Annotated in this window: 108 protein-coding genes and 1 riboswitch (1 of these 109 only partly in view); of the genes, 38 read left to right on the forward strand and 70 right to left on the reverse strand. The window is 68.2% G+C overall.

Annotated features, from left to right (window positions below; all coding sequences use genetic code 11):
- Window positions 1-1,179: 1,179 nt before the first annotated feature.
- The 4 genes from ABD116_RS12335 to ABD116_RS12350 all read right to left on the reverse strand — a co-directional run bounded on the left by ABD116_RS12335 (window position 1,180) and on the right by ABD116_RS12350 (window position 5,947).
- Window positions 1,180-1,941 (reverse strand): helix-turn-helix domain-containing protein, encoded by a 762-nt coding sequence (locus tag ABD116_RS12335; RefSeq protein WP_343968222.1) that lies wholly within the window; start codon window positions 1,939-1,941, stop codon window positions 1,180-1,182.
- A gap of 95 nt (window positions 1,942-2,036) precedes the next feature.
- Window positions 2,037-2,609 (reverse strand): hypothetical protein, encoded by a 573-nt coding sequence (locus ABD116_RS12340; RefSeq protein WP_343968224.1) that lies wholly within the window; start codon window positions 2,607-2,609, stop codon window positions 2,037-2,039.
- A 3-nt stretch (window positions 2,610-2,612) separates the two neighbouring features.
- Complete coding sequence (locus tag ABD116_RS12345; protein WP_343968225.1) at window positions 2,613-5,261, reverse strand: FtsK/SpoIIIE family DNA translocase; 2,649 nt, start codon at window positions 5,259-5,261, stop codon at window positions 2,613-2,615.
- Window positions 5,262-5,371: 110 nt separating this feature from the next.
- On the reverse strand, window positions 5,372-5,947 hold the full coding sequence (locus tag ABD116_RS12350; protein ID WP_343968226.1) for a DinB family protein: 576 nt from the start codon (window positions 5,945-5,947) through the stop codon (window positions 5,372-5,374).
- 163 nt (window positions 5,948-6,110) lie between these two features.
- A riboswitch (SAM riboswitch) is annotated at window positions 6,111-6,225 on the forward strand.
- Window positions 6,226-6,241: 16 nt separating this feature from the next.
- Here ABD116_RS12350 and ABD116_RS12355 point away from each other — a divergent pair.
- Window positions 6,242-7,606: an aminotransferase class V-fold PLP-dependent enzyme gene (locus ABD116_RS12355; RefSeq protein ID WP_343968228.1), complete on the forward strand. Its 1,365-nt coding sequence runs from the start codon at window positions 6,242-6,244 to the stop codon at window positions 7,604-7,606.
- Window positions 7,607-7,709: 103 nt separating this feature from the next.
- On the opposite strand, the gene ABD116_RS12360 is transcribed toward ABD116_RS12355, so the two are convergent.
- From ABD116_RS12360 to ABD116_RS12375, 4 genes are all read right to left on the reverse strand, one after another.
- A complete protein-coding gene (locus tag ABD116_RS12360; RefSeq protein WP_343968230.1) occupies window positions 7,710-7,874 on the reverse strand; it encodes a response regulator transcription factor in 165 nt (54 codons plus the stop codon).
- A gap of 17 nt (window positions 7,875-7,891) precedes the next feature.
- A complete protein-coding gene (locus tag ABD116_RS12365) occupies window positions 7,892-8,041 on the reverse strand; it encodes a hypothetical protein (RefSeq protein WP_343968232.1) in 150 nt (49 codons plus the stop codon).
- A 9-nt stretch (window positions 8,042-8,050) separates the two neighbouring features.
- Window positions 8,051-10,105, reverse strand: a complete 2,055-nt coding sequence (locus ABD116_RS12370; protein ID WP_343968234.1) for a prolyl oligopeptidase family serine peptidase — start codon at window positions 10,103-10,105, stop codon at window positions 8,051-8,053.
- 98 nt (window positions 10,106-10,203) lie between these two features.
- Window positions 10,204-11,727, reverse strand: a complete 1,524-nt coding sequence (locus tag ABD116_RS12375; RefSeq protein WP_343968237.1) for an alkaline phosphatase D family protein — start codon at window positions 11,725-11,727, stop codon at window positions 10,204-10,206.
- A gap of 132 nt (window positions 11,728-11,859) precedes the next feature.
- Between ABD116_RS12375 and ABD116_RS12380 the strand changes: the two genes are divergently transcribed.
- Together ABD116_RS12380 and ABD116_RS12385 are read left to right on the forward strand one after the other, a co-directional pair.
- Window positions 11,860-12,468, forward strand: coding sequence for an ANTAR domain-containing protein (locus ABD116_RS12380; protein ID WP_343968240.1), 609 nt, complete (start codon window positions 11,860-11,862; stop codon window positions 12,466-12,468).
- Window positions 12,469-12,614: 146 nt separating this feature from the next.
- Window positions 12,615-13,697: a fatty acid desaturase family protein gene (locus ABD116_RS12385; RefSeq protein ID WP_343968242.1), complete on the forward strand. Its 1,083-nt coding sequence runs from the start codon at window positions 12,615-12,617 to the stop codon at window positions 13,695-13,697.
- Here the strand turns inward: ABD116_RS12385 and ABD116_RS12390 are convergent.
- On the reverse strand, window positions 13,678-14,268 hold the full coding sequence (locus ABD116_RS12390; protein ID WP_343968245.1) for a TetR/AcrR family transcriptional regulator: 591 nt from the start codon (window positions 14,266-14,268) through the stop codon (window positions 13,678-13,680). The genes ABD116_RS12385 and ABD116_RS12390 overlap by 20 nt on opposite strands.
- Window positions 14,269-14,348: 80 nt before the next feature.
- Here ABD116_RS12390 and ABD116_RS12395 point away from each other — a divergent pair, with 80 nt between their 5' ends.
- Window positions 14,349-15,095 (forward strand): alpha/beta hydrolase family protein, encoded by a 747-nt coding sequence (locus ABD116_RS12395; RefSeq protein ID WP_343968247.1) that lies wholly within the window; start codon window positions 14,349-14,351, stop codon window positions 15,093-15,095.
- Between the two features lie 13 nt (window positions 15,096-15,108).
- Entirely contained in the window at window positions 15,109-15,981 is an 873-nt protein-coding gene (locus ABD116_RS12400) for a DMT family transporter (RefSeq protein ID WP_343968249.1), read from the forward strand.
- Here ABD116_RS12400 and ABD116_RS12405 read toward each other — a convergent pair.
- Genes ABD116_RS12405 through dapA form a run of 3 tightly spaced genes read right to left on the reverse strand, consistent with a single transcriptional unit; the run spans window position 15,923 to window position 19,580 of the window.
- A complete protein-coding gene (locus ABD116_RS12405) occupies window positions 15,923-16,954 on the reverse strand; it encodes a LacI family DNA-binding transcriptional regulator (protein ID WP_343968251.1) in 1,032 nt (343 codons plus the stop codon). The two genes, ABD116_RS12400 and ABD116_RS12405, sit on opposite strands and share 59 nt — an antisense overlap.
- A 20-nt stretch (window positions 16,955-16,974) precedes the next feature.
- Window positions 16,975-18,669 carry a ribonuclease J gene (locus ABD116_RS12410; RefSeq protein WP_343968254.1) on the reverse strand — a complete coding sequence of 565 codons (1,695 nt, stop codon included), beginning with the start codon at window positions 18,667-18,669 and terminating at the stop codon, window positions 16,975-16,977.
- Window positions 18,666-19,580, reverse strand: a complete 915-nt coding sequence (gene dapA / locus ABD116_RS12415) for a 4-hydroxy-tetrahydrodipicolinate synthase (RefSeq protein WP_343968256.1) — start codon at window positions 19,578-19,580, stop codon at window positions 18,666-18,668. Before dapA ends, ABD116_RS12410 begins: the two co-directional genes overlap by 4 nt.
- A gap of 302 nt (window positions 19,581-19,882) precedes the next feature.
- On the opposite strand from dapA, the gene ABD116_RS12420 reads away from it, so the two are divergent.
- Window positions 19,883-21,085: a hypothetical protein gene (locus ABD116_RS12420; protein ID WP_343968259.1), complete on the forward strand. Its 1,203-nt coding sequence runs from the start codon at window positions 19,883-19,885 to the stop codon at window positions 21,083-21,085.
- A 42-nt stretch (window positions 21,086-21,127) separates the two neighbouring features.
- On the opposite strand, the gene ABD116_RS12425 is transcribed toward ABD116_RS12420, so the two are convergent.
- Window positions 21,128-21,922 carry a metal-dependent hydrolase gene (locus ABD116_RS12425; protein ID WP_343968261.1) on the reverse strand — a complete coding sequence of 265 codons (795 nt, stop codon included), beginning with the start codon at window positions 21,920-21,922 and terminating at the stop codon, window positions 21,128-21,130.
- A gap of 212 nt (window positions 21,923-22,134) precedes the next feature.
- Here ABD116_RS12425 and ABD116_RS12430 point away from each other — a divergent pair, with 212 nt between their 5' ends.
- Window positions 22,135-23,286 (forward strand): hypothetical protein, encoded by a 1,152-nt coding sequence (locus ABD116_RS12430; RefSeq protein WP_343968263.1) that lies wholly within the window; start codon window positions 22,135-22,137, stop codon window positions 23,284-23,286.
- Window positions 23,287-23,326: 40 nt separating this feature from the next.
- On the opposite strand, the gene ABD116_RS12435 is transcribed toward ABD116_RS12430, so the two are convergent.
- The 6 genes from ABD116_RS12435 to paaA form a co-directional block, all read right to left on the reverse strand.
- A complete protein-coding gene (locus tag ABD116_RS12435; protein ID WP_343968265.1) occupies window positions 23,327-24,904 on the reverse strand; it encodes an alpha/beta hydrolase in 1,578 nt (525 codons plus the stop codon).
- 88 nt (window positions 24,905-24,992) lie between these two features.
- Window positions 24,993-26,066, reverse strand: coding sequence for a 1,2-phenylacetyl-CoA epoxidase subunit PaaE (gene paaE, locus ABD116_RS12440; protein ID WP_343968267.1), 1,074 nt, complete (start codon window positions 26,064-26,066; stop codon window positions 24,993-24,995).
- Between the two features lie 35 nt (window positions 26,067-26,101).
- Entirely contained in the window at window positions 26,102-26,581 is a 480-nt protein-coding gene (gene paaD / locus ABD116_RS12445; protein WP_343968270.1) for a 1,2-phenylacetyl-CoA epoxidase subunit PaaD, read from the reverse strand.
- Entirely contained in the window at window positions 26,575-27,315 is a 741-nt protein-coding gene (gene paaC, locus ABD116_RS12450) for a 1,2-phenylacetyl-CoA epoxidase subunit PaaC (protein WP_343968272.1), read from the reverse strand. The genes paaD and paaC overlap by 7 nt, the downstream gene beginning before the upstream one ends.
- Window positions 27,312-27,590: a 1,2-phenylacetyl-CoA epoxidase subunit PaaB gene (gene paaB / locus ABD116_RS12455; protein WP_343968274.1), complete on the reverse strand. Its 279-nt coding sequence runs from the start codon at window positions 27,588-27,590 to the stop codon at window positions 27,312-27,314. The genes paaC and paaB overlap by 4 nt, the downstream gene beginning before the upstream one ends.
- Entirely contained in the window at window positions 27,587-28,513 is a 927-nt protein-coding gene (paaA, locus tag ABD116_RS12460; RefSeq protein ID WP_343968276.1) for a 1,2-phenylacetyl-CoA epoxidase subunit PaaA, read from the reverse strand. The genes paaB and paaA overlap by 4 nt, the downstream gene beginning before the upstream one ends.
- 188 nt (window positions 28,514-28,701) lie before the next feature.
- On the opposite strand from paaA, the gene ABD116_RS12465 reads away from it, so the two are divergent.
- The 3 genes from ABD116_RS12465 to ABD116_RS12475 all read left to right on the forward strand — a co-directional run bounded on the left by ABD116_RS12465 (window position 28,702) and on the right by ABD116_RS12475 (window position 33,196).
- Entirely contained in the window at window positions 28,702-29,916 is a 1,215-nt protein-coding gene (locus ABD116_RS12465; RefSeq protein ID WP_343968278.1) for a DUF418 domain-containing protein, read from the forward strand.
- A 98-nt stretch (window positions 29,917-30,014) separates the two neighbouring features.
- The gene (locus ABD116_RS12470) at window positions 30,015-30,629 is read left to right on the forward strand and encodes a GNAT family N-acetyltransferase (RefSeq protein ID WP_343968280.1); all 615 of its coding nucleotides are present in this window, start codon (window positions 30,015-30,017) and stop codon (window positions 30,627-30,629) included.
- Between the two features lie 632 nt (window positions 30,630-31,261).
- On the forward strand, window positions 31,262-33,196 hold the full coding sequence (locus ABD116_RS12475; protein ID WP_343968283.1) for a DUF222 domain-containing protein: 1,935 nt from the start codon (window positions 31,262-31,264) through the stop codon (window positions 33,194-33,196).
- A 597-nt stretch (window positions 33,197-33,793) separates the two neighbouring features.
- On the opposite strand, the gene ABD116_RS12480 is transcribed toward ABD116_RS12475, so the two are convergent.
- Window positions 33,794-34,783 carry a GlxA family transcriptional regulator gene (locus tag ABD116_RS12480; protein ID WP_343968286.1) on the reverse strand — a complete coding sequence of 330 codons (990 nt, stop codon included), beginning with the start codon at window positions 34,781-34,783 and terminating at the stop codon, window positions 33,794-33,796.
- A 52-nt stretch (window positions 34,784-34,835) separates the two neighbouring features.
- Here ABD116_RS12480 and ABD116_RS12485 point away from each other — a divergent pair, with 52 nt between their 5' ends.
- A complete protein-coding gene (locus ABD116_RS12485) occupies window positions 34,836-35,222 on the forward strand; it encodes a cupin domain-containing protein (protein WP_343968288.1) in 387 nt (128 codons plus the stop codon).
- A 293-nt stretch (window positions 35,223-35,515) separates the two neighbouring features.
- On the opposite strand, the gene ABD116_RS12490 is transcribed toward ABD116_RS12485, so the two are convergent.
- Entirely contained in the window at window positions 35,516-36,211 is a 696-nt protein-coding gene (locus ABD116_RS12490) for a DsbA family oxidoreductase (protein WP_343968290.1), read from the reverse strand.
- A gap of 87 nt (window positions 36,212-36,298) precedes the next feature.
- Here ABD116_RS12490 and ABD116_RS12495 point away from each other — a divergent pair, with 87 nt between their 5' ends.
- The gene (locus ABD116_RS12495) at window positions 36,299-37,081 is read left to right on the forward strand and encodes an alpha/beta fold hydrolase (RefSeq protein ID WP_343968291.1); all 783 of its coding nucleotides are present in this window, start codon (window positions 36,299-36,301) and stop codon (window positions 37,079-37,081) included.
- Between the two features lie 17 nt (window positions 37,082-37,098).
- Here the strand turns inward: ABD116_RS12495 and ABD116_RS12500 are convergent, their stop codons facing one another.
- From ABD116_RS12500 to ABD116_RS12525, 6 genes are all read right to left on the reverse strand, one after another.
- Entirely contained in the window at window positions 37,099-37,530 is a 432-nt protein-coding gene (locus ABD116_RS12500; RefSeq protein WP_343968293.1) for a DUF5655 domain-containing protein, read from the reverse strand.
- Window positions 37,530-37,967, reverse strand: coding sequence for a VOC family protein (locus ABD116_RS12505; RefSeq protein ID WP_343968295.1), 438 nt, complete (start codon window positions 37,965-37,967; stop codon window positions 37,530-37,532). The genes ABD116_RS12500 and ABD116_RS12505 overlap by 1 nt, the downstream gene beginning before the upstream one ends.
- A gap of 91 nt (window positions 37,968-38,058) precedes the next feature.
- The gene (locus tag ABD116_RS12510; protein WP_343968297.1) at window positions 38,059-38,613 is read right to left on the reverse strand and encodes a DinB family protein; all 555 of its coding nucleotides are present in this window, start codon (window positions 38,611-38,613) and stop codon (window positions 38,059-38,061) included.
- A gap of 32 nt (window positions 38,614-38,645) precedes the next feature.
- Complete coding sequence (locus tag ABD116_RS12515) at window positions 38,646-40,520, reverse strand: ABC transporter ATP-binding protein (RefSeq protein ID WP_343968299.1); 1,875 nt, start codon at window positions 40,518-40,520, stop codon at window positions 38,646-38,648.
- Window positions 40,513-42,312 carry an ABC transporter ATP-binding protein gene (locus ABD116_RS12520; protein ID WP_343968301.1) on the reverse strand — a complete coding sequence of 600 codons (1,800 nt, stop codon included), beginning with the start codon at window positions 42,310-42,312 and terminating at the stop codon, window positions 40,513-40,515. Before ABD116_RS12520 ends, ABD116_RS12515 begins: the two co-directional genes overlap by 8 nt.
- Window positions 42,313-42,322: 10 nt before the next feature.
- Window positions 42,323-43,852, reverse strand: coding sequence for an MFS transporter (locus ABD116_RS12525; RefSeq protein ID WP_343968304.1), 1,530 nt, complete (start codon window positions 43,850-43,852; stop codon window positions 42,323-42,325).
- Window positions 43,853-43,943: 91 nt separating this feature from the next.
- On the opposite strand from ABD116_RS12525, the gene ABD116_RS12530 reads away from it, so the two are divergent.
- Window positions 43,944-44,594, forward strand: a complete 651-nt coding sequence (locus ABD116_RS12530; protein WP_343968305.1) for a TetR/AcrR family transcriptional regulator — start codon at window positions 43,944-43,946, stop codon at window positions 44,592-44,594.
- A gap of 118 nt (window positions 44,595-44,712) precedes the next feature.
- Window positions 44,713-46,434 (forward strand): alpha/beta fold hydrolase, encoded by a 1,722-nt coding sequence (locus ABD116_RS12535; RefSeq protein ID WP_343968306.1) that lies wholly within the window; start codon window positions 44,713-44,715, stop codon window positions 46,432-46,434.
- 401 nt (window positions 46,435-46,835) lie between these two features.
- Here ABD116_RS12535 and ABD116_RS12540 read toward each other — a convergent pair whose 3' ends face one another.
- From ABD116_RS12540 to ABD116_RS12570, 7 genes are all read right to left on the reverse strand, one after another.
- A complete protein-coding gene (locus tag ABD116_RS12540) occupies window positions 46,836-48,449 on the reverse strand; it encodes a hypothetical protein (RefSeq protein ID WP_343968307.1) in 1,614 nt (537 codons plus the stop codon).
- A gap of 123 nt (window positions 48,450-48,572) precedes the next feature.
- Window positions 48,573-51,122: an ATP-binding protein gene (locus tag ABD116_RS12545; protein WP_343968308.1), complete on the reverse strand. Its 2,550-nt coding sequence runs from the start codon at window positions 51,120-51,122 to the stop codon at window positions 48,573-48,575.
- Window positions 51,123-51,206: 84 nt separating this feature from the next.
- Window positions 51,207-51,647 carry a hypothetical protein gene (locus tag ABD116_RS12550; protein ID WP_343968309.1) on the reverse strand — a complete coding sequence of 147 codons (441 nt, stop codon included), beginning with the start codon at window positions 51,645-51,647 and terminating at the stop codon, window positions 51,207-51,209.
- A gap of 1 nt (window position 51,648) precedes the next feature.
- On the reverse strand, window positions 51,649-52,395 hold the full coding sequence (gene dapB, locus ABD116_RS12555) for a 4-hydroxy-tetrahydrodipicolinate reductase (RefSeq protein WP_343968311.1): 747 nt from the start codon (window positions 52,393-52,395) through the stop codon (window positions 51,649-51,651).
- Window positions 52,396-52,460: 65 nt separating this feature from the next.
- Window positions 52,461-54,290 carry a hypothetical protein gene (locus tag ABD116_RS12560; protein WP_343968313.1) on the reverse strand — a complete coding sequence of 610 codons (1,830 nt, stop codon included), beginning with the start codon at window positions 54,288-54,290 and terminating at the stop codon, window positions 52,461-52,463.
- A gap of 175 nt (window positions 54,291-54,465) precedes the next feature.
- Window positions 54,466-54,756 (reverse strand): hypothetical protein, encoded by a 291-nt coding sequence (locus tag ABD116_RS12565; RefSeq protein ID WP_343968315.1) that lies wholly within the window; start codon window positions 54,754-54,756, stop codon window positions 54,466-54,468.
- A gap of 95 nt (window positions 54,757-54,851) precedes the next feature.
- Window positions 54,852-55,424: a TetR/AcrR family transcriptional regulator gene (locus ABD116_RS12570; RefSeq protein WP_343968318.1), complete on the reverse strand. Its 573-nt coding sequence runs from the start codon at window positions 55,422-55,424 to the stop codon at window positions 54,852-54,854.
- A 56-nt stretch (window positions 55,425-55,480) separates the two neighbouring features.
- On the opposite strand from ABD116_RS12570, the gene ABD116_RS12575 reads away from it, so the two are divergent.
- The 3 genes from ABD116_RS12575 to ABD116_RS12585 all read left to right on the forward strand — a co-directional run bounded on the left by ABD116_RS12575 (window position 55,481) and on the right by ABD116_RS12585 (window position 57,644).
- Window positions 55,481-56,119, forward strand: coding sequence for an NAD(P)-dependent oxidoreductase (locus ABD116_RS12575; RefSeq protein ID WP_343968320.1), 639 nt, complete (start codon window positions 55,481-55,483; stop codon window positions 56,117-56,119).
- Window positions 56,116-57,069 (forward strand): SDR family NAD(P)-dependent oxidoreductase, encoded by a 954-nt coding sequence (locus tag ABD116_RS12580; protein WP_343968321.1) that lies wholly within the window; start codon window positions 56,116-56,118, stop codon window positions 57,067-57,069. Before ABD116_RS12575 ends, ABD116_RS12580 begins: the two co-directional genes overlap by 4 nt.
- Before the next feature lie 248 nt (window positions 57,070-57,317).
- A complete protein-coding gene (locus ABD116_RS12585; RefSeq protein ID WP_343968324.1) occupies window positions 57,318-57,644 on the forward strand; it encodes a hypothetical protein in 327 nt (108 codons plus the stop codon).
- 70 nt (window positions 57,645-57,714) lie between these two features.
- Here the strand turns inward: ABD116_RS12585 and ABD116_RS12590 are convergent, their stop codons facing one another.
- The 10 genes from ABD116_RS12590 to ABD116_RS12635 all read right to left on the reverse strand — a co-directional run bounded on the left by ABD116_RS12590 (window position 57,715) and on the right by ABD116_RS12635 (window position 70,537).
- The gene (locus tag ABD116_RS12590) at window positions 57,715-58,719 is read right to left on the reverse strand and encodes an ABC transporter ATP-binding protein (protein WP_343968326.1); all 1,005 of its coding nucleotides are present in this window, start codon (window positions 58,717-58,719) and stop codon (window positions 57,715-57,717) included.
- Window positions 58,719-59,732, reverse strand: coding sequence for an ABC transporter ATP-binding protein (locus ABD116_RS12595; RefSeq protein ID WP_343968327.1), 1,014 nt, complete (start codon window positions 59,730-59,732; stop codon window positions 58,719-58,721). The genes ABD116_RS12590 and ABD116_RS12595 overlap by 1 nt, the downstream gene beginning before the upstream one ends.
- Before the next feature lie 67 nt (window positions 59,733-59,799).
- A complete protein-coding gene (locus ABD116_RS12600) occupies window positions 59,800-60,693 on the reverse strand; it encodes an ABC transporter permease (protein ID WP_343968328.1) in 894 nt (297 codons plus the stop codon).
- The gene (locus tag ABD116_RS12605; RefSeq protein ID WP_343968329.1) at window positions 60,686-61,612 is read right to left on the reverse strand and encodes an ABC transporter permease; all 927 of its coding nucleotides are present in this window, start codon (window positions 61,610-61,612) and stop codon (window positions 60,686-60,688) included. Before ABD116_RS12605 ends, ABD116_RS12600 begins: the two co-directional genes overlap by 8 nt.
- The gene (locus tag ABD116_RS12610) at window positions 61,609-63,189 is read right to left on the reverse strand and encodes an ABC transporter substrate-binding protein (protein WP_343968330.1); all 1,581 of its coding nucleotides are present in this window, start codon (window positions 63,187-63,189) and stop codon (window positions 61,609-61,611) included. The genes ABD116_RS12605 and ABD116_RS12610 overlap by 4 nt, the downstream gene beginning before the upstream one ends.
- A 230-nt stretch (window positions 63,190-63,419) precedes the next feature.
- The gene (locus ABD116_RS12615) at window positions 63,420-65,147 is read right to left on the reverse strand and encodes an ATP-binding cassette domain-containing protein (RefSeq protein ID WP_343968331.1); all 1,728 of its coding nucleotides are present in this window, start codon (window positions 65,145-65,147) and stop codon (window positions 63,420-63,422) included.
- A 159-nt stretch (window positions 65,148-65,306) separates the two neighbouring features.
- On the reverse strand, window positions 65,307-66,617 hold the full coding sequence (locus ABD116_RS12620; protein ID WP_343968333.1) for a M16 family metallopeptidase: 1,311 nt from the start codon (window positions 66,615-66,617) through the stop codon (window positions 65,307-65,309).
- On the reverse strand, window positions 66,614-68,857 hold the full coding sequence (locus tag ABD116_RS12625) for a polyribonucleotide nucleotidyltransferase (protein WP_343968334.1): 2,244 nt from the start codon (window positions 68,855-68,857) through the stop codon (window positions 66,614-66,616). The genes ABD116_RS12620 and ABD116_RS12625 overlap by 4 nt, the downstream gene beginning before the upstream one ends.
- Before the next feature lie 295 nt (window positions 68,858-69,152).
- A complete protein-coding gene (gene rpsO / locus ABD116_RS12630) occupies window positions 69,153-69,425 on the reverse strand; it encodes a 30S ribosomal protein S15 (RefSeq protein ID WP_164604166.1) in 273 nt (90 codons plus the stop codon).
- Window positions 69,426-69,577: 152 nt separating this feature from the next.
- Window positions 69,578-70,537, reverse strand: a complete 960-nt coding sequence (locus ABD116_RS12635) for a bifunctional riboflavin kinase/FAD synthetase (RefSeq protein ID WP_343968336.1) — start codon at window positions 70,535-70,537, stop codon at window positions 69,578-69,580.
- Between the two features lie 121 nt (window positions 70,538-70,658).
- Here ABD116_RS12635 and ABD116_RS12640 point away from each other — a divergent pair, with 121 nt between their 5' ends.
- Together ABD116_RS12640 and ABD116_RS12645 are read left to right on the forward strand one after the other, a co-directional pair.
- On the forward strand, window positions 70,659-71,690 hold the full coding sequence (locus tag ABD116_RS12640; protein ID WP_343968337.1) for an SGNH/GDSL hydrolase family protein: 1,032 nt from the start codon (window positions 70,659-70,661) through the stop codon (window positions 71,688-71,690).
- A gap of 157 nt (window positions 71,691-71,847) precedes the next feature.
- Window positions 71,848-72,561, forward strand: a complete 714-nt coding sequence (locus ABD116_RS12645) for a Type 1 glutamine amidotransferase-like domain-containing protein (protein ID WP_343968339.1) — start codon at window positions 71,848-71,850, stop codon at window positions 72,559-72,561.
- Here the strand turns inward: ABD116_RS12645 and ABD116_RS12650 are convergent.
- From ABD116_RS12650 to ABD116_RS12675, 6 genes are all read right to left on the reverse strand, one after another.
- Entirely contained in the window at window positions 72,558-73,541 is a 984-nt protein-coding gene (locus ABD116_RS12650; RefSeq protein ID WP_343968341.1) for a phosphotransferase enzyme family protein, read from the reverse strand. The genes ABD116_RS12645 and ABD116_RS12650 overlap by 4 nt on opposite strands.
- Window positions 73,542-73,679: 138 nt before the next feature.
- Window positions 73,680-74,600 (reverse strand): NAD-dependent epimerase/dehydratase family protein, encoded by a 921-nt coding sequence (locus tag ABD116_RS12655; protein ID WP_343968344.1) that lies wholly within the window; start codon window positions 74,598-74,600, stop codon window positions 73,680-73,682.
- The gene (locus tag ABD116_RS12660; protein ID WP_343968346.1) at window positions 74,597-75,190 is read right to left on the reverse strand and encodes a dihydrofolate reductase family protein; all 594 of its coding nucleotides are present in this window, start codon (window positions 75,188-75,190) and stop codon (window positions 74,597-74,599) included. The genes ABD116_RS12655 and ABD116_RS12660 overlap by 4 nt, the downstream gene beginning before the upstream one ends.
- Window positions 75,187-76,473, reverse strand: a complete 1,287-nt coding sequence (locus ABD116_RS12665) for an FAD-binding oxidoreductase (RefSeq protein ID WP_343968347.1) — start codon at window positions 76,471-76,473, stop codon at window positions 75,187-75,189. Before ABD116_RS12665 ends, ABD116_RS12660 begins: the two co-directional genes overlap by 4 nt.
- A gap of 153 nt (window positions 76,474-76,626) precedes the next feature.
- Window positions 76,627-77,472: a helix-turn-helix domain-containing protein gene (locus tag ABD116_RS12670; protein WP_343968348.1), complete on the reverse strand. Its 846-nt coding sequence runs from the start codon at window positions 77,470-77,472 to the stop codon at window positions 76,627-76,629.
- A gap of 107 nt (window positions 77,473-77,579) precedes the next feature.
- Window positions 77,580-78,464 carry an NAD-dependent protein deacetylase gene (locus ABD116_RS12675; RefSeq protein WP_343968350.1) on the reverse strand — a complete coding sequence of 295 codons (885 nt, stop codon included), beginning with the start codon at window positions 78,462-78,464 and terminating at the stop codon, window positions 77,580-77,582.
- Between the two features lie 226 nt (window positions 78,465-78,690).
- On the opposite strand from ABD116_RS12675, the gene ABD116_RS12680 reads away from it, so the two are divergent.
- Window positions 78,691-79,896: an MFS transporter gene (locus tag ABD116_RS12680; protein ID WP_343968352.1), complete on the forward strand. Its 1,206-nt coding sequence runs from the start codon at window positions 78,691-78,693 to the stop codon at window positions 79,894-79,896.
- A gap of 13 nt (window positions 79,897-79,909) precedes the next feature.
- On the opposite strand, the gene ABD116_RS12685 is transcribed toward ABD116_RS12680, so the two are convergent.
- Window positions 79,910-80,860: an NADP-dependent oxidoreductase gene (locus tag ABD116_RS12685; protein ID WP_343968354.1), complete on the reverse strand. Its 951-nt coding sequence runs from the start codon at window positions 80,858-80,860 to the stop codon at window positions 79,910-79,912.
- 71 nt (window positions 80,861-80,931) lie between these two features.
- Here ABD116_RS12685 and ABD116_RS12690 point away from each other — a divergent pair, with 71 nt between their 5' ends.
- The 7 genes from ABD116_RS12690 to ABD116_RS12720 all read left to right on the forward strand — a co-directional run bounded on the left by ABD116_RS12690 (window position 80,932) and on the right by ABD116_RS12720 (window position 88,173).
- Window positions 80,932-81,930, forward strand: coding sequence for a GlxA family transcriptional regulator (locus ABD116_RS12690; protein WP_343968356.1), 999 nt, complete (start codon window positions 80,932-80,934; stop codon window positions 81,928-81,930).
- On the forward strand, window positions 81,927-82,739 hold the full coding sequence (locus tag ABD116_RS12695) for an alpha/beta fold hydrolase (protein ID WP_343968358.1): 813 nt from the start codon (window positions 81,927-81,929) through the stop codon (window positions 82,737-82,739). Before ABD116_RS12690 ends, ABD116_RS12695 begins: the two co-directional genes overlap by 4 nt.
- Window positions 82,736-83,926, forward strand: coding sequence for a PP2C family protein-serine/threonine phosphatase (locus ABD116_RS12700; protein ID WP_343968360.1), 1,191 nt, complete (start codon window positions 82,736-82,738; stop codon window positions 83,924-83,926). Before ABD116_RS12695 ends, ABD116_RS12700 begins: the two co-directional genes overlap by 4 nt.
- Before the next feature lie 69 nt (window positions 83,927-83,995).
- The gene (locus ABD116_RS12705) at window positions 83,996-84,718 is read left to right on the forward strand and encodes a GAF and ANTAR domain-containing protein (RefSeq protein WP_343968361.1); all 723 of its coding nucleotides are present in this window, start codon (window positions 83,996-83,998) and stop codon (window positions 84,716-84,718) included.
- Window positions 84,715-85,047 (forward strand): STAS domain-containing protein, encoded by a 333-nt coding sequence (locus tag ABD116_RS12710; RefSeq protein ID WP_343968363.1) that lies wholly within the window; start codon window positions 84,715-84,717, stop codon window positions 85,045-85,047. The genes ABD116_RS12705 and ABD116_RS12710 overlap by 4 nt, the downstream gene beginning before the upstream one ends.
- Window positions 85,048-85,093: 46 nt before the next feature.
- Window positions 85,094-87,019 (forward strand): potassium transporter Kup, encoded by a 1,926-nt coding sequence (locus ABD116_RS12715; RefSeq protein ID WP_343968365.1) that lies wholly within the window; start codon window positions 85,094-85,096, stop codon window positions 87,017-87,019.
- Between the two features lie 122 nt (window positions 87,020-87,141).
- Complete coding sequence (locus tag ABD116_RS12720; protein ID WP_343968367.1) at window positions 87,142-88,173, forward strand: hypothetical protein; 1,032 nt, start codon at window positions 87,142-87,144, stop codon at window positions 88,171-88,173.
- Window positions 88,174-88,441: 268 nt separating this feature from the next.
- Here the strand turns inward: ABD116_RS12720 and ABD116_RS12725 are convergent, their stop codons facing one another.
- Complete coding sequence (locus tag ABD116_RS12725; protein WP_343968368.1) at window positions 88,442-89,083, reverse strand: response regulator; 642 nt, start codon at window positions 89,081-89,083, stop codon at window positions 88,442-88,444.
- Between the two features lie 9 nt (window positions 89,084-89,092).
- Complete coding sequence (locus tag ABD116_RS12730) at window positions 89,093-90,250, reverse strand: sensor histidine kinase (protein ID WP_343968370.1); 1,158 nt, start codon at window positions 90,248-90,250, stop codon at window positions 89,093-89,095.
- A 166-nt stretch (window positions 90,251-90,416) separates the two neighbouring features.
- Here ABD116_RS12730 and ABD116_RS12735 point away from each other — a divergent pair, with 166 nt between their 5' ends.
- Both ABD116_RS12735 and ABD116_RS12740 read left to right on the forward strand, forming a co-directional pair.
- Complete coding sequence (locus tag ABD116_RS12735; RefSeq protein ID WP_343968372.1) at window positions 90,417-90,668, forward strand: hypothetical protein; 252 nt, start codon at window positions 90,417-90,419, stop codon at window positions 90,666-90,668.
- Window positions 90,669-90,712: 44 nt separating this feature from the next.
- A complete protein-coding gene (locus tag ABD116_RS12740) occupies window positions 90,713-92,125 on the forward strand; it encodes a serine hydrolase domain-containing protein (RefSeq protein ID WP_343968373.1) in 1,413 nt (470 codons plus the stop codon).
- Here ABD116_RS12740 and ABD116_RS12745 read toward each other — a convergent pair.
- A complete protein-coding gene (locus ABD116_RS12745; RefSeq protein WP_343968374.1) occupies window positions 92,122-93,099 on the reverse strand; it encodes a threonine ammonia-lyase in 978 nt (325 codons plus the stop codon). The genes ABD116_RS12740 and ABD116_RS12745 overlap by 4 nt on opposite strands.
- A gap of 49 nt (window positions 93,100-93,148) precedes the next feature.
- Here ABD116_RS12745 and ABD116_RS12750 point away from each other — a divergent pair, with 49 nt between their 5' ends.
- Complete coding sequence (locus ABD116_RS12750) at window positions 93,149-93,703, forward strand: hypothetical protein (protein WP_343968376.1); 555 nt, start codon at window positions 93,149-93,151, stop codon at window positions 93,701-93,703.
- Between the two features lie 287 nt (window positions 93,704-93,990).
- Here the strand turns inward: ABD116_RS12750 and ABD116_RS41785 are convergent, their stop codons facing one another.
- From ABD116_RS41785 to ABD116_RS12760, 3 genes are read right to left on the reverse strand one after another with little or no spacing between them, the layout of a single operon-like run.
- Complete coding sequence (locus ABD116_RS41785; protein WP_425552088.1) at window positions 93,991-94,236, reverse strand: hypothetical protein; 246 nt, start codon at window positions 94,234-94,236, stop codon at window positions 93,991-93,993.
- Window positions 94,164-94,538 (reverse strand): cytochrome P450 family protein, encoded by a 375-nt coding sequence (locus ABD116_RS12755; protein WP_343968378.1) that lies wholly within the window; start codon window positions 94,536-94,538, stop codon window positions 94,164-94,166. The genes ABD116_RS41785 and ABD116_RS12755 overlap by 73 nt, the downstream gene beginning before the upstream one ends.
- On the reverse strand, window positions 94,490-95,275 hold the full coding sequence (locus ABD116_RS12760; RefSeq protein WP_343968381.1) for a cytochrome P450 family protein: 786 nt from the start codon (window positions 95,273-95,275) through the stop codon (window positions 94,490-94,492). Before ABD116_RS12760 ends, ABD116_RS12755 begins: the two co-directional genes overlap by 49 nt.
- A 182-nt stretch (window positions 95,276-95,457) precedes the next feature.
- On the opposite strand from ABD116_RS12760, the gene ABD116_RS12765 reads away from it, so the two are divergent.
- Window positions 95,458-95,853 (forward strand): hypothetical protein, encoded by a 396-nt coding sequence (locus ABD116_RS12765; protein ID WP_343968383.1) that lies wholly within the window; start codon window positions 95,458-95,460, stop codon window positions 95,851-95,853.
- Window positions 95,854-95,989: 136 nt separating this feature from the next.
- Here the strand turns inward: ABD116_RS12765 and truB are convergent, their stop codons facing one another.
- From truB to rimP, 6 genes are all read right to left on the reverse strand, one after another.
- Window positions 95,990-96,883, reverse strand: a complete 894-nt coding sequence (gene truB / locus ABD116_RS12770) for a tRNA pseudouridine(55) synthase TruB (RefSeq protein WP_343968808.1) — start codon at window positions 96,881-96,883, stop codon at window positions 95,990-95,992.
- A gap of 70 nt (window positions 96,884-96,953) precedes the next feature.
- Window positions 96,954-97,391 (reverse strand): 30S ribosome-binding factor RbfA, encoded by a 438-nt coding sequence (gene rbfA / locus ABD116_RS12775; RefSeq protein WP_343968385.1) that lies wholly within the window; start codon window positions 97,389-97,391, stop codon window positions 96,954-96,956.
- 96 nt (window positions 97,392-97,487) lie between these two features.
- Window positions 97,488-100,727: a translation initiation factor IF-2 gene (gene infB, locus ABD116_RS12780; RefSeq protein ID WP_343968387.1), complete on the reverse strand. Its 3,240-nt coding sequence runs from the start codon at window positions 100,725-100,727 to the stop codon at window positions 97,488-97,490.
- Between the two features lie 182 nt (window positions 100,728-100,909).
- On the reverse strand, window positions 100,910-101,188 hold the full coding sequence (locus tag ABD116_RS12785; protein ID WP_343968810.1) for a YlxR family protein: 279 nt from the start codon (window positions 101,186-101,188) through the stop codon (window positions 100,910-100,912).
- Between the two features lie 42 nt (window positions 101,189-101,230).
- Window positions 101,231-102,223 carry a transcription termination factor NusA gene (gene nusA / locus ABD116_RS12790; RefSeq protein ID WP_343968389.1) on the reverse strand — a complete coding sequence of 331 codons (993 nt, stop codon included), beginning with the start codon at window positions 102,221-102,223 and terminating at the stop codon, window positions 101,231-101,233.
- Entirely contained in the window at window positions 102,223-102,744 is a 522-nt protein-coding gene (rimP, locus tag ABD116_RS12795; RefSeq protein ID WP_343968391.1) for a ribosome maturation factor RimP, read from the reverse strand. The genes nusA and rimP overlap by 1 nt, the downstream gene beginning before the upstream one ends.
- Window positions 102,745-102,890: 146 nt before the next feature.
- Here rimP and ABD116_RS12800 point away from each other — a divergent pair, with 146 nt between their 5' ends.
- From ABD116_RS12800 to ABD116_RS12815, 4 genes are read left to right on the forward strand one after another with little or no spacing between them, the layout of a single operon-like run.
- Window positions 102,891-103,478 carry a cell division protein FtsK gene (locus tag ABD116_RS12800; protein WP_343968393.1) on the forward strand — a complete coding sequence of 196 codons (588 nt, stop codon included), beginning with the start codon at window positions 102,891-102,893 and terminating at the stop codon, window positions 103,476-103,478.
- Window positions 103,475-103,885 carry a ferritin-like domain-containing protein gene (locus ABD116_RS12805; protein ID WP_343968397.1) on the forward strand — a complete coding sequence of 137 codons (411 nt, stop codon included), beginning with the start codon at window positions 103,475-103,477 and terminating at the stop codon, window positions 103,883-103,885. The genes ABD116_RS12800 and ABD116_RS12805 overlap by 4 nt, the downstream gene beginning before the upstream one ends.
- 58 nt (window positions 103,886-103,943) lie before the next feature.
- Entirely contained in the window at window positions 103,944-104,609 is a 666-nt protein-coding gene (locus ABD116_RS12810) for a lysoplasmalogenase (protein ID WP_343968399.1), read from the forward strand.
- On the forward strand, window positions 104,560-104,943 hold the full coding sequence (locus ABD116_RS12815) for a YchJ family protein (protein WP_343968401.1): 384 nt from the start codon (window positions 104,560-104,562) through the stop codon (window positions 104,941-104,943). The genes ABD116_RS12810 and ABD116_RS12815 overlap by 50 nt, the downstream gene beginning before the upstream one ends.
- 60 nt (window positions 104,944-105,003) lie before the next feature.
- On the opposite strand, the gene ABD116_RS12820 is transcribed toward ABD116_RS12815, so the two are convergent.
- From ABD116_RS12820 to hisD, 6 genes are all read right to left on the reverse strand, one after another.
- The gene (locus ABD116_RS12820) at window positions 105,004-106,401 is read right to left on the reverse strand and encodes an alkaline phosphatase PhoX (protein WP_343968403.1); all 1,398 of its coding nucleotides are present in this window, start codon (window positions 106,399-106,401) and stop codon (window positions 105,004-105,006) included.
- An 80-nt stretch (window positions 106,402-106,481) separates the two neighbouring features.
- Window positions 106,482-107,042 (reverse strand): YciI family protein, encoded by a 561-nt coding sequence (locus ABD116_RS12825; RefSeq protein WP_343968405.1) that lies wholly within the window; start codon window positions 107,040-107,042, stop codon window positions 106,482-106,484.
- Window positions 107,042-107,686 (reverse strand): imidazole glycerol phosphate synthase subunit HisH, encoded by a 645-nt coding sequence (gene hisH / locus ABD116_RS12830; RefSeq protein WP_343968407.1) that lies wholly within the window; start codon window positions 107,684-107,686, stop codon window positions 107,042-107,044. The genes ABD116_RS12825 and hisH overlap by 1 nt, the downstream gene beginning before the upstream one ends.
- A gap of 10 nt (window positions 107,687-107,696) precedes the next feature.
- Window positions 107,697-108,296, reverse strand: a complete 600-nt coding sequence (hisB, locus tag ABD116_RS12835) for an imidazoleglycerol-phosphate dehydratase HisB (protein WP_343968411.1) — start codon at window positions 108,294-108,296, stop codon at window positions 107,697-107,699.
- A 76-nt stretch (window positions 108,297-108,372) separates the two neighbouring features.
- The gene (locus ABD116_RS12840) at window positions 108,373-109,491 is read right to left on the reverse strand and encodes a histidinol-phosphate transaminase (RefSeq protein WP_343968413.1); all 1,119 of its coding nucleotides are present in this window, start codon (window positions 109,489-109,491) and stop codon (window positions 108,373-108,375) included.
- Window positions 109,491-110,804 (reverse strand): histidinol dehydrogenase, encoded by a 1,314-nt coding sequence (gene hisD / locus ABD116_RS12845; RefSeq protein WP_343968415.1) that lies wholly within the window; start codon window positions 110,802-110,804, stop codon window positions 109,491-109,493. The genes ABD116_RS12840 and hisD overlap by 1 nt, the downstream gene beginning before the upstream one ends.
- Window positions 110,805-110,996: 192 nt before the next feature.
- On the opposite strand from hisD, the gene ABD116_RS12850 reads away from it, so the two are divergent.
- Window positions 110,997-111,665 carry an LON peptidase substrate-binding domain-containing protein gene (locus tag ABD116_RS12850; protein ID WP_343968417.1) on the forward strand — a complete coding sequence of 223 codons (669 nt, stop codon included), beginning with the start codon at window positions 110,997-110,999 and terminating at the stop codon, window positions 111,663-111,665.
- A 13-nt stretch (window positions 111,666-111,678) separates the two neighbouring features.
- On the opposite strand, the gene ABD116_RS12855 is transcribed toward ABD116_RS12850, so the two are convergent.
- Window positions 111,679-112,572 carry a LysR family transcriptional regulator gene (locus ABD116_RS12855; protein ID WP_343968418.1) on the reverse strand — a complete coding sequence of 298 codons (894 nt, stop codon included), beginning with the start codon at window positions 112,570-112,572 and terminating at the stop codon, window positions 111,679-111,681.
- 147 nt (window positions 112,573-112,719) lie between these two features.
- Between ABD116_RS12855 and ABD116_RS12860 the strand changes: the two genes are divergently transcribed.
- Together ABD116_RS12860 and ABD116_RS12865 are read left to right on the forward strand one after the other, a co-directional pair.
- Window positions 112,720-113,343, forward strand: a complete 624-nt coding sequence (locus ABD116_RS12860; RefSeq protein WP_343968420.1) for an NADPH-dependent F420 reductase — start codon at window positions 112,720-112,722, stop codon at window positions 113,341-113,343.
- Between the two features lie 52 nt (window positions 113,344-113,395).
- Window positions 113,396-113,940 carry the 5' portion of an SDR family oxidoreductase gene (locus tag ABD116_RS12865; protein ID WP_343968422.1) on the forward strand. The gene runs 391 nt beyond the window's last position, so only the first 545 of its 936 coding nucleotides appear in the window; the start codon lies at window positions 113,396-113,398; the stop codon falls past the right edge of the window.

The raw sequence follows: 113,940 nt of genomic DNA on the forward strand, positions 1-113,940 counted from the left end.
GGAGCCGGACGCTGCGGTCAGACGCTGCACCCAGGCGCTGCGATCGGACGCTGCAGCCCGGCGCTGCGGTCAGGCGCTGCAGCCCGGCGCCACGGCCGGGCGCTGGAGTCCGGCGCCACGATCGGCCGCTGGAGCCGGCCGCACGATCAGGTGTTGGAGCCGGGCGCGGCGGTCGGGCGTTGGAGGCGGGCGCTGCGGTCGGGGGCTGCGGTCCGGGGGCGGGATCGGGGTTGGGCCTCGCGCGCTGGGGTTCGAGTTGGAGGCTGTGGCTGGCGTTCTGGGGCATGGCGTCCGCTAGGTGCAGGTTGAGCTGTCGGCCGGCGAATGTGTGCGGGGGCGAGGTTGGGGAGGAGTTTGGTGGGAGGTGGGGAGGCGAATCTGCCGATTTGGGGGCAGGATCCTCCCCAGTCCTGGGGGGACGGAGGGCTCGCCGGGGCGGGGGCTTGGGTCGACTTCGCGGGCGAACGTACTGACTCGACGCTAGTCGGCTCCGGGTGGTGCGCGCAGAGTTTGCGGGCGCGAGGAGTGACAGGAACTGACGTGTGGTCCCGGGTGCCCCGTCACCGCGAGTAGTTCGCCCTCGCGAATAGTTCGGCATCGCGAGTAGTTCGGCCTCGCGAGTGGTGAGCGCTCGGAGGTGGCCGGCTCGTCGAGGGTGGGGTCCTAGGGGTAGCCGGGGCTGCGGGTGCCGGGCCTTTACGGTTCGACCACGAGGTGGCCGGGACTCGCAGGTGGTTGGTCCTCGCGCTTGGTCGGGCTGCGGGTGCGGGGCCTTTGGGGACTAGTCCGAGACCCTTGGGGCTGGTTCCTCGGCAGAAGGCGTGGGCGGGCATGTTCACCACTCTCTGCCGGGTCTGGATTCGCCGCATCGCAGGCAGACGTGCGGGGCCTGGCCTCGCCGGCCGTTGGTCCTCGGTGGTGGGCGGGCCTCGCCGGCCGTTGGTCCTCGGTGGTGGGCGGGCCTCGCCGGCCGTTGGTCCTCGGTGGTGGGCGGGCCTCGCCGGACGTTGGTCGTCGGTGGTGGGCGGGGCTTGCAGGTGGTTGGTCCCGGCGGGTGGGCGGGTGCCTGGGACCTTGGGGGTTGGTCCTCGCGGGTCCGGCGGGGCTCCGGGGGTGCGTGGGACCTTGGGGGGTGGTCCTCGTGGGTGGGTGGGCTTGCGGGGGCGGGGAGTTTGGGGGTTAGTCCTCGGGGGTGGCTATTTTGCCGGTGGGGAGGATTGTGAAGCGTTTGGCGGGTGGGGTGACCTTGGTGTTGTTGATGTAGACGGTGATGTTGCCGCCGCTTTCGAGGGTTACCCGGATTTCGCCTGCGTAGTTGATGGTCTGGGTGGAGCCGGGGCCGAGGACGCCTTGGAAGAGCTTGAGGCCTTTGGAGTTGCGGATGGTTACGTAGGAGCCGTCGCCGCGGGCGGTGAGGGAGAGCTTGGTGCGGAGGGGGGCGGCGGGCTTCTTGGGCGTTGCCGGGATGGTCGGCTTCGCGGAGGGCTTGGTGGTGGGTTTCGGGGCGGGGGTGGTGACCGCAGCCGTCGGCGTGGTTTTGGAGGCGTTGGCTTCCACGTCGCTGGGGAGGGTGAACAGGCGCATGATGCCCCAGCCCATCAGGCCGACCAGGATCGCGCCCAGGACCAGGCCCCAGCGCGGGCGCGCGGAGTGCAGGGTCGGGCGTTTGTCGCTGGCGCGTTCCTCGCGACGGACGCGGTCCGGCTGCGGGGCCGGGTGCGACTCGTCGAACTTCGCCAGCAGCGCTTCCGGATCGGCCTTCACCACCCGGGCGATCGCCCGGATATGACCGCGGGCGTAGAAATTACCGCCACAGCGGGAGAAGTCGTCGGCCTCCATGGCGGCGAGCAGCCCGGATCTGATCCGGGTCGACGTACTCAGCTGCTCGATCGTCATGTCGGCCCGTTCGCGGGCCGCCGTGAGCTCGCTGCCGATGCTCACGCCCCACCACCTCTCTCCACCGTCTACGAAGTTGGCTGCCAGTGCGCCGACGTCACAACAGTCAACGCCCTGGGCTCGACGGGGTCACGCGAAGCTCAGACTTGTTCCCTGACCGGACATCTCGTGTCAGCCAGCATGTGCAGAGCCTGTACCACTTCCCCGTTGGACGGCTTGGCCGTCAACCCGAACGGTACCGCGAGTGAGGTGCCGGTCAGCCGCCGGTTGGCATCGGTGACCTTGCGAGTCGCGGCCGGCATCTCGCTGAGCACCGGTCCGGGGTCGAGCAGGTGGACCGCGATCCGGCCGTCGTCGAGCAGGTGCCGCCGCTTCAGCACGGTGACCTCCTCGATCTCCTCCCACCGGGTGCCGATCCATTCGTTGCGGATCCGCAGCCGGATACCGACCTCGTCGGCGACCAGCATCGCGCCGACGGTCAGCGCCCGGGCGCAGATCACCGCGAGCACGGCGAAGGCGGCCGCGGCGATCCAGCGCAGTACGCCGGTAGGGCTGGTCGACCCCGAGGTCGCGAAACCGATCGCGACCAGCCCGGCACCCACGGCCAGCGCGCCGTGCACCTTCTGGGAGGCCTTGACGGTGAACTCGTGGGTGGCTTGGTCGATGTCGACAGCGTGCTGCTCAGACCGGGGCATCGCGGTATGGGCGGTCACGGGTCACTCTCCTCGCAATGTGGCGACGAAGTCCTCTAGGTCGTCCGGCTTCACCAGTACGTCGCGGGCCTTCGAACCCTCGCTCGGCCCGACCACACCCCGGCTCTCCAGGATGTCCATCAGCCGGCCCGCCTTGGCGAAACCGACCCGGAGCTTACGTTGCAGCATCGACGTCGAGCCGAACTGGGTGGACACGATCAGCTCGGCCGCCTGGACCACCAGGTCGAGGTCGTCGCCGATCTCGTCGTCGAGGTCCTTGCTCGGCCCGGTCGGCGCGATCAGATCCTCGCGGTACGTCGGCTGCAGCTGCTCCTTGCAGTGCTCGACGACCGCCCGGATCTCGTTCTCGGTGACCCAGGCGCCCTGGATCCGCATCGGCTTGCTGGCGCCCATCGGCAGGAACAGGCCGTCACCCTGGCCGACCAGCTTCTCCGCGCCGGGCTGGTCCAGGATGACCCGGCTGTCGGCCAGCGACGAGGTCGCGAAGGCCAGCCGGGACGGCACGTTCGCCTTGATCAGACCGGTCACCACGTCGACCGACGGACGCTGCGTGGCCAGCACCAGGTGGATACCGGCGGCCCGGGCCAGCTGGGTGATCCGGACGATCGAGTCCTCGACGTCGCGTGGCGCGACCATCATCAGGTCGGCCAGCTCGTCGACGATCACCAGCAGGTACGGGTACGGCGTGAGGGTGCGCTCGCTACCCGGCGGCGGCTTGATCTTGCCGCCGCGGACCGCCTTGTTGAAGTCGTCGACGTGCCGGAACCCGAAGGCCGCCAGGTCGTCGTAGCGCATGTCCATCTCGCGGACGACCCACTGCAGCGCCTCAGCCGCCTTCTTCGCGCTGGTGATGATCGGCGTGATCAGGTGCGGGATGCCCTCGTAGTTGTTCAGCTCGACCCGCTTGGGGTCGACCAGCACCATCCGGACCTCGTCCGGTGTCGACCGCATCAGCACCGAGGTGATCAGCGAGTTGACGAACGACGACTTACCCGAGCCGGTCGCACCCGCGACCAGCAGGTGCGGCATCTTCGCCATGTTGGCGACGACGAAGCCGCCCTCGACGTCCTTGCCGAGCCCGGCCACCATCGGGTGGTGGTCGTTGCGCGCGGTCGCGGACCGGATCACGTCGCCGAGGCTGACGATCTCCTTGTCCACGTTCGGGATCTCGATGCCGATCGCGGACTTGCCCGGGATCGGCGACAGGATCCGCACGTCGGCCGAGGCCACGGCGTAGGCGATGTTCTTCGACAGCGCGGTGACCTTCTCGACCTTGACCGCCGAACCGAGCTCGACCTCGTACCGGGTGACTGTCGGGCCACGGGTGTAGCCGGTCACCTGGGCGTCGATGCCGAACTGGTCGAACACCTCGGTGAGCTTGCCGACCACCGCGTCCGACGCCTTCGTGCGGGCCTTGTGGACCGAGCCGGGCTTGAGGATCTGGCCGTCGGGCAGCGTGTAGGTGATGTCGCCGGAGAGGCTGAGCTGCTCGACCCGCTGCGGCAACGGCGTGTGCGGCGGCGGCTCCGGAGCAGGCTCGGGCTCGGAGTCCTTCTTCGAACCGGCCTTCATCGCACCCGCGACGGCACCGTAGATCGGCGGCGCACCGGCCGCGGCGGCAGCAGCGCCGTCAGCGTCGACGTCGTACGGCTCCTCGTCCGGATCGATCGGCGCCTTCTTGCGGCCGCGCTTGTTGATCTCGCGGCCTTCGAGCACCGGCGAGTCGTACGGCTTGATGGTCGGCTCGCCGTCCTCGTCCAGGGCGGCCTTCGCGCGCCGCTCCTTGCGAGTCAGCCGGACGGTGTCGTCAGCAGCCGCGGTCACCGAGGGCGCGTCGGCAGGAAGCTCAGTACGTCCGAGCAGTACGTCGAACGCGGCACGGACCCGCAACGGGATCGCGTAAATCGGCGTCCCGGTCACCACCAAGGCACCGAAGATCGAAAGCAGCACGAGCAGCGGCGCTGCGACGTACTGGGTGAGCAGATCGGACAGGAGCGAGGAGACGACGTACCCGATCGCTCCCCCGGCATCCTGCAGCCGGCCATCCGATGGGTTGCCGGGACGCGGCAGACCGTTGGCAATGTGGACCAGGCCCAGTACTCCGAGGGAGACCGCGGTCCAACCGATCACCTGACGTCCGGCCGGGCCATTGCGGTCCGGGTGACGCATGGTGCGCAAGGCGATGAACAGGAGCATCAGCGGCACGGCCCAGCCGAGCATGCCGACGCTGCCGCCCACTGCGACCCGGAGGCCCTTGCCGACCGCGCCGGGCATGTCCCACCAGATCGCGGCGGCGACTACGAACGCCAGGCCGATCAGGGTGAGGCCGGCGCCGTCGCGGCGGTGGGCCGGGTCGAGGTCGCGGGCGCCGTGGCCGATACCGCGGACCATGCTGCCGAGTAGGTGGGCGATCCCGATCCAGACCTTGACCAGCCCTCTGGCGAGGGCGAGCATGGCGGCCGCGAACGGACCCGCGTTGCTCGTTTTGGGCACAGCCGTGCGCGCAGCGGTGGAGCCACTGCGCTTCGTGCTCTGCCCACGCTTCTGGGCGCCTGACGGACGGGAGCGGCCACCAGCTGCCGAGCGGCCCGATGCGGGGCTGCTGGCTGCCGACTTCCGCGCCCGCGCCGGGGAAGACGTGCGGGTCGCCATGTCTAGCAGGCTACCCCGACTACCACTCGAGTCACACGTGTCACACGCCGATCACACCGCCCCATCCGTAGCGTCACAGCCCCACGCGGCCGGGCGTGTCCGCAGGGGCCTCAGGCGCCGGTCACGCCGTCCAGATGTTCGCGAAGGAAGTCGGCGTGGCCGCAGTGGCGGGCATATTCGCCGATCAGGTGGATGTAGATCATCCGGAGCGAGGAGACCTCGTCACGGAAGGTGAACTGCTGGTCGAGCGAGTAGCCCTCGGCGGCCTTGTCGGACAGCGCCCACTCGTCGATCAGGGCTTCGTACTCCGCTTGGGCGCGACTCGCGTCGATCAACTCGAAGTCGGCGTCCTTGCCGAGCGCCGGGTCGAAAACCGGGGTGGCCGGGGCCAGCCGGGAACCGGGGTCGGCGGGAGCGGTCGAGGCCGCGCCAGCGACGGCTGGGCCGGCTGAGGCGAAGTGGATGCGGAACCAGATGCGTTCGACCTTGGTGGCGTGCCGGATCAGGCCGAGCAGGGAGAGGTTCGACGGCGGCAGCGGCCGGGCGGCCAACTGGTCGGCGGTCAGGCCGGCGCATTTGTGGAGCAGCGTGGTGCGGTGGAAGTTCAGGTAGCCGGCGAGCAACTCCCGCTCGGGCGCGACGAGCGAGCCCTCGGGCCGCTCGACCTCAGGTGCGATCCAGGTCATCCGCGCATCCTCCCCCAGCGGCCCCCTGGCGAGCCATTGCATTAAGCAACAACCCCGGACAGCCCATCCGCTCACGCCTGGCGTCTCACGATACGTGCGAGTATCCCAATAAATGAGATGACTGCTGGCGCGAAGCACGGATCGTTGGTTACCGTCTTCGGCAGGTCATGAGTGTCAGCGTCAAGCCCCGGCTCGCTGGCCGGCAACCCTCCACCGCGGTGGGGTGCCCCGGGTGAGGACCCGGCCGTTCGGATACCCCGATTCGGCAAGTGCGGACCACCCGGGAGCAGAACCATGTCGATCCTCTCCATCCTTGAGCCTGCCAACACCGCCGTGACCACCCGGCCGGCCCTGGCCAAGCTCACCACCGGCAACATCCCCGCCACCGTCGCGAGCGACCTGCTGGTCCCGCTGGCCGACGGCCGCGTGACCGACTACGCGAACTTCGACCACGGGGCGAGCGCGCCGTGTCTGGAGTCGGTGCGAGCGGCGGTCGAGGCCGCGCTCCCGTCGTACGCGTCGGTGCACCGCGGCAACGGCTACGCCTCGCGGATCACCACCCAGTGGTACGAGCGGGCCCGCGCCGAGGTGCACGGCTTCGTCGGCGCCCGCGACGACGACCAGGTGATCTTCACCCGGCAGACCACCGACGCGCTCAACCTGCTGGCCCGGGCCGTACCGGCCGACGCGACCGTGATCGTGTTCGAGTCGGAGCACCACGCGGCCCTCCTCCCCTGGCCCGCCGAGCGCACCACCAGGCTCGCAGCGCCGACGAGCCACGCAGCGGCAGTCACCGCCGTCGCCGACGCTCTGCGCGAAGCACCCGAGGGTCCCCGCCTGGTCGTCATCACCGGCGCTTCGAACGTCACCGGCGAGATCTTCCCGATCGCCGAGATCGCCGCCGTCGCCAAGGCCCACGGCGCCCGCGTCTGCCTCGACGCCGCGCAGCTCGCTCCGCACCGCGTGGTCGACATCCAGGAGCTGGACGTCGACTGGGTCGCACTCTCCGGCCACAAGCTCTACGCCCCGTACGGCGCCGGCGCACTGATCGGCCGGGCCGACTGGCTCAACGCGGCCGACCCGTACCTCCTCGGCGGTGGCGCGACCGCTGCAGTGACCAGCGACGCGACCGTCTGGAACCAGGGCCCGGCCCGGCACGAAGGCGGCTCCCCCAACGTGATCGGCGCGATCGCGCTGGCCGCCGCATGCGCCGCCATCACCGAGCACCGCGAGGCGATCGAGCAGCACGAGCGCAGCCTGCTCGCCCGGCTCCGCACCGGCCTTGCCCAGATCGCCGGCGTGAACACGTACGACATCTTCGGCGCCGACGCCGACCGGGTAGGCACGGTCTGCTTCACCATCGACGGGGTCAGCTCGACGCTGGTGTCCGCGGCGCTCTCGGCGGAGTACGGGATCGGCGTACGGGACGGCAAGTTCTGCGCGCACCCGCTGGTCGGCCATCTGCTCGCCAACTCGCCCGAGGCCACCGCAGTCCGCGCAAGCCTCGGACTGGGCACCACGCGCGAGCACGTCGACCGCCTTGTCAGCGCGGTGCGCAGCCTGGCCACCAACGGCCTGACCACCGAGTACGACGAGACGCCGCACGGCTGTCAGCCCCACAACGACCCCCGCGACCTCGTCGCCCCCAAGATCTGGTGAACCCACCACCTCACCGACAAGCCTGAGCCCACGCCACCGCTCGGTGCAGGGCTGAGACCCAAGGCCTGGTGAGACACGGACCCCACAGGTGAGCGGCAAACGCCTAACGGTCCGGTTGGTTCGTGAGCCAGACAGCGATCTGGCTGCGTGACCTGAAGCCGAGCTTGTCCAGGATGTGCACGACCTGCGATTCCGCGGTCCGTCTGCTGATCACGAGTCGGAGCGCGATTTCCTTGTTCGTCAGCCCCTGGGCCACCAGCTCGGCCACCTGATACTCCCGATCGCTCAGCGATCCGGTCCCGTGGACGCGGGCCGCAGTACCGGTACTGCGGCCTCGCGCCCGACCGTGAGCTCCATCGCCTCGCCGAAGCCGGTACAGGCAGCCGCGCCACGCTCGAATGCGGCCCGGTACCGTTCGTTGCCCAAGGCATCCATCGGATCGCGCTACTGCGGCTGGAGTCCCGTGTGGTGCGCAGCGAAGGCCAGCAGGTCGGCCCACTCGGAGGCGACCATCGCTGCCGGTTTGCCGAAGCCGTGGCCGGTGTTTACCTCGATCCGGGTCAGTACCGGCTTGTCCCCCGCCTGCGCGTGCTGCAGCGTCGCCATGAACTTGTGGCTGTGCAGCGGCACCACCCGGTCGTCATGGTCGCCAGTGACGACCAGGGTCGCCGGGTACGACGTACCGTCGCGCAGGTTGTGCAGTGGCGAGTAGGCGAGCAGGTCTTCGAACTGTGTTGGGTCGTCGGGCAGTCCGAAGTCGGAGGCCCAGGCGGCGCCCACAGTGAAGAGGTGGAAGCGCAGCATGTCCAGCACGCCGACGCCAGGCAGCGCTACCGCGAACAGGTCCGGCCGCTGGGTCATGACTGCTCCGACGAGCAGTCCGCCGTTGCTGCGGCCGTGGATGGCCAGTTGGGCGGGTGTGGTGACCTTGGTCTTGGTCAGGTCCTCCCCGACCGCGATGAAGTCGTCGAAGACGTTCTGCTTGTTCCGAAGCCGCCCCTCGTCGTGCCAGGAGCTCCCGTACTCCCCGCCGCCGCGCAGGTTGGTGATCACCAGCACCCCACCCGCCGCAAGCCAGGCCGGCCAACCCGGCCGGTAGTCGGCCATGATCGGGATGCTGAAGCCGCCGTAGCCGTACATCAGCGTCGGCCGCGGCTCGTCGAACCCCAGGTCCGCCCTGCTGATCAGGAAATACGGCACCTGCCGCCCGGGCTCGACCCGGCGGCTCACGGTGATGTCCGGCGACAGGAAGCCGACTCCCGCGGGGACAAGCTCAGGCAGGGCCCGGAACTCGCCGGTCGCCATCGAGACCACATAGGCGACCGTCGGATCCGTGGTCGATGAGAGCCCGATGAAGAGCTCGTCGTACTTCGTCGACGCGTTCAACCCCACGAAGCCCCCGCCGGGCACCGGCACGACCTGGCCGTCGGCGCCCCCCAAGGAGTGCAACGTGAGCACCGGCTGAGCGTCCACCAAAGACACGACGGCAAGTCCCGACGATGCGCCGCTGACGGTCAGCAAGGCGTTGTCGCCCTCGGGGATGAGGTCCGTGAAGTTGCCGGCCAGGTCCGAGGTCACCACCCGGCCCCGAGATGCGTCCCGGTCGGTCTGCAGCACCAGCTGGTCACCGGACATCCGCACGAAGATGTTCTCGTCGCGGAACTCGTCGATCACCTTGATCGGTTCGCCCAGCACGCTGCCGTCCACCGGGTAGACCCAGATCCGGGATGCCGGATCGGTGCCCTCGGCAAGGGTCACCACGAGGTAGCGGTCGTCGTCGGAGACCTCGGGCTGGATGAAGAGCTGCGGGTTGTCGGGGAAGCTCAACACCAACTGGTCATCGTCCTGCGCAGTACCGACCTTGTGCAGCTTCAGCTGGCCACCCTCAAGCGCCTGCGTCTCGGTACCCTCGCTACGGCCACTGGCCGGGTAGTGCAGGTAGAGGTACGCCGACGAGTCCGGCAGCCAGGTGGCCTGGGAGAACTTGGCACGGGTCACCACGTCGTCCACATCGGCGCCAGTGGCGATCTCCCGGAGCCGGAAGGTGGTCCAGTCGCTACCGCTCTCGTTGACCCCGTACGCGAAGTACCGGCCGTCTGGACTGATCGTGAAGCTGGCCAGTGAGTCAGTGCCGTCCGCGGACAGCTTGTTGGGGTCGAGGATGACCCGGCCGCCCTCTAGCAGCGCATCCAGCGAGTCAGCGACGTACAGGACGTCCTGCGCCTGGGAGCCGTCGTTGCGGCCGACGAAGTACCAGCCGGACTTCCGCACCGGTACTCCGGCCCGCGGCCGCGCCAGGATCGCGGTCATCGTCTCCTGGAACCAGGCACGCTCGGGGTAGCTCGACAGCTCGGCCTCGGTGGCGGCGTTCTGGCGGGAGACCCAGTCCTTGGTCTCGGCGGAGTCGGGGTCCTCCAGCCAGCGGTACGGGTCGGCGATCTCGCGGCCGTGCAGGGTGTCGACGACACTCTCGTCACGGCGACTCTCTGGGTAGCTCATGCGAGCCAACTTACTGCGCGTCCCGCTCACCAGGCCTTCAGCGGGCGGCATCCCGCGCTGGGCATCCGGTCTGGTGAGCGGGCCGCTCCCCAGAGTTGTCAGTGGTGGGCTGCCGGCAGGTCCTTGCTCCACAGCACCTTGCCGTACAGATCCCGCAGCGAAGCGGTGAAGACCTCCGACCGCGGGTCGATCGACACGTGCCCGAAGAACTGGTTGCCACCCGACGGCGGCTGGTTCGGGAAGTCGGCCGCCTTCACGAACTCCAGCCGGGGGCCGAAGGTCGGGTCGAGCGCGTTCGGCCCGAACGTACCGGCGTTCACCGGACCGGCGACCAGCTCCCAGAACGGGTCGAAGTCGGTGAAGGCGGCCCGGGACGGGTCGTAGTGGTGCGCCGCGCAGTAGTGCACGTCCGCGGTCAGCCAGACCGTGTTCCGGACCTTCCGGCGCTTGAACTGCGACAGCACCCAGGCGATCTCGTGCTCGCGGCCACCGGGCGCACCGGCCAGTCCGTTCGCGACGGCCTCGATCTCGGTACCGTCCGGCACCAGCAGACCCAGCGGCATGTCGCTGGCGATCACCTTCCAGGTCGCCTTGGAAGCAGCGGCCTCGCGAACCAGCCATGCTGCCTGCTCGGCACCCAGCATCGCGACCGGACCGGCGACACCCGGTGCCGGGTTGGCGCCACGATAGGTCCGCATGTCGAGGCAGAAGACATCGAGCAACGGGCCATAGCTCACCTTGCGGTAGATGCGGTTGCGGCCGGCGGTGTGCACCATCGGCAGGTACTCCAGGAACGCCTGCCGGGCTCGGGACGCCAGCACGTCGACCCGCTTCTCGGTGTAGCGGTCGTCGGTCAGGATCTCGCCCGGGTACCAGTTGTTCAGCGTCTCGTGGTCGTCCCACTGGCTGACGATCGGCACGTCGGCGTACAGGTCGCGGACGTTGTGGTCGAGCAGGTTGTACTTGTACCGGCCGCGGTACTCCGCCAGCGTCTCGGCGACCTTGCTGACCTCCTCGGTCACCACGTTCTTCCAGGTGGTGCCGTCCGGGATCGCCACCGAGGCCGCGATCGGGCCGTCGGCGTAGATGTTGTCGCCGGAGTGCAGGAAGAAGTCGGGGCGGGTCTGGTGCATCGCCTTGTACGCGATCATGCCGCCGATGTCGGGGTTGATGCCGTAGCCCTGACCCGCGGTGTCGCCGGTCCAGACGAAGCTCACGGGGCGGTTGCGCCCCGGCGTACTGAAGGAGCCCTCGAGGGTCTCGCCGCGGCGGCCGTAGGCGTCCTCGAAGCCGATCCGGTAGTCGTAGCGCTGACCGGGACGCAGACCACGCAGCGGCAGCTGAGCCGTGTAGTCCTGGTCGGCCGAGGTGATCGGGCCGCGCAACGTCACGGCCCGGTCGAACCGGCCGTGGTTGGTCAGGTCGACGGTCAGCCGGGCGCGGCGATCGGTGCGCGACCAGACGACGGCGGAGTTCGAGGTGACGTCGCCCGACATGATTCCGGACGGCAGAGCAGGACGGTCCCGGCGTACTACGGAAGCGGCGGCGGTCACGCTCGGTACGGCGGCGGTCGCACCCGCGACGGCAGTGGCGGCCAGCAGCTGGCGGCGGCTCAAGTTCATGAGCCGAAGGTGCTCCTCCACAGTGACGTCCGGGTGACTGCGGAACGAACTAACCGACAACTCGCCCGGGGAATCGCGGGGGGCTTGCGCGGGCATCGATGATTGAGTCTCACAGGGTCGAAGGGAATTCCGGTGCAGTCCAGGGAACAACGCCTCACTGAGGTGTTCATCAAGCTCGCCGACACGCTCGGCGAGGACTTCGAGCTTGCTGCCTTCCTGGGCATGTTGGCCGAGGCAACAGTCGAGCTGCTCGAGGTGGACGCGGTCGGTCTGGACCTGACCGACGACGACCACGTACTCCGGGTCTTCGCCACCGCCGACTCCCCCGCCCAGCTGGTGGAGCAGGATCACCCGAGCTACCCGACGACCGAGATGCTCCCGCTTTGCCTGCGAGGCAAGGCGATCGGCTCGATGAACCTCTTCCGGACCGGCCCCGTCCCCTTCAGCGAGCAGGAGCTGGGGCTGGGGCAAGCGCTGTCCGACATGGCCACGATCGGCCTGCTGCACGAGCGCGAGCACCGCGGCCGGCAAGAGCTGTGCGGCCAGCTGCAACAGGCGTTGGACAGCCGGATCCTGATCGAGCAGGCCAAGGGAATGCTGGCCGAGCGGGCCGGTCTGAGCCTGCCGGACGCCTTCGCGGCGATGCGTTCGTACGCCCGTGGGAAAGGCTGTGGACTGAAGGCCGTGGCCAGGGGTGTGCTGGACGGCACACTCCGCACCGCGAGCCTGATGACTCCCTGAGCCTGACCTCGCCACGCCCCTACCGAGCGGTCGGTTGCGTGTGGTCGCCCAGCGTGGTTCCGTTGGGTGCTACAGCCACTCTTCTCGTGGCGCTGCCCTGGACCCGGTGGCGCATCGACTGATGCACTCCGGATGGGGCGTTCTCCTTGTCACAACTGCTCGCCGAAGACCCGCACCCCCAAAGACCGCAGCAGAAGTACGCGAGTCTTTACAGCGACCTCCTGCACACGGTCCGGGACCTCGGCCTGTTGCGACGCCGCTACACCTACTACTGGACCCGCATCGGCCTGGTACTGGCCGCGCTCGGCGGCGTCATCACCGGGTTCATCCTGCTCGGTGACTCCTGGTTCCAGCTGCTGATGGCCGGTGCCCTCGCGCTGATCCTGGTCCAGGTCGCGTTCCTCAGCCACGACAGCGCGCACCGGCAGATCTTCGACTCGGCCGCCTGGAACGACTGGACCGCCCGTCTGCTGGCCGGTGGCCTGGCCGGGATGAGCATCACCTGGTGGAAGAACAAGCACAGCAAGCACCACAACGCGCCGAACCAGCTCGGCAAGGACCCCGACATCGCGATCGGCGTCGTCGCCTTCACACCCGACCATGCGGCCCAGCGCAAGCGCGGCTTCATGAAGTGGTACCAGGATCGCCAGGGCTGGCTCTTCTTCCCGCTGCTGACGCTGGAAGGCCTGAGCCTGCACGTGTCGAGCCTGCAGCACCTGTTCCGGCGCGGCGCCACCAAGGTCGAGCGGATCGAGGCTGCGGTCGTCGTCTCCCGGCTCGGCCTGTACGTGACCGCGCTGTACGTCCTGCTGCCGATCGGCAAGGCCAGCGCGTTCCTCGGCCTGCAACTGGCCGTCTTCGGCGTCTGCCTCGGCGGCTCGTTCGCACCGAACCACAAGGGCATGCCGCTCGTGCCGGCCACGATGAAGATCGACTTCCTCCGTCGCCAGGTGCTGATGTCGCGCAACATCCGCGGCGGCGTCCTCACCGACTTCGCGATGGGCGGGCTCAACTACCAGATCGAGCACCACCTGTTCCCGAGCATGCCGAGGCCCACGCTGCGCCGGGTCCAGCCGATCGTCCGCGAGTACTGCGAACTGCACGGCGTGAAGTACACCGAGGTCGCGTTCCTCGAGTCGTACAAGATCGTCGTCGACTACCTCAACAACGTCGGCATCCGCGCCCGCGACCCGTTCCAGTGTCCGCTGGTCAGTCAGTACCGGAAGTAGCCAGCAAGGGCAGGGCAGCGGCCAGCGCGTCATCGGCCGCCGCCCGGCCCAGCGCGAGATGGTCGGCCATCACAGTCGCGCCCTGGAGCAGCATGAGCAACTGGCGCCCGACCCGGTCCGGGTCGGGCACTCCTGCCGCGGCGGCGATCTCGGTGAGCAGCGCCTGATAACCGTCGAGGTGCTGGACCGCCATGCTGTGGGCCGGCTCGAAATGCCGCTGGGTGGCCGCGTTCAAGAGTGCGCAACCCCGGTACTGCGGCTGGTCGAACCACTCCCCCAGTACTGCGAACACCGCGGTCAACTGGGCGACCGGGTCGTCCCCACCCGTGGCCGCTGCCCGCCGCAGCCAGGCGTTGTTGCGATCGCTGCGTGCCTGCAGGACGGCGGCGATCAGCCCGTCCTTCGAGCCGAAGTGCCGGTACAGAGTCTCCTTCGACGCTCCCACCGATGAGCACAGCTCGGCGATCCCGACGCCGTCCAGCCCGCGCTCGTAGAACACGACGGTGGCGGCCTCGAGCATCGCCGCCCGGGTCCGGTCGGGGTCGAGCGAGGTTCCTTTGGCGACGGGCATGAGACAGATGGTACCGATCGGGCCCATCTCTTGTTAGCGTTGCGATGGTACCGACCGGTTCGATCACAACCAGGAGTCGCATGACCTACGCCGGCACGATCGCCTATCCGATCTCCAGCGGCGGGCACGAGCTGCCCGGAGTACTTCATCTGCCGCCGGGTGACGGGCCCCATCCGGCAGTGTTGCTGCTGCACGGATTTCCGGGGTGGGAGCGAAACTTCGATCTCGCCCACGCGCTGCAGCGGGCCGGGTACGCAACGCTCGTCTTTCATTACCGCGGATCGTGGGGCTCGGCGGGGACCTGGGCCTGGAGCAACGTTCTCGAGGACGCGGCGGCCGCGGCCGGGCAGTTGCGGGCGGATCCGCGGATCGATGCCGAGAGGTTCGCGGTGGTCGGGCACAGCATGGGTGGGTTCGCGGCGCTGCAGACCGTCGCGGCCGATCCCACGATCCCAACGGTCGGCTCGATCGCCGGCTTCGACTTCGGAGCCGCTGGTACCGCGCCCGATCCCGACCAGTACGTCGAACCGTTCGACAGCGACCTCCTCCCGCTCCAAGGCACCAGCGGCCGGGCGCTCGTGGACGAGATGGTTGCCCACGGCCCGGAATGGCGCCTCGCGGACCTCGCACCGAAGCTGGCTGAACGCCGGGTGCTCCTGATCGGGGCGACCCGAGACACCGCCGCGCCACCCGAGCAGCATCACCAGCCGCTCGTGGAGGCCTACACGAACGCCGAGCATCACCTGTTCCCCACCGACCACGCACTGTCGGACCACCGCGAGGAGCTTGCGGAGGTGGTGGTTACCTTCCTGAACCAGAGGCTATGACAGTGTGAGGCGCATGTGGTGGGGATTGCTGTGCGCCCTGGCTGCCGCTCTTGCCTACGGGCTGGCGTCGGTCATGCAGGCGATGGCGGCGCAGTCCACGCCCGGCGGTGGTGAGGGAGTCGATCCACGGCTGTTGTTCCGGGTGGTCTCGCAGTGGCGGTTCATGGTCGGGATCGCTCTGGACTTGTGCGGGTTCGGCGTTCAGCTCGCCGCACTGCAAGTACTTCCGCTCTTCGTGGTTCAGGCGGCATTGGCGGCCAGCCTCGCCGTGACCGCAGTGGCGGCGAGGTTCCTCGGGATCAGGCTGGGGCGGCGTGAGTGGGCTGCGGTCGGCGCGGTGTGCGTCGGGCTCGGCCTGCTCGGGTTGTCGGCGGAGAGCGAAGGCGCCAGCTCGGTCAGCAGCGGGTTCCGGTGGGGGCTGGTCGTCGCGACAGCGGTCCTGGTCGTCATCGGACTCTCGGCGGGACTGGCACCGAAGAGGTTGCGGGCGCCGTTGCTGGGCCTGGTCGCCGGCCTGAGCTTCGGCGTGGTGGCGATCTCAGGGCGGATCATCGACAGCTTCAAGCCGATCGACCTGCTCACTGAGCCCGCCGTCTATACAGCGATCGTCGCCGGCGCCTCAGCGATGCTGTTCTTCGCTTCGGCGCTGCAACGCGGCAGCATCACCACCGCGACGGCCATGCTCGTCGTCGGCGAGACGGTGTTTCCGGCCGCCGTCGGCATCCTGGCGCTGGGCGACCGGACCCGCCACGGGTTCGTAGTACCGGCAGCGGCCGGGTTCGCTCTCGCGATCGCGGCCGCCCTGGCTCTTGCCCGGTACGGCGAGCTCAGCTCGACGGAGGAATCTCCCCCGAGCCACGAATCGTCAGCTTCACCGGCACCCTGACCGTCCGGCCCGGGCGGTGCGGCTCGGGCAGCCGCTCGGTCATCAGCTGGATCGCAGTACGGGCCATCACGTCGGCCGACTGCGCCACCGCGGTGAGTCCGGGGCTGAGCAGGTCGCCGAGCGCGAGGTCGTCGAAGGACACCAGCGCGACGCGATCACGACGGCCCGCCATCCCCCGCAGTACCTCGGCAGTGGTCATGTTGTTGGCCGACAGAATGGCTGTCGCGGGCTCGGGCCGGTCCAGCACTGCGGACAGCGTGATCCCGATCCCCTCCGTCGTCGGCTCGGACAGATGGACGAGGTCCTCGTCGACATCGATCCGGTGCCGGGCCATCCCGGCCCGATACGCGACGACCCGCTCGCGGGCCGTGAAGATCCGCTCGTCATCACCGAGGTACGCGATCCGCCGATGCCCCTGCCGGACCAGATGGTCGATCGCCTGGTCGATACCGCCCGCGTTGTCGGCGAGCACCGCATCGGCCTCGATCCCGTGCGCCGGCCGGTCGATCGTCACGACTGCCATCCCGGCGTCGACGTGCGGGGCCAGGTACTCCTGGGTCTCCCCGATCGGCGCCATGATCAGCGCGTCCGGGCGCCGGGCCACGAACTCCAGGCAGACCTCACGCTCGCGCTCGGGGTCCTCGTCGGTCAGGCCGATCATCACGACCGAACCGCTCCCCCGCGCCCACAGCTCGACCGCGCGGCCGAGCGACGCGAAGAACGGGTCGCCGATGTCGCGGATGACGACCGCGATCGTGCCGGTCTTGCCGCGGCGCAGCATCCGGGCGCTCTCGTTCGGCGTGTAGTTCAGGTCCTTGATCGCGGCCTGGACCTTCGCGGTCAGCTCCGGGCTGACGTTCGGCTCCTCGTTGACCACCCGGGAGACGGTCTTGAGCGCCACGCCCGCCCGGGCCGCGACCTCTTTCATGGTGGGCCGGCGCTGCCCGGCTCCATTGACACCAGTGATACTCACGTCTGGCCCACCCCTCTGTATTAGGACTGCACGACGACCGGGATGATCATCGGCCGGCGACGGTGTGTGTCGCTGACCCATTTGCCGACCACGCGGCGGATGACCTGCTGCAACTGGTACATGTCGTCCACCCCGCTCCCGATCGCCTTCTCGATCTCCGCCTCGATCTTCGGCCGCAACTCGTCGAAGACAGTGTCGTCCTCGGCGAACCCGCGTGCCTGGATCTCCGGCCCGGCCATCAGTTTGCCGGTGACAGAGTCCATCACGGCGATCACCGAGATGAAACCCTCATCGCCGAGAATCCGCCGATCCTTCAGCGAGGTCTCGGTGATGTCGCCCACGGTCGAGCCGTCGACGAACACGTACCCGCACTCGACCTTGCCCGCGACGACGGCTTTGCGGCCGACCAGGTCGACCACCACCCCGTCCTCGACCACGACCACATTCTCGTCCGGTACGCCGGTCTGCCGCGCCAGCTCGGCATTCGCGTGCAGGTGCCGGATCTCGCCGTGCACCGGCATCACGTTGCGCGGCTTCACGATGTTGTAGCAGTAGAGCAGCTCGCCCGCCGACGCGTGGCCGGAGACGTGGACCAGCGCGTTGCCCTTGTGGATGACGTTCGCGCCGTGCCGGGTCAGCCCGTTGATCACCCGGAACACCGAGTTCTCGTTGCCCGGGATGAGTGACGACGCCAGTACGACGGTGTCGCCCGGCTGGATCTGTACTACGTGATGGTCGTTGGCCGCGATCCGCGACAACGCCGACATCGGCTCACCCTGCGAACCGGTCGACACCAGCACGACCTGCTCGGGCGGGTAGTTGTCGAGCTCGCGCATGTCGATCAGCGTGTCGCCGGGCACGGTCAGGAAGCCCAGGTCGCGGGCCACCGCCATGTTGCGCACCATCGAGCGACCGACGTACGCGACCTTGCGGCGATGCTTGACGGCCGCGTCCATCACCTGCTGCACGCGGTGCACGTGCGAGGCGAAGCAGGCGACGATGATGCGCTGCTTCGATGCCTTGCTGAACACGCCGTCGAGCACCGGCGCGATGTCGCGCTCGTGGGTGGTGAAGCCGGGCACCTCGGAGTTGGTGGAGTCGACCATGAACAGGTCGACGCCTTCCTCGCCGAGCCGGGCGAACGCCCGCAGGTCGGTGATCCGGTTGTCCAGCGGCAACTGGTCCATCTTGAAGTCGCCGGTGTGCAGCACCAGGCCGGCCGGCGTCCGGATCGCCACGGCGAGCGCGTCCGGGATGGAGTGGTTGACCGCCACGAACTCGCACTCGAACGGGCCGAAGCGCACCGTCTCGCCCTCGACGACGGTCTGCTGCGGCACGTTGCGGTGCCGGTGCTCCTTCAGCTTGCCCTCGAGCAGCGCCAGGGTCAGCTGCGAGCCGACCACCGGGATGTCACCGCGCTCGCGCAGCAGGTACGGCAGGCCGCCGATATGGTCCTCGTGGCCGTGCGTCAGGACGACGGCCACGATGTCGTCCAAACGCTCCCGGATCGGCTGGAAGTCCGGGAGGATCAGGTCGACACCGGGCTGGTTCTCGTCCGGGAAGAGCACGCCGCAGTCGACGATCAGCAGCTTGCCGTCGTACTCGAAGACCGTCATGTTCCGGCCGACCTCGCCGAGGCCGCCCAGCGGGATCACACGGAGAGCGCCGGGCGCGAGTGGCTCCGGCGCTTGCAGATCGGGGTGCGGGTGGCTCATGCAATCAGTCCTGCCGTCTTCAGATCGGTGGTGAGCCAGTCGGTCTGCTCGCCGGTCGCCTCGACCAGCGGCGCGCGCAGCGTCGCGTGCTCGATCACGCCGGCCAGCTTGAGGGCCGCCTTCACCATGATGGCCCCCTGCGTCCTCGTCATGATCGCCTCGACGGCGGGAACCAGCTGCCGGTCGATGCGTCGTGCGGTGTCCAGGTCGTTTGCGACGACGGCGTCGATCAACTGCCGGTACTGCGGGCTGGCGACATGCCCGACGACGCTGGCGATCCCGACAGCGCCCATCGCCAGCCAGGCAAGGTTCAGCTCATCCGCACCGCAGTAGTAGTAGAGGCCCGAATTGACCAGCACCTTCGTCGTGGCGGCGACATCGCCCTTCGCGTCCTTCACCGCGACGATGCGCGGGTGCTCGGCCAGCGCGAGCAGCGTCTCGGTGGTGATCGGCACACCGGCCCGGCCGGGGATGTCGTAGGCCATCACGGGCAGTCCGGTGGCGTCGGCGACCGCGTTGAAGTGCAGCTTGATGCCCTCTTGCGGCGGCTTGTTGTAGTACGGCGTGACGACCAGCAGGCCATGCGCACCGGCGGCCTCGGCCGCCTTGGCCGACTCCACGGTGTGGGCGGTGTTGTTGGACCCGACCCCGGCGACGACCTTCGCGCGATCGCCGACCGCCTCGAGGGTGGCGCGGATGATCAGCACCTTCTCCTCGTCGCTGGTGGTCGGCGCCTCGCCGGTGGTGCCGTTGACGATCAGGGAATCGTTGCCCTCGTCGACCAGCTTGCTGGCCACCTTCTGCGCCGCATCGAGATCGAGTGAGCCGTCGGGCTTGAAGGGGGTGATCATCGCCGTGGTCAACCTGCCGAAAGGCAGGGCCGTCGAGGCGGTGTCTGAGGTAGAGGACATGGGCTCAGATTACCGCTCCCAGTGCCTCAAGAAATGAGTAGGCCTGGTGGCTGTCCGCTCGGGGGTCCGGGCAGCCACCAGGCTCACTCGTCCTATCGCTGCAGCCTCCGCAGTCGTTACACCTTCCACCAAAAAAATCCGAAAAACTTCCTGCCGGAACTCTCTGCAGTCATCTCCTCACTATCTGTTCACATTTCGGCCCGTCAGGTTCTTGCCATGCCGGATTCCGACAGTGCGGAACGGCAGTTGAAAGGTGAACCGCGGGTGAGACTGAGGCCGTCCCCTACCGCCCAGGAGTCGGCATGAAGAAGTTCCTCGCTCTGCCCGTGGCCCTCGCCACGCTCGCACTGACCGGCAGCCTGATGACCGCACCGGCCCAGGCCGCGCCTGTTCCCGGTGCGGCTGTCGCCACGGCGCCCGGTGATCTGAGCCCGGAGCAGTCGCACGCCTTGCTCGAGCAGCTGGAGGCGAAGCTGCCGGCCGGTTACGAGGCGAAGTTCGCCGCGACCAAGGCCCGGCTCGGGCTGCAGGACTCAGATCTGCAGAAGACCGCCGAGCAGGCGATCAACCCGGACGACTACGAGTGCCCGGCGACGACGCCGGTGACGGACTGGGTCACCGCCTCGATCGCCGACTGGACGCTCGACGACCGGCTGAACGCGTTCATCATTCTGCTGCTCGACCCGATCACCTACGACGCGCTGTTCTTCCCCGAGCCGGCCAAGGGCCGCTTCTACGGGCTGGACGGCGAGTACACGAACACGGTCAAGAACACCTTCAAGGGTCTGCAGGGCTTCTGGGACATCAACTCGAAGGACATCGAGACCGTGCCCGCCCACGGCGACACGCTGCTCGACCAGGGCCGGGTCGCCCGTGCCCTCAGCGCGGCTCACGGTTTCTCGGCGGCCGACGCGGCATCGCTGGCGAGCACGATGGCGACGATCGTGAACCAGCCCAAGTTCGACTTCGGCAACCACCCGCTCTTCACCTTCAACGCGTTCGCCTGGTCGGCCGAGGGCGTCGCGATCCCCGGCGTCGGGCTGCCGAGCGACAAGGTCGTGATGGGCGACGGCGTCCTGGAGGGCTTCCGCGCTCTCGGGCTGGGCGACGTCGCGCCGAAGGCGATCCTGGCGCACGAGTTCGGTCATCACGTGCAGTACGAGCGGCACCAGTTCGACAGCCCGCTGACGGGGGCCGAGGCAACCCGGCGTACGGAGTTGATGGCCGACTCGTACGCGGCCTACTACCTGTCCCATCTCAAGGGCGCGCACCTGAAGTGGACGCGGGTGCAGCAGTACCTGGAGACGTTCTACGACCTGGGCGACTGCGGCTTCAGCGCGGAAGGCCATCACGGTACGCCGAACCAGCGCCGCCGGGCCGCCACCTGGGGCCTGACGCTGGCGACCTTCACCTTCGCCCCGCGCTACATCATCCCGACGGTGACGTTCGGGAAGCTGTTCGACAAGGTCCTCCCCCAGCTGGTCCGCCCTGACGCGACCAGCTGAGTTCCCCTGGTGAGTGTGGCGCGCCGTCCCGATGGTCGGACCCTAGCGGCGCGCCACACTCACTCCCACCGCGTCGAAGACATCCACCAGGAACTGGATCGCACCGGGCAGCAGCAAGACGCCGGCGATGACCAGCACCGGCACGATCAGCAGGTTCTCCACCCAGCCGCCGGTGCGGAAGCGCAACGGTCGCGGCAGGCGGATCTCGTACCAGGTCTCGCCACGGATCGGCAGCGGCCACAACCACGGACAGCCTGATCGCGTGAGGCTGTCGCCCAGGCAGTGCACGAACATGCCGACAGCAACGGCCACGCCGATCCACTTGCCGATCCCATCCAGCCCGGCGTGCAGGTTGTGGACCGCCGACTCCCCTGGCAACCACGTGCCCGCGATCGTCCACGCGCCGGCCGCCAGTACCAACGTCACGACCCAGTCGCCGAGCGCATCAGCGGCCAGTAGCAACCCGACGAGCGCCACGGCCAGTACTGCGCGCCAACCGCCCGCGGCGCCCGCACTCGACGTCGCGAAGCCGAGCCCGATCGCAGCCGCCAGCGTATGACTGGCATGCCGATGCTGCCCCGTGCTGTCCTCGTCCCGCGGCCCCTTCGTCAGCGAGTAGAGCAAGCTCGAGAAAGCCCGCACCACATTCGACACGAACCCGGTGATCGGCCCGAGCAACCGCGACGCCCCGGCGCCCGGATGATCCAGGTCCGGCAGCAACGCATACCCAGCCGTCGCGGCGGCGAACGGCACCACCTCCGCGATCGTCGTCAGCCCGACCAGCGGCGCGACCGCGAGCCCCGCGCACCAACCGGACAACGCATGCGAACGCCCCATCACGGCGCCCCACCCCCATCAGTCGTGAGCCGCCGATTCTTTCAGCGCGGACCGACAGTTCCTCGGCGCCACACGGGCCGTAGTCGCGAGCCGTCAACTTCCCGCCATGCCGGATTCCGACAGCTCCGAACCACCACCGGCGCCTCCGCGGCGGCCAATACTGAGCCGCATCAACCACTCCACCGCCGTCCCGGCGAAGTCCTAGGAGAACCATGAAGAAGTCCCTTGCAGGGTCGGCGATCCTGCTCTCGCTCGTGCTGGCGGGCGGTCTGGCGGCCAACGCCGCTCAGGCATCGACCGCCGGCGTGCAGACCGCGGCGGCCACGCAGACAGTGACGCCCGAGCAGACCGCCGCTCTGGCGGCCAAGCTCAACTCGCTGAGGCCCACCGACGGCTCGACCCTCGCGGCCCAGCTCAACGCTCAGGTGGCGATCGACGACGACCTGAGCGCTGCGGTCGTCCCCACCGCGTGCAACCCGTCCACGCCGGTCCGTGACTGGGCGGCGGCCCAGCGAGCTGACTGGACGGCGGCGGACCAGCAGTTCGCGGACGCCCTCAACAGCTTCCAGCCGCTGCTGCTGGACGCGCTGCTGTGGCCGCAGGACGCCGGGTCGACCTTCGGCCTCACCGGTGAGTTCACCACCGACGTCACCCACACCTTCCGCGACCTCGGCCGGTTCTGGGACATCGACGCGACCGGTATCCGGCTGGTCCCGATGAAGGGCACCATGCTGACCGACCCGGCCCGGATGTACCGGTTGTTCCACGTCGCCTACGGCCTGCCCGATGCCATCTCGACGGCGCTGGCCACCGAGGTCGTGACCACGGTGAACCAGCCGAAGTTCGACTACGGCAACCACCCGTTCTTCAGCTTCAACGCCTTCGCCTACCCGGGTGCGGTCATTCCCGGCTTCGTCATCCCGAAGATGATCGTGATGGGCGACGGGGTGCTCGAAGCCTTCAAGGCGATCGGCTACTCCGACGTCACCGCGCAGGCGATCCTGGCCCACGAGTACGGGCACCAGGTGCAGTTCGCGGACAACCTGTTCACCACCGCGCTCACCGGCCCCGAGGCGACCCGGCGGACCGAGCTGATGGCCGACTCGTTCGCCGCCTACTTCCTCACCCACGCGCGAGGGGACGCCCTTCAGTACAAGCGGATCCAGCAGTTCGACCAGGTGTTCTTCCAGCTCGGCGACTGCGGCTTCACCAACCCGGGCCACCACGGCACCCACACGCAGCGGCTGCGTGCGGTCGACTGGGGCTACAGCATCGTCCGTAGCGCCCCCGACCAGGGCCACATCCTGCCCAGCCGTACCTTCGCCGGCCTCTTCGAGACGCAACTGCCGATCATCGTCGCCTGACGGTCATGGCGGGGCGGAAGTGCTTCCGCCCCGCCATGGGTCAGCGCGTCGGCGGCCTGAACTGGTACGCCGGCTTGGCCTTTGCCGAACGGGTTGCGGGCTGGGCGAACGGGACCTCGTCGGGCTTGCACACCGTGCCCTTCGCGGGCAGGGCGCCGGTCAGTAGGTAGGCACTCGCCTTGCTGTCCGCGCAGGACGACGAGAACAGCGAGGTGTGGCCCCAGCCACTGACGCTGAGCAGCCGGGCGCTGCCGAGGATCTTCGACGTGCTGACCGCGTCCTCGTAGCGAGTGGCCGGGTCGTACCGGTTGCCGATCACAAGGACCGGGTTGGCCGAGCGCTTGGTGAACGGGCCGAGGTACCGGTCCGCATCATGTCCCGGCCAGTTCGCGCAGATGCTCGCCTCCCAGTTCCAGGCGCGACCGAAGTACGGCCACTTCTTGTCCGCTGCCCTGGCTGCAGTGACCCAGTAGGACGCGCTGGCCGGGTTGAGCGAGTCGGTGCACCACACGCCATAGAAGCCTTCAGCGCCTTGCTCGTACGCCGGTGCGGCCAGCGCCGTGCGTGCCGCCTTCACCTTGCTGGCCGACGCGGTGGCGAGCCCCTGGAGATACTCGGCCAGGGCCGGGAAGTCGCCGGCGCTGTAGAGCGCTCCGAGCGTCTGGGAGACCATGTCGGCGTAGGTGACGACCTCGCCGTCGGGCAGCGTGAGCGGGTGCTTGCGCAGCTTGGCCGCGAGTGCGTCGTACCGGGCCTTGGGGTTGCCGGCGCTGAAGGCGCAGTTCGGGCCGCCGAGATCGCAGAGGCGGAGGAACTCCTGCAGCTCCTGGTACGCGCCCTGCTCGCTCTCGAGCCGCGCGTCGACCGGCTTGCGGACCCACTCGAGGCCGCGGCCGGTGGCGTCCGAGACCGGGTCGATGACACCGTCGATGATGAGTGCGCGGACCTTGTCCGGGAACATGTTCGCGTAGACCGAGCCGATGTAGGTGCCGTACGAGTAGCCGGCGTAGGTCAGCTTCTTGTCCCCGACGGCCTGCCGCAGCACGTCCATGTCGCGGACGACGTCCGCCGTCGACATGTGGTTGATGATCGGTCCGGCGTACTTCTTGCAGGACTTGGCGTACGCCCGGTCGAAACCGATCCAGGTCTTCTCCTCGGCCGGCGTCACCGGGAACGGGAAGGGCGCGGTCGCGGCGTCGGCCTGATCCTGCGTCTTGAAGCAGGTCAGCGGAGTACTGCCGGCCACGCCACGCGGGTCGAAGCTGACCAGGTCGAAGCGGGCGCGCACCGCATCGGAGTACAGGCTCTGGCCGACGCTCTGGAGGAACTGGACGCCCGAGCCGCCCGGACCACCCGGGTTCAGGAACAGCGAGCCGATCCGCCGCTTCGGGTCGGTCGCCTTGATCCGGCTGACCGCGAGCGAGATCGTCGCGCCGCGCGGGTTGTCGTAGTCCAGCGGCACCTTCGCCGTCGCGCACTCGTAACCCGGCGCGTTGTCACACGCATGCCAGGCCAGCTTGGGGATCGGCGCGCTCTGCACGGCAGATGCCGGTACCACCGTGAGCAGACCGGCGACGAGCGCGCCGGTCGTGGCGAGTGTCTTCCAACGTCGAGCCATCGATGTACCCCCAGTGAGCGGACAGTTGCAGAATTCGGATTCTGCCTCATCCATCGGCTCACGGCGGTGTCATGACACCAACCTGCCCTCAGGCGTCGAAGTCGAGGGTGACCTTGTCACTGGTGGGGTGGGACTGACAGGTGAGCACGTAGCCGGCCCGGATCTCGTCGGGTTCGAGCGCCCAGTTGGTGTCCATCCGAACGGTGCCGTCGACAACTTTTGCCCGGCAGGTCCCGCAAACTCCGCCCTTACAGGCAAAGGGCGCATCGGTCCGGACGGCGAGCGTCGCGTCGAGCACTGCCTTTCCGTGCTCGCCCAACGGGAAGGTCGAGCGACGGCCGTCGAGGATCACCGTCACCTCGGCCGCCTCGGCATCGGTCGTCGTCTCCTCAACCCGCGCCACCGGTGCTTCGTCGCCGACGTGGAACAGCTCGGCGTGCACGTCCTCGCGCGCGACGCCCTGGTCGATCAGCAACTCCTGCGCGCCGACGACCATCGCGTACGGCCCGCAGAGGAACCACTCGTCAACGGACTTCACCGGCAGGATCGTGTCGATCATCCGGCCCAGCCGGTCCTTGTCGATCCGCCCGCTGAACAGTTCGACGTCGGTCGACTCGCGGGACAGCACGTGGACGAGGTGCAGGCGTTCGGCGTACCGGTCCTTGAGGTCGGCGAGGTCGTCGGAGAACATCACCGAGCCGGCCGTGCGGTTCCCGTAGAGCAGGGTGACCCGGCTCTGCGGCTCGACCTGCAGGATGGTCGCGACCAGCGAGAGCACCGGGGTGATCCCGCTGCCCGCGGCGATGAACGCGTAGTGCTTGGCGTGCGCGGGATCGAGTGGCGTCCCGAACCGGCCGAGCGGCGTCATCACGTCGATCGTGTCGCCGACCTTGAGCGCGGTCGACGCGTACGACGAGAAGTCGCCGCCGGGGATCCGCTTGACCGCGATCCGGAGTACGCCGGAACCGGCCGGCGAGCAGATCGAGTAGCTGCGCCGGACGTCGTCATCGGTCCGCCGCACGGTCAGGTGCTGGCCTGCGGCGAACTCATACTCCGCCGCAAGCTCCGCCGGTACGTCGAAGGTGATCGCGACCGAGTCGTCGGTGATCTCGTCGATCGCACTGACTTCGAGCGGATGAAAGCTCGCCCTGCGCCTGGTCATCGTCGTCATCTGGATCGCCTTGCTGCGTTGGATGTTCAAAGGTTTTTGAAGTGATCGAAGGGCTCGCGGCAGGAGTTGCACCGCCAGAGCGACTTGCAGGAGGTGGATCCGAACCGGCTCAGCTCGGTGGTGTCGGGCGAGCCGCACAGCGGGCACCGGATCGTCAGGCTCAGCGACACCGGTCCGCCGACCGCGCGACGGCCGGTCGGCGGGGCGATCCCGTACTCCGTGAGCTTGGCCTTGCCCTCGTCGCTCATCCAGTCCGTCGTCCACGCGGGCGACAGGACCGTCTCGACGCGACCCTTCAGCTGCAGCGAGTCCAGGGTCAGCTCGACCTCGTGCTTGATCAGGTCCATCGCCGGGCAGCCGGAGTACGTCGGGGTGATCGTCACGACCACCTCGTCGCCCTCGTGCCGGACCCCGCGCAGCACCCCGAGATCGGCGATCGTCAGCACCGGTACTTCGGGGTCCGCGACCTCCCCGACCGCCTCGAAGATCGCGGTGTCCGTCACCATTTCGCTCCCGGATGCGAGCGGGCGACGTGCTGCAGCTCGGCCAGCAGGTAGCCGAAGTGCTCGGTGTGACGGCCTTCGCGACCGCCACTGTGCTGGTACGCCGAGGTCGGCCGCTCGCAGGTCGACGCGTCGATCACTTCGGTCACCCGGCGCAGCCACTCCTCCTCCAGCGTCGACGGGTCGACGGCCGCGTCGAGCCGCTGGACCAGGTCGTCGGTGGCGAACAGCTCTGCCGTGTACGGCCACATTTCTTGCAAGCCGGCCTGCATCCGGGCGTGGCTCTCTTCGGTGCCGTCGCCAAGGCGCAGTACCCACTGGGTGGCGTGGTCGACGTGGTACGCGACCTCCTTCACCGCCTTGCCGGCGACGCCCGCGAGGGTCCCGTCGGACGAGCTGCGGAGCTCCTCGTAGAGCAGGTGCTGGTAGGTCGCGAAGTACAGGAGCTTCGCCATGCTGCGCGCGAAGTCGCCGTTCGGCAGCTCGGTGAGCTGGGCGTTGAGGAAGTCGCGCTCGTCGCGGAAGTAGGCCAGGTCGTCCTCGGTACGCCCCGCGCCCTCGACCGTCCCGGCGTACTGCAGCAGCGACCGGGCCTGGCCGAGCTGGTCGAGGCCGATGTTGCCCAGGGCAACGTCCTCCTCGAGCTGCGGGGCGGCCGCGATCCACTCGGCGGTCCGCTGCGCCGCGATCAGCGCGTCGTCGCCGAGCCTGAGTGTGTAGATGAAGAGGTCGCTCACAGGTGCTCGACGCCTTCCGGGACCTCGTAAAAGGTCGGGTGGCGGTACACCTTGTCGGCGGCCGGGTCGAAGAACTCGTCCTTCTCGTCCGGGCTCGACGCGGTGATGTCGGCGGCCGGCACGACCCAGATCGAGACACCCTCCTGGCGGCGGGTGTAGACGTCGCGGGCGTTGCGCAGCGCCATCGTCGCGTCGGGCGCGTGCAGGCTGCCGACGTGCACGTGACTCAGTCCACGACGGGACCGGACGAAGACCTCCCAGAGCGGCTCGATCATGCTGCGGTCTCCTTCTTCAGTGCCTGCTTGGCCGCGTACGCCGCTGCCGCCTCGCGGACCCAGGCGCCGTCCTCATGGGCCTTCACCCGGTGCGCCAGGCGCTCCTGGTTGCACGGACCGTTGCCCTTGACAACTTCGTACAGCTCGGTGAAGTCCGGCTGGGTGAAGCTGTAGTGACCGGTCTGCTCGTCGTAGGTCAGCCCGTCGTCGGGCACCCGGATGCCGAGCACGTCGGCCTGCGGGACGGTCATGTCGACGAACCGCTGCCGCAGCTCGTCGTTGCTGTGCCGCTTGATCCCCCACGCCATCGACTGCTCGGAGTGGGTCGAGCTGGCGTCCGGCGGGCCGAACATCATCAGGCTCGGCCACCACCAGCGGTTCAGCGCGTCCTGGGCCATCGCCTTCTGCGCGTCGGTGCCGTTGCACAGAGTGTGCAGGATCTCGAACCCCTGCCGCTGGTGGAACGACTCCTCCTTGCAGACCCGGACCATGGCGCGCGCGTACGGACCGTACGAGCAGCGGCACAGCGGGACCTGGTTGACGATCGCGGCGCCGTCGACCAGCCAGCCGATCGCGCCGATGTCGGCCCAGGTGAGCGTCGGGTAGTTGAAGATGCTGGAGTACTTCTGCCGGCCCTCGTGCAGCATGTCGAGCAGGTCGGCGCGGTCCACGCCGAGCGTCTCGGCAGCGGCGTACAGGTAGAGGCCGTGACCCGCCTCGTCCTGGACCTTCGCCATCAGGATCGCCTTGCGGCGCAGCGACGGCGCGCGGCTGATCCAGTTGCCCTCGGGCTGCATGCCGATGATCTCCGAGTGCGCGTGCTGCGCGATCTGCCGGATCAGGGTCTTGCGGTACCCCTCGGGCATCGCGTCGCGCGGCTCGATCCGGCCGTCTGCGTCGATCGTCGCCTGGAAGCTGTCCATGGGCCGAGCATAGCCGACTTGTGACACTTTTTCTGCAGATCGGACGACAAGTGTCACAACGGTGGCTTGGGGGTGCTACCACCACCTTCAGGTGTGGGCTCAGGCCACTGGGTCCGACGCCGCCGCGGCGACAGGATTGTGGACAACAGCTCAACCCCTCCACAATTCTTCGAAAGGGATGAATCCCCGTGACGCAGCTCATCACCTCGCAGCCCCCGGTGACCGACCACCGGGGCCCGGTCACCAGCGCCGAGCGCGCGCTGGCGCCGGATCTGATCCGCGGCGCGATGCTGCTGCTGATCGGCCTGGCCAACGCCGCCAACTTCGCCTTCGCCGGCTCCCCCGGCCTGAACGGCACCCCGCACGGCCTCGAGCGGATCCTCAACCTCGTCAAGATCACCCTGGTCGACGCCCGGGCGTACCCGGTCTTCGCGGTGATGTTCGGCTACGGCCTGGTCCAGCTGGCCCGTCGCCAGCGCAACTCGGGCGCGACGCCGAGCGGAGTACGCAAGATCCTGCTCAAGCGGAACGCCTGGCTGGTCGCCTTCGGCCTGGCCCACGCGACGCTCCTGTACTTCGGTGACTTCCTCGGCGCGTACGGCATCGTCGGCGTCATCTGCACGCTGGTACTGCTGAATCGCGGCGACCGCTTCCACAAGATCATCCTGTGGATCTGGGGCGCCCAGATCGTCTACGTGATCGTCGCCGCGGGCCTGGCAGCTTCGGCCGTCATCAACTCGGGACCGGGTCAGTCGATGACCAACAGCCCGAACTCGTCGCTGGCCGCCACGAGCTACGGCTCCAGCCTGGTCCACCGGCTGCAGGAGTACCCGGCCCACACCGCCTTCGTGCTCGGCTTCACCGTGATCGTCTGGCTGGGCATCTGGGCCGCTCGCCAGCAGATCCTGGAGAACCCGCTGGCTTTTAAGCCGCTCCTGACCCGGGTGGCCGCGGTCGGCATGGGCATCACCGTCCTCGGCGGTCTTCCGCTCGCCCTGGTCGCCGCCGGCTGGCTGCACGTCGACGAGGCCGCGATCTCGAAGCTCGAGTTCCTGCACAACCTCAGCGGCCAGTACGGCGGCCCCGGCTACATCGCCCTCTTCGCCCTCCTGGTCGGCAAGCTCACCGCGTCGCGCCGCCCCGCCGAACTGGGTCTGCCGGTCCAGGCGATCTCCGCCCTCGGGCAGCGGTCGATGTCCGGGTACCTGTTCCAGTCGGTGTCCTGGATGGTGCTGCTGGCGCCCTTCACCCTCAACCTGGGTCAGCGCTTCGGAAGTACCGGCTGGACTGCCTTCGGCGCCGCCATCCTGGTCTGGACGGTCTCGGTGATCGCCGCCTACCAGATGAAGAAGCGCTCGTACCGGGGCCCTGCCGAGACTGCGCTGCGGAAGCTCGTCTACTGACCCTCCTCCTGGTCCCTTTTGAGCCGCCTCCGGCAGGACACCTACCCGACGGGTGTCCTGCCGGAGGCCTTTGTCGTGGCCTTTGAAAGGATGTCGGCATGAACCACGACGACTTCGGCGTACCGGAACCGGAAAGCCTCACCTCGATGGGCACCACCGAGGACCCGATCGCCGAGTCGAGCGTCCGGCTCGCCCTCCCCGCCGAGGCCGACGCGATCGGCGAAATCCAGGTAGCAGCCTGGCGTCGCGCCTACGAGGGCCTGCTCCCCGCTGACGTCCTGGCCGACCTCAACCCTGCCCAGTTCGCCGCCCAATGGCGAGCCGCCCTGATCGCCCCCGGCGAAGCCCGCAACCGAGTGCTGGTCGCCCTGGCCGGCCGAACCATCGTCGGCTTCGCCGCCATCACCGCCTCCGACGACCCGGACGCCGACCCCCGCCACGACGCCCTGGTCGCCGAACTGGCCGTCGACCCCTCAGCCACCCGCGCCGGCCACGGCTCCCGCCTCCTGAACGCCGTAGTCGACACCACCCGAGCCGACAAGTTCCAACGAGTCACCGTCTGGGTCAACACCACAGACGACATCCTCCGCGCCTTCTACACAGACTCCGGCTGGTCCCCCGACGGCGCCACCCGAGAACTAGACCTCTACGGCGACGAATCAGTACGGGTCAAGCAGGTCCGCCTCCACACAGACCCCTCCACCTCCGAGTAGATGTTCTAGCCCCACCCGCACCCACTCGTCGCACCCACCCGAACCCACCAGCCGCCCGACGCATCGGGCACGCAACTCCAGCCGACCCCCGGGCGATGAATGAGGGGCAACCGCACCCCGTCGCCCGTCGCCCGTCGCATTGACCTGACCTGAACCACGAGCCGATCAAGCCGTTGGCCAAAGCGACTCCAGGCTGCCGAGTGACCAGCGAGCCCGCTCGTACTCAACCCACCCAACGGCGACCGACGCGTTGGCCACCCGCGCGATTCGGGCGGAGCTTCTTGGGGATGGCTCCCCCGGCTGCCGAACATCAACTGGCTTCAGCGTCACGGCCATACCCGGCATATCTCGGGGCATCACGCTTGACCACCTCCTCAGCAGTCGCGAGTCTGCGAGCGACGACTTCAGTGGCCTCCGGCAACGAGAGCCATCTGTCCGGCTGACCTTGCCCGGGTCGGGGACGATCGCGTCACGGCAGTCTCCTCCAGAGCGCACCTCTCGGCGGCGCCCGGCTCGGGGAACATCAGCACCGGTCGCGACCTGACATCTCTGCCTCATGAGAACCTTTTCTCTTGTAGATAAAGGATTCTCGCGTTCAGAAACTGTCGGTGGGGTCGTCTAGCGTTGTGGGTATGGACGACCGGGCGGTGGAGACGATGAGCGGCGACGAACTGCTGTCTGCCTGCGACGCCATCGAGGCCACGATCGAAGAACTCCTGGCGCGCCGCCACCGGGTCCTCCACCGCCTCGACGAGATCAGGTACGCCGAGGAGATCGGTGCCCATGACACGGCCCGGCTGATCGAGAAACGCTACCGCCTCGACCCGGCCGAGGCCCGCCGCCGCGTCCGCCTCGCCCTCGCACTCCCGAAACACCCCACCGTCGCCGCCGCCCTCCCCACCCCCGGCAACGACCTCTCCGACGACGACCTCCTTGACCACACCCTCCGCGGCGACGATCTGTCCGGGGATGACGTGGTGGTGTTGTCGTCGGCGCAGGCTGATGCGATCGTGTCGGCGCTGGAGAAGCTCCCCAAGCGCGCGAATGTGCCCGTGGAAGAGGTTGATGCGGCGGCTGGCGCGATGGTGCAGGCGGCCCGGTACATGAGTCCTGGTGATCTGCGCAGTATGGGTGAGCAGGTCCGCAACATCCTCGACACCGATGGCCCCGAACCGCGCGAGGATGCGGCCAGGGCCCGTGAAGAGGTGTGGGTGAAGAAGGCCGACGACGGCGTCAAGTTCGGTGGCTACCTCGCCGGCGAGAACGCCGAGAAACTCCAGACCGTTCTGCAGGCCGGTGCGAAGCCGCACAAGACCGACGAGGGCGAGCAGGATCCGCGGTCGCGGGGCAAGCGTCAGGCCGATGCGCTGGTGGATGTCTTCGATATCGCGTTGGCGTCGGGTGATCTGCCGACCCGGGGTGGGATCAAGCCGCATATCGCGGTCACCATCAGCCTGAACGATCTGCTGGAGGCGGGTCGGCAGGCGACCGGGGATCTGACCTACGGCGACGGTCTGTCGGCGGGGGCGATCCGCCGGTTGGCGTGTGATGCCGGGATCATCCCGATCGTGTTGGGCTCGGACAGTCAGCCGTTGGATGTCGGCCGGGAGTTCAGGTATGTCACCAACGGTCTGCGTAATGCGTTGAACCAGCGCGACAAAGGCTGCGTCATCTGCCACGCCCCACCCATCTACTGCGACGCCCACCACCTCATCAGCTGGCAAGACGGCGGAGTCACCAGCCTCGCCAACCTCGTCTTGCTGTGCCGGGTGGATCACAACTCGCTGCACGACGGCCACTGGACCATCACCATCGTCAACAACCAAGTCCACGTCACCCGCCCCACCTGGGCCGACCCACCACCCCGAAACACCGGCCGAAAACTCAACCAGCCCAGCACCACCCCCGCCACCGCACCCGCGCCGACGGCCACTACCCCCTGGCCGCCATCGATCACAACAGCTGACCGACCACCCGCAGCGACCACCACCGCCCCCATACCGCCACCATCCACCACGGACACCCAGCCACCATCCGGCACGGACAGCCGAGCACCATCCGCCATGGACGGTCGAGCACCATCCAGCACGGGCGCCCGGTCATCATCCGGCACGGACGCTCGAGCACCATCCGGCACGGACGCCCAACCATCAGCCGTCGGGGACACGTCGCCCGCGGCGCGGGACGCTGCCCCGTGGTCTTCACCGCCCTCCACGAACTCGACACCTGCGACGTCAGATAATGCCTCCTGGGCTCGAGCCGCCAGCGGTGAGACGACAGTCCCGAGCCCTGACACCAATCCTCCAGCCAGGCCCGGATGGCACTGGTCCTATGTCCACGACATCGGCTGGATCGACCCAGAGGACGCAGCGGCCACCGACCCGTGGGGAGATCACAACGCCAAATCGCAGCCGCCGATCGTCGACAAGTTGCAGCCCGACAGCCGCAACTCAGACGAACCGACGCCCTCTGCGGACACCACGCCATCAGCACGGCTCACTATCACCGGCAGACCATTTGCCGGTCCGGACAAGGCGGACTTCGATCCTTGGGTCGACAGCGCCTAGCACCGACGAGCATCGGCTCTCATAGTGGCGTCGCCGTTAGCATCGACGCTGTGCCGTCGGCGGCTACTTGGCCAGCACGACCTTCCGCTGCATGGTCCGACGCGACCCGATGGCGAGGCCGGATTCGTCGACATCAACTTCAACGGCTGAGCTGTTTCGCGCGACGAGGAAGAACGAGCGGGGCCAAACCATAGCCCGGCAGTGATCCGCTCCCCTTGACCAAGGCGGTCCACACCAGCTTGTTCGGGTGGGCTCAAAACTCCAGCCCGACGAGCGAGCACGAGCAGAACCAACCGCCAGCCACCCCACCCACCCTCGACCAAGACAGCCCACACCAAACAGCTCGGGCGGGCCCAAAACCCCAGCCCCACGAACGAACACGAGCAGAACCAACCGCCAGCCACCCCACCCACCCTCGACCAAGACAGCCCACACCAAACAGCTCGGGCGGACCCATAACTCCAGCCCCACGAGCGAGCACGAGTAGAGCCAACCGTCGGCCATCCCACCTGCCCTTGGCCAAGGCAATCCGTGCCAGGTGGTTCGGTGGGCTCAAGACTCCGGGGCGACGAGCGAGTACGGGTTGGGGGCAATTCATCACTCGGCGGTGTTGAGGGTGAAGCGGCGGCGGTAGTTGCTGGGGGTCAGGCCGGTGCGGCGTCTTAGTTGGATTCGTAGGTTGGTCGCGGTGCCCAGGCCGGATTGGCGGGCTACTGCGTCCAGGCGGATTTCGCCGGCTTCTAGTAGGCGGCAGGCTAGGGAGACTCGTTCGGCGGTTAGCCAGGCCAGGGGTGTTGTGCCTAGTTCTGCTTGGAAGTGGCGGTGGAGGGTTGCTTGGCTCATGGCGGCGTGGGCAGCGATGTCGGCGATTGTCAGAGGGCTGGCCAGTTCCTCGCGGATCCAGGTGAGGAGCGGGGCCAGGGACGTGTCGGCTACGGGCGGGACGGGCTGGTCGATGAATTGGCGTTGGCCGCCGTCGCGGTGAGCCGTGTAGACGAGTCGGCGGCTGACTGCGTTGGCGACTTCGGCGCCGTGGTCGCGGCGGATCAGGTGGAGGCCGAGGTCGAGGGCAGCGGCACTGCCGGCAGCGGTGAGGACGTTGCCTTCGTCAACGAACAGGACGTCGGGTTCCAGTTTGACCTCGGGATACATGGCGGCGAAGAGGTCGGCCCAGCGCCAGTGCGTGGTGGCGCGGCGGCCGTCGAGCACCCCGGCCGCCGCGAGGGTGAAGGCGCCGGTGCAGAAGCTCACCAATCGCGCTCCGCGCGCGGCGGCCCGGCGTACGGCGTCGAGAACTTCCGGCGTCGGCGGTACTTCGGGGTCCGGGCGGTTCGGCACGATGACGGTGTCCGCGTCGTCGGCCTGGTCGAGTCCGGCGACCCCGGTGAGCTGGAAGAAGCCGCTGTGCATGCGGACGGCCGGCTCCGGCGTACAGAGGACCAGTTCGTACCACTCCCGCTGCAGCTCCGGCCGCCGCAACCCGAACAGCTCCGTCGCCACCCCGAGCTCGAACGGATTCGAGCCCTCGCCGACGATCACCACGACCTTGTGCGGCCGCGCCGGTCCTTGCGAGGATTGTTTCGACATGTGTTATTCCTAGCACTCACGCGATCGGAACGCACCTGGCGAGGATGGTTGCGTGACCAACGAACCGATCGACCTCCGCGCCGTACTCGCTACTTTCGACGACCTGTGGAATCCGCGGATCGCCGCGCGGATCAACGACTACGACATCCGCGTGACGCACGTGAAGGGCTCCTACATCTGGCACGTCCACGACCGCACCGACGAGCTCTTCCTGACGCTGGACGGCGACTTCAACATCGCTGTCCGCGACCCCGACGAGCGGGTGATCAGCCTCCCGGCCGGCTCACTCTTCGTGGTACCCAAGGGCATCTACCACCGGCCCTTCTCCGATGGCGGCGCGCAGATTCTCGTCATGGATCCGGCCAACACGCCCACCACCGGCGATACCCACGACCCGCTGCCGGACCACATCCAAACCCACACCGGCATCGAGCTCTAACCACCCCGCCCAGCCGCCGCGCCACTCCCGAGCCGGCCTCCACCGCCAGCACGACGAGCCCGCAATGGGTGGCTCGAACACCAAACGGCGACCTGGGACATGCTGTGACGTGTTCAAGGCAGCCACAAGGTGTTCAAGGTAGCCAGAACCGGCCTTCGCCGGGCGGGTGACGTGGCCGTACGGGCGTGGCCGGCGGTGCGGGCGGGTGACGTGGCAGTGCGGGCTGTGGCGGCAGTGCGGGCCGTGGCTGCGGTGCGGGCGGGTGATGTGGCGGTGCGGGTTGGCGGGTGGGGTCAGGCGGGCTCGAGGGCGTTGGCGGCTTGGAGTAGGAGGGTTTCGTAGATCGACGGGTTGTCGGCGGTGGCGATCGGAAAGCCGGTGCCGTAGGCGTCGGTGTAGTGGACTTCCACGCCAGGGTTGGCGGCGTTCGTACCATCGGCGAGGAACAGGTGAGGGCTGCATTGGACCGCGTCCGTCTGGGACACGGCGAAGTCAGCCATCACCAGCTTCCGAGCACGGCCGTCGTCGAGTGCCTCCGCCAGTTGCTCGACGTCGACGACTCCCGTCTCGGCAGCAACCTCCAGCAACACCGACCGCAAGCTGATGCACCGACTGTCGACCCAGAACGCCTTGCGCAACGCGAGATCCAGCGCCTCGCTCGCGGCAAGCCCCTGCTCCTTGGCCGCCTGCACAGCCTCCAGCGCCGGCAACGTAGTCGTCGGATAGGTCCAGTCGGGCGCCTGCCACAACTTCCACCCAGCCTCCGGATCAAGCCGCCCGATCGCCGACACCTCCGAATCGGTCCCCGGCCGCGGACTGCTGTGCCCGTTCAGCAATTCCAGCGGGAACGCATGGTGGTCGAACGCCACCCGCCCTTCCAACCCCAGCCGAGAACGCGTCGCATGCAGCCGATGCACGGCCAGATGCGCGAACGAGCACCAGATATCGGAGTACACGACGATGGTCCCCGGCACGACAGCAACAGTCATCAGTTTCCCCTTCAAAACAACGGAAAACCCACCGTACCACACAACTGGACCACAGTCCGTTTACTGCCGGAGTGATTGAATGGGCGGGTGACTCCCACCCACGAGGTCGTGACCGCGGACGGCCGGACCATCAGGTACTGCCTGTACGGCGATGAGGCCGGCCCACCCGTCATCGCCCACCACGGGACGCCCGGGACTCGATGGGAACGCCCGGACGTCATCACCGCGATCGAGCAAACCGGCCTCCGGCTACTCCTCCACGGCCGCCCCGGCTACGGCTCCGACCGGCAACCCGGCCGAACCGTCGCGGACGTCGCGGCCGATGTGGAGGTGCTCGCCGACGTGATGGGCTGGAAGCGATTCGCCGTCACCGGCTTCTCCGGCGGCGGCCCGCACGCCCTCGCGACCGCCGCACTCCTCCCCCACAGGGTGATCCGCTGCAGCACCGTCGCAGCCATCGCACCACCTGGCACCACGGCCTTCGGCTCGCTCGACTGGCCGGCAGACGCCGTTCGCGGAGAACCGTTCCTCCGCGACCAACTCGGCCGCCGAGGACCAGAGCTCCTGCGAGAGTTCGCCACCGGAGCACCAGATGGCGGGCGGTACGAACGGATGCGGGCGGCCTGTGTTGACGGGCTGGATGGGTGGATCGATGACTACCTGGCGTTGAGTAAGCCGTGGGGCTTCGAGTTGCGCGACATCGGCGTACCGGTTGAGGTCTGGTTCGGATCGGAGGATGACAATTCGACGCCGGCTCACGCCGAATGGCTGGTGACGACCATCGCCGGCGCGAAAGCCCGCATGTACGACGGCGGTCACGACCCCGACGACACCACCCAGCGACAGGTCTTCACGGCGCTACACAGCTAGCTCGGGCCGGTACTTGGTTAGTGGAGGTGGTGTTGGTGGCCTACTGCGTAGGCGTCGGTTAGCCAGTTGGTTACTTCGGTGTCTACGTCTGCGGGGGTGTGGAGGCGGAAGGCGTGGAGGATGTTGTGGGTGGAGTAGACCTCGATCTTGGTGAAGCGGGGGCTGTTGAGTTGTTCGGCCAGTACTACGTGGCCGTCCAGCCAGTGGAGGCGTGGGGTGAAGGCGGCGAAGCTCATGCGGACGTGGAGGGCGATGCGGGTTTTCTCTGGGAGGACTTCAACGGGGCCAAGGGCGCGGACTACCGCGACGACGCGGTCGAAGGTTTCGCGGACTGTTGGGTCCTTGCCGGTGAAGTGGGTGTCGAGGTCGCCTAGCGGGCGGCAGGTGTGGGTCTGGTTGCGGTTGGCGAAGGTGCGGCCGCAGGTCGGGCAGGTCCAGAGCGGGTCCATCAGGCCACGCAGAACTCGTTGCCTTCGGGGTCTTGCATGATCAGGTGGAAGCCGTCGGGTTCGTCCAGCGTCTGGGAGATCGTGGCGCCTAGTGCGGTCAGCCGTTGGGTTTCCGCGGTGATCTTCGTCCGGCGGTCTGCACCGGAGAGGCCGGGGGCGACTTTGATGTCGAGGTGGAGGCGGTTCTTGCCGGCCTTGGCTTCGGGGACCTGGAGGAAGAAGATGTCGGGGCGGTCGCGGTCCTGGTCGACCAGGGTGCGGCCGGTGGGGCGTTGGTCGACGGGGATTCGTTGGGCGTCGGCCCATTCGTCCCAGGTGGTGAAGCCGTCCGGGACCGGCATCGGGAAGTCGTAGCCACCGAGCGCTTCCATCCAGAAGCGGGCGACCAGGTCCGGGTTGGCGCAGTCGAAGACGATGTGCAGGTCGAAGCCGGTCATCCGACAAGTACCCCAGCACGGTCGACGAAGGCGGTCGCGTCGGCGCGGTAGAGGAAGGCGGTCGCGTCGGCGCGGTCTTGGTCGATGGCGGTCATGTTGTGGCCACGTTGGCGCGGTAGAGGTCGCGGAGTAGGCAGATCTCGGCGCCGTGGTGCATGGTTTCGCGGTTGAGGTGGACGATCAGGGACAGCATCGAGTCGTTTGCGTAGGGGCCGCCCTTGAGGCCGAGGGGTGCGGCGAGGCCGGCGTCGTCGAGGTTGCGGATCGCGTCGTGCCATTTGCCGTACCAGAGGTCGAGGAAGGCCAGGCCGGCGTCGGCTGTCACCGGGAGGTCGGTCGGACGATGGCGTGGATCCCACATCGGGGCGTCGAGCGTGTCGTCGAAGAAGGTGTTGTAGCGGGCGGCGAAGCAGCCGACCGCGATGTGCACCAGCCGCCAGGCGATCGTCGGCACCGGCGGCGGTGACGGCTCGGGATCCTCGATGTCGAACACCACTTGACCGTCGGGCCCGGCATGCACCGTCCAGCTGGGTTGCGCCGGCGCCCATTGGTACTCAGCGTCGGTCATGCCCTCCAGCCGTGGCCGCAGGTGGAAGTCCCAGTAGAACTCCAGCTGCCCGATCACCAAATCTCCACAGTCACCCATGCGACCGACCCTAGAACCACCCACCGACAAATTCATCGATAAGCCCGGGCCTGTACTTCGAACAGCTCCGCGTACCGTCCCCGCGCCCCCACCAAGGCCTGGTGACTCCCGACCTCCACCACCCGCCCCTGATCCATCACCACGATCAGATCAGCCATCCGCACCGTCGAGAACCGATGTGACACCAGCACCGTGATCCCGCCCGTCTCCGCAGCCGCCACCCGCGACGCCTCCGCGAACCGTTCGTACAAGGCGTGCTCCGCCTCGGGATCCAGCGCCGCGGTCGGCTCGTCGAGCAGCAGCACCAGTGGTCGGTCGCGCAGAAACGCCCGCGCCAACGCGAGCCGCTGCCACTGCCCGCCCGACAACTCCGAACTCTCCGAGAACCGCGTCCCCAATTGCGTCTCCAGCCCGCGCGGCAACTCCTCAACCAGCTCCAAAGCTTCCCCACGCACCAAGGCAGCCTTCAAAGCCTCCTCGTCATCGAGACGAGCAAGGTCGCCGACCCCGACCACGAGACGCGCGCTGAACTCGTACTTGACGAAGTCCTGATACCCCGCCGACAACCGCTCCCGCCAAGCCACCGGATCGATCGTCGACAACGGCACGCCGTCCACCAGGATCGAGCCGCTCGTCGGGTCGTACATCCGCGACAGCAACTTCACCAGCGTCGACTTCCCCGCCCCGTTCTCCCCCACCAGCGCCACGCTCGTCCCCGCCGGGATCACCAGACTGACCGAGTCGAGCACCGCAACGTCCGTCCCCGGGTATGCGAAGGACAGGTCGCGCAACTCGATCCCGCTGACAAGCCGAACAGGCGCCGCCCCCACACCAACCACCCGCTCAGGCGCCGGCGTCGCACCACCCAGTCGGTCAGACGCCGACCCCACACGACCCACCCGGTCAGGCGCCGGCGTCGCGCCGCCCTTCCAGGAATGCGACGACGCGTAGTCGCGCAGCCAGCGATACCGACCAAAGCTCCGCAGCGCGACCCCGACCCGGCTGACCCCGTCCCCCGCCTCCGACGCAGCGCCATCGACCTGTGGGGCAAGCAAGACCACCAGCGCAAGATCACCCGGTGACGCCGAGCCGCGTCCCGCCAGCACGATCAGGTAGACGACAGCGCCGAGGTATGCGAGCCGGAAGATCGTCTTGGCCAGCGTGACGACCGCCAGCCCGCGAACCATCGCGCGCCGCTCACCGGCGTACATGGTCCCGGACAACGACCGGATCCGCGAGAGCAACGTGGGGCCGAGGCCGAAGACCCGCAGCTCGGTCGCCGCACGTGGCTCGCGAGCCAGCTCACTCAGGGAACGCACCAGCCGGCCATACGGCTGCATCCGCTCCATCGTGTCCTGCATCCACTTCGAGTCGAGGCTCGCGGCCCACACCTGCCCGAACGCGAGCACGAGCAGAACAGCGAAGATCGGGTGTACGCCGCTGAGCATCGCCACCACCAGCACGATCGTGACGCCGGTCGAGATCAGCTGGAACAACACCAACGCGAACCACCCCAGCTCGCGCGCGCTGTCACGCAGTTGAGACAGCCGATCCGCGACATCCGGCCGCTCGTGCTGCTCGATCCCGGGGATGTGGGTGGTGATCCGCAGGATGTCGGACAGCACCCAGCGCTCGACGCGGTCCGCCCCCGCGCTCTCCAGATACCCATCCACCGAGGTCCCTGCGAAGGCAACGGCGAAGGTCGCGAGTATGACCACGACGCCCAGCCGGATCGGCCCTTCACCAGCACCGCCGACGCCATCGACGATCAGCTTCACCCCGTACGTCCGCACCGGCGCGATCGCCGCCTGCAGGCAAAGCATCACCACCAGCGCGGTCGAGTGAAACGGCGCCGCCCGCAACCCCGTCATCAACCACAACCCCACCGTCCGCACCTGCTCACGCATCCGGGGAACCTCCCAGGTAGCGCTCAGCCTGCAGCCGGAACAGCTGCGCATAGCGCCCGTCGCCGGCCAGCAACTCGGAATGCGTCCCCGCCTCAACGATCCGCCCGCCGTCGAGCACGCAGATCCGATGCGCGTCGCGAACCACCGAGAATCGGTGCGAGATGATCAGCGACGTCAACCCGCGAGTGAGATCCAGGTACTCCGCAACGAGCCGCGCCTCAGCCCGGACATCCAACGCCGCGGCCGGTTCGTCCAGCACCAGTACTTTCGCCCCGCCCTGTACTGCGAACAGCGCCCGGGCCAGCGCGATCCGCTGCCACTCCCCACCCGACAGATCCGCGCCGCCCTCCCAGGCCTTGTCGAGCACCGTGTCCCACCCAAGCGGCAGCCCGTCGATCAGGTCGTCAACTCCAGCCCTCGACGCCGCACGCACCAGACCGGTGTCGTCGTCGTACTGCTCGATCCGACCGAAGCCGATGTTGTCGCGGACCGACAGCGGGAAATGGACGAAGTCCTGCACGATCGCGGCGACCCGCCGTTGCCAGCTCTCCAGCGCGGCCGGCGAAAGCGTCGCGAGGTCCACCCCGTCGACGGTGATCCGCCCGCGGGTCGGCTGGTACGTCCCTGTCAGCAGCTTCACCAACGTCGACTTGCCCGCCCCGTTCACCCCGACCAGCGCCAGCGCCTCACCACTCCGCAGCTCGAGGTCGAGCCCGTCGAAAACATCGTGATCGCTGCCCGGGTACCGGAAACCGACCTGCTCGAACCTGATCCCTTGCAGCGGCGCCAGAGCCAAATCCGCCTCGGCAGCACCCCTTTCCGGATGCCGTTCGCCGATCAGCACCGGGACGTGCAGCATCGCCTTGTACGCCGTGACCCCACGCCTCACCTGCAACGCCGTGTACGGCGACACGCTCACCGCCAAGGTCAGCATCGCCGGCAGCACCGTCGCCGTTTGCGCGACACCGAGATCGCCCCGCCGGGCCCGCACCGCGACGTACAGAATCGCCGCGGCGAAGACGAGCAGATACCCCGCCAGCGGAATCATCCCGCGAAGAGCGCCCGACCGCCGCGCCCGCCAGATCTCCCGCATCGCGGCCGTCCACTCGGTCCGATACCGATCGACCAACCAGCCGTGCAGACCGAAGACCCGCAACTCCTTGGCACCCTCATCCGTACCCAGCTCAAAGAGGTACTGCGCCCGCCGCTGCTCCTCCGTCATCCCTTGGTACGCCTCGAGCTCCCCGTCGAGCTTCCGGAGGTAGCGCCGCTCGGTCACCAGCACCGCCCCGGCCAGCACCACCGCGACAACCCAATTGAAGAGCGCGCCGACCAAAACCGTCTGCCCGATCAACATCACCCGAGCCGAGAACAACCCGACAACCCGCCCCAGCGAAGCCTCGATCGCCCACCCGTGCCCACCGCGCGCCCGCTCCACCTCATCAAGCACGACCGGATCATCCAGATGCCCGATCCGCCGCGGCGCCAGCAACGGCGAGGCCAGCCGCGGCCACAAGTCATACGCGGCCGACTGCGCGAGCATCCACTGCGCGGTCGACAACACCTCCGGCAGCACCCCGCCCAGCACGAACACGATGCCGAAAGCAACAAACAGTGCCACGAAGGAACCGCCGACCGGACCACCGTCCAGTACGCCGGGCAGCGCCCCCACCACCCGCCCGATCAGCAAGTTGAGCACCGCCGCCGAACCAGCCGACGCCAACGCGAGCACCAACGTGCCCACAGTCGCGCCCGGGACCACCCCGTAGGCGTATTTCAGCAGCATCCGCATCGCCCAGATGCTAGTCCTCCACCGCCGCCAGCTCGGCAGACTTTTCCACAGGGACGATGCGGCCCGGAGTGACGATCAGTACGAAGGCAAGGCCAACCCCTACGACAATCGCGCCGGCGAGGAAGGAGTGCGACATCCCATGCACAAAGGCCTCCCGCACCCCCTCGGCCAAGGCCGGCCCATGAGCACCTAGGCGAGGATCAGCGGCAACCTCGAGACCGGCGGCGGCTGAGTCCTTCACGTGAGTGGCGGCTTCCGGGGGAAGGCCAGCGACCAGGCCGGCCGCGCGGTCGGCGTACGCGGAGTTGAAGAGCGAGCCGAGCAGAGCGATCCCCAGCGCGGCCCCGAACTCACGCGTCACGTCATTGACCGCTGAAGCAACGCCCTGCTTCGCAGGCGGCAGCGCGGACACGATGCTGTTCGTCGACGGCGTCGCCGACAACGCCAGCCCACCACTGAATATCAGCAGAGCGATCAGGAACTGCCAGTACGGCGAATCGGCGCCGAGCCACGCAGCGAGCACGAAGCCGACCGCCATCGACACCAGCCCGGCCGCCATCCATGGCTTGTTCCCCCACCGGGCCGCGAGTCGGGGCGACAGCGAGGACAGCGGCATCACGACGGCGGCCATCGGCAGGAAGCCAAGCGCGGAGCGCAGCGGCCCATACCCGAGTACCAACTGCAGGTACTGCAAACCGACATAGAAGAAACCGAAGGTCCCGAGGAACTGGATCACCAGCGTCGTGAACCCGCTGCTGAAGCCACGCAACGCGAACAGCCGCAGATCCAGCATCGGCCGCTCCCGCCGCAGCGCCTGCAGAACCCAACTGGACAACGCGATGGCGGCCAGCGCGAACGCACCGATCGACAACCAGTGGTCCCAGCCGCGATCCGCCCCTTCGATCAGCCCGAACACCAGCGCACCGATCCCGATCGCCGACAGCGCTGCGCCACCCAGATCCACCGCCGGATCCTCGGCGCCGCGGGTGTCGGGCACCAGCAGCACGATCGCGACGACCGCGACCAGGGCCATTGCTGCGAGCGCCAAGAAGGTCGAACGCCACGAGAACGCCTCCAGCAGGCTGCCCGAGAGCAGCAACCCGAGCACGGCCCCGACACTCGCGAATCCGGCCCATACCCCGACTGCGCGATCCCGCCGATCCGCGGGGAACACGGCCGTGATCGTCGACAGCGTGGGCGGCATCGCCAGCGCTGCGCCGATCCCCATCACCGCCCGGCAAGCGATGACCAGACCAACCGAGCCCGCAAAGGTTGCCACGAAAGCGGCCAAGCCGAAGATCGCGGTCCCGGCGATCAGCGCCCGCCGCCGGCCGAAGTCGTCGCCGATCGCTCCGAACGGCAGGACGAGCGCGGCCAGCGCGACGGTGTAGGCGTCGGCGACCCAGGTGAGCTGGGCGCTCGAGGCACCGAGGTCGAGCGCCAGGTCCTTCAGGGCGAGGTTGACCCCGGCCACCGACGCCATCACGAGGACGACGGTCAGGCAGCAGGCTGCAAGTACGGCGGACGGGGAACGGCGCATGGCTGGGCACTCCTCCAAGTAAAACGGAATCGATTCTTCCGTTTAGTACGCTAGCAGAAGTGGAACCACGGATTCCGGTATTGTGGATGTCATGCCCGTCACTCCCGAGCCCACCCGCCGCCCGCGCAAGGACGCCGAGCGCAACCGGCAGCGACTGCTGGACGCCGCCGGCGAGCTGTTCGTCGAGCGCGGCTTCGCGGTCTCGCTCGAGGAGATCGCCGCCCGGGCCGGCCTCGGCGTCGGCACCGTCTACCGGCACATCGACGACCGGGCCGCGCTGCTGAGCGAGCTGCTCGCGCCGATGCTCGAAGAGGTTCTGACGCTGACCCGGCAGGCGCTGGACCGGGACGATCCGGGGCCGGCCTTCTTCTGGTTGCTGCGCGAGCTCGCCGAGCGGGTCGCGCTCAACCAGGCGATGCGGGACGTACTGCTGGCCGAGATCCCGCCGGAGCCGATGGTGACCCGGCTGCGTGCCGAGTTCGCGCCGCTGGGGACCGAGGCGTTGCGTCGCGCGCAGGCGGCGGGCGCTGTACGGGACGACCTGGACCCGACCGATCTGCCGTTGCTGCTGGCCGCGGTCGGGGCGGTCGAGCTGCGGTTCGGGCGAGTGGCGCCCGGGACCTGGGAGCGCTTCTTCACCTTGCTTGCCGACAGCCTGGCACCGTCGAGGACCAGCACCACCAAGCTGGTGGTCGTACCAATGACCGACGACCAGCTGGGAGAGCTGTCCAGTCCGGAATGACCTTGCGTCCATAGCATTCAAGCGATCCGCGACGAGCCGGGGGTGGTGCTCGACCTGCCCTGTCTGACATGACAGATTGCGACGGTCCGATCACGCTTGGCCATTCCTTGGAGAACGTATGAAGTTCCGTACCCTGGCCGTCGCCCTGGGTATCAGTACCGCCGCACTGCTCGCGATTCCGGGCTCCGGGGCGACCGCCTCGCTGCAGACCGGAACGGAGCGGGTGCAGTCGGGTCCCAACAAGGTGGCCACCCGGTACTTGACACAGAAGCTCGCCTGGACGCAGTGCGGCGACCCGGAGTACCGGACCTACTGCGCCAAGATCACCGCACCCCGCGACTGGTCGAACCAGTACTCCGGCAACGACATCGACCTCGCCGTCAGCAAGGTCACCCCTGCCAGCAAGAGCAAGAAGAAGCCGAGCCGGGTCATCTTCGGCAACCCCGGCGGCCCCGGTGGAGCAGGGCTCGGCATGGCGCCGTACCTGGCCAGTCAGCCCGGCCTCGGCAAGGACCACCTGTACGTCGGGTTCGACCCGCGCGGCACCGGCGACAGCGCCAACGTCACCTGCCAGGGCGCACCCGGATTCACCATGGACGCGCGCGACCGCGACAACGAGAACCTCGGCCTCATCTCGGAGGCCGCTCTCCTCACCCGGCCGTACTGCGAACGCCAGTCCCGCGGTCTGCTCCCCTACGTCAACACCGCGCAGACCGTCCAGGACATCGACCTGATCCGCCGGCTGCTCGGCTACGAGAAGATCGACTGGCTCGGCTACTCCGGCGGCACCTGGCTCGGCGCGTACTACCAGACCTACTTCCCGGCCCACGTCGGCCGCTTCGTGCTCGACTCGAACACCGACTTCACCCGACCGTGGTCGGAGACCTTCGAGGCCCAGCCGCAGGCCTTCGAGCGGCGCTTCCGCGAAGACTTCGCTCCGTGGGCGGCCAAGCACGACGACCGGCTGCAGCTGGGCTCGTCGCCACGCTTGGTGATCAGAACTTATGAGCGACTGCGCCGGGAACTGAAAAAGCAGCCGGCCGTCGAGGAGTTCCTGGACGGGTCGATGAAGATCACCTACGACCAGAACACGCTCGACCAGATCGTCGCCTCGGATATGTATACAAAGATGGATTTCCAGTCACTGGCGCTGGATCTCGCATTTCTCCGGGGTCTGTCCGCCGCGCAGACCGCCGGTGGGCCGAAGGCCGCGCAACATAAGGTCGACGCATTGCCGCCGGCCCGTCAGCAGGAACTCGTCCGGCGGGCGACCAGCGGACCGATCGGCCTGCCGCCGATCGGCCAGGCGTTCGGCGACGACGCGGAGGGCGCGACCTTCACCGCCGTCACCTGCAACGACACGCCCTGGCCGCAGGGCCGGGAGGTCGGCGACGAGCTGGCGGCCGACCTCGGCCCGAAGTACCCGCTGATCGGCTGGTCGATGAACGAGAACCCCTGCTTCTACTGGGATCGGCCCGCGCTCACGATGCCGACGCCGACCGGTAAAGGCTTGCCGACGACGTTGATGGTGCAGTCCGCGCACGACCCCGCGACCAACGCCTCACTGGCCGCCGCGGCGCACCAGCGCTACGCCGGATCGCGGCTCGTCACGATCACCGGCGAGGGCGACCACGGCATCTACGGCGGGGTGAACAAGTGCGCCGACAAGATCGTCAACACGTTCCTCACCACCGGGGTGGCGCCGGCTCGCGACGTCAGTTGCAAGGGCGAGGGAATTCCGGCTCCGTCGGCTCCCTATTCCGGCGACGAGCCCGGCGCCGGCACGCCACTGAACCGGATCGCCGGATTCACCAAAGCGGTCTCCGGATATCTGCACTGAGTGTTATTGACGGGTTCATTTGAATCCGATTCCGAACCGATTTCCAGGCACTCAAAGCGAACGCCTCGTCACGATCCGCGAGATCGCGCCGAGGCGTTCGTTGTCACCCTGCGTTTGTCAGGGCGATGTCAGGGTTCCGTCCCTGTGCCACGCAGCGTGACCACGGCAACCTTGAGTCAGCGCGGGAGATCCGGGCATCGGCTGGGAGGGCCCGATGCTAGGAGACATCGCCGAACGCGGCTTCGGCCGGCTGTGGGGTGGGGGGACTGCCTGGGGGGTCAGACAGAACACAGCCGGCCGGGACCTCGTTCAGCGATGGAGCCCGGCTCCGAGATCCCTCGCGAGGTACCTTCGATCCCCCAGGTCGTGGTGCCTCGCGAGGCTTTTTCTGTGATCAAAGATCACCGATGGCGGTCCAGGTACTGCGCCTGGTAGAGCGACGGCGGGAACAGTCCCGGGCGGTTCGCACCCTCGATGTAGCCGGCCGGCTGGCTGAACGGGCCGTCCCCGGTGACCACTCCCCGGCATCCGATCGCGTAGTTCTGCGCCGTCGGCGGCTTCTGGACGACGAGCTTGGCGGTGCCGGTGTCGCAGTTCCAGCCGACCGAGTGCGAGGTCGCCCAGCCGTGCCCGGTGCCGTAGTCGCCACGGTTGTAGATGCCCAGCGTCAGGTCGACCTGCGGCGCGACATCGCGGTGGTTGTCCCAGAGCAGTCCTTGGCTCCACCGCCGGTGGCCTTCGCTGGACGCGAGCGCGCCTTCCGACGTACCGCGCAGGAAGACGATGCCCGAGGCGCTGCTGGCGCCGTTGGAGATGAACGCGTGCCGGGCCTTGGTGGCGTGGCAGTCGACGAACAGCACCTGCTGGGAGAAGGACTCGCAGTTGAAGTTGTAGCGCAGCCCGCCGGTGACGACCGAGGCCGGATCGAGGGCGCGGCAGTTGCGGACGGTGACCCGGGTCGCCTCGGTGGTCTCGACGCCGGCCTTCGCGAAGTGCAGGAAGGTGCTGTCGCGAACCCACGCGTCCTCGACCTGGCGGACCTTCACGCCGACCCACGCATGCGCCTCGTCCACGTCCGGGTCACCCGCGAACTGGATGTCGATCCGCAGGCTCTCGACCCCGACGCCGGTCACCAGGCCGGCGCGGTCCCAGACGTAGAGGTAGGACTGGGCCAGGTCGCGCCGCAGATGCTCGAAGAGCGGCACGTCAACAGTCACCGTGTTGCCGCGGATCGAGTGGATGTAGCGGTTGTACGTGATCGGCTGACTGTCCACCGTCCAGCCCGCGTCGGTTGCCGTACCGCCGTGATCGACCGCGGTGAGCCAGGCTTCCGTACACGGGTGGATCAGGATGATGTTGTCGCCCTTCTTGAGCGCACTGGCGTCGGCGACCTCGAACGAGCGTGAGCCGACCTGCACCCAGTCGCTGGTGATGTCGGTCCTGGTTCCGGGGACCTGGCCACGCCAGCTGGTGCTGGTACCGCCGCCGAGCACGATCACGTCGCGCGAGACCGGGGTGTTGCCGGTCGCCTGGATGATGGTGTGCCGTTCCGGGTCGGCGCCGTCGCCGGAGCCGCGGAGGACGACGCCCGACTGGTTCACTCGCAGCGTGCCGGCGACGGAGTAGTTGCCGGGGGCAAGTAGTAGGGCGCCGCGGAAACCGGCGTGATCCGGGGTGCGGCCGGCAACCTCGTCGATCGCGGCCTGCAGGTGGGCGGTGTTGTCGCCTTCGATCGGCTTGACCGTCTTGACGGTCCGGACGTGCGGGATCGGGCTGTCGCCGTACTTGTAGCCGGCGTAGCTGAAGTCGGGGATCCGGTTCCCCTCGGCGTCGGCGGTGTAGACGAGCCGGTACTTCGCGTCGTACCGGACCCGCTCGGACTGCCACAGGCCGGTGGTCGACGCCTGCGGAGTCGCACCCGACGCCTGGCTCATGCCGAGCGAGCCTAACGCCGCTCCCCCGACCACTGCTCCCCCGGCTCCGAGCAGACTCCTCCTGCTGAACACGTTCGTCATCGAGCACCTTCCTGATGGGCGGATCAGGCTGCCCATCCTGCGGTGCTGGATCTCCCTTGGCAAGCGCTTACCGGCGTGTCCGGAACAGGTTCCCATCAGATGGAACTTCTGCTACTGAGCAGATCAGAGACGGTTTGAGCGGTCAGGAGTGCTTGAGCCGCCGGGGCCGGGGTAGCCGTCGGCTACTGCGGCGAGAGGGGCGGCCCGGCCGGCGGACCAGGCGGCCCGGAAGGCTCGGCGGTCGAGGGTTTGCTCGATCGCGCGGCGGGTGGCGAGCTGGTCCGGCTTCTCGACCAGCGGCACCGGCGCGCCGATCACCTCGCGGATCCCGTCGGCCGCACCGATCAGGAACGCCGCGTACTCCGTGCGCTCCCGCTGCTGCGCCACCGTCGCCAGCTCCTCCAGCACGCTCGCGGTCCGCCACCGATCGCCAAGATCGCGATGCTCGGCCAAGCTCTCATCGAGCAGATGCACCGCCCGATCCGTGAACCCGCGCCGCCTCTCGACAATCCCCAGCTGGTTCAGCGACCAAGCGACACCCTCGCGATACCCGAGCCGCTGCGACAACGCCAGACTCTCCAGCAGCAGATCCTCGGCCTCGGTCAGCTCACCGCTGTACTGCGCGATCGTCCCCAGACTGATCAGCGACCACGCCAGCCCTTCACCATCACCGAGCACCCGGAAGCTGTCCCGAGCCCGCTTGCACCGCCGCGCCCCGATCTCCAGATCCCCACGCAACCAAGCGACGAACCCGAGATGGTTGTGCGCCCAAGACATCCCCGACCGATCGCCCAGACTCTCGAACAGGTCATAGCTCTGGCAATGCAGATTCTCGGCCGTCTCGTAGTCCCCGCGCTCACGCGCCACTCCCCCGAGCCGCTGCATGACAAGCGCAGTACCAGCCGTGTCATCAAGCGCCTTGTACTGCGCCAGCGCCGACTCCAACCGCGTCGTCGCCACCCCGTACTCGCACTGCAGGAACGCCAGCATCCCCGCCCCCAGCGCCGCCTTCGCCTGGTACTGCGGTTCGACCCCGTCCACCCCGGTCAGCGCCAGCGCCCGCTCGAGCCAGTCGCTGCCCTCCGCGTAATGACCGCGCAGGTAGCAGAACAACCACAGCCCACCGGCGAGGCGAACTGGTTCGCCCGCAGTACCGGATCGCAACGACCACGTCATCGCGGCCCGCAGATTGTCGAGCTCACCATCGAGCCGATCGAGCCAGTCCGCCTGGTTCGCACCCCGTAGATGACTCTCGGCCTCTTCGGCGAGCGAGATGTAGAACGCCGCGTGGTGCCGAGCGACCTCATCGGTCCGCCCGGCCGCCGCCAGCTGATCGGCCGCGAACTCGCGGATCACGGCCAGCATGTCGTACCGCGCGATACCCCGATCGCGGCTCACCCGGATCAGCGACTTGTCCACGAGCCGACTCGTCAGGTCCAGTGCCCTCGCGCGCTCCAGCGGACCGGGCACGACCGTCCCGGACAGCACGGCGGCCGCCGCGTTGAGGGTCCAGCCGCCGACGAAGACCGAGAGCAGCGCGAAGAGTTCACGCTCCTGAGGGGTCAGCAGGTCGTGGCTCCACTCGATCGCGCCGTACAGGGACTGCTGCCGCGGCCCCGCGGTACTGGATCCGCCGGCCAGGATGCCGAAGGACGTCTCCAGCTCGGCGGCGAGTTCTTCGACGGTCAGCACGTTGGTGCGGGCGGCGGCCAGCTCGATCGCGAGCGGCATGCCTTCGAGGCGGCGCACGACGCGGGCCACCTGCTCACGTTGCTCGAGCGGCTCGTGTCCGCGTGCGGTGGCCCGGTCGATGAACAGCTTGACGGCGGGTGACGTGTCGAGCTGGTCGTTCGTCTCCGGCAGGGCCAGCGGCTGCACGACGTACACGCTCTCGCCGGCGATCCGCATCAGCTCACGGCTGGAGGCCAGGATGGAGAGGTTCGGGCAGTACTCGAGCAGGGCCGAGCAAATGGTCGCGATGTCGGCGACGACGTGCTCGCAGTTGTCGAGCACGAGCAGCAGGTTGCGCCGGCCGATCTGCTCGGCGATCTCCTGGACCAGCCGGGCGCCGTCGAGCGGGTGCAGCCCAGTCGAGGCAGCCACCGCCGACGCGACCGCGGCCGGATCCGAGACCGGGGCGAGCGGCACCCAGCAGACGCCGTCGTCGAACTGATGCGCGACCTCGCCGGCGATCGCAAGCGCGAGCCGGGTCTTGCCGACGCCGCCGGGACCGCTCAGCGTCATCAGCCGGGTGACGCGTTCGCCGACGAGCCTGCCGACCTCGGTCACCTCGTCCGTGCGGCCGACCAGCTCGTTCGCCGGAACCGGTGCCGGGCGCATCGTCGAGCGGGGGCCGCCGGCGTTGTCGTCGCGGCGGGCTGCCGCGGTGAGCTGGGCGCGATCGGGCGCGCCGAGCCGGAGGGCGTCTCCGAGCAGCCTGAGCGTGTGTGGTCTGGGCGCTCGCCGACGACCTCGCTCGAGCGCCGCGATGGCGTCGACGCTCAGACCGGCGAGTTCGGCCAGTCCCTCCTGTGACAGTCCGGCGTCTCGCCGGTGCCGGCGGAGCAGATCACCGAAACCCGTTGCCTGGGCGTCGTCCGAGCCGCGGCGAGACCCGTCTGAAGGCAAAGGACGGCCCACCCAGTCTCCGACCTCGTCCGTGGCGGTCGCCACGCACACCCCGAAGGTATCCCGATCGGCACCGCGTTGTCAGGCTGAGCCACACCGTTCACAGCCAACTGCCAGGAAACTCCCGGCTTACCGCTCAGTACGGTGCTCGATCGCCGTCCGCATCGACGCCCGGGCCCGTTTCCGGTCGCCGGCCGCGTCGTAGGCGGTCGAGAGCCGGAACCAGACCCGCCAGTCGTCCGGCGCCGCCTCGGCCTCTTCCTTGTACTTCGTGAAGGCGGCGTCCGCCGCGGCCCGGTCGATCCGCCCCGACGGCCGCCTCGGCAGATCGTCGACGGGCAGGCCGCCCGACTCGGCCAGCTCCCTTGCGAGCGCCTCGGTCTGCTTGCCGAACTTGAGTTCGCGCCAGACCAGGTACAGCCCGACGAGCGGGATCACCAGCACTGCGATACCGAGCACGATCGCGACCGGGTCGCCGGTGCCGATCAGGAGGACGCCACGCCAGCCGAGCAGTCCGGCGTACGCGATGAAGACCACCGCGATCACCGCCACTGCGCGTTTGGCTGTCATCTCAGCTGAGGTCCATGAAGTGCTCGAGGCCGACGGTCAGCCCGGGCGTACCGACGATCTTCCGTACGCCGAGCAGGACGCCGGCCATGAAGGATTCGCGATGCATCGAGTCGTGCCGGATCGACAGCGTCTCGCCGACGTCGCCGAGCAGGACCTCCTGGTGCGCGACGAGCCCGCGCAGGCGGACGCTGTGGACGGGGATGCCGTCGACGTCGGCTCCCCGGGCGCCCTCGATGCCGGTGCTGGTGGCGTCGGGGTTCGGTGCTGATCCGGCGGTCTGGCGAGCCTCGGCGATGAGTTGCGCGGTGCGCTGCGCCGTACCGGACGGGGCGTCGACCTTGTCGGGGTGGTGCAGTTCGATGATCTCGACGGATTCGTAGTACGGGGCCGCCTTGGCCGCGAACTGCATCATCAGCACCGCGCCGATGGAGAAGTTGGGAGCGATCAGTACGCCCATGCCGGAGCTGGCCTCGAGTTGGCTGCGGAGGGTCGCGAGGCGCTCCTCGGTGAACCCGGTGGTGCCGACGACGGCGTGGATGCCGTGCCCGATGCACCAGCCGAGGTTGTCCATCACGACCTCGGGCCGGGTGAAGTCGACGACCACCTCGGCTTTCGCGGTGGTGAGCTCGTCCAGGTCGTCACCCTGGTCGAGGGCGGCAACCAGCTCCAGATCGTCGGAAGCCTCAACTGCCTGGCACGTCTGAGCGCCCATCTTGCCCTTGGCACCGAGCACCGCAACCTTGATCATCCGTCGCCTTCCTCGCATTTGCAGATCCGGGGTCAAGGATCTCACTGGCGTCGGCGGCGCCGTGATCAGGGAGTGTGCTTGGCCAGCTCGGCGGTCGGGACGTAGATCTGCAGGTTCATCGTGGTCGCGGGCGGGGCGATCAGTTTGTAGTCGACGGTGAAGTCGAGGCCGCAGGTTCGCAGCGCGTCGATCTCCAGCCGGCCGACCGGGCGGTTGAAGAACAGCAGCGGCTGGCGGTTGCCCGGCCACGGTTCCTTGGTGGAACAGACCTCGGTGATGCCGGCGGCGGTCCGCTCCCGCTCCAGCGGCGCGACCCACGCCTCGCCGAAGGGGCGACCTCGCAGCATCAAGACGATGCCGGCCATCTTGTCGAGCGCGATGATCGGGCGGCCGGACGGTGTCGTGTACGGCTTCAGCAGTTCGTCGAGCGCCTGGTACCTCGCGGCCGTCCCCTTCGTCAGCTTGAGGTCGCCGAGTGACTTGAGGTTGGTCGCGGTGGTGAGGTCGCTGTGCGGCGCGGATCGGTAGGGGTGCAGCACCAGGCCGCCGTACGAGATGGAAGCGACGGCGACGAGCGCGCCGACTGTCGCCAGGGCGGTCGTCGTACGGGCCAGAAGTGGGGCTTTGTCGAGGCTGGTCAGGACGGCGATCATCAGCGCGGCCCAGACGGCGAACGCGTTGAAGCCGATCAGGTAGATCGGGGTGTTGGTCCCGAACGCCTGCACGAACGGCAGCACGGTGAGCAGGCCGAGGATCACCCAGGACCTTCTGTTTTCCTTGCCCGGCGTCCATTGCTTCGACGCCACCGCTACCGCGGCGGTGATGATCGCGACCAGTACGGCGGCCAGCAGGGTGATCTGGAACTTGCTGTTGTTGACCGCGCCGCCGTGGAGTTCGCCCTTGTCGACGGCCTGGTAGACCGACCACGCGAGCCCGGCCGCTGTCAGGAGCCACGCGGCGGCTCGTAGTACCGGCTTGCGGGCCAGTACTCCGACGGCGGCGGCGATGAAGAGCAGGAAGTGCTGCTTGAACGTCTCGCCGACGAGTTTGACGCCGGTGTTCCAATACATCTGCACGAGGGTCGCCGGCGTGTAGGAACTGCCCGCGATGAACCGGTTGACCGCGAGAATGCCTGGAATCGCCACCGTCAACGCCACCACGAACACCTGCACCGCGACGGCGATCCCGGTCGCACCGACCAGCGCCCAAAAGATGCCCCGGGCAACCGCCTGCGACCCTTGCTTGCTGAGCACGACGATCGCGGTGATGACGATGAAGGTCAGCACCACGATCGACGACCACTTGGCGAGCACCATCACGCTGATCACCACACCGGCCAGCGTCAGCGCCCAGATCGGCGGCTTCCGGTCCTTCTCGATCGCGGTCGCCGCCCAGAGCACACACGAAACCCCCGTGAGCGACCCCAGCAGGATGACGTCGTTGTACGCCGGGCTGCTCGGCAACCAGCTGTAACACATGCCACCCGCCGCGAGGATGGTCATGATGCCCGCTGCTTCCCAGAGCCACGTCTTCGGCGCCTCCGGCCGCCGCACCCGCAGCCACCGCATGAAACTCCACCCGAAGAACAGATGCCCCAGGACGATCGTCACCAGCCGGAAGACCCGCAGCCGCGCGATATCCCAGTCCAGCACCTGAAAGATCGGTCCGTAGATGTACTGAATCCCGGTCAACGCCAGCGGATTGCTACTCCACCACCGGTAGGACAGCAGGTAGTAGCCCTCGTCAGTGATGTCGAACCCGTACCCGACGTTCCGGGCCGCCGTCACGATCCACGCCAAACTCACCGCCGAGGCAACCACCAGCCCAGCAACAATCAGCCCACGACCACCCGCCGTGCCCCTCTCATCGCCACCGGCAACCACCTCAACACTCACTGGAGAACCTTAGACCGGCCCGGGCAACCGAGGTCGCACTGCTACTCAGCTCCTGGTCGGCAGGCGTCCTTGGCTTCTTCGTCCGAGGAGCATGACGACCCAGATCGCCTGGTACATCGCCATCACCACCCCGATGTCTGCCCCAACAGGCATCCGGTACCCACCTGCGGCCCGCCTACTGCTCCCCACCCGCAACGTCAGCTCGGTAAAGCACCTCACCCGTCCGGGGCTCGACAACCCGCACAACATCCTCGGTGAAGAAGAACTCGATCGGCATGCCGTCGACGAACGGACTGATGTTCGTCGTCACGTGTGCGTACTCATCGCCGAGGTCATAGCCCCAAGCGATGTTGAGCACCCTCAACCGCTGCCCATCCCGCAGCACGACCTCCGACAACTCCCCATCCCGCCCGTTGAACAGCTCGATCAACGCCTCATCCACCGGCTCCGGCTGCTCATCGCTCACCTGAAGAGTCTGCACTCTCATTGCGCTGGCCGCCCAGGCGCCGGCCCAAGCACCCTGACCGTCGCAACCGGACCGACCGCCTGGAGACCCGGACGTCAGCCGCGATCCCGCCAAGTGCCGAGGGAGTCGATCGCCGCGTCGATGAAGTCGCTGTCGACGGACTCGTGCTCGATCGTGCTGCGGTAGTAGATCGGCCCGATGGCCAGGGCGGCCGCCGACCGCGCCGCGATCCGGAGCCGGACCTCGCCGGCCGCGACCGCGTCGTCGAGTGCCTGCGCGAGACGCTCGGACAGAACGCCGGCGAACTGGCCCCGGCGGCTGTCCATGCCGGGATCCCACAGCGCGCTGTTGGCCAGCGTGGTGGTGACCGCGCGCACGTCGTGCAGTTCGAGCTGCCGCGCGATCGCGGTGAGCTCGCCATGGAGCCAGTCGCGAACCGGCTGGGTGGGAGCGTCGAAGAAGGGCATCGGCACCGTGGCCATCGCTTCGGCGAGGAGCTGATCGACTCGCGGCCAATGCCGGTACACAGTGGCGCGCCCGACCCCCGCGCGCGCGGCGACCTGAGCATGCGTGACCGCAGCAGGGCCTTCCCCGATCAGCAACTCCCGGGCCGCGGCGAGGATCGCCTCGGCGCTTCGATGGAAACGCGGATCGCTCTCGGTGGTCACCCCCTCAGTTTATGAGACAACTTGACTCATAGTCGAGAAGGACGCACCATGAATCTATGAGACAATCTGTATCAGAGAAGAGGCTGGTCGTCCTCGGAGCGACCGGAGGTACCGGCCGGCAACTCGTTGCCGCCGCCTTGAAGCGAGGACACCGAGTCACGGCCTTGGTCCGCCGGGCGGGATCGTTCGACGCCGCTACCGGACTGGTCGAGCACGTGTGGAGCGACCTCGGTGACGGCGGCTCCCTCGCTCGGGCACTGAGCGGGGCGGACGCGGTGATCAGCACTCTCGGCGGAGCGGCCAAGGGGCCGACCACGGTCTGCACGGACGCGATCCGCACCACCGTGCCGGCGATGACGCTCGCGAAGGTCACCCGATTGGTCGTTCTCAGCGCTTACGGCGTACTGGAGACGCATGACCGGTCGTTGTTCTCGCTGGCGGTCTGGGCCGGTGTCGGCGACAAGATGAAGGACAAGGAGTCCATGGAGCCGCTGATCACCGGCTCCATGCTGGACTGGACCATCGTGCGGCCGCCGATGCTGAAGGATGCCCCCGCCACCGGCAGGTACCAGGTCGGGGAGAACCTTCCGATCCGGCTGTGGGACTCGATCGGCCGGGCAGACCTCGCAGGATTCCTCCTTCGCGAGGTCGAGGACCCCCGATTCGTCCGCAAGTACCCGAGGATCCACCGATGACCGCGCCCGTCGACGTCGACGTCGACCTGTCCGGCCGGCTGGCCGTGGTCACCGGCGCGACCGGCGGAATGGGCCGGGTCATCGCCGTAGAGCTCGCGCGCCGGGGCGCGAGCGTGGTCAGCATCGCCCGGGATCCGGGGCGTGCCGACAGTCTGTACGCCGAAATCGCGGACCTGCGCGGACGAGTCGAAGTGATCGCCGGCGATCTGTCCAGCAGAGCGGGACTGACCTCCGCCACCCAGGCGATCCGCGATCGCCACCAAACGGTTCACCTGCTCGTGAACAACGCGGGCGCACACTTTCCCGACCGGCGCCTGTCCGTCGACGGAATCGAGCTGCACCTCGCCGTGGACTACCTTCCGGCGTACGCGTTGATGACCCTGCTCACCGATCAGTTGCACCGCGGCCGGGCACGAGTGGTGAACGTCGTCTCCGACACTCTTCGCGACACCCGTCAGCTCAAGCTGCCGGGCCCGGCACGACCGCCCGTACTCCGGGTCGACGACCTGCAAGACCTCACCCGGCTCAACCCGCCTGACGGATTCGTCCCCTTCCAGGCGTACGCCCGAGCGAAACTGCTGACCGTCATGGCCGGCTACCAGCTGGCCCGGGAGTGGGCGCCGGCCGGAGTGACCATCAACGCGGTCCATCCCGGGATCGTCGCCACCAGCATCATCGACGATCTCGTTCCCCCAGCGCTTCGACCGTTCCGCTCGCTGATCAGGCGCACCATGCTCACCCCCGAACAAGGTGCTGCCGCGGCCCTCCGCCTAGCCATCGACCCGGCGCTGGACGGCGTGACCGGCCGCTACTTCGTCCGCGAAACCGAGACTCCCACTCCGGCCATCTCCTACGAGACCACCGCTCAGACCCTGCTGAGAACGATCACCGACCAATTCCTCCACCAGCCCCAGCTCGAGGATCCTCGGGTCCGGGCCGATGCGGACTGAGCTTTCAGCCCTGACGCAACACGTAGACGATGGGCGCGCCCGCTGATTACGGTCGGCGACGACTACACCGCAGCGAGCAAGTACAGAGGAGATCGAATGCGCTTGAGAAGAAGCAGAAAACGAGCGGCCGCGTCCGCCCTGATGCTGATCGCCGCAGCGGCCCTCGTCCCGATGGCAGCGCAGGCGCCGGCACAAGCAGCCCCACGGTCGCGACCGGAACGACCGCCTGGACCCCGGACATCTCCCCCATGTTCGACGGCGAGTTCGTCTGGCGGGACGTAACGAGCGCCAACCGCAACGAGAAGCTCGCCATCTGCGCCGCCGCGAACGGAATCGCCTGCGTCTCGGTAGGCCAAGGCGACGGCCGGCACAGCATCTTCCACCTGTTCAGATGCGAGACCCGCACCCTCTCCAACTTCATCGACGCCCTGGCCGTCAAGAACCACCAGACCGGCGGAGTCCAAATCCACTTCTGGGGCCCCCACAAAGAAGTCTGGATCAAACCCGACCCCAACATCCTCTGGACCGTCCCCGACAACTACACCTACGACTTCGAACACCTCGACCTCTGCTGACACCAATCGACCCGGCACGTGAACCACGGTGTGAGCGCCGGAGGAGGGAAGGCGCCGGGTGGGTGAGTTGCTAGGTGGTGAGGGTTGTTGTGTAGGTGGATTGGGCTTCTTCGGCGTAGTGGCAGGCCACCGTTTGGCCGGTGGGGAGTTGGCGGAGGTCGGGGACTTCTACTGAGCAGCGGGGTTGGGCTTGGAGGCAGCGGGTGTGGAAGCGGCAGCCTGAGGGGGGTGAGACGGGAGAGGGTGGGTCGCCGGCCAGGACTATGCGTTTGCGGCCTTGGCGGGCCAGGCCGGGTTCGGCGGAGAGTAGGGCTTGGGTGTAGGGGTGGGCTGGGGCGTCGTAGACCTGGTGGTGCTCACCGAGCTCAGCGACACGGCCGAGGTACATGACGGCTACTCGGTCGGATACGTGGCGTACGACGGATAGGTCGTGGGCGACGAAGATGATGCTCAGGCCTAGTTCTCGTTGCAGGCGCATCAGGAGGTTTACCACCTGGGCCTGCACGGAGAGGTCCAGCGCGGAGACCGGCTCGTCGCAGAGCAGTACGTCAGGGTTCAGGGCGATGGCGCGGGCGATTCCGATTCGCTGGCGTTGGCCACCGGAGAACTGGTGCGGGAAGCGCGTCTCGTCCTCGGCACGCAAGCCGACTAGCTCCAGCAGCTCCCGCACCCGGGCACGGATGTCGAGGCCGCGGGAGACGTCCGGGTGCACCTCGAGCGGCTCGGCGATGATCTCGCCGACGCGCATGCGCGGGTTCAGGCTGGAGTACGGGTCCTGGAAGACGACCTGTACGTTCCGCCGCCACCGTCGAAGCTCGCGGCCGCCCATCTTGCTGACGTCCTCGCCGCCGTACAGGACCGACCCCGACGTCGGCTTCTCCAAAGCGGCGAGCAGCCGGACGAGGGTCGACTTGCCACAGCCCGACTCCCCCACGATGCCGAGCGACTCGCCACGGCGCAGGACGAGATCGACGCCGTCCACCGCCCGCACCAACGTCTTCTGGCCGAAGGAGAACGCCGGGCTGATGTCGTAGTGCTTGACCAGATTGGTTGCCAGCAGCAACTCGTCACTCATCAGACCGCCTCCTGTGCGGGGACCGACGTACGGCGGATGCAGGCAGCGTCCCGACCCGGCGCGATCGTCAACAGCGGCGGCACGATCTCCGCACACTCCGAGACAGCCTCCGGGCACCGGGTCCGGAAGGCGCAACCCGACGGGATGGCCCGCAGCGAAGGCGGCGTACCGGGAATCGTCGGCAACTCCTGACCCTTCAGATCGGCCGACGGCATCGACCCCAGAAGCCCTTCGGTATAAGGGTGCAGAGGCCGCTCCAACGCGGCCGCAGTGGCAGCCCGCTCGACCACATGCCCGGCGTACATCACCACCACGTTGTCCGCGACATCCGAGACCACCCCAAGGTCATGCGTGATCAGCACGACCCCCATCTCCCGCTCGGCCTGCAGATCCTCGATCAACTCCAGGATCTGCGCCTGCACAGTCACATCGAGCGCAGTCGTCGGTTCATCAGCGATCAGTACGTCGGGATCCAGCGCCAGCGCCATCGCCAGCATCACCCGCTGCCGCATCCCACCCGAGAACTCATGCGGATAGTCATGCACCCGCTTGGCAGCAGCCGGAATCCGCACCTGATCGAGCATCTCCGCCGCCCGCTTCATCGCGTCCGACTTCGACATTCCCCGATGCACCCGGTAACACTCGGCGATCTGCCTCCCGACCGATTGCACCGGATTCAAAGCAGACAACGAATCCTGGAAAACCATCGTGATCCGGTCCCCGACGATGCGGCGCCGCTCCTTCACCGTCATCGCGATCAGATCTTCCCCCCGGTACTTCGCAGTCCCGGAAACGATCCGCCCCGGCGGCATCTCCAAAATCCCCGTCAGCGCCTGGGTGGACACACTCTTCCCCGAACCCGACTCCCCCAGGATCGCCAGCGTCTCTCCGGCCCGGACCTGCCACGACACTGCGTCAACAGCCCGGACCGGCCCATGCGGAGTATCGAACTCCACGCTGAGGTCGTCGACCTGCAGCAGTACCTCACCCAGTTTCGGGTTGTCCGTGGTCATCGGGCCTCCCGGTCTGGACTGAGGAGGCACGATGACCCCTCGCGGCGGAGGCGGGACATCAACAGAGTCATCGCATCAACTTCGGGTCGAGGGCGTCGCGGATCGAGTCGCCGATGATCATGAACGAGATCGTCATCGTCGAGATGAACAGCGCCGGCCAGATGAACAGATGAGGTGCGTCCCGGTACGACGCCGCGACGCCGAACTGCGACCCCCACGAAATGGACGGCGGCTGCAACCCGACGCCCAGGAAGGTCAGGATCGCCTCCAGCCCGACCAGCCCGCCGACCCCCAAGGTCGTTGTCGCCAGCAACGGCGCCATCGCGTTCGGGAACACGTGCTTGCGCAGGATCCGCAACGGCGGCACTCCGACCGACCGTGCCGCCAGCACGAACTCCCGGTTCCGCACCGAGAAGACCGTCGAGCGCATCAACCGCATCCCGAGCGGCCACGACGTCAGCAGGATGACGCCGACGATGATCCAGATGCTCCGGTTGGGGACCGAGTTGAGGACGACGATCAACGCGACCAACCCAGGCAAAGAGAACAACACGTCCGCGGTACGGGAGATCAAGTTGTCCACAAAGCCCGGAAAGTACCCCGCAAGCAAGCCCAGAATCGCCGCGATCAAGAACCCACCGATACTCGCCACGACACTCACCAGCACCGACGGCCGGGCACCGTAGATGACATTGGCGAAGTAGTCACACCCCTGTACGTCGAAGCCGAACGGATGGCCAGGAGCCCGCCCCTGCTGCGACTTGCCCAGCTCACAGAACCGCGGATCCGTCGCAGTGAAGATCCGCGGCACCGCGGCCATCAGAAAGAACGTCAGCACGAGCACCGTACAAAGCACGAACTGCGGTTTCCGCAGCAATGCCCGGAGCAACTCGCGGTTCGACAGCGTCCGCGCGCCCAGCTCCAGGGCCTCGGACTCGAAGATCGCCTGCGTCTCAGACATTGCGCACCCTCGGATCGATCGCGCCGTAGATGATGTCGACGATCAGGTTGACGGCGATGAACATCACGAAGGCCAGCGTGGACAGCAACACGACCACGCCACCTTCTTTCAGCTTGATCGCCTGGAACATGAACTGGCCGAGCCCCGGCAGGTTGAAGATGCTCTCGGCCAGCAACGCGCCGGCGAAGATGCCGCCTACGTCGACGCCCATGAAGGTCACCATCGGCAGCAACGCGTTCGGCAGCACATGGCCCCACAGGATCCGCTGCTCCCCCAACCCCTTCGCCCGGGCGGTCTTCACGAAGTCGGCGTTGGCGGTCTCGACGATCGAGGTCCGGGTCAGCCGGGCCAGACCGGCGAACCCGGTCAGACCGATACAGATCGCGGGCAGCAGGTACGACGTCGGATAGCCGTGCGCGATCCCTGACACCGGCAACCACTTCAGCTCGACGCCGAACACGTACTGCGCAGCGAAGTACACGACCAGCAGCGGCACCGCGAGGATGAACAGCGTCGCGAGCAACAGGATCCGGTCGACCGCGCCGTTGCGCCTGAACCCGGCGTACAGACCGAAGAGCAGGCCGGCGATCCACTGGATCACCAGCCCCATCGTGGCCAGCTTGAGCGTCACCGGGATCCGCAGCCGCAGCTGGGACGCGATGTCGGCGCCCGCGAACGTAGTACCGAAGTTGCCGGTGAAGATGTCCTTCATCGACAGCAGGTACTGCACCACGAACGGGTCGTCGAGGTGGAACTGCGCCCGCTTGGCCGCCATCACGGCCGCCGGGATCGGCTTGTCACCAGCCAGTTCGCGCAGGGGGTCCCCGGGCATCGCGAAGACGAGCGCGAAGACCCCCAGCGTGACGATCAGGCCGATCGGCACCGCCGACAGGATGCGGCGGACGACGAACCGGGTCATTTGAACGTGGCGTAAAGCGGCTGTACGCCGGTGTACTTCGAGACCCGCGGCTCGATCTTGGCCGAGTGCAGGAACGCGTCCTGCTTGGCGTACAACGGAATCAGCGGCATGTCCTCGAGGGCGATGTCCTCCACCTGCTGGTAGAGCTTGATCGCGGCCTCCGGGTTCGGCTCCGCGTCGCCCTTGGCCAGCAGCGCGTCCAGCGCGGGGTTGCTGTAGTGGGCGAAGTTCGCGTCACCGGTGGTCTTGAACATCGGCGTCAGGTAGTCCTCGATCGACGGGTAGTCGTGACCCCAGCCGCCGAACCGCAGGCCGTCGAGCTTGCGCTGCTGGGCCAGCTCGGTGAGCTCGGAGCCGACCTTGCCGGTGTACTTGACCTCGAGCCCGAGGTTCTGCCGGAGCATGTTGCCGATCGCCTCGGCGAACAGCTGCCCGGTCGCCGACGTGGTGTTGTAGTTGATGTTCAGCGGACCGGAGAAGCCGCCCGCCTCGGCCAGCAGCGCCTTGGCCTTGGTGACGTCGAAGCTGCAGTACTTGCAGGCGTCGGCGCGGTAGCCGTCGATGTCCGGCGAGATCAGTCCGTTGGACGGCGTCGCCAGGCCGACCAGGTCGGCGAGCGCCTTGCGGTCGATCGCCTCCGAGAACGCGTGCCGCAGCTTGGGATTCTTGAACCGCTGGTCCCAGGCCGGCATCACCAGATAGTTCGCGCCCGAGCTCTCACCGGTCACCCAGCCGTCCGGGGCGTCGGTCTTGAAGGTCTTGATCTTGGTCGGCGGGACACCGACGAAGTCGACCGTGCCGGCCAGGAACTCGTTGTACGCCGTGTCCGCGTTCGGGATGAAGCGGAAGGTGATCGCATCCGCCTCGGGCGCGTTCGGGCCCTTGTAGCCGTCCCACTTGGCCAGCTTGATGTCTCCGCCGTTGCTCCAGTCACCGTCCAGCTTGAACGGCCCGTTGCCGATCGGCTTGCGCTTGTACGCGTCCGGGTCCTTGCGCACCTCCTCGGGCAGCGGCGCCAGGCCGAGGTACTGCAGGGTCAGCCCGAACTGCGAGAACGGCACCTTGAGCTTGACCGTGAAGGTCAGGTCGTCGACCTGCTTGAGGCCGCTCATCTCCTTCACCGAGGTCGGCTTCGGGGTGGCGCCCTCGGCGGTCGGCGGGTTCAGCGCGTCGTACCCCTCGACCTTGGAGAAGAAGCCGTTGTTGTCCCAGGCGTTCGAGCCCTCGGCGGTCAGGTTCCAGCTGTCGACGTAGTCCTTCGCGGTCAGCGGCTGACCGTTCTGGAAGCTGTTGCCGGGCTTCAGCTTGATCGTCCAGGTCTGGCTGGTCTTGTCCGGGGTGACGGACTCGGCCATCACGTTGACGACCTTGCCGGTGTTCGGGTCGGTCGCCACCAGCGGCGCGAACATCGCCTGGGCGACCTGGATCCCCGGGCTGCTGTTCTCGTTCAGCGGGTTGATGAAGTCGAGCGGATCCGAAGCGAGCGCGATCACCTCGCTCTTGGCGCCACCCGTCCCCGAACCACTGCCCTTGCCGTCGCCACAGCTGGTGAGCACCAGTGCGAGACCGAGCGTCACCCCCAGAACCCCAGTGACTCGTCGCACGTCGAACCAACTTCCTCGGCGGAGGGCCGGTAGGCGGAATAGCCGCCATGTTGGCTGGTCGAAACTGGCCATGTCAACGTTGTCAGCGACAAACGGGAGGCAAGTAACAAACGCGTTACCTTGACGAGACCTCAGAGCACCCTGCGCACACTCCGCCTGCAAAGGTCAAGAACCCACCCCCAATTACCCCAAGTCATCAGACCTCAGCGAGCCTCGTCACGCTCCGTAGACTGCCCGTCGAAGATCTCCGCGAACCGCCCTTCCGGTACTGCGAACAGCTCCGCGTAGCTGCCCTTCTGGACCACCCGGCCCTCGTCGATCACGTAGATCCGGTCCATCTCCCGCAACGTCCACGCCCGATGCGACACCACGATCGTGATCCGCCCGGCCCTGGTCCGGCTCAGCTCGCCGAAGATCTCCCGCTCCGCCTCCGCGTCGATCGCCGAGGTCGGCTCGTCGAGGATCCAGATCCCCGCGTCGCGCAGACAGATCCGCGCCAACGCCAAGCGCTGCCACTGCCCACCCGAGATCCCCCGCCCACCCCACTGCTGCCCAAGTTGCTCGTCCAGCCCCAGACCGCGGGTGAATGCGCCCGCCTCGGCCGACTCGAGAGCCGCCCGCACATCCTCGTCCGGTACGACGTCCGCCGGCGACCCGAGCCCAACCGACTCTCCCAGCGTGAACTCGAACTTCCCGAACTCCTGCACCAACATCCCGAAGTGCCCAAGTCGCTCGCCCTCGCTCATCGTCGCCGCATCGACCCCGTCGATCAGTACCCGCCCCGCGTCGACGCCGAGCAGCCCGATCAGCGCGTTGATCGCGGTCGTCTTACCCGCGCCGTTGACGCCGACCAGCGCGATCATCTCGCCCCGCTCAGCCCTTAGCGACACGTCCCTCAAGGCCGGCTCGGCAGCGCCGGGGTAGGTGAAGCTCACGTTCTCCAGGCAGACCTCGCCGACACCGTGCCTGACCGTCTGAGTTGATGCAGGCGGGACGCTCGCCAGGAAACGCCTGTAGATAAGGGCTTGTGGAGCCGCCGTGATGATCGTCCCGAACGCATATCCGCAGGTCCTGATCGCGTTGAGCCCCGAGATCGTGCCCGCCACCGCTGCGGCCGCCCCCGCTCCCGATGCACCGCCCAGCACCAGCGCAACCAACGCTCCACCGAACAGCAATGCTGTGGCGAGCGCCGCTGCGAGCTCCACCAGCATCGCCTTGCGAACCATCCGATCGAGCACCTGAGTCGCGTCGCCACGATGAGCCGCAACCAGCGCCGCCACCTTCCGCCCGGACCCCAGCACCGCCAGCTCAGTCCCCGGCCGTTGCTGCACGAGCTGCTCGGTCGCGTAACTCGCCCGCCGATCAAACGCCGCAACCTTCGGCCACCCATCCGCCTCCATCTGCGAGATGACCGTGAACCCCAGAACAGTAGGCACCAACGCAGCCACCACAAGGAGCCCAGAGATCGGGTTGATCGCCCACACGACGGCGCACAGCATCACCGAGGTGACGGCGGCGCCGAGCACTTGGAGAGTCCGGCCCGGGACGTCGTCCATCACAGCCGTCGCCGTCTGGCTCGCCTCCAAGTCGGTCACCACCTCGGGCCGGGCCAGCATGCTGGGCGTCAACCGCGCGGCGGCGTACGCGAGGTCCGAGCGGTAGCGCAGGCGGAGTCGCAACGCCATCCGCTGGGTGGACGACAACGCGACCTGGCCCAGCGGATACATGACGCCGACGACGGCAGTAAGCCCGGCCAACGCGAGCCACGGATCGGTGCCGATGTCATCGATCAGGCCTTCCAACAGAACGACCTGAGCAGCGGGCAGTACTGCCTGGGCAAGGAGCAGGAGGGAGGCAATGGCGAGCCAGCCAGGAGTGTGGCGGGCGGCGTCGCGGAGGGCGGCACGAGCGGTGCCGAGGGAGTCCAGCACGAGATCCTCTTTCGCAGAAGGGCAGGCGAGATCTCACCGGGGTGAGATACGTCGGCCGCCAAATGCGATGAGATTCCGTTCAGAGTGGAACCCAGAGGCAGATAACGCTGTGACGCAACGAACCGCAGCCTACCAATCGGCAGGCCGCGGTTCGAGGGGTCAGACGGTGAAGAGGGTCTTGTCTTTGAAGGGGCCCATGACGGTGAGGGTTTGGGCGCCGGCGTAGAGGTCGGCGGCCAGGGTGGTTACGTCGTCGAGGGTTACCGTGTCGATGCGGTGGAGGATCTGGTCGACGGTGGGGAGTTCGCCGTAGACGAGTTCTGCCTTGGCGATGCGGGTCATTTTGGCGCCGGTGTCTTCGAGGCCCATGACCACCGAGCCGCGCATCTGGCCTTTGCCGCGGAGGAGTTCGTCGGGGGTGATGTTGCCGTCGGCAATGTTCTCCAGTTCGGCGCGGACCACCTCGAGGACCTCGGGGGCCTTCTTCGGCAGGCAGCCGGCGTAGACGCCGACCATGCCGGAGTCGGCGTACGCCGAGCCGAACGTGAACACCGAATACGCCAGGCCGCGCTTCTCGCGCACCTCCTGGAACAGCCGCGACGACATCCCGCCACCGACGATGCCGTGCAGGACGCCGGCGGCGTACCGGCGCTCGTCGTTGCGGACCAACCCAGGCATGCCCAGCACGAGATGCGCCTGCTCGACGTCGCGGTAGTGAACCTCCACTCCCCCGTACGTCGGGACGCGACGCTTCGCCTCAGGTCGCACCGGCGCCGGCTCTGCCTCAGCAGTCATCCAGTGCCGCTCGAACGCCTTGCGCACCAGCCGGACGACATCGGAGTGCTCGACGTTGCCGGCCACCGAGACGACGATGTTCTCGGGCAGGTAGCGGCGGCGGTACCAGCCGCGGACCTGGCGAGGCGTCAGGCCGGCCACCGATTCCGGCGTACCGGTGATCGAGCGGCCGAGTGGGGTCTCACCCCACAGTTGCTCGGCGAACAGGTCGTGGATGTGGTCCGACGTCTCGTCGGCGTGCATCGCGATCTCTTCGTCGATGACGTCGCGTTCGCTCTCGATATCGGCTTCCGTCAGCGTCGCCGAGGTGATCATGTCGCAGATCACGTCGACCGCCAGCGGCAGGTCGGAGTCGAGCACCCGGGCGTAGTAGCAGGTGTACTCCTTGCCGGTGAACGCGTTCATCTCGCCACCGACGGCGTCCAGCGACGCCGAGATCTCCATCGCGTCGCGCCGTTCGGTGCCCTTGAACAGCAGGTGCTCGAGGAAGTGCGTCGCGCCGGACAGGTGGACCGGCTCGTCGCGCGAGCCGACGCCGACCCACACGCCGAAGGTGACCGAGCGGAAGCCCGGTACGGACTGGGAAAGCACGCGGAGCCCGGAGGGCAGGACGGTCCGTTTGACCGGACCGCCCTCCTCCGGGCTCAGCAACGTGCTGGTGATGGCACGTGTCACTCGGCGGGAGCGACCTCTGCGTCATCGGCCTTGGCTGCATCTTCAGAAGCAGCCTTGGCTGAATCTTCATCCAGGACCGGGATCAGCGACAGCTTGCCGCGGTCGTCGATCTCGGCGATCTCGACCTGGAGCTTCTGGCCGACGGACAAGATGTCCTCGACGGCCTCCACCCGCTTGCCACCGGCCAGGCCGCGCAGCTTCGAGATGTGCAGCAGACCGTCCTTGCCGGGGAGCAGGGAGATGAACGCACCGAAGTTGGTCGTCTTGACGACCGTTCCCAGGTAGCGCTCGCCCTTCTCCGGCATGGTCGGGTTGGCGATCGCGTTGATCATCGCGCGCGCCGCGTCGGCCGAGGGGCCGTCCGTCGCACCGATGTACACCGTGCCGTCGTCCTCGATGGAGATGTCGGCACCGGTCTCGTCGGTGATCTGGTTGATCATCTTGCCCTTCGGGCCGATGACCTCTCCGATCTTGTCCACGGGGACCTTGACCGAGATGACCCGCGGCGCGAACTCGCTCATCTCGCCGGGTGCGTCGATGGCCTTGGCCATCACGTCGAGGATGGTCAGGCGGGCTTCCTTGGCCTGGGTCAGCGCGCCGGCCAGCACGCTGGCCGGGATGCCGTCGAGCTTCGTGTCCAGCTGGAGGGCCGTGACGAAGTCCTTGGTACCGGCGACCTTGAAGTCCATGTCGCCGAACGCGTCCTCGGCGCCGAGGATGTCGGTCAGCGCGACGTACTCGGTCTCGCCGTCGACCTCACCGGAGATGAGGCCCATCGCGATACCGGCGACGGGGGCCTTCAGCGGCACACCGGCCGAGAGCAGGGACAGCGTCGAGGCGCAGACCGAGCCCATCGAGGTGGAGCCGTTCGAGCCGAGCGCCTCGGAGACCTGACGCAGCGCGTACGGGAAGTCCTCACGCGACGGCAGGACCGGCACGAGGGCGCGCTCGGCGAGGGCGCCGTGGCCGATCTCGCGACGCTTCGGCGAACCGACCCGGCCGGTCTCACCGGTCGAGTACGGCGGGAAGTTGTAGTTGTGCATGTAGCGCTTGCGCGTCTCCGGGGAGAGCGTGTCGAGCTGCTGCTCCATCCGGAGCATGTTCAGCGTGGTGACACCCATGATCTGGGTCTCGCCGCGCTCGAAGATCGCCGAACCGTGCACCCGCGGCAGCACCTTGACCTGCGCCTTGAGCGGACGGATGTCGGTCAGGCCACGGCCGTCGATGCGGACCTTGTCCTTGAGCACGCGCTGGCGGACCAGCTTCTTGGTGAGCGAGCGGAAGGCTGCGGACAGCTCCTTCTCGCGACCCTCGAAGTCGGCGGCCAGCTTGTCGACCACGGCCGCCTTGACGGCGTCGGTGGCGTCCTCGCGGTCGTGCTTGCCGGCGATCGTCAGAGCCTGCGACAGCTCCTCGGTGGCAGCGGCCTCGACGGCGGCGAACGCGTCGTCTTGGTAGTCCGGGAAGACCGGGAAGTCACCGGTCGGCTTGGAGACCTTGGCAGCCAGCTCGGACTGCGCCTCGACCAGCGTCTTGATGAACGCCTTGGAGGCCTCGAGGCCCTGGGCCACGACCTCTTCGGTCGGCGCCTGCTTGCCGGCGGCGACGGCGTCGAACGTGCCCGGGGTGGACTCGGCCTCGACCATCATGATCGCGACGTCACCGGAGTCGGTGACGCGACCGGCGACCACCATGTCGAAGACGGCGTCCTCGAGCTCGGTGTGGGTCGGGAACGCGACCCACTGCTTGTCGATCAGGGCGACGCGGGTGGCGCCGATCGGGCCCGAGAACGGCAGCCCGGCGATCTGGGTGGACATCGACGCGGCGTTGATCGCCAGCACGTCGTACAGCGTGTCCGGGTTGAGCGCCAGGACCGTGATGACGACCTGGATCTCGTTGCGCAGGCCGGAGACGAACGACGGCCGCAGCGGGCGGTCGATCAGCCGGCAGGTCAGGATGGCCTCCTCGGAGGGACGGCCTTCGCGACGGAAGAACGAGCCCGGGATGCGACCGGCGGCGTACATCCGCTCCTCGACGTCCACCGTCAACGGGAAGAAGTCGAACTGGTCCTTGGGCTTCTTGCTGGCCGTGGTGGCCGACAGCACCATCGTGTCGCCGTCGAGGTAGGCGGCGGCGGAGCCGGCGGCCTGCTGGGCCAGACGGCCCGACTCGAAGCGGATGGTACGGGTGCCGAAGCTGCCGTTGTCGATGACGGCTTCAGCGAACTCTGCGCCCTCCATGGGCGCGTTTGTGGATCCCGACACGGGATACCCCTCTCGTCACTTGAGACGACTGTGAGGCGCGAGTCTCCCGGGGTGTGCCGGTCTTCGATCGAGGCCCGCGGGTGCTGCGCCTGGTGTTGCCGCGCTGTCCCGAAAGCCACTACCGAGGACCGGTCGTCGGCCGGTACGCGTCTCGCGTCGTCTCGTTGTCGTTGATTATTCAGTTGTTCCGCACGGTCGTGCGGTGCTCCGCGCTGTTGCACGGATACGCGAGAAGCGGCCACCCGGAACGCGGTGGCCGCTTCTCACGACGTCATCGGCGAAGGCCGAGCCGCTCGATCAGGGACCGGTAGCGGTTGATGTCCTTCTTCGACAGGTAGTTCAGGAGCCGGCGACGCTGGCCGACCAGGAGCAGCAGACCACGACGGCTGTGGTGGTCGTGCTTGTGCTCCTTCAGGTGCTCGGTCAGATCGGCGATCCGGTGCGTGAGCAGCGCGACCTGGACCTCGGGGGAACCGGTGTCGCCCTCGGTCAGGGCGTACTCGCCGATGATCTTCTTCTTCGCCTCAGGATTGGCTGACGACACGTAGTGATCCTCTCGATGTCCGTTGCGCGGCGCACCGGGGCTTAGGTCACCCGGGCACTCTCGATCCGCGGCCGTTCAGACGGCAGCGCCCAGGATATCAGTCCGTGGACGCGTCACCCTAATTCGTGACCCCTAGCGAGTGTCGCTTCGGGTCACTGGGTAAGGATCCGGCGTGCCCCGTCGACGTCGAGCTTCATCTGGACCAGGAGGTCGTCGATGGTGTCGAAGCGGATCTGGGTGCCGCGCAGGCGGGTGACGAAGTCGATCGCGACCTTCGAGCCGTACAGCTCCAGGTCGTCGCGGTCGAGCACGTACGACTCTACCCGGCGGTCCATCCCGTCGAAGGTGGGATTGCTGCCGACGCTGATCGCGGCCGGCAGCGGTTCGGCGTACTGCGGAGCGCCCGGAGCCGGTTCGAGGACGGTCAGCCAGCCTGCGTACACGCCGTCGAGCGGAACCGCCGCGCCGGGCAGGGCGGGGATGTTGGCTGTCGGGTAACCGAGTTCGCGCCCACGCTTGTCGCCCTCGATGACGACTCCGGTGACCCTGAGCGGCCGTCCGAGCGCCTCGGCGGCCCCTTCGACGTCACCCTTGGCGATCAGGTCCCGGATGTACGTCGAAGACCACGGCTGGGCGTCACCCGCCAGGCTCAGGCCCTCGACCTGGAACCCGGCCGCCGCACCGGCCGCGACGAGCGTGTCGACGTGTCCCGCGGCCTTGTGGCCGAAGCGGAAGTTCTCCCCCACCACGACCGCCTTGGCGTGCAGGGTCTTGACCAGGACCTTGTCGATGAACTCTTCCGGCGACCAGTTCGACACGTCCTTGTCGAACGGCAGGATCAGTACGGCGTCCGCGCCGGCCGCGCCGAGGAGCTCCGCCCGCTGCGTCGGCTCGCTGATCATCGCGGGAGCGTGGCCGGGGCGTAGTACCGCCATCGGATGCGGGTTGAAGGTCATCGCGACCACCGGCAGTCCACCGAGCTCGGCGGCCCGCGCCTTGGCGTGCCGCAGTACCTCCTGATGACCGCGGTGCACGCCGTCGAAGTTGCCGATGGTGACGACCGACGGCCCGAACCCCGGGTCCACCTCGCCCAAACCGTGCCAGACATGCATGGCAGAAGGATTCCACGTGACCGGTCGAGGTGTATCAACAGGTCCCATCGTCACCCCTTGTAATCGGACGGTGACTCAACTTAGATTGGGCCCGCACTTCTTTCGCACCCTCGGAGGTTCGGTGAAAGTTCAGCGTCTCGTCGCCGCCTGCAGTTCGGCGGTACTGGTCGGTTCGATGTCCCTCACGAGTACCGCTCAGGCTGCCGCCCCGGCCTTCGCGCCCGTCGTTTTCAGCAAGTACGTCGCTCTCGGTGACTCCTACTCCTCGGCGCCGCTGGTGCCGCTGCCCGACATCCTGTCGCTCGGCTGCCTGCGGTCGTCCAACAACTATCCGAAGCAGCTGGCTGCTCAGCTGCGGGTGACGTCCTTCACCGACGTCAGCTGCGGTGGCGCGGACACGACGAACATGACCCAGCCGCAGAGCACGCCGCTCGGGACGTTCCCACCGCAGTTCGACGCGCTTCGGCCGGACACCGATCTCGTCACCGTCGGGATCGGTGGCAACGATTTCGGAGTCTTCGGAGACATCACCGGGACCTGCCCGGGGCTGCGCGCGGCCGATCCTGCCGGGGCGCCGTGCAAGAAGCACTTCACCGTCGACGGCGTCGACACGCTGGCGGCGAAGATCACCCAGACGCAGGCCCGGATCACCGAGGTGGTGAAGGGGATCAAGCTGCGCTCACCGCGCGCGACCGTAGTACTGGTCGGGTATCCGAAGATCGCGCCGGAGAAGGGTGTCTGTCCGGCGATCCTGCCGTTCTCCGATGGCGACTACGCCTATCTGTATTCGGTCGAGCAGAAGCTCAACCAGGCGGTGTCGGGCGCCGCGGCGGCCGGCGGGGCTGTGTATGTCGACACCTTCGGGCCGTCCACCGGGCATGATGCATGTGCTCCTGATGGGCAGGCGTGGATCCAGGGCAAGGACATCAACCTGCTCCGGGCGCTGAACTACCACCCTCGATACGAGGGGCAGGCGGGCGTGGCGTCGCTGACCTACAAGAAGCTGACCGGTACGCCGACGACCATCACCGCCGCCGAGCAACTGCGCTGGACGACGGAAGCCCGCGAACTCAGCCGCAAGGCTGCTCTGTCGAAGTCCACCCCGGCCGTCAAGGCCACCCTGAACCGCCTACGGACCGGCGCGCAACGCTGACCCTTTCCAATCCGTACGGCGGACACCGGACCGGCCCCTTTCACGCGGGGGACCGGTCCGGTGCTCATTCCGGTGCTCGATTCCGGGGCTCGTGTCGGATCATGGTCGGGCTGTTCGTTGCGGGGGTGAGAGAGGTTCCGCGGATGGGAAGGGTGTTATGAGACTTCTACTGACTTCTGCCGGTGTGGGGAACGACAGCATTCGGGCTGCGTTGGCCGAACTGCTGGGCAAGCCGATCGAAGCGTCCAGCGCGCTGATCATTCCCACGGCTCTGTATCCCTTCCCTGGTGGGGCAGGGATGGCGCGGCGGGCGATCGCCGGCGAGGGACCTGGGCGGTTGGCCGACCTGGGCTGGAAGTCGTTGGGGGTGCTGGAGCTGTCGGTACTGCCGAGCATCGACGAAGAGGCTTGGGTACCGGCGGTCCGGGACGCTGACGCCTTGCTGGTGTGTGGCGGGGATCCCTTGTTTCTCGCCGACTGGATGCGGCGGTCCGGGCTCGCTGAGCTGCTGCCTACGTTGCGCTCCGAGGCGGTCTATGTGGGGGTGAGCGCCGGGAGTATCGCGACTGCGTCCACCTTCGTTGAGACGTATACCGAGCCGCCGCGTGGAAGCTCGGTGCCGCTCGAGGAGGTCGTCTTCGAGGGTGACGTCTCACGGCTCTTGGTCACTGGGCAGGGCGTTGGGCTGGTCGACTTCGCGGTGATCCCGCATTTCGAGCACCCGCAGCATCTCGACGCTTCGCCGGCCAACGCCGAGACGTGGGCGGCGCGGATTCCCGTACCGACGTACGCGATCGACGATGCGTCCGCGATCAAGGTCGTCGACGGTGTGGTCGAGGTCGTCTCCGAGGGGCAGTGGAGGCTGTTCTAGAGCATGCGGTCGAGGGAGCGGTGGATGTAGCCCATCGTCTTGTCCCGGCCGGCCGCGAAGGACGGGTTGACCTGGGCCATCCCGGCGTACCAGAGCCCGAAGGCGACGTACCGGGTGGCGATGAAGTCGTCGAGGTGTGTGAGGTCGGGCAGCTCGCGGTGGTGCGCGTACCCGTCGATCAGCGCCGCGCGGTATTCGGGGTAGTCGTCGCGGTGGTGGTTGTCCCACAGCGGTACTGCGAGGTCGTAGAGCCAGTAACCGAAGCCGCAGTCGTCGAAATCGATGATCCGCACGGTCTCGCCGTCGAAGAGCGCGTTGTCCAGATGCAGATCGGCGTGGATCAGCCCGAAGCCGTCTGCTCGCTGGCCAAGCTCCTTCATGACTGCTTGCATCCGCCGCGCGACCTCGTCGAACTGGGCGTTCACTTGCGCCGGCAACAGGTCCCAGCAGTCGGCCGCGGACACCCCGCCGTACTCCATCGTGTTGCCGAAGAAGGACTCCCAGTCCCATCGCATCCGCGTGAATCCCTTTGGTGGAGTCCACCCCGAAGCGTGCTCGTGCAGCCGCGCAAGCACCCCACCCAACCGCCGGAAATGCACCGCCTTCGGATGCGCGGATCGAATCCGCCCGCCCTGCCACCCCAGCACCGAACAGACCCGCCCATCGACGACGGCCGTCCACTCCCCCGAACGCGTCCGAACCGGCGACGGCACACTCGACTCCGTCTCCCTACCCAACGCCGCCAGCCACTCCAACTCCGCCGCCACGGCGACCCTCGAATCAACCCCCAGCCCATGCCGGTTGGCCCGATGCACCCGCATCAGAAACCGCCCGTCCACGGAGTCAACCCGGAACGTCGTGTTCTCCCCATGAGCGATGAAGGAAAGCCGCGGCTCGACAACCGGATACTCCGCCAAGGCTTGCCTGGCCGACCGCCGGATACCCGCAACCTGAGCCCGCTCCGACACCAGTTCAACCATCCCGGCAGCGTATCGACGCCCCCACTACCCCACCACGCATTTCCCACCGTCCACCCACACCGCCGGCGCAGCTCCGCCACCCCGTACGCATGAAACCTGCCCAATCAGGCAAAACGGAGGGTGCGGACGTGGGTGGGGTTAGCGGGGGTTGGTGATGCGCCAGGTCAGGTAGTGGGTGAGGGCAGTGGGGACGTCGTACTCGGGGGTGAAGCCGGTTTCGGTGGTGAGGCGGGTTATGTCCAGGTAGGGGTCGTCGCCGGGGCCGTCCTGTCTGCCGGGGATGACGTCTAGGTCGGCGTCGGGGAAGGCGGACTGCAAGGCGTCTGCGACCTCGCGGTTGGTGGTTCGGCGGCCGTTGGAGATGTTGTAGATGTCGTGTTGCAGGGTCGGCGCCGTCATCAGCAGGGCGATCGCGCGGCCGGTGTCGGGGGCATAGGTGTTGTCGCCGCCGTCGCCGGCGTAGACGGGGCGCGGCTTCTCGCCGCGACGTAGGGCGCTGACGCACGCCGGGATGGGATTGAACGGTGATTCCGGATCCATCAGCGGTCCCCACGTACCTCCGATCCGGAGCAAGACCGGCTGCACCCCGGTGCCCTGCAGGCTGTGTGTCACCAGCGGCTCGACAGCCTTCTTGAACGCGATGATCAGATGCGGATACTCCACATTCACCAGCGCAAGCTCTTCATGCCAAGGGATCTCCGGCCGCCCCAGATAAACCCCAAGGCTGCTGGCAACCGCAAACCGCCGCACACCCCACGCCCGCGCGGCATCCAGCGCATTCAGCAGCCCCGTCAGGTCAGTACGGAAGTAGTCGACCGCATCCTCACCAGGAATGGTCCCCGCAAGATGCACGATGCCGGTGACCGCATAACGCTTGCCAAGGGCAAATAACGCCTCCCGGTCAGTGACGTCCAAAGTCTCCACAACCACCCTGCCCGCCAAGAACGATGGCACCTCCGTACGCCGGTACGCCGTAACCACCACCTCCTCCCCGAGCTCCACCAACGCACGAGCCGTCTGCGCCCCGATCATTCCCAACCCACCGGTCACAAGAATCATCGAACGACCTCGTAGTGAAGATGCGTCACACCGTCCGCCGGTACCGCCTCCACCAGCCGCAACCCCACATGCGAAGGCAACGACTGGAAGAACCGCCGGCCCCCACCCAGCAGAATCGGCACCTGATGCAGGACCAGCTCATCGACCAGCCCGGCCTCGAGCGCCGCCGTCACCACCCCACCACCCATCAGCGCCACGTCCTTCTCACCGGCCACCGACCGCGCCGCCGCGACGGCATCCACGATCCCCGTCGTGACCACGGTCTGCCGATCGCGCTCCCCCGGGATCGGGCGATGCGTGAGCACGACCAGAGGCGCGTGAGGATGCGGCGTACCACCGTTGATCCAGCCGGAGTCGTCGTACGTGTTCCGCCCGGCGAGGCTCGCCCCGACCCGCCCGGCGAACGCGTCGAACACCCGCGCACTCGCCGCACTCAACGTGAACCCGTCGAACTCCTTGCTCGGCGTATCGCCGTCGAAGTACCAGTCGAACAGCATCGTCGCGTCGCCGAGCCCACGCCCCTCCCCCGGATCGCGCCCGGTGATGTACCCGTCGACCGACACCGACAACGCACTGAAGACCTTGCTCATGACACTCCCTGGAAGAAGGTGAAAAGCCGGTCCGGGTCGTATGCGTCCTTGACCGCCACCAGCCGTGAACAGTTCCCTGCGTGGTACGCCGAAGCCCAGTCGCCAAGCGCCGGGTCGGGGAAATTGGGGTACACCCGTCCAGAGCCGTCGACATGAGCCGTCGCCCACGAATCGTCGACCCACGGATCGTCCACCGCGCCGATGTGTTCGAGCAGAAAGCGTTCGCCCCGATGAGCGAACGCCGTCGCATCCTCGGCGACCCGGTTGTACGCCCCACCCATCGCGGTGAAGGCGATCTCCCGGCCACCCTTCGCCAGCTGGGCCAAGAGCGACGAGACCGTGCCCGCGGACATCGAATGCGAGAAGAACTCCGACCGCATCCGTACGGCGGGAACACCCCGCGGATCGGCGAACGTGCTCTTCAACCGATGAAACGGCAGCCCGGCCCGCAACTCGATCGAGTCGGCCGAGGACACGAACGGCTGCAGCAGTTCGCGAGTCGGTCCCTCGCCCAGCAGAGAGGCACCGAACAGCGTCGCCTCCATCGGTACGCCCGGCTCCGACGCGACGCTGAGGTTGACGGTGAGCTCGTCCGGGGCGTCCGGCGCCCACGCCTGCCAGGCCGACACGACGTCCTCGAGAGCACCACCCGACCAGCGCGCCTCGACGCGGGTCGCCAACGGCTCGGGGACGGTGGCGAACCGCAGTACCGTCACCACCCCGAACTGCCCGCCGCCTGCACCCCGCAGCGCCCAGAACAGCTCCGGCTCGCGATCCTCAGCGCAATCCACGACGCTGCCGTCCGCCAGCACAACCTGTACGCCGATGAGCCGATCGCAGGTCAATCCGTACCGCCGCCCCAGCAACCCGATCCCGCCGCCGAGCGTCAACCCGGCGATCCCGACCGTCGGCCCACACCCCGCCGGCAAGGTCCGCCCGTACGAATGCAGCGTCGAGTACACCTCCGCCAGCCGCGCACCGGCCCCGATCGTCGCAACCTCACCCACCACCGAGATCCCACCGAGCCCCGACAGATCAACCAGAACCCCATCCGTCGACGACCGCCCGGCAAAACAATGCCCGCCACCCCGAAGCGCCAGTCGATCACCGGTACGACGCACATACCGAACCGCACTGACGACATCCGAAACCGACCGACACCGAATCACCAACCGCGGCCGCACGTCCCGATAAGCACCATTGACCGGCCGCCGCACATCGTCATACCCCGGCGATCGAGGCCAGAACACCTCACCATCCAGGTTCGCGGCTAGATCGGTCACGACGCCGAAACTACGAGCAGCACCCGCCCCAGGTCTTGAACAAAACGTGCATCGCCATCAGCGCGGATCCCGCTGAGGTCGGCGGGGCGGTGGGCGGTCGCAGGGCGGAGGACGGGGCGGTGCTGCGGCTGGCGACGAGCGGATGGGTGTGCGTCAGGCCCGGAGTAGTTGGGTGGTGAGGGTCGGGGGGCGGGTGGCCAGGAAGGGTTGGTAGGAGGCGGAGTGGTCGTGGCCGCACCGGCAGCGTTCGAGGTCGCCGCCCAGGAGTTGGGTGGGGGTGAGGCCGGTGAGGCGGAGGCATTCTCGGCTGAGGTGGGCCTGGTCGGCATAGCCGGCGTCGATTGCCAGGCCGGCCATACCGTCTATGCCGCGTCGCCCGCTGGGGGTGGCGCCGGCTTGAGCGAGGGCGAGGAAGCCTTGGAAGCGCAGGGTTCGCTGGAGGACCTTGGGAGTCATGCCGACTGTCTGGAGGCAGCGGCGGCGGAGTTGGCTCGATGACAGAGCCAGGTGGGTCGCGAGGCTGTCGATGTTGACTGGGCGCCAGGGCATCAGCGCTCGTACGGCTGCGCTGACCAGCGGGTCGACGGCGCCGGTACGCCGGAACTGCTGCAGGAGCTCGGCTTGCAACAAGAGCAGCCCGCGTTCCGGCGTACCGGCTGAGGCGACTGTCTCGACGAGGCGGTCGGCCGAGTTGCGCCACAGTTCCGCCAGGCCGAGCCGCTGATCCACCAACTCGTCGAGCACGGTCGGCAGCGGCGGCGCGGTCCCCGGATGGAATCGCATGCCGACGATCGTCGTGTTCGGCGGGATGACCTCGACCTCGGGACCGGTCAGCGGGCCAACCAGTTGCGGTCGGCCACCGATCGGGAAGTGGATCTCGACGCCGCCGGTGGGCAGATGCCGTTGCACGTACGCCGTACCGCCGGTGCGCTGGATCCACACCGTGCGCACCATCGCCGCCAGCTCCGGCAGCGGCGGATGCTCGACGTAGGACTCCACAACCGCATCCTCGCACCCGAAAAGGCCGCCGCCGGGGCAGCCGCAGAGTCAGACCGAAGGGCCGGCCGAAGAGCGACAGGACCGAGGTCGGACCGGGTACGCCGGCGTCAGAGGAGTGCGCTGGTGAGGCTGGTGAGCGCTTCGCCGAGCGGGAGGTTCACTCGCACTGCGGCGTACGGGTCGCCGCGGGTGATGCCCTGGTTGATGATCAGGACGGGTTTGCCGGCCTTCGCGGCGTACCGGACGAAGCGGAAGCCGGACATGACGGTCAGCGACGAACCGAGGACCAGCACCGCGCGGGCGTCGTCGATCAGCCGATAGCAGCGCTCGACCCGGGTCTTCGGCACGTTCTCCCCGAAGAAGACGACATCCGGCTTGAGCAGCGGCGACCCACAGTTGGTGCAGTCGACCAGGTGGAAGTCCTTGACAACCTCATCAGGCAACTCCACATCGCCGTCCGGGTTGATCCGCGTCGCCTGCGCGTCGAAGACCGGGTTGGCGGAACGCAGCCGCCGGTCCAGCTCCTCGCGCGGCGTCGTCTGCCGGCAGTCCAGGCAGATCACCCGGTCGAGATTGCCATGCAACTCGATCACGTCCCGCGCCCCGGCCGCGCCATGCAGCCCGTCGACGTTCTGGGTGATGACGCCGTCGACGTACCCCCGAGCCTGCAACGCCGCCACGGCCCGATGCCCCGCGTTCGGATCGGCCCGAGCGATCGTCCGCCACCCCAGGTGACTGCGCGCCCAGTACCGCTGCCGCCCCGCCGCACTCCCCACGAAGTCGCCGTACGTCATCGGCGTATGAGTCCGCAGACTCCCCGTCTCACCCCGATAATCCGGAATCCCCGACTCAGTGGAAATCCCGGCCCCACTCAGCACCACAACTCCCCCACCACCGACCACCTCGGCAACAGCCGCAACATCCGTCACCCCAGGCGCAAGCGACAGCACATCAGGCCCAGGAGACCAGCTCAGTGTGGGACGGGAACGCACCCCTCAAGAGTACGTCGCCCCGTGATGGCGGCGTCCGACTCGGGCTTCGGGTGGGCCGGCGGCAGCCGGTGCATACACAACTCGACCGGCAACCGGTTACCTCGGCGGGTCGCGACGACCGGCGAGGGTTGTGTATGCGTGGCGGCCCAGGCTGAGACGCGGGAGCGGAGCGCAGACCGCACGGATAAGATCCGGGGAGTTTGCTGAAGCGGTTTAGGGGAGGGTGATGCTGGACCGGTCCGAGTCTGCGCTGGGGATCGTCTTCGGGTCGAAGGTCTACCGGGCGTCGTTCCTCGCCTTGCTGATTGCCGGGATCGGGATGTCGGCGGCGACGCCTCAGCTCACGCTCTTCCTCGTCCGGGAGTTGCATACGCCGTTGCCGGTGGCTGGGTTGTACTACGTGACGAACCTGGCGGCACCGGTCGCGGGGTATCTGGTCGGGCGACTGTCGGATCGGACTCCTGAGCGGCTGTTGTGGTTTCGGATCTGTGCGCTGGTCGGGACGGTCGGGTGGCTCGCGATGGCGGCGGCGAACACCGTCTGGCTGCCGTTCGTGATCAGCGCGGTCGCCTTGAGCGTGTCCGGTGGGTCGATGGCGCAGCTGTTCGCGGCCTGCCGGGACGAGTTGAGCCGCCACCCGACGAAGGCCGACAACCGGGTCGTCGCGACCGTCCGGATGGCGTTCGTGATCGGGTGGATGATCGGGCCGGTCGCGGGCAGCTGGTTCGGTGGGGAGTTCGGGCTGCGCGCGCTGCTCGTGGCGACCGCGACCTGTGTCTTCGCGCAGATGATCCCGCTCGGCCGGCAACGCGTGGAGCGGTACGACGACGTCACGCTGATCCCGCGCTCGACGGGCCGGCGGCAGATCGACCACATGATGCCGCTGCTGGTCTTCACCGCGATCTGCGTCCTCGCGATGACCGGGGACACCATCAAGTTCGGCTACCTCCCGATCTACATGGCCGAACAACTCCATGTCTCCGACACCATGCGCGGCGCCGTGATCGGGATCCAGCCCCTCCTCGAACTCCTCCTGCTCCCCCTCGTCGCCCGACTCGCCGACCGCTTCGGCGGCCTCAAGGTGATGACCGCCGGAGCAGCTCTCGGCCTGGCCGGCAACCTCGCCTACGCAACCAGTACTTCCGTAGTGGCCCTGTTCGTCGGCCAAGCACTCACAGCCGGCCTCTGGGCCTGCGTCGGCGCACTGGGCGTCTCGATCGCCCAGCACCTCTACCCCGAAGGCGTCGGCACAGCGTCCGGTATCTTCCTCAGCTCCATCCCCGTCAGCTCAGCCATCGGCGGCGCGATCGGCGGCCTGGGCGTGGCAGCCATCGGCCTCCCCCACGTCTTCTTCCTCCCGGCCGCCCTGACCACGCTGTCCACCATCGCCTTCGCCGTCCTCAGCCGGCGCGCCGACGCCCCTGCGACCTAGGCGACCCTGCGACCTAGGCGACCCGAAGCACGATCTTGCCGCTCGCCGCGTTGGTCTCGCCCCGCCGATGCGCATCGGCCGCCTCGGCCAGCGGGAACACCGAGTCGATCTCCACCCGCAGCCGGCCGGCCTCGACCAGGTCGGTGATGGCGGTCAAGGCGAGCCGGTCGGGCTCGACCAGGGTGAAGTCGGCCTGGATGCCCCGCCGCTTCGCCTCGGCCGCCGCGTCCTCCTCGACGTTGAGGATCGACACGAGTACGCCGCCGTCCTTGAGGACCTGTACCGATCGCAGGCTGGTGTCGCCCGCGATCGGGTCGAAAACCACATCGACCGGGGACTCACGGAGTACGGAGACAAAGTCCACCGAGCGATAGTCGATCACCTCGTCGGCGCCGAGTGAGCGAACAAATGAGTGCTTGGCCGCACTCGCCGTGCCGATCACATAAGCGCCGAGGCTCTTGGCGATCTGCACCGCCAGATGCCCGACACCGCCCGCCGCAGCATGCACCAGCACCCGCTGCCCAGCACTCAACCCGGCAGTGTCGACCAGCCCCTGCCAAGCGGTCAGCGCAGCCAGCGGCAACCCCGCTGCCTCCTCGAAGCTCAGTACCGCCGGCTTTCGCACGAACTGCCGCGACTGCGCAACGACGTACTCCGCATAGCCACCCGGCAGCACCGGGAACTTAGGCATCCCCAGCACCTCGTCTCCCACCTTCAGCCAGGTCACCCCACCCCCGACCGCCTCCACCACACCGGCCACGTCATAGCCCAGGATCAGCGGAAAGTCGCCCGGACCCACCCGCCCGCCGGACGCACGGGCCTTCCAGTCCGTCGGGTTGATCCCGGCCGCATGGACCCGCACCAGGATCTCGGTCAGCCCCGGCACCGGCCGCTCCACCTCCTGCAACTGCAGAACCTCAGGCCCACCGATCCCCCGCGCCACCACCGCATTCATCGTCGTCATACAGCAGAGTCTTTCGGCGATCCAGCACGCTGCCTACTGGCCTGATGGACATCATGTGAAACTATCGGGCCATGTCCGCACCCCCGCACCGCGTCGCCGTCCTGGCGCTGCCGGGCGTCGTCCCGTTCGAGCTGGCCATCCCGTCGAGGATCTTCGGCGGCGCAGTCACGGCAGAAGACCAGAAGCTGTACGAGGTGGTCACCTGCACCATCGACGGCCAGCCGGTACGCACCGCCGAGGACTACTCGATCACCGTGCAGCACGACGCGTCAGTCCTCGCCACCGCCGACACCGTCGTGATCCCACCCACCCGTCTCCTCCACGACATCGTCAACACCGACGGCCTGCTCGACGACGACGTACTGCGTGCCCTCAAGCACCTCCGCCCCGGCACCCGGCTCCTGGCGATCTGCACCGGGGCCTTCGTACTGGCCGCCGCCGGACTCCTCGACGGCCGCCCAGCCGCGACTCACTGGGCCGAGGCGGAGGAGTTCCAGCAACTGTTCCCCGCAGTACAGGTGGATCCGATGGTGCTCTACATCGACGACGGCGACGTAATGACCTCCGCCGGAGTAGCGGCCGGTATCGACCTCTGCCTGCACGTCATTCGCCAGGACCACGGCAGTGCCGTCGCGAGTTCGGTGGCCCGAGCATGCGTCGTGCCGCCTAGGCGCGACGGCGGGCAAGCGCAGTACGTCCGCCGCCCGATCCCGCCCGGTCAAGACGGCGGTACTGCGGCCACCCGAGCCTGGGCCGCCGAGCAACTCGGCCGCCCACTGAGCCTGGTCGAGCTAGCCGCCCACGCCCGGATGAGTGTTCGGACCTTCACCAGAAGATTCCGCGCCGAAACCGGCGTGAGCCCCGGCACCTGGCTAGCCATGCAGCGCCTCGACTACGCCCGCCAACTCCTCGAGGACACCGACCTGACCGTCGACCAGATCGCCGACCGCACCGGTCTCGGCAGCGGTACCAACCTGCGCCAGCAGCTCCGCGAGACCGCCGGCGTCTCCCCCACCACCTACCGCCGGACGTTCCGCACCTCCGAACCGCGCGCCTCGATTCAAGGATGACCGCCGTGGACACCTTGCGCCGGAACAACGTCGTCGTCACGGGCAATCCGGACGGGCGGACGGTCGTCCTGGCCCACGGGTTCGGCTGCGACCAGAACATGTGGCGCCTGACGGTCCCCGCGCTGGCTTCGGAGTACCGGGTCGTGCTCTTCGACTACGTCGGTTCCGGGCGATCGGAGTTGGCGGCCTTCGACGAGACGCGTTACTCGACGCTCGGCGGGTACGCCGATGACGTGGTCGAGGTCTGTGCCGCGCTCGACCTGACCGACGCCGTGTTCGTCGGCCACTCGGTCAGCGCGATGATCGGCGTACTCGCTGCCCAGAAGGCACCCACCAGGATCGGCGCCCTCGTGATGGTCGCGCCGTCGCCGTGCTACATCGACGACGGCGACTACAGTGGCGGCTTCACCGCACAGGACATCGACGAGCTGCTCAGCTCGCTGGAGTCCAACTACCTCGGCTGGTCCGCTGCGATGGCACCGGCGATCATGGGTACGCCGGACCGCCCCGAACTCGGCGAGGAGCTGACCAACAGCTTCTGCGCCACCGACCCCGCGATGGCTCGCGTGTTCGCCCGTACTACGTTCCTCTCCGACTCGCGCGCCGACCTGGCCGGCGTACGGGTGCCGACCCTGATCATCGAGTCGGCCGAGGACCTGATCGCCCCACGCCAGGTCGGCGCGTACGTGCACTCGACCGTCGAAGGCTCGACCCTCGTCACCCTCGACGCGACCGGTCACTGCCCCCATCTTTCGTCGCCCGAGGCAACCAACAGCGCCATCGCCGCCTTCCTCGCGACGCTGCGATGAGCACCGACGACGAGGTCTACCCCTGCGGCCATCTCACGACGACGATCGACGGCACCATCGTCAGCGTCAACAGCACCGTGCTCGGCTGGCTCGGCCTGGACCGCGACGCCGTGGTCGGACAGCTCCGGTTCGCCGACCTGCTCAGCGTCGGCGGCAAGCTCTACCACGAGACCCACTTCGCTCCCCTGCTGCGCCTGCAAGGCGAAGTCGCCGGCGTCGCGCTCGAACTCAGGCGCCAAGACGGTCAGCGGATGCCCGTGCTCGTGTCGTCGGCAGTCCAGCCCGACGGCCGAGTCCGCACCACCGTCTTCGACGCCCAGATCCGGCGCGCCTACGAAGAGGAACTGCTCCGCGAGCGCCAAGCAGCCGAACAGGCCCACCACCAAGCCGAGCTCGCCCGCAGCCAAGCCGAGGTCGCCCGCGGGCAAGCCGAAGAAGACCGCGCCCGGCTCCAGGACGCCCTGGCCGTGCTCCAGCAATCCTTGCTACCGGCAACCATGCCGACCGTGCCCGGCGTGACCACCGCGGCGTACTACCACACCGCCTCACCCGACGAGCTCGGCGGCGACTTCTACGACGTCTTCGCCCTGGACTCCGAACGCTGGGCCTTCTTCCTCGGCGACGTCTGCGGCAAGGGGCCCGCCGCCGCAGCCGTCACCTCACTGGCCCGCTACACCTTGCGCGCCGCCGCGATGCACAACCCGGCGGCCGCACTGAGCACCCTCAACGAGCTCCTGTACGAACGCTTCTCCAGCGGCGACCTGCGCTACTGCACAGCCGTCTTCGGGACCCTGCTGAGCGACTCCGAGACCGGCCGGATCGCCATCCGGTTCGCATCCGGCGGCCACCCGCCACCACTGCTGATCCGCGCCGACGGCACCTGCGAATACCTGCGCAGCCCCGACGGCACCCTGATCGGCATCCTGCCTTCGTCGCAGTTCCCGCAGACCGAAATCACCCTCGACCCAGGCGATCTGCTCCTGCTCTACACCGACGGCCTGACCGAGGCCCGCGTCAACGGCCAGCGGGATCTGTACGGTCCGGAAGCCCTCCGCGCACTCGCCCGCCAGTACGCCGGTACGTCACCGGACGCGCTCGTCGCGGCACTCTCCGAAGTACTGGCCGGGTTCGGTCCGCGACTCGCGGACGACACCGCGTTGCTGGCCCTCGGAGCGCCCGTCCGCTGACGCAACGGTCTGGGCCTCAATTCCGCGCCGCCCGGCCGCGTTGGGGGTAGGGCGGTGCATGATTGCGCCATGGATCAGTACGCTCGGCTCTCCGATCCCGGGGACCTTCAGGAGGCCTTCGGGGCGGATGCCTTCGCCCGTCTCGCGGTCGAGCTGCACGACGCGGACGGGATGGCCGAAACGGTCGAGTCGGTCGTCCAGTTCGCACTGCAGGCCGAGGCGTGCTCGTACGCCGGCGTCACGCTCACCCTGCGAGGCAGCCGGGAGATCGCCGCGGTGACCGACCCGGTGGTCACCGCGATCTACGAGGCCCAGTCCGAGCTCGGTGACGGCCCGTTGCTCACCGCAGTCAGCCAAGGGGTCACGGTCCACGTCCGCGACACGGCCACCGAGACCCGCTGGCCGGCGTTGATCGACCAGTTCACGCAGTACGGGATCGGCTCGGCCCTGCATGTGCCGATGTGGTCCGGCGAGCAGCTGATCGGCGTACTGTCCCTGTTCAACACCGAGCCGCACGCGTTTTCCGTGGACGACGAGGCGATCGCGCACATCCTGGCCCGGCACGCCTCGGTCGCCGTCGCCTCCACCCGGGACAGCGAGACGATGGCCGCGGCCGTCGACGCGCGCAAGCTGGTCGGGCAGGCGATGGGCATCCTGATGGAGCGCTTCGACCTCGACGACACCGCCGCCTTCGAGATCCTCAAGCGCTACTCGCAGCAGAACAACGTCAAGCTGCGCGACGTCGCCCAGGAACTGGTCGACACCCGCAGGCTGCGCGGGGGCGTCCGGTGACCGACGACCTGCTGTCCCTCGAAGTCCTCGATCGCGGCTCGGACGTCGTGATCACGGTCTCCGGCGAGCTCGACTTCGGCACCACCGCCCGCTTCCTCACCGCAGCCCAGCCACTGGCCGAGGCCGGCCGCTGCGTCATCCTCGACCTCGCAGACCTGATGTTCTGCGACTCGAGCGGCCTCGGCGCCCTCGTCAGGCTCCACAAGCTGGCCGAGGACGCCGGCGGCACCCTCTGCCTGGCCCGCCTGCGCCCACAACTCGAGTCGACCATCCAGCTGACGATGCTCCACCGGCTGCTCGTGATCCGCGCCGACGTACCTGCGCTTTGAGCCCCTCTGCCGCTGGACCCGCCCCTCCGGGTGATTCAATTCCCTCGTGACTGAGACGGAAAAGGCCGCAGGCGGTAGCCGGACGCTCGCGAAGGCGGCTCTGATGGTGGGCGCGCTGGGCGTGGTGTTCGGGGACATCGGGACGAGTCCGATCTACGCGGTCCAGACGGTCTTCAACCCCGAAGACCCGCACCCGGTGCCGGTCACCACCGGCAACGTCTACGGCATCATCTCGCTGATCTTCTGGTCGGTGACGATGATCGTCACCATCAAGTACGTGCTGCTGGTGCTGCGCGCCGACAACGACGGCGAGGGCGGCATCCTGGCGATGATCACGCTGATCGGGGGCAAGGCCGTCCCCGGCACGGCGCGCACGAAGTACATCCTGGCCGGGCTCGGCATCTTCGGCGCCTCGCTCTTCTTCGGCGACTCGATGATCACCCCGGCCATCTCGGTGCTGTCGGCGGTCGAAGGCCTGAAGGTGGTGCAGCCCGGTCTCGACCACCTCGTCGTACCGATCACCGCGACCATCATCCTGGTGCTGTTCGCGGTCCAGCGGCTGGGCACGGCGAAGATCGGGCGCTCGTTCGGCCCGGTGATGATCGTCTGGTTCACCGTGATCGCAGTGGCCGGGATCGGTGGCATCGTCGACCACCCGCAGATCCTCAAGGCGCTCTCGCCGACCTACGCGATCGGCTTCATGACCGGCCACTTCTCGATCGCGTTCTTCGCGCTGGCCGCCGTCGTCCTGGCGATCACCGGCGCCGAGGCCCTGTACGCCGACCTGGGCCACTTCGGCCGGGGACCGATCAGCCGGGCCTGGCTCTTCATGGTCTTCCCGGCCCTCATCCTGAGCTATCTCGGTCAGGGCGCGCTGGTCCTTTCGGACACGAGCAACATCAGCAGCCCGTTCTTCCTGCTGGTCCCCCACTGGGCCCGGCTGCCGCTGGTGCTGCTCGCCACCGCCGCCACCGTGATCGCCGCTCAGGCGGTGATCACCGGCGCCTTCTCGGTCGCCCGGCAGGCGATGCAACTCGGCTACCTGCCACGGCTGCGGATCCAGCACACGTCCGAGGAGACGATCGGCCAGATCTACGTGCCGTGGGTCAACTGGGCGTTGATGATCTCGGTCCTCACCCTGGTCTTCGCCTTCGAGAGCTCGGCGGCGCTCGCCTTCGCCTACGGCATGGCCGTCACCGGCACGATCGTGATCAACTCGATCCTGTTCTTCTACATCGTGCGCCGCCAATGGCGTAAGCCGCTCTGGCTGGTCATCGTCGGCGCCGCGATCTTCCTGACCATCGAGCTGCTCTTCCTGGCCGCCAACCTGACCAAGATCGCGCACGGCGCCTGGCTGCCGCTGATCATCGCGCTTACCGTCTTCACCGTGCTGACCACCTGGCAACGCGGCCGGGTGCTGGTGACGCAGCGCCGCGAGCAGCGGGAGGGTCCGCTCCGCGAGTTCATCGACGAGCTCCACGAGTCGTCGCCACCGCTGCAGCGGGTGCCTGGTACGGCCGTCTTCCTCAACCGCAGCAAGACCAGCGTGCCGCTCGCGATGCGCGCCAACGTCGAGCACAACCACATCCTGCACAAGCACGTACTGATCCTGTCGATCGAGACCGACCCCGTCCCGCACGTCGACGTCGCCGACAGCATCACCGTCGACGACATCGGTCACCTCGACGACGGGATCATCCATGTAGCAGCACGTTTCGGCTACATGCAGACGCCGGACGTCCCCGCGGTAGTACGCCTCGCGGCCGAGAAGAGCCCCGAGATGTCCGCCGATCTGCAGGACACCTCGTACTTCCTGTCGACGATCGAACTGGGTCTCGGCGACGCGCCCGGGATGACGCGCTGGCGCAAGCGGCTCTTCATCGCCACCTCCGGCATCACCGCCGACGCGGCCGAGTACTTCAGCCTGCCGCGCGACCGGGTCGTCATCATGGGGTCCCGCATCGACGTCTGAGTTCCACTTCTGCAACTTGCTGCAATGGCTCGTCCGGACCGAACTTCGGTCCGGACGGTGCCGTCCGACAGGCAAGGACGGACCACTCCCTGGTCCGCCACTTCGTCTGGGGGATTACCAGCATGAACAGAAGCGTCGTTGCTGCAGTAACTCTTCTCGCCACCACGGTGCCGGCCACGCAGGCCTTCGCCGCAAGCCCGGAAACCCAAGCAGTACAAGCGAACTGCGTCAAAACCGTACTCAACCTGCCCGCCGACTCGTTGCCCGGATCGAGCCAGGTCACCACCGCGGACCCGTCCGGGCGGTACATCCTCGGTGAGGCCAACCGCGACGGACACCAGCACCCGCAGGCGGTGCTCTGGGTGGACGGCGTACCGCGCTGGCTCGGCACTTCCCTGGCCGGCGCCGAATCGTTCGGCTACTCGGTCATCAAGGGTGGGTTGGTGCTCGGTACCACCTATGGCAGTGACAAGGACGAGTACTGGATCTACTCGGCCAAGACCGACTCGTACCGGATCCTCGATATCCCTGCCAGCCTGAAGTTCCCGATCTTCCACGGGATGAACGCCGCGCAGGACATCGTCGGCCTCAGCTGGGACGAGGCGGCCGGCAAGCACGTCGCCTTCGTCTGGCCGGCGGGTCGTCAGCCTCGCCTGCTCCCGACGCCGGCGGGGGCCACCGTCGAGTACCTCGACGACATCTCCGACGAGGGTCTGATCGTCGGGCGCGTCACTCCCGACGGCGCGTTCGGCGCGACGAGCTACCTGTGGAAGAACTGGAACACCCAGCCGACCGCGCTCGCCGGCCTGACCGAGGGCGACGTCTGGGCCCGCGACATCGAAGGCACGGCGATCGGCGGCCAGCAGTACGCCTCCGACGGCACGACCGGCCTGATCTGGAACACCCGCAACACCCGCATCACCCCGGTCGAGCGGGGCGTCATCGACCTCAACACGTCCCACGATGCCGTCACCGAAGGCATGTGGGGCGCGAACGGCGACTACCCGTCGATGATCATCCGCTCCGACGGCACCAAAATCACCTTCCCCGAAGGCACCATGCTCACCCACATCTTCAACCGCAACACCCAGTGGACAGCAGCCGGGTACGACGTAAGCACCAACACCCTCCAACCCATCGTCTACGCCTGCTAACTACTTTCACCCCCGCCTGCCACCCACCCCGGTGGCAGGCGGGCCCGGCGTTCCCCACACCCGGCTCTCCCCACGCGACGGAGCTGTCTTGCCGAGGAAACCCCTTACGGCATTGGCCAACAGCTCGGTCGTTGACGCGCAACGCGGCTGAGCTGGCTGCGGTAGCGAGCTCGTCTAGGTGCTGTGGAAGGCGGCCGCGAGGCGTTGGGCGCAAAGGGGGGATGCCTCGTTGCACTTCGGAGTACTGGCGGGCGCCTGCTCGCCGTGCTCAGGAGACCAGGCGGTTCTCCCAGGCCCAGATCGCGAGCTCGGTTCTGTTGCGGAGGTTCAGTTTGCGTTGGGCGCTGGAGAGGTGGGACTTCACCGTGGAGAGGGAGACGACTAGTTCGTCGGTGATCTCGTTGTTCGTGCGGCCGCGTGCCACCGCCTTGACCACCTCGGTCTCGCGATCCGTCAGCGGGTTGGCGGCGACCGGTTTGGCGTCGCGGGTGAACTGTTCGAGCAGCCTGGTCGTGACCGACGGGGAGACCATCGAGTCGCCTTGAGCGGCAGCCTTGACCGCCTCGATCAGCAGCCGCGGGCCGGCGTCCTTGACCAGGAAGCCACAGGCGCCGGCACGCAGCGCGGCGTACACGTTCTCGTCGAGGTCGTACGTCGTCACCACCACGATCCGCAGCGGTTCGGTGACCCCCGGGCCGGCGAGCAGCCGGGTCGCCTGGAGACCGTCGACGCGTGGCATGTTGATGTCCATCAGCGTCACGTCCGGCCGCAGCTCGCGCGCCAGCCGGACCGCTTCCGCGCCGTCACCCGCCTCGCCGACGATCTCCAGCCCAGGCTCCGACTCCAGGATCAACCGGAACCCGGTCCGAACCATCGCCTGATCATCGGCGATCAGCACCCGCGTGACCATCAACAGCTCCTAGATCCAAGACCGGTCGCGAGCCAGCGGCAACGCCGCCGTCACCAGCCACCGGCAGTTCACATCGACACCAGCCATCAACGTACCGCCCACCGCCTCGGCCCGTTCCCGCATCCCCACCAGCCCGTACGCCGAACCGCCACCACGCGCCGTCCCACCATGGTTGCCAGCGGCAACCTGATTGGCGACCTGCAGCACGAGCAACTGCCCGTCGAGGCGCGCAGTCACGTCGATCCGCGAAGCCGGTGACCCATACCGCCGGGCATTCGTCACCGCCTCCAACGCGATCCGGTGCGCCACATCGATCAACTCGGCCGGTACTACGAAGTCGCCGCTGCGCAGCCGTACCGACGAATCGTTGCCGCAAGCATCCTTCAACGCGTCCGCAAGCGTCGCGAACGTGTCCGTGCGCAACATCCCCACCAGCCGCCGCATCGCGGTCAGCGCCTCCGTACCGGCCTGCTCGATCTCGACCAGTACGCCGGGATCGTGGCGCGGCGACATCTGCGCGCCCTGGGCGAGCACCACGATCCCCGTCACGTGGTGAGCGACGAAGTCGTGCAGCTCCCTGGCCAGGTTGAGGCGCTCCAGCTCGCGGGTGGTGGTCTGCGCCGTCCGACGGAGGTTGTCGGCGTCACGTAGTACGAGACCAACCCCCGCGCTAGCACCCCACAACACCGCGGCCGGAACCGCGAGTAGCGCCCAATCGGAGTCGACGCCAGGCCGGAGCAACGGGTTGAGCGTGATCGCGATCCCGGCGAGCACCGCCAACGGGATCGCCTCACGAGGCGCCGACCGACGGCAGACCGTACCGACCAGGATGGCCAGCCCGAGAGCCTCGGCGACGGACGGCCGGATGATCTGCCGGTCTTGCGAGGCCAACGTCTGCACGGCGACAACCGTCACGAGCAGGGAGGCCAGCGACGCCGCCGCGGTGGTGAGGACGAGTCGCGGGAACCGGTGCCGGATCAGCACCAGCGTGACGATCGCGCCGCCGATGACCATGGCAACCATCCGGACCGCCAGGATCGCGACATCCCCGACGGGCCGGCCGGCGTAGTTCAGCCAGCCGTCGGCGAACAGTGCCACCCAGAGCACCACGACCTCGACGCCGAACGGCATCCACCGCTGGTGGGCCGGGTGCGCTGGCGTAGTCATGTGCCCAGCATGCCTGGTCCGGTTGGTTGCCGGCGTCAACCGCGAGGGCAGTCGGGTACCTGGCCAAAAGTACGACGCCCGTCGCGTGGGTTCGTCCGCGCGGTCGAGGCTCAGGGCCGACCGCGCGCCCTAGCTTCGAAGTACCGACTCCGAAAGGAACCGAACCATGAACGACAAGCCCGTATGGCCCGCCGACGAACCCTGGTGGCAGTTCACCCCGCGGAACCTCGCCACCGGCTATCTGACCCTCGGCGCCGCCGCCCTGCTCCTCATCTGGAGCGGCACCGAACTACTCAGCGGCACCCCCGACCGCAACCAGACCATCCTCTTCGTCATCATCGCCGTCTGCGGAGTGGCCTTGCTCTTCCAATCCACCCAAGGCCTGAAGAAGCTGCTCCGCCGGCGGAACACCCGCTGATATTTCCGGTGACGCGGGGCCGGCCGAGTTGTTAGCGTGCCCGGATGCCTCTACTGCCCCGATCGACGCCGGCCGCCTCAGGAATGTCGTCCCGGGCGGTCGGCGCGCTGCTGGACCAGCTCGAAGCGCGATCGGTCGAATGCCACTCGCTCATGGTCGTGCACCGCGGCCACATCGTCGCGGAGGGTTGGTGGGCGCCGTACTCCGCGGAGCGCGTGCACCTGCTCTACTCGCTGACCAAGTCATTCACGTCGGTGGCCGTCGGACTCGCGATCACCGACGGGCTGCTGTCGCTCGACGATCTGGTGGTGGACGTGCTGCCTGACCACGTACCGGCCGACGTCTCCGAGCAGGGACGCCGCATCACGGTCCATCATCTGCTGTCCATGACGGCGGGACACGACCCGGACAGTCTCGACGAGGCCTGGCGGCTGGAGCCTGGCGATCTGACGAAGGGCTTCCTGCGCGTTCCCTTCGCCAACGCTGAGGGGACGCGCCACACCTACGACAACTCGACCACCTACATCCTGGCTCGGATGGTCGAGCGGGTCACGGGCCGTGGCCTGCCGGAGTTTCTCGACGAGCGGGTGTTCCAGCCGATGGGGATCGAGGGCGCCGAGTGGGACCGGGTGGCGAGCGGTGCCGCCTTCGGATTCCACGGACTGCATCTCACGACCGAGGCCATCGCCGCGTTTGGCGAACTGCTGCTCCGCGGCGGGGTCTGGCGCGATCAGCAGCTCGTACCGCGCGAGTGGCTGGAGCTGGCGACGAGGGCTCACATCGAGACACTGCCGCTGCCGAACTGGTCGCCGAACCCCGACTTCCAGCGCGGGTACGGCTACCAGTTCTGGATCTCACGCCACGGGTACCACGGGCACGGCTCCTACGGTCAGTACTGCGTGGTCGTACCGTCCCACGAGCTCGTCATCGTCCTCACCGGCGCCGTCGACCCGACAAACGTCGTCCCCGGCCTCTTCTGGGACTACCTCCTGCCTGCCCTGGGCAACCCGGACAGCCCTCAAGACGACGAACTGCTCGCCGATCGCCTGCGAGGGCTGTCCGTCACGCCCGTACCGGGCTCAGCGCACCCGTCTAGCTCGACCCGGGCCACGATCGACGCCTCCGCCGAAAACTCAGCCCTGCCCGACGGAACCGCAGTAGCCATCGAGCCGGTCACCGGTGGCTGGCTCCTACAACTCGGCCCATCCCTCAAGCTCGCAGTAGGCCACAGCGAATGGCGCGAGAGCTCTCCCCTCGGCCGCCCTGTCGTCGCAACCGGCGCCTGGCAGGGCGACACCTTCATCGCCGACCTGTACGTCATCACCACGCCGCACCGCGTCCGGCTGGAGGTCAACGCGTCTAGAGCAGTGGCGACCTGGAGCACCGTGCCCCTGACGACCTCCAATCTCGAGCTACACCTGCGCTCACCCCTGATGACCCGCCCCGACGTCGCCTAGGCGGTCCAGCGCTTGAAGTCCGCTGGAGTCACGTTGCTTCCGCAAAGGATGGTGGCGACGGTCTTACCGGCGTACCGGCCGTCGCTCTCCAGAATCGAGGCAACTCCCAGCGCCGCAGCCGGTTCGACCACCAACCCCGCATGCGTATGAATGAGCCGCATCGCCTCCACGATCCCGGCCTCCGTCACCAGGACCGCGTCATCCGCGACCTCGGCCAGATCCTCGAGTACCTCCGGAATCACCGACCGCCCCGCGACACCGTCCGCGATCGTGTCCGGCGCACCGACCTCAACCGCCCGCCCGGCCCGCAAGGCCAACGTCATCGCCGGCGCCCGCTCCGGCTGAACACAAATCACCTCAGTCCCCCTGGACAAGCTCTTCACCGCGAACCCCACCCCCGAAGCCATCGCACCAGCCCCCAGCGAGATCAGCACCGCGTCAAGCCCGAGCCCCGACTCCGACAGCTCGACCCCGATCGTCGCCGCCCCTTCGCAAGTACCGATGTCCTTGCTGTCCTCAACCAAGTACGCCCCCGTCTCAGCCGCGAACCGCTCAGCAGCCTCCAGCGCCGCCTCGATCTCCCCCTCCACCAGAACCACGTCAGCCCCGAGCGCCTTCATCCGCTCAACCTTCACCGGATTGGCAGCCGCCGAAGCAAAGACCGTCGCCGCCATTCCCCGCCGCCGCCCGCTGTACGCCAACGCCTGCCCAAGATTCCCCGCGCTCGCGCAAACCACCGCACCGGCTCCCGGCAGCCTACTCAGAACGGTCTCCGTCCCGCGTCCCTTGAAAGACCGCACCGGATTCGCCGTCTCCACCTTCAAAACCACCCGACACCCCAACACCTCCCCCAAGGCCCCGCACTCATACTGCGGCGTCCCCCGGAACACCGGATCGATCTGCCCGCGAGCATCGAGAATCCGCGCCAGCTCCAACCGCACCGCAACCTCCCCATCGCCGCCCCGGCCAAGCACCCCACGCTAGCTCTTGTCCAGCGACAGGAGCGGGTCCACACTGCGACTGATGTCGTCCGAGTTGATGCGTGCCGTGGTGACCGGGGTTCTTGCGTTGCTGACCGCCGGGGTGATCGCGCTCGTCAACAGCTGGATCTCCACTCGCGCGGGGATCGACGAGAACCTTCGCGATCAACGGCTCGCGGCCTACCCAGAACTGTGGAAGGCAACCGGCGCCGTCCCACGCTGGCCGCGCACCGAGCCGACGCGCGACCAACTCGAGCAGCTCCACGAGTCGTACCGCACCTGGTACTACTCGAAGGGCGGCCTCTTCATGTCGGAGTCGGCCCGAGCCCGGTACGGCGATGTCCAGGAACTCCTCGACGCCGTACTCCAGCATAAGTCCCCCGACACCTCCGGCCCACTGACCGCCACCGCCTACACCGACCTCATGCTGACCACCAGCGCCCTACGCACAGCCATGACCCAAGACCTCGACACCCGCCGCCGCCGCTCACTACTCCAGCGCTGGCAACGCACCCGCTGGCACCGCAAGGCCGCCGCAGACGCCCAACTCCGAATCAAACAAACCGCCGCATCTCCCTCCCCGTTCAAGCCTCGCTAGCTGACGCTCCTGCTCAGCGGTGGCGGGCGGCGCCGCTCAGCGGTGAGCCGGTGGGGTGGCGCCCCTGTCATCGGGGCCGCCGGGCCTCTTCAGCGGTGGGCCGACGGCGCTGCTCATCGGTGGGCCAGCCAGCCCTCTTCAGCAGCGGGTGGGCGGCGTCGCTCAGCGGTGAGCCGGTGGGGTGGCGCCCCTGTCATCGGGGCCGCCGGGCCTCTTCAGCGGTGGGCCGGCGGCGCTGCTCATCGGTGGGCCAGCCGGCCTCTTCAGCGGCGGGTGGGCGGCGTCGCTCAGCGGTGAGCTGGTGGGGTGGCGGCTCGGCGTACCGGGGTGCCGGTGCGGACCGGGAGGTGGATGGGGCCGCGGATGGTGTTGGAGTTGCGGCGGCGGGTGGGGCCGGTGCGCTGGAGGGTGGGGGCTCGTTCGGCGAGGGTTTGGAGGGCGATGGTGGCTTCTAGCTGGGCTAACGGCTGGCCGACGCAGTAGTGGATGCCGCTGGAGAAGGCCAGGTGGTCGGCGGTGTGCTCTCGGGTGATGTCGAAGGTGTTGGGGTCGGTGAATGCCTCGGGGTCCCGGTTGGCCGCGCCGACAGGGTGACGACGAACTGCCCTTCGTGGACAGGCTTTCCGGCCAACTCCAACGGCTGCAGAGCGAAACGGCCGGTACGTTGCACAGGCGGGTCGAATCGAAGCGTCTCCTCAACGGCCTTCGCCGCCATCGTCGCCGGATCAGCGCACAGTGCATCCCACTGGTCAGGATGATCAAGCAGCGCATTGACCGCGTTCCCAATCAGATTGACCGTCGTCTCGAACCCCGCGACCAGCAGCAGAATGCACATCGGCAACATCTCCGCCGGCCGAATCTGCTCACCTTCCGCCGCCACCAGCCGAGAAATGATGTCGTCGGCCGGCTCCGTCGACGCAGCGCGAACAACTCCGTGAACAACGCCCCCAACTCAGCATCCGCCTTCTGCAACCGAGCCGCATGCGACAACGACTGCACCCCATCGAGCGCACCACCGATGACAGTCCCGTACCGAGCGAAGTTCTCCGCATCCGCCTCCGGGATCCCGAGCAGATTGGTGATCACCGCAATCGGCAACGGCGCAGCCAACCCACTGACCAAGTCGAAGCTCGAGCCGGCCTGGTCCAGCAACTCGTCGACCGTCGCCTCGATCTGCGGCCGATAACCAGCCATCTGCTTAGGACTGAACGCCGGCTGAGCCAGCCGCCGCAAGCGAGTGTGATCAGGCGGATTCATATCGAGGAACGACAGGTCGACCTCGTCAGTGGGCGTATCACCGACCGTGGCCCCGGCCGGCCGCACCCCGAACCGCCGATCCCGAAGTACCAGATCGCAGACGGTATGACTCGTCGTGACCCAGTTCCCCAACCGCGTAGGAACCAACGGCCCCTCTAGGCGGATCCGCTCGTAGATCCGATACGGATCATCCCGCCCCGGCCTGAGCTGCAACAACGCCATCGGATCATTCCGGGCATACCCGACCCAGGCAACGCTCAACCGCTGCCGGTAAAGGCTCGCGGCGAACGACAGCGTCTGACCGACCTGAGCCATTGCAGTCCCTCCGGGCTGGGGAAGTTTGCGCGGGGCGATGATGCTCCAGATTATCCGGGCGAGGTCCGGTCCGTTGTCGTCGACGAACAGGCCAGTACCGGGGCCGTATCAACCGGGCTGCCCTTCTGCCCGATCGGGTAGAAGTCCGCCTTCCCAGGCTGGAATCCGCCTAGCCTTCACGGATGAAGGCGCGGATGGCGGGTGGGGCGTTGGTGCTTGCGTGGACTGGGTTTGTCGTCCACAACTTCGCCGACCTGCCGGGCCAGACCTTCGTCAGCCCCGAGACGCTGCTGCCGTCGCTCGGCTTCGTGGGGATAGCAGTCCTCTGGCTGACGGGTGCGCACCGAGCGGCAGTCTGGGCGGCGCTGGTGTGGGGCGGCCTACACCTGGTCGGTGGCGCATTTCTGAGCGTTCTCCCCCTGCCGATCCTCCCGTTCGACCCAGAGCAGTCGCTACGCCACTACCTCTTCCACGTCCTGTACGGCGTCACCCAGCTCCCGCTACTGCTCGTCGCGTGGCGAAGTCGCCGCACCGACGGCCTCCCCGATCGCCCAGGCGTACTCAACGACAGGACGTAGTCGACGCCATCTAGTGCACCTTGAGCGCAAATGCCGATCCTGCGTACAGCGTCTCGGGGTGCACTACCTGTCGCTAGGTACGCAAACCACCGCACCCCGCTCAACGCTGCGCCCCGCGACGCGTGGGGAGGAAGTACTAGCTGACGAAGACGGCGGTGGGTTTGGCCAGGGGGCCGTGGGGTTCGTACAGGGCCAGGAAGGTGCCGTCCGGGTCGAACATGGCGGTTTGCACGCCGGCTGTCAGCTTCAGACCCGGCAGCGGGCGGCCGGTGCGGATGGCTGCGGCCTGTTCGGCGTCGGCGTCGAAGCGGGGGAAGGTGTCGGCGGCTACCTCGGCGATGGGGAGCATGGTGAAGGACTCGCCCAGGTCTTCCAGGGTGTGCGCGGAGGACATGTCGAAGGCGCCTACGCGGGTACGCCGAAGCGCGGTGAGGTGGCCGCCCACGTTGAGGTCGGCGCCCAGGTCGCGGGCGAGAGCCCGGATGTAGGTGCCGCTGGAGCAGTCGACCGAGATGTCGACTTCGATGCCCCCAGCAACAGTTCGGATGTCGAGTACGTCGTACCGGCTGATCGTCACCGACCGGGCCTTCAACTCGACCTCTTCGCCGGCCCGCACGCGTTCGTACGCGCGCTTGCCGTCGACCTTGATCGCCGACACCTTTGACGGGATCTGCGAGATCGGCCCGCGGTAGGCCTCCACCGCCGCCTCGATCGCCGAAGCAGTCACCGAAGCCAACGCCTCAGGAGACGCAGTGACGGTGATCTCGCCGTCGGCGTCGTCCGTGGAGGACGTGGCGCCGAGCAGGATCGTCGCGTCGTACGACTTGTCGGCCAGCTGCAGATGCCCCAGCAATCGAGTCGCCCGGTTCAGCCCGACCACCAGTACGCCGGTAGCCATCGGATCCAGCGTCCCCGCGTGACCCACCTTCCGGGTCCCCGCCAGCCGCCGCACCCGGGCGACCACCGTATGCGAGGTCACCCCCGCCGGCTTGTCGACGATGACGATGCCATCCGCAACAGACGTGTCCAAAGCAGTGGTACTCGACGCAGCGGACGCGCCTGCGTCCTCCGGAGGGGAGGAGGCAGGCGCGTCCACGGCGTCACTCGTCGTCGGAGTCATCGTCCTCGCGGCGCTTGTAGGGGTCGGCGTCGCCGGCCGGCTTGGCGCCGGCGGCAGCCTTCGCCACCTCGGCGTCGGCCTGGCGGGCCTTCGCCAGCAACTCCTCGATCTGACCAGCGGTCTCCGGTACGGCGTCCAGGTAGAACGCCAGGCTCGGAGCCCGTCGCAGGCCGAGTGCCTTGCCGACCTCGCTGCGGATCAGCCCGCGGGCCGACTCGAGCGCCGCCGCGGTGGACACGCGGTCCTGCTCGCCGCCGTACACCGTGTAGAAGACGCTCGCCTCGCCCAGATCGGCGGTCAGCTTCGCGTCCGTCACCGTGACGAAGCCGAGTCGCGGGTCCTTGACCCGGCGCTCCAGCAGCTCCGCGACCAGGACCTGGATCCGGTCGGCCAACTGCTTCGCCCTTGCTTCACCCATCAGGGCTCACTCCCTCTGTGTCCACGTCATACGTAACGTCCGGAGCGACGGGAGAACAAACCGTCACTCCGGACGTTACTAGGGCAGTACTGCGTACTAGCTGCGGGCCTTCTCGCGCAGCTCGAACGCCTCGACGACATCGCCGATCCGGATGTCGTTGTAGTTCTGCACGGTCAGACCACACTCGAAGCCCTCGCGGACCTCGGAGGCGTCGTCCTTGAACCGCTTGAGCGACGACAGCTCGCCGTTCTCGACGACCACCGCGCCATCGCGGATCAACCGGATCTTCGCGTTCCGCTTGATCACGCCGTTGGTGACCCAGCAACCCGCGATGTTTCCGACCTTCGACGACTTGAAGATCTCCCGGATCTCCGCCTGACCCAGAGTGACTTCCTCGTAGATCGGCTTCAGCATGCCCTTCAGGGCCGCCTCGATGTCGTCGATCGCGGCGTAGATGACCGAGTAGAACCGGATGTCCACGCCTTCACGCTCGGCCAGATCCCCGGCCTTGCCGGCCGGCCGCACGTTGAAGCCGATGATGACGGCGTCGGACGCGATGGCCAGGTTGACGTCGTTCTCGTTGATCGCACCGACACCACGGTCGATGACGCGGAGCGAGACCTCGTCGCTGACCTCGATCCGGACCAGCGCGTCTTCCAGCGCCTCGACCGAACCAGAGCCGTCGCCCTTGAGGATGAGCAGCAGTTCCTGCGTCTGCCCCTTCTCCATCGAGGCCATGAAGTCCTCGAGGGTACGACGTGCGCGCCGCTTGGCGTTGGCCGCCGCACGAGCCCGGGCTTCCCGCTTCTCGGCGATCTGCCGGGCCATCCGGTCGTCCTCCACCACGAGGAACTTGTCACCCGCGCCGGGCACGGCGGTCAGACCGAGGACGAGCACCGGCCGCGACGGCAGGGCCTCCTCGACCGAGTTGCCGTGCTCGTCGAGCATCGCCCGGACCCGGCCGTACGCCGGACCCGCGACCATCGAGTCGCCGACCCGCAGCGTTCCGCGCTGGACCAGCACGGTCGCGACCGGTCCACGGCCCTTGTCCAGGTGCGCCTCGATCGCGAGACCCTGGGCCGGCATGTCCGGGTTGGCCCGGAGATCCAGCGCAGCGTCGGCGGTCAGGACGACGCCCTCGAGCAGGCCGTCGATGTTGATCCGCGACTTCGCCGAGACGTCGACGAACATGGTGTCGCCGCCGTACTCCTCGGGAACCAGCCCGTACTCCGTGAGCTGACCGCGGACCTTGACCGGGTCGGCCGCCGGGACGTCGATCTTGTTGACCGCGACCACGATCGGCACACCGGCCGCGCGGGCGTGGTTCAGCGCCTCGATCGTCTGCGGCATCACGCCGTCGTCGGCCGCGACCACCAGGATGACGATGTCGGTGGCCTGCGCACCACGAGCACGCATGGCGGTGAACGCCTCGTGACCCGGGGTGTCGACGAAGGTGATGGCGCGTTCCTTGCCGTCCACCTCGGTCGTCACCTGGTACGCGCCGATGTGCTGGGTGATGCCACCGGCCTCGCCGGCCACGACGTTCGCGTGCCGGATCGCGTCCAGCAGCTTCGTCTTACCGTGGTCGACGTGACCCATGACGGTGACCACCGGCGGACGGGCCGCCAGGTTGGTGTCGTCGCCCTCGTCGGAGCCGAAGTCGATGTCGAACGACTCCAGCAGCTCGCGGTCCTCGTCTTCCGGCGAGACGACCTGAACGTCGTAGTTCAGCTCGGTGCCGAGCAGCTCGAGGGTCTCCTCGTTGACCGACTGGGTCGCGGTCACCATCTCGCCCAGGGCGAACAGCACCTGGACCAGCGATGCCGGGTCGACGCCGACCTTCTCGGCGAAGTCCGTCAGCGAGGAGCCACGGGCCAGGCGAACGACCTCGCCGTCGCCGTGCTTGACGCGCACGCCGCCGACGGCCGGAGCCTGCATGTTGTCGAATTCCTGGCGCTTGGCGCGCTTGGACTTGCGACCACGACGGGCCGGACCACCCGGACGACCGAAGGCGCCCTGTGTTCCGCCACGGCCACGGTTACCCGGACCGGGACGACCGCCACCGCCACCACCGGGGGGACCGCTGGGGCCACCACCCGGACGGAAGCCGCCGCCACCGCCGCCACCGGGACGCGCGCCGGCACCGGCACCGGGACCACCGGAACCGCCGCCGGGACGGCCACGGCCGCCACCGCCACCAGGACCACCCGAACCGCCGCCGGGACCCGACGGACGGCCGGTGAAGGTACCGGCTGAGGACTTCGGCATCATCGCCGGGTTCGGACGCGGTGCGCCCGGTACGCCACCCGAGGGACGCGGACGGTCGGAACCGCCCGTACGGGCCTGCGGCGGCCGCGGCGGCATACCCGCCGGGCTACCACCCTGGGCCGGGGCCGCCGGAGCGCCACCCGGACCCGGACGCGCGCCACCGCGCTGCATGCCCTGGGTCGAGCTGAAGGGGTTGTTGCCCGGACGCGGTGCGCCCGGACGGCCACCACGGTCGCCACCGGGAGCTCCCGGACGCGGAGCGCCACCCGGACGGGGGGCACCACCGGGACGCGGAGCGGCACCCGGACGCGGAGCGTTGCCGCCCGGACCGGCCGGACGCGGCGCGGGACGGTCACCTGTCGGGCGCGGTGCTGCCGGACCGGGACGCTGACCGGCCGGAGCCGACGGCGCCGCGGAGGCGGCCGGAGCCTGTACCTCCGGTGCGGCCGGGGTCTCCACCGGAGCAGCAGGGGCAGCCGGCGCCGGAGCAGCCGGAGCCTCGGCAGCCTTCGCCGCCGGAGCCTCGAATGCCGGAGCAGCCGGGCTCTCCTGGCGCGGACCAGGCTTGGGGCCAGGCCGCGGACCCGGACGGGCCGGGGACGGCGCGGAGCCAGCCGGACGGGCCGGAGCCGGTGCCGGTACCGACGTGCTGGTCTCAGCGCTGGCCGGAGCCGGGCTCGAGGCGGCCGGGGTGGCCGACTCGGTGACCTCTGCGCCGGACGTGGCAGTGCTCGCGGCGGTCTCGACCACCGTGGGCTCAGCCTTGACCGGAGCGGCCGGGGCCGGGGCAGCCGGTGCGCTGCTCTCAGCGCTCGGCGCCTGCGGCGCTGCCGGGGTGACCGGAGCGGTCGCCTGCGGCGCTGCTGAGGTGCTGGCGGCGGCCTTCTTGGCCGCGCGCTTCTTCGGCGGGTTCTTCTCGAACTCCTCCGCCAACCGTCGGACGACGGGTGCCTCGATCGTCGAGGACGCCGATCGGACGAACTCTCCCATGTCGTTCAGCCTGGTCAGGACGACCTTGCTGGTAACTCCGAGCTCTTTCGCGAGCTCGTAGACTCGGACCTTTGCCACTACTCTCCCTCTGGTCCGAGCCTTGGGGGCGCGGACCGTTAGTTGACGTACATGCTCATCGCATTGCACTCATCGTTCGACACTCATCGAGTGGTCATGAGTCGATGACCCGCCTTCATGTCTTCACGGCCTGGTAGGCCATGGGCGGCCGGGCGGCCGCTCGCTTTGCTGCAACTCATTGCTTACCGCTCCACCTGTGCCCTCACAAGCGAAATATCAAGCGGACCCTGGACCTTGAAGGCCCGTGGGAACGCCTTTCGCCGCTCGGCCAGGTCGAGACACTCGGTCACCGGGTGCAGATGCGCCCCGCGGCCGGGTGCCCGATGCGCGGGATCCGGGAGGACACGTCCTCCGGAAACCGTCATCCGCAGCAGATCAGCCGGACTGTCCCGCTTCCGACACCCGATGCAGGTACGTTCCTGAACCTTCTCAGGGCGCGCGTCTGCAGTGTGAATCTTCAGTTCCTCAGGGTGTGGTGACGACTCAGTCGACCGACCGAGAGATCAGTCTACCTTCTCGTTCTCACGAGTCACATCCGTATCCGGCCGGATGTCGATCCGCCAGCCCGTGAGCCGGGCCGCCAGGCGGGCATTCTGCCCCTCTTTGCCGATCGCCAGCGAGAGCTGATAGTCCGGTACGACGACCCGCGCGGCGCGTGCCGCGGCGTCCACCACCTCTACCGACGAAACCTGTGCCGGCGACAGCGCATTCCCGACGAACGTCGCCGGGTCGTCGCTGTGATCGATGATGTCGATCTTCTCGCCGTGCAACTCGTGCATGATGTTGCGCACCCGCTGGCCCATCGGGCCGATGCAGGCGCCCTTGCCGTTCACCGACGGGTTCAGCGTCCGGACGGCGATCTTGGTCCGGTGCCCGGCCTCGCGCGCGATCGCGGTGATCTCGACGGTGCCGTCGGCGATCTCCGGCACCTCGAGCGCGAACAGCTTCTTGACCAGGTTCGGGTGCGTCCGGGAGACGGTGATCTGCGGGCCCTTGAAGCCCTTGCGGACGCCGACCACGTAGACCCGCAGCCGGGAGCCGTGCTCGTACTTCTCCCCCGGCACCTGCTCCGGCGCGGGCAGTACGGCCTCGATCTTGCCCAGGTCGATCATCACCGAGCGCGGGTCGCGGCCCTGCTGGACGATGCCCGACAGGATGTCGCCCTCCTTGCCCGCGAACTCGCCGTACCGGACCTCGTCCTCGGCGTCGCGCAGCCGCTGCAGGATGACCTGCTTGGCCGTGGTGGCCGCGATCCGGCCGAAGTCGGCCGGCGTGTCGTCGAACTCGCGGGCGACCGTGCCGTCCTCGGCGAGCTCCTTGGCCAGCACGGTGACGTGCCCGCTCTTGCGGTCCAGCTCGACCCGGGCCTGCGCCTGCGCGCCCTCGGTCCGGTGGTACGCCACCAGCAGCGCCTGCTCGATCGCCTCGACCACGATGTCGAACGCGATGTCCTTCTCACGTTCCAGGGACCGCAGGACGGCCATGTCGATATCCATCAGTTCTCCTCTACCACGCCGTCAGCGGCGGATTCTGCTTCGTCGTTGCCGGCTGGCCGGTTGAACTCGATCTGGATCTTGGCCTTGGTGAGGTCGCCGTAGGCGATCGTCCGCGGCCGGCCCTTGACGTCCAGTACGGCCGCCTCGTCGGTGGCCGAGGTGATCCGGCAGGTCACCTTGCCGCCGGCCACCAGGGTGACCTCGACCAGGCGGGAGACGTTGCGCCGCCAGTGCCGCGGCAGCGTGAGCGGCCGGTCGACGCCGGGGCTGGACACCTCGAGCGTGTACGCGCCGTCGCCCATCACCTCGTCGGCGTCGAGCGCCTTCGAGATGGCCCGGGTGACGTCGGCGACATCGTCCAGGTTGATCCCGCCGTCGCGGTCGACCAGCACCCGCAGGAGCCGGCGCTTGCCGATCGGCGTGACTTCGGCAGCCTCCAGGTCGCAGCCGAACTGGGCGACGAGCGGCCGCAGGAAGTTTTCGAGGCTCTCGGGGTCCGTGTGGTCAGTCCTTCGGCTCACAGGTAGACCTGCCTCTCTCTCCAGTTGTGACGCCGCGTTCTGCAGCGCCGTGCGCCCCGGCGATCCGACCGAGGGCAGTAGCCCACCATATCCGGCCCACCGAAGTGGCCGAGCACGTACCTCCGTTCGGGATAGGGTTTCGGCCTATGCCGAACGATCCTGAGCCCCTCACTCGCTGGTCGGCAGCGCTGGTCTCCCGCCGGGCCACGCTGCGGACGGTTGCCCTGTCAGCCGGTACTACGGCCCTGCTCGCAGGGTGCAAGGACGACCCAGGTGGCGGGCCGGCGGCCGGCGGCGACTCCAAGAGCACCAAGGGCCCGGACGGCAAGCCGGAGCCGAGCACCGACCCCGCAGTGGTCGCCGCCATGTCAGCGGCGGCCGGGCAGGTGGCCCAAGTAGCCCAGCGGCTCACAGCGGCCAGCAAGCTCTACCCTGCGCTGCGCACCCAGCTGACCACCGCAGCGAAGTACCACGCTCAGCATCTGGCGAAGCTCAACGAGGTGTCGGGGGCCGGTCCGGCCACTGCTCCCCCACTGCCCGCCCTTCCGAAGGGGTCCGAGGCCGCGATGGCCGACCTGGCCACGAGGGAGCAGAAGCTGTCCGTCGCCCACGCGATCGCCGCGGCGAAGCTGTCCGGGCCTAACGCCCGCCTGCTGGCCATGGTTGCCGCCGCCGAGAGCCAGCTGGCGAACTCCCTGACTGTCACCGCCAAGAAGAAGCAGGCCGCCCGGTGAGCCAAGTTGATGCCCTCCAGTCGGCGCTGGCCGGCGAGCACGCTGCCCTGTACGGCGTGGGCGTGGCCGGCGGCAAGCTGAACGGGGCCAAGTTCCGGGCCGCGGACGAGCTGTACGAGCAGCACCGCCGGCAGCGTGACAAGCTCGCCGCCCTCCTCACGGCAGCTGGCGAGACGCCGGTTGCCGCGGAACCGGCGTACGACCTGCCCCTGGCCGTGTCGACCCCGCAGACGGCGAGCAGCCTGATCCTGCTGATCGAGCGGCGGCTGGCGGCCGTGTACGCCGACCTGGTCGAGGGTGCCGAGCAGGACCAGGTCCGGGCGCTGGCGATCCAGACGCTGATCACCACGGCGACGACCCAGCTCAACTGGGGTGGCGCACCGGTCGCCTTCCCGGGCGCCGTCTGAGCCGTCTCGTCACCAAGGGTTAGCCCGTACGACACCGGCGTACGGGAGACTCCGGCGCATGAAGCTGGGACAGCTGGCGAGCGGGCGGCGGCGGTTGGCGGCGTACTGGGGTGCTGCGGCGATCCATGTCGCGGCAGTTGCCGTCGACATCAAACTGCTGAAGCAGACGAGCAAGGTGACGCTGATGCCCTTGCTGCTGTCCTGGACGCGTACGCAGGAGGACATCCCACCGCTGATCCAGGCAGCACTGCTCGCGTCGGCAGCCGGCGACCTGCTGCTGGAGACCGAGCTGCAACTGGCCGGGATGGCCGCCTTCGCCGCAGCGCATGCCTGCTACCTCGCCGTGTACCTGACCAAGCCCGGCGAGAAGTCGTGGCGGGTGCTGGCGGCGTACGGCGCGTTGTGGGCAGCCCTGATCGCCCTGCTCTCCAAGGACCTCGGCTCGCAACGGGTCCCTGTTGCGGCCTACGCATTGTTGCTCACAGCAACCGCTGTCGCCTCGGGCTGGCACGACAAGCGCAGCGGCCTCGGCGGGGCGCTGTTCCTCGTCTCCGACGCGCTGATCGCGATGCGGATGGCCGGTCGCGACTTCCCCGGACGCGGCGCGCTGGTGATGTCCACTTACGCCACTGGCCAGTACCTGCTCGCTTCTGGTGCCAAGGCACAATCGGGGGATGGCCAAACGAACGCCCTGCCCCTGCGGCCTCGACGCCGCCTACGCTGACTGCTGCGGCAGCATCCACGAGGGCCGGACCCAGGCCACTACCGCCGAGCGACTCATGCGCTCGCGCTACTCCGCCTTCGCAGTACGAGACGCCGGCTACCTCCTCCGCAGCTGGCGCTCCACCACCCGCCCGCGCGAACTCCACCTCGAAGACGACATCGAGTGGACCGGCCTGGAAATCCTGAACACCACCGACGGCACCCCCTTCCACACCGAAGGCACCGTCGAGTTCCGCGCGAACTACCTCGCCGCCGGCGAACCCGGCGACCAGACCGAGAACAGCCACTTCCTCCGCGAGAACGGGCTGTGGGTGTACGACGGCCCGGTCAGCTGATCAAAGCGGTCGCCGGCCGTGCCTCGGGGCGGGGGGCACGGCCGGCGGTGGCGGGGTCGGTCAGCGGCGGCGGCGCCAGGGGCCGGTGATGGCGTAGGTGATGCCGGGGGTGTAGATGTTGAAGAACATCGTGCGGCCGTCGGCGGAGAAGCCGACGCCGGAGAGTTCGCCGTACTCGGGCGCCTCGGGGGTGCCGTTGTTGACCCGGTTGCGGGCGAACTTGAAGACCTGGCCGTCCTCGGTGGTGCCGAGCAGGTGCTGGTCGCCGAGGCCGTCCTCGCACATCATCAGGCCGCCGTACGGCGACATGGTGATGTTGTCGGGTGAGTCGAACTCCGGGTTCGGGTCGGTCGGCACCGCGCGCTTGAAGATGAGCTCGAGCCGCAGCGTCTTGCGCCGCGGGTCGTACTTCCAGACCTGGCCGTTGTGCTCCATCTTCGGCCCGAGGCTGGTCAGCGCGAACGACGACACGAAGTACACGCACCGGTCGAGCACACCCCACCAGGCGCCTTCGAGCTTGTAGCCACCCGTGATCGGCTTGGCGAAGTCCTGCGCCCGCACCGACTCGCTGGTCGCGAGCGGATCAGGTACCTTGACCCACTCGACACCACGCAGCACGGTGCCCGCCTCCTGGATCACCGAAAGATCCGGTACGCCGGCCACGCGCATCGCCTGGAGTTCGCCACCCGCCCGGAGACTCCCCCAGCCGCCGCGCGGCCGGTTGGGCAGGAACCGGTAGAACCCGCCGAGCGGCGCCACGAACGCGTCCTCGGTCTCGTACACGATCCCGGTCGCCGGATCGATCGCGACCGCCTCGTGCTGGAACCGGCCCATCGCCTTCAACGGCACCGGGTTGCGGTTGCGGCGGTCGTCGTACGGATCGACCTCGAAGATGAAGCCGTGGTCCTTGGTGTAACCCTTGACGCCGGCCTTGTCCTCGGTCTCCTCGCAGGTCAGCCAGGTGCGCCAGGGCGTCTTGCCGCCGGAGCAGTTGATCGCCGTACCGCCGAGGGCGATGTACTCCTTCTCGAGGTGGTTGTGCCGGTCGACGATCAGCGTGCTGTTGCCGCCGCCCGCGCCCGGGTCGTACGTCCGCTCGGCCGGCCCTTTGACCGGGATCGGCGCGTCCGGGTAGCACTCGTGGTTGCGGACCAGCCGCGACCCGCCGTGCCGGTCCGGGAAGGCACCCATCCCGTCGAACCGGCTCGGGACCAGCCCGCCGTCGGGCCGGGTGGCGCCTTCGCGCGACAGGATCTTGTAGCTGAAGCCCTTGGGCAGGTCGAGCATGCCGGCCGGGTCCTCGACAAGCGGCCCGTAGCCCACCTTCGGGCCGGACGTACCGAGCGCCGGCTCGGAGGTGTAGAGCGCATCGACCGACCCCACCACCCCGACCGCAACACCGGCCGCAGCGGCACGAGCGACGAACTGACGTCTGGACAGGGGGCTCTCGATGGTCACAGGCGGTCTCCTTGTCAGCACAAGCAGTGGTCGCCAGTGAACCTACGGTGAACGCCAGTCGAACGGCAAGAGAACGCGTGTCAGGAATCGCTCTGTGAGCGCCCGCCCCGCTGCCAGCGACGGGCGGTGACCGTCATCGCCACTCCGCCGGTCAGCCCGTCGGCCGCGGGGCGGATCACATCGGCTGCCTCGGAGGGCGCGGCGGCGACTGCCGCGACGATGCCGATGGACTGCGAGCCGTCGTCCTCGACAAGCAGCGCCACGAAGCTCAGCCGGTCGTCCTCGAGCAGCGACGGGGCCAGCTCGGTCAGGTCGGCCGGCTCCCACTCCGCGGTCACCAGGGCTCGCGGAGCGTCGTCCGGCCGATCGACCAGTACGACGGCTCGCGCGATCGTGAGCGGCTGGTAGTAACCAGCCGACCAGTAAGGCTCCTCGTAAGCGAACCGCTCAGCCGCCGCACGATCCGCGACATCGACGACATGCACACTCCCCGTGTGCTCCTCGCCGTCATCCGACAACGTCGGCCCGCGCAGGATCAGCCGATCGGCGAACCGATCCATATAGGACCAGTGCGCCTCGGACAGCTCGATCAGCCCGTCCAGGACATCCGGCTGATCCGCGCCGTGGACGTAGTACGGCACTAGAAGGACCGGATCCAGTTGGCCAGCAGCTCCGCGCCCGCGTCGCCCGACTTCTCCGGGTGGAACTGGGTCGCGGTCAGCGGCCCGTTCTCGACCGCGGCGACGAAACGATCACCGCCGTACTCCGTCCAGGTCACCGTCGGGGTCACCGAGGCCCGGGTGTCGGTGAGATGCCAGTCGCGGACGCCGTACGAGTGGACGAAGTAGAAGCGTTCCTTCTCGATCCCGTCGAAGAGCTTCGTCGTACCGTCGACCGTGACCGTGTTCCAGCCCATGTGCGGGACCGGCTCGCCACCGAGCGGTTGCAGCCGCTCGACGATGCCGGGCCATTGCTCGCAGCCCTCGGTCTCGACGCCGTGTTCGATGCCCTTGGCAAACAAGATCTGCATGCCGACGCAGATGCCGAGCACCGGCCGGCCACCGGTCAGCCGGCGGTCGACGATCTCGTCACCGCGGACCGCCTTCAGTCCGTTCATACAGGCCTCGAAGGCGCCGACGCCGGGGACCAGTAGTCCGTCGGCGTTCAGTGCCTGGTCGAAGTCGCTCGTCACCGTGACGTCGGCGCCGACCCGCTGCAGCGCGCGCTCGCCCGAGCGGATGTTGCCCGAGCCGTAGTCGAACAGCACGACCTTCTTAGCGGTCACAGTGCCAACCTCACAGGGCGCCCTTGGTCGAGGGAATGCCCGGCTGCCGTGGGTCGAGCTCCGCGGCATCCCGCAGCGCCCGCGCGAACGCCTTGAACTGCGCCTCGACGATGTGGTGCGGATCGCGGCCGGACAGCACCCGGATGTGGATGCAGATCGCCGCGTTGAAGGCCAGCGTCTCGAACACGTGCTGAGTCAGCGAACCGGCGTAGTCGCCGCCGATGATCGCGTACACCTGTCCGTCGGGCTCACCCGTGTGGACGCAGTACGGACGGCCGGAAAGGTCGACCGTGCAGTGCACGAGCGCCTCGTCCAGCGGTACGGTCGCGTCGCCGAAGCGCCGGATGCCGCGCTTGTCGCCCAGCGCCTCCTTCAGCGCCTGGCCGATGCCGATCGCGGTGTCCTCGACCGTGTGGTGCGCGTCGATCTCGAGGTCGCCGACCGTGTTCACGTGCAGGTCGAGCAGCGCGTGCTTGGCCAGCGCGTTGAGCATGTGGTCGTAGAAGCCGACGCCGGTGGAGATCTCCGCGCGCCCGGTGCCGTCGAGGTCGAGCTCGACGAGCACCTTGGACTCGCTGGTCTCCCGGTCGACCCGGGCCGTGCGACTCATCCGCGTCCTCGCTTCGCTCCGGGCGCGGATGAGGCACCAAGGGGGCTGTGCCTTTTGATGAGCTCGCTCCGCTCTCTCATAGTGACCTTCCTAGATCGGTCTTGAGCACCTTCTCCAGCGAAGCGCGGAAGGCGGCCATCTCGGCACCGGTGCCGATCGACACCCGCAGCCAGCCGTTCGGTCCGGTCTCGCGGATCAGTACGCCGTCGTCCAGCAGCGACTGCCACACCGCGTGCCGGTCGGCGAAGGTGCCGAAGAGGACGAAGTTCGCATCCGAATCGACCGCGCGCAGCCCCTGCGCCCGCAGCCACTCCACTGTCTCATCGCGCTCGGTCCGCAACTGGCCGACCCGGCCGAGCAACTCGTCGGAGTGCCGCAACGCGGCCCGCGCGACCGCCTGGGTCACCGCCGACAGGTGGTACGGCAGCCGGACGATGCGCAGGGCATCGACCAGTTGCTTGCTCGCGGCAAGGTACCCGACGCGGGCACCCGCCAGAGCGAAGGCCTTGGACGTCGTCCGGGCCACCGCCAGATTGGGGTACGACGGCAACAACGTGACCGCGCTCGGCGTACCGGTACGCCGGAACTCCGCGTACGCCTCGTCGACCACCAGCACCGCGCCGATCGCGGCTGTCCGGGCGGCGACCGCTTCGACCAGCTGGATCGGCAGCGCAGTGCCGGTGGGGTTGTTGGGTGAGGCGAGCAGGACGACCGACGGCCGGTGTCGCGAGATGGCCGCGAGCGCTTTGCTCTGGTCGAGGGTGAAGTCCTCCGAGCGGCGACCGGTGACCCACGCGGTGTTGGTGTCGCGGGCGTACTCCGGATACATCGAGTACGTCGGGGCGAACGACAGCGCAGTACGGCCTGGTCCACCGAAGGCCTGCAGGATGTGCAGCATCACCTCGTTGGAACCGTTGGCCGCCCACACCTGCTCGGCCGTGAGCTGGGCACCGGACTCCCGGGCCAGGTACGCCGCGAAATCGGCGCGCAGGGCAAGGAACTCGCGGTCGGGGTAGCGGTTCAGCCCGCGCGCCGCCTCGGCCACCGACGCGGTGATGTCCGCGACGATCGCCTCGCTCGGCGGGTACGGGTTCTCGTTGACGTTGAGCAGGACGGGGACGTCCAGCTGCGGCGCGCCGTACGGCTCGAAGCTCTTCAGCTCGTCGCGGATCGGCAGCCCATCGAAACGGCCCATCAGTCCTCACTCTTGAAGCGCACCGACACGGCGGCGCCGTGCGCAGGCAGATCCTCGGCCTGGGCGAGCGCCACCACGTGCCCTGCTACCTCTTGCAGGGCCTCGCGGGTGTAGTTCACGACGTGCATCGCCTTCAGGAAGCTGCGCACGGACAGGCCGGACGAGTGGCACGCGCAGCCGGCGGTCGGCAGCACGTGGTTCGACCCGGCGCAGTAGTCGCCCAGCGAGACCGGCGACCAGCCGCCGACGAAGATCGCGCCGGCGTTGCTGATCTGCAGCGAACGCTCCTCGGCGTCGACCGTTTGGATCTCCAGGTGCTCGGCCGCATACGCATCCACAACGGCCGTGCCCTGGTCCAGGTCATCGACCAGTACGACGGCCGACTGCTGGCCGCCGAGTGCTTCCGCGACTCGCTCGTGGTGCTTGGTCTGCGGCACCTGGATGGCCAGCTCGGCCTCGACAGCCGCGGCGAGCGTCTCGCTCGGGGTGACGAGCACGCTGGCCGCCATCGGGTCGTGCTCGGCCTGGCTGATCAGGTCGGCGGCCACGTGGGCCGCATTGGCGGAGTCGTCGGCCAGTACGGCGATCTCGGTCGGCCCTGCCTCGGAGTCGATCCCGACCTCGCTCTGCACGAACCGCTTGGCCGCGACCACGTAGATGTTGCCCGGCCCGGTGATCAGGTTGACCTTGCGGCAGCCCTCGAAGCCGTACGCGAACCCGGCGATCGCCTGCGCGCCGCCCATCGCGTACACCTCGTCGATCCCGAGCATCGCGCACACCGCGAGCACGGTCGGGTGCGGCAGTCCGCCGAATTCCTTCTGCGGCGGCGATGCCAACGCCAACGACGTGACCCCGGCTACCTGTGCCGGTACGACGTTCATCACCACGCTGGACGCCAACGGCGCGCGGCCGCCGGGCACGTAGAGCCCGACCCGCTGCACCGGCACCAGCCGCTGGGTCACCCGGCCACCCGGGGCAGGCTGCGACTCGACGTCACTGCCCCGCTCGTCCAGGCTGACCTCACGCACCCGCCGGATCGACTCCTCGAGCGCGGCGCGGACCTCTGGATCAAGCTCCTCCAGCGCCGTCTTCAACGCCTCGGCAGGGACCCGCAACTCCGCCACGGCCACATGGTCGAACTTCTCGCCGTACTCCCTGATCGCCTCGAGCCCGCGATGACGGACGTCCAGGCAGATCGGTCGGACGACGTCGAGGGCAGCCTCGACGTCGAACACGGCTCGGGGAACCAGGGCCTGAAGGTTGAGAACCTCTCCAGCAGCCACTCGGCCCCGCAGGTCGACGCGGCGAATCATGAGCCTCAGTCTAGTGGTCGGCTCCCCCGGCCCCCGCGCGCCGTCTACTGCGCGGACCACGGCGGCGAGTGGTTGCCACGGGCATGCCTGACGATCCCCCCTCAGTCGCGAGCAGGTGCTCGGTGCGAGGTGCCGTGCCGGGTGCCGCGCAGCACGAGGGGGGATCGTCAGGCATGCCCTAGGCTCAATGCCATGGACTCCCGCCTGCCGCTTCTCACTGTCGACACAGTGATCTTTCCTGGGCTGGTGCTTCCTATCCCGGTCACGGACGTCCAGGGGCGGTCGGTGATCCGGGATCTGGTCGAGAACGGCGGCGAGATGGTCTGCGGCGCAGTCGCGGTCCGGGACGGGTACGAGCTGGGCGACCGGGTGTTCCGGTCGCTGTACGGCACCGGCTGCGCGGCGACGATCTCGGAGATCTCGCTCGACATCGACGACGACGGCCCGGTCGAGGTCACCCTGACCGGCAACCGGCGCTTCAAGGTCGCCGAGCTCGACAGTGGCGGCGACTACCTCGTCGCCGACGTCGAGTGGCTTGACGAGGAACCAGGCGACGACCCCCTCGGCACTGCGACCGTCGCGGTCGAGCGCTTCCGCCGGTACGCCGCTGCCGTCAGCGAGATCTCGCAACCCGGCCTGCACATCGGCGCACTCCCCGACGAGCCCGGCACTCTCTCGTACCTGATCTCGGCCGCGATGACGCTGGTCACCCCCGACCGCCAGAAGCTCCTCGAAGCCCTCGACACCACCACCCGCCTGGCCCAGCTCGTCGGCCTCCTCGACACCGAGCTGGCAGCGATCACCGCCCTCCCGTCCCTCCCCGCGATCGACCTCGCCTGGGCCGACATGTCCCCCAACTGAGGTCGGTCACGGTTCAGGCTCGATCGCCTGCGTAGGCCTCGTAGTTTCCACACTCTGCGGTGATCTCGGCCGTCGCTTGCGCCGCGGCGAAGAAATCCTCGGCCAGCGGCGAGATGCGTGAGGCCGCCATCGCGAGGCACACCTGGTCAGGCGCGAGCTCCGGGATGGATACGTAGCCGATGTCCGGACGCGAGTAGAACAGCGTCTCCGAACGCGCCACGAACGAGATGCCCCGGCCGGCCGCGACGTGCTCGAGTTTCTCCTCCACGCCGCGCACCCGGAGCCCGGAGTCGGGGTGTGGGCGCCTGGTGGGGTGCGTGCTCGGGCCGGCATGCCAGACCAGCGGCTCACCGGCCAGGTCGGCCTCGGTGACCTCCTCCTTGCCGGCCAACCGATGGCCTGCGGGCAGTACCACCATGAGCGGCTCGGCGTACAGCGGGATCACGCGCAGGCCGGTCTCGTCGATGGGCAGCCGCACATAGCCGACGTCGATACGGCCGTCCAGCAGCATCGGCGCCTGGTCGTCCCATTCGATCCGCTGCACGTCCACGACCACGTCCGGATGCCGGGCCTCGAACGCCTGGGCCGCCGGGATGACCGGGATCCCGGTCCGGAAGCCGACCGCCAGTCGCCGGCTGCCGTGGGCAGCCACGGTCACCCGGCGGCGGACCGCGTCCGCCGAGGCGAGCAGCGGACCGGAGTCGGTCAGTAGTTGCCGGCCGGCGTCGGTCAGCGCCACGCCGTGGCGGTCCCTGGTGAACAGCGCCGCGCCCAGATCCTTCTCCAGCGCGCGGATCTGGCGGCTGAGGGCCGGCTGCGCGATATGCAGCTCTTCAGCGGCGCGGCCGAAGTGCAACTGCTCGGCGACGGCGAGGAAGTAGCGCAGTTTGCGCAGGTCCAGATCCATGACGCCTCCCGTCTCCGGTGATGCCGCCAAGGTATCACCACGGCTGAAAGAGGTCTTGGACACCAACTCCGGTCAATGGCAGCCTCAATATGCAACTTCAATGAAATCGATTGTGTTTTTGCAGACCACAGGAAATGAGAACACCTTATGAGTAGCATCACCATCATCGGCACCGGGAACATGGCGCGGACGATCGGCACGCTCGCGGTGGCGGGCGGTAACAGCGTCGAGGTCATGGGACGCGATCAGTCCAAGCGCGACGACCTGGCCAAGGCTCTGGGCGGCGGCGCGACGACGGGCGAGTGGGGCGCCGTCCCGGCCGGGGACATCGTCATCACGGCTCTCCTGGCCGACGGTGTCGTACCGGTCGTCGCCGAGTACGCAGACGCCCTCGCGGGCAAGGTCATCGTCGACATCAGCAACCCCTTCAACGCCACGTTCGACGGGCTCGCCCACGGTGCGGAGACCTCGATCGCGCAGGAGGCCGCCAAGGTGGCCCCGGCCGGCGCCAGCGTGGTGAAGGCGTTCAACACCATCTTCCGCAACGTCTTGGAGAAGGGCCGGCCCGACGTCTTCATCGCCGGCGACGACGCGCCGGCCAAGGCGGGCGTGGCGGCGTTCGTCGAGAGCCTCGGGCTGCGCCCGCTGGATGCCGGCGGGCTGAAAATGGCGCACTGGCTGGAAGGAATGGGCCTGGTCACGGTGAGCCTGGCCGGAAACGGGGTCGGCCACTTCGACTTCGCCCTCGGCGTCAGCGAATTCACCGGCTGAACGCACCCGTACCGCCATTCTTTTCGCCGCATCATTCACAAGGAGCAGTAGCGTGCGCGTTTTCGTCACCGGCGGGACCGGCCATTCCGGTTCGTACATCATTCCCGAGCTGATCGCCGCCGGGCACGAGGTCACCGGCCTGGCCCGGTCGGACCCGGCCGCGGCGGCACTGTCCGCGCTCGGCGCCAAGGTGCGTCGCGGCGACCTCCAAGATCTCGACGGGCTGATGGAGGCAGCCGCCGACTCCGACGGCGTCATCCACGTCGCACACCGCCAAGACCTGCTTCCGTACGGCGGGATGGACGCCGTATCAGCCGCAGAACTCCCGATCATGCTCGCGTACGGCGAGGCGCTCGCGGGAACTCACAAGCCCCTGGTCGCGGCGGGAAGCATCGGATCGTCCGGGCAACTGGGCCGGCCGGCCACCGAGGAAGACCCCGCCCTCCCCGTCGGCGACGAGCACAAGGGCACTCTGCGGGTTCGCAACGTCGTGGAAACCGCCGTCCTCGACCTCGCCGAACGCGAAGTCCGGTCGTCGGTCGTACGGATCGCCAACATCGCCCACAGCACCACCGACCAGGCCGGCTTCCTCCCCAC

The sequence above is a fragment of the Kribbella koreensis genome (genome assembly GCF_039525325.1).
Lineage (GTDB): Bacteria > Actinomycetota > Actinomycetes > Propionibacteriales > Kribbellaceae > Kribbella > Kribbella koreensis.

Bases quoted from the DNA above. Each gene is read 5' to 3' on its own strand.
- ABD116_RS12530 (WP_343968305.1), top strand. From the start codon at position 43,944: ATGCCCGTCACTCCCGAGCCCACCCGCCGCCCGCGCAAGGACGCCGAG.
- dapA (WP_343968256.1), bottom strand. From the start codon at position 19,580: ATGTCCTCTACCTCAGACACCGCCTCGACGGCCCTGCCTTTCGGCAGG.
- ABD116_RS12840 (WP_343968413.1), bottom strand. From the start codon at position 109,491: ATGGGCCGTTTCGATGGGCTGCCGATCCGCGACGAGCTGAAGAGCTTC.
- ABD116_RS12735 (WP_343968372.1), top strand. From the start codon at position 90,417: ATGAACGACAAGCCCGTATGGCCCGCCGACGAACCCTGGTGGCAGTTC.
- paaD (WP_343968270.1), bottom strand. From the start codon at position 26,581: ATGGTGACGGACACCGCGATCTTCGAGGCGGTCGGGGAGGTCGCGGAC.
- ABD116_RS12510 (WP_343968297.1), bottom strand. From the start codon at position 38,613: ATGGGTGACTGTGGAGATTTGGTGATCGGGCAGCTGGAGTTCTACTGG.
- ABD116_RS12765 (WP_343968383.1), top strand. From the start codon at position 95,458: ATGAAGGCGCGGATGGCGGGTGGGGCGTTGGTGCTTGCGTGGACTGGG.
- ABD116_RS12505 (WP_343968295.1), bottom strand. From the start codon at position 37,967: ATGACCGGCTTCGACCTGCACATCGTCTTCGACTGCGCCAACCCGGAC.
- ABD116_RS12800 (WP_343968393.1), top strand. From the start codon at position 102,891: ATGCCGAACGATCCTGAGCCCCTCACTCGCTGGTCGGCAGCGCTGGTC.
- ABD116_RS12585 (WP_343968324.1), top strand. From the start codon at position 57,318: ATGTTCGACGGCGAGTTCGTCTGGCGGGACGTAACGAGCGCCAACCGC.
- ABD116_RS12500 (WP_343968293.1), bottom strand. From the start codon at position 37,530: ATGGACCCGCTCTGGACCTGCCCGACCTGCGGCCGCACCTTCGCCAAC.
- ABD116_RS12685 (WP_343968354.1), bottom strand. From the start codon at position 80,860: ATGACGACGATGAATGCGGTGGTGGCGCGGGGGATCGGTGGGCCTGAG.
- ABD116_RS12860 (WP_343968420.1), top strand. From the start codon at position 112,720: ATGAGTAGCATCACCATCATCGGCACCGGGAACATGGCGCGGACGATC.
- dapB (WP_343968311.1), bottom strand. From the start codon at position 52,395: ATGATCAAGGTTGCGGTGCTCGGTGCCAAGGGCAAGATGGGCGCTCAG.
- ABD116_RS12690 (WP_343968356.1), top strand. From the start codon at position 80,932: ATGTCCGCACCCCCGCACCGCGTCGCCGTCCTGGCGCTGCCGGGCGTC.
- ABD116_RS12650 (WP_343968341.1), bottom strand. From the start codon at position 73,541: ATGGTTGAACTGGTGTCGGAGCGGGCTCAGGTTGCGGGTATCCGGCGG.
- rbfA (WP_343968385.1), bottom strand. From the start codon at position 97,391: ATGGGTGAAGCAAGGGCGAAGCAGTTGGCCGACCGGATCCAGGTCCTG.
- ABD116_RS12350 (WP_343968226.1), bottom strand. From the start codon at position 5,947: ATGACCTGGATCGCACCTGAGGTCGAGCGGCCCGAGGGCTCGCTCGTC.
- paaE (WP_343968267.1), bottom strand. From the start codon at position 26,066: ATGACCAGGCGCAGGGCGAGCTTTCATCCGCTCGAAGTCAGTGCGATC.
- ABD116_RS12700 (WP_343968360.1), top strand. From the start codon at position 82,736: ATGAGCACCGACGACGAGGTCTACCCCTGCGGCCATCTCACGACGACG.
- ABD116_RS12850 (WP_343968417.1), top strand. From the start codon at position 110,997: ATGGACTCCCGCCTGCCGCTTCTCACTGTCGACACAGTGATCTTTCCT.
- ABD116_RS12410 (WP_343968254.1), bottom strand. From the start codon at position 18,669: ATGAGCCACCCGCACCCCGATCTGCAAGCGCCGGAGCCACTCGCGCCC.
- ABD116_RS12475 (WP_343968283.1), top strand. From the start codon at position 31,262: ATGGACGACCGGGCGGTGGAGACGATGAGCGGCGACGAACTGCTGTCT.
- ABD116_RS12390 (WP_343968245.1), bottom strand. From the start codon at position 14,268: ATGCCCGTCGCCAAAGGAACCTCGCTCGACCCCGACCGGACCCGGGCG.
- ABD116_RS12365 (WP_343968232.1), bottom strand. From the start codon at position 8,041: ATGGATGCCTTGGGCAACGAACGGTACCGGGCCGCATTCGAGCGTGGC.
- ABD116_RS12755 (WP_343968378.1), bottom strand. From the start codon at position 94,538: ATGTGCATTCTGCTGCTGGTCGCGGGGTTCGAGACGACGGTCAATCTG.
- ABD116_RS12430 (WP_343968263.1), top strand. From the start codon at position 22,135: ATGAAGAAGTCCCTTGCAGGGTCGGCGATCCTGCTCTCGCTCGTGCTG.
- ABD116_RS12470 (WP_343968280.1), top strand. From the start codon at position 30,015: ATGAACCACGACGACTTCGGCGTACCGGAACCGGAAAGCCTCACCTCG.
- ABD116_RS12515 (WP_343968299.1), bottom strand. From the start codon at position 40,520: ATGCGTGAGCAGGTGCGGACGGTGGGGTTGTGGTTGATGACGGGGTTG.
- ABD116_RS12575 (WP_343968320.1), top strand. From the start codon at position 55,481: ATGAGACAATCTGTATCAGAGAAGAGGCTGGTCGTCCTCGGAGCGACC.
- ABD116_RS12725 (WP_343968368.1), bottom strand. From the start codon at position 89,083: ATGGTCACGCGGGTGCTGATCGCCGATGATCAGGCGATGGTTCGGACC.
- ABD116_RS12815 (WP_343968401.1), top strand. From the start codon at position 104,560: ATGGCCAAACGAACGCCCTGCCCCTGCGGCCTCGACGCCGCCTACGCT.
- ABD116_RS12375 (WP_343968237.1), bottom strand. From the start codon at position 11,727: ATGAACTTGAGCCGCCGCCAGCTGCTGGCCGCCACTGCCGTCGCGGGT.
- ABD116_RS12760 (WP_343968381.1), bottom strand. From the start codon at position 95,275: ATGGCTCAGGTCGGTCAGACGCTGTCGTTCGCCGCGAGCCTTTACCGG.
- ABD116_RS12680 (WP_343968352.1), top strand. From the start codon at position 78,691: ATGCTGGACCGGTCCGAGTCTGCGCTGGGGATCGTCTTCGGGTCGAAG.
- nusA (WP_343968389.1), bottom strand. From the start codon at position 102,223: ATGGATATCGACATGGCCGTCCTGCGGTCCCTGGAACGTGAGAAGGAC.
- paaA (WP_343968276.1), bottom strand. From the start codon at position 28,513: ATGGACAGCTTCCAGGCGACGATCGACGCAGACGGCCGGATCGAGCCG.
- ABD116_RS12855 (WP_343968418.1), bottom strand. From the start codon at position 112,572: ATGGATCTGGACCTGCGCAAACTGCGCTACTTCCTCGCCGTCGCCGAG.
- ABD116_RS12490 (WP_343968290.1), bottom strand. From the start codon at position 36,211: ATGACTGTTGCTGTCGTGCCGGGGACCATCGTCGTGTACTCCGATATC.
- ABD116_RS12550 (WP_343968309.1), bottom strand. From the start codon at position 51,647: ATGACAGCCAAACGCGCAGTGGCGGTGATCGCGGTGGTCTTCATCGCG.
- ABD116_RS12750 (WP_343968376.1), top strand. From the start codon at position 93,149: ATGTCGTCCGAGTTGATGCGTGCCGTGGTGACCGGGGTTCTTGCGTTG.
- ABD116_RS12695 (WP_343968358.1), top strand. From the start codon at position 81,927: ATGACCGCCGTGGACACCTTGCGCCGGAACAACGTCGTCGTCACGGGC.
- ABD116_RS12595 (WP_343968327.1), bottom strand. From the start codon at position 59,732: ATGACCACGGACAACCCGAAACTGGGTGAGGTACTGCTGCAGGTCGAC.
- ABD116_RS12425 (WP_343968261.1), bottom strand. From the start codon at position 21,922: ATGGGGCGTTCGCATGCGTTGTCCGGTTGGTGCGCGGGGCTCGCGGTC.
- ABD116_RS12655 (WP_343968344.1), bottom strand. From the start codon at position 74,600: ATGATTCTTGTGACCGGTGGGTTGGGAATGATCGGGGCGCAGACGGCT.
- ABD116_RS12355 (WP_343968228.1), top strand. From the start codon at position 6,242: ATGTCGATCCTCTCCATCCTTGAGCCTGCCAACACCGCCGTGACCACC.
- ABD116_RS12635 (WP_343968336.1), bottom strand. From the start codon at position 70,537: ATGCATGTCTGGCACGGTTTGGGCGAGGTGGACCCGGGGTTCGGGCCG.
- ABD116_RS12590 (WP_343968326.1), bottom strand. From the start codon at position 58,719: ATGAGTGACGAGTTGCTGCTGGCAACCAATCTGGTCAAGCACTACGAC.
- ABD116_RS12345 (WP_343968225.1), bottom strand. From the start codon at position 5,261: ATGGCGACCCGCACGTCTTCCCCGGCGCGGGCGCGGAAGTCGGCAGCC.
- ABD116_RS12580 (WP_343968321.1), top strand. From the start codon at position 56,116: ATGACCGCGCCCGTCGACGTCGACGTCGACCTGTCCGGCCGGCTGGCC.
- ABD116_RS12660 (WP_343968346.1), bottom strand. From the start codon at position 75,190: ATGAGCAAGGTCTTCAGTGCGTTGTCGGTGTCGGTCGACGGGTACATC.
- ABD116_RS12600 (WP_343968328.1), bottom strand. From the start codon at position 60,693: ATGTCTGAGACGCAGGCGATCTTCGAGTCCGAGGCCCTGGAGCTGGGC.
- hisB (WP_343968411.1), bottom strand. From the start codon at position 108,296: ATGAGTCGCACGGCCCGGGTCGACCGGGAGACCAGCGAGTCCAAGGTG.
- ABD116_RS12420 (WP_343968259.1), top strand. From the start codon at position 19,883: ATGAAGAAGTTCCTCGCTCTGCCCGTGGCCCTCGCCACGCTCGCACTG.
- ABD116_RS12370 (WP_343968234.1), bottom strand. From the start codon at position 10,105: ATGAGCTACCCAGAGAGTCGCCGTGACGAGAGTGTCGTCGACACCCTG.
- ABD116_RS12540 (WP_343968307.1), bottom strand. From the start codon at position 48,449: ATGACGAACGTGTTCAGCAGGAGGAGTCTGCTCGGAGCCGGGGGAGCA.
- ABD116_RS12525 (WP_343968304.1), bottom strand. From the start codon at position 43,852: ATGCGCCGTTCCCCGTCCGCCGTACTTGCAGCCTGCTGCCTGACCGTC.
- paaB (WP_343968274.1), bottom strand. From the start codon at position 27,590: ATGATCGAGCCGCTCTGGGAGGTCTTCGTCCGGTCCCGTCGTGGACTG.
- hisD (WP_343968415.1), bottom strand. From the start codon at position 110,804: ATGATTCGCCGCGTCGACCTGCGGGGCCGAGTGGCTGCTGGAGAGGTT.
- ABD116_RS12520 (WP_343968301.1), bottom strand. From the start codon at position 42,312: ATGCGGATGCTGCTGAAATACGCCTACGGGGTGGTCCCGGGCGCGACT.
- ABD116_RS12400 (WP_343968249.1), top strand. From the start codon at position 15,109: ATGTGGTGGGGATTGCTGTGCGCCCTGGCTGCCGCTCTTGCCTACGGG.
- ABD116_RS12645 (WP_343968339.1), top strand. From the start codon at position 71,848: ATGAGACTTCTACTGACTTCTGCCGGTGTGGGGAACGACAGCATTCGG.
- ABD116_RS12705 (WP_343968361.1), top strand. From the start codon at position 83,996: ATGGATCAGTACGCTCGGCTCTCCGATCCCGGGGACCTTCAGGAGGCC.
- ABD116_RS12480 (WP_343968286.1), bottom strand. From the start codon at position 34,783: ATGTCGAAACAATCCTCGCAAGGACCGGCGCGGCCGCACAAGGTCGTG.
- ABD116_RS12720 (WP_343968367.1), top strand. From the start codon at position 87,142: ATGAACAGAAGCGTCGTTGCTGCAGTAACTCTTCTCGCCACCACGGTG.
- ABD116_RS12740 (WP_343968373.1), top strand. From the start codon at position 90,713: ATGCCTCTACTGCCCCGATCGACGCCGGCCGCCTCAGGAATGTCGTCC.
- ABD116_RS12535 (WP_343968306.1), top strand. From the start codon at position 44,713: ATGAAGTTCCGTACCCTGGCCGTCGCCCTGGGTATCAGTACCGCCGCA.
- ABD116_RS12730 (WP_343968370.1), bottom strand. From the start codon at position 90,250: ATGACTACGCCAGCGCACCCGGCCCACCAGCGGTGGATGCCGTTCGGC.
- ABD116_RS12625 (WP_343968334.1), bottom strand. From the start codon at position 68,857: ATGGAGGGCGCAGAGTTCGCTGAAGCCGTCATCGACAACGGCAGCTTC.
- ABD116_RS12395 (WP_343968247.1), top strand. From the start codon at position 14,349: ATGACCTACGCCGGCACGATCGCCTATCCGATCTCCAGCGGCGGGCAC.
- ABD116_RS12435 (WP_343968265.1), bottom strand. From the start codon at position 24,904: ATGGCTCGACGTTGGAAGACACTCGCCACGACCGGCGCGCTCGTCGCC.
- ABD116_RS12605 (WP_343968329.1), bottom strand. From the start codon at position 61,612: ATGACCCGGTTCGTCGTCCGCCGCATCCTGTCGGCGGTGCCGATCGGC.
- ABD116_RS12810 (WP_343968399.1), top strand. From the start codon at position 103,944: ATGAAGCTGGGACAGCTGGCGAGCGGGCGGCGGCGGTTGGCGGCGTAC.